At 33.3% G+C, this 115,343-nt stretch carries 67 protein-coding genes (2 of these 67 running past the window's edge); 50 read left to right on the forward strand and 17 right to left on the reverse strand.

Translation table 11 applies throughout. The features are described from left to right. Window positions 1–120 carry the 5' portion of a carbohydrate-binding family 9-like protein gene (locus tag QWY92_RS00360; protein WP_290267700.1) on the reverse strand. Its footprint begins 525 nt before the window's first position, so the window shows 120 of its 645 coding nt (coding positions 1–120); its start codon is at window positions 118–120; its stop codon lies beyond the left edge, outside the window. A 291-nt stretch (window positions 121–411) separates the two neighbouring features. Here QWY92_RS00360 and QWY92_RS00365 point away from each other — a divergent pair, with 291 nt between their 5' ends. From QWY92_RS00365 to QWY92_RS00425, 13 genes are all read left to right on the forward strand, one after another. Then, window positions 412–1,464, forward strand: a complete 1,053-nt coding sequence (locus QWY92_RS00365) for a substrate-binding domain-containing protein (protein ID WP_290267701.1) — start codon at window positions 412–414, stop codon at window positions 1,462–1,464. Window positions 1,465–1,578: 114 nt separating this feature from the next. Then, window positions 1,579–3,066 carry a sodium:solute symporter family protein gene (locus QWY92_RS00370; RefSeq protein WP_290267703.1) on the forward strand — a complete coding sequence of 496 codons (1,488 nt, stop codon included), beginning with the start codon at window positions 1,579–1,581 and terminating at the stop codon, window positions 3,064–3,066. A gap of 23 nt (window positions 3,067–3,089) precedes the next feature. Then, window positions 3,090–4,226 carry an N-acetylglucosamine-6-phosphate deacetylase gene (locus QWY92_RS00375; RefSeq protein ID WP_290267705.1) on the forward strand — a complete coding sequence of 379 codons (1,137 nt, stop codon included), beginning with the start codon at window positions 3,090–3,092 and terminating at the stop codon, window positions 4,224–4,226. Window positions 4,227–4,337: 111 nt separating this feature from the next. Next, window positions 4,338–5,945: an aryl-sulfate sulfotransferase gene (locus QWY92_RS00380; protein ID WP_290267707.1), complete on the forward strand. Its 1,608-nt coding sequence runs from the start codon at window positions 4,338–4,340 to the stop codon at window positions 5,943–5,945. 428 nt (window positions 5,946–6,373) lie between these two features. Then, entirely contained in the window at window positions 6,374–9,466 is a 3,093-nt protein-coding gene (locus tag QWY92_RS00385) for a SusC/RagA family TonB-linked outer membrane protein (protein WP_290267709.1), read from the forward strand. Window positions 9,467–9,478: 12 nt separating this feature from the next. Then, window positions 9,479–10,849, forward strand: coding sequence for a RagB/SusD family nutrient uptake outer membrane protein (locus QWY92_RS00390; RefSeq protein WP_290267711.1), 1,371 nt, complete (start codon window positions 9,479–9,481; stop codon window positions 10,847–10,849). A 44-nt stretch (window positions 10,850–10,893) separates the two neighbouring features. Continuing rightward, entirely contained in the window at window positions 10,894–12,339 is a 1,446-nt protein-coding gene (locus tag QWY92_RS00395; RefSeq protein ID WP_290267714.1) for a CBM96 family carbohydrate-binding protein, read from the forward strand. 17 nt (window positions 12,340–12,356) lie between these two features. Beyond that, entirely contained in the window at window positions 12,357–13,103 is a 747-nt protein-coding gene (locus QWY92_RS00400) for a glycoside hydrolase family 16 protein (protein WP_290267716.1), read from the forward strand. Between the two features lie 127 nt (window positions 13,104–13,230). After that, window positions 13,231–13,992: a 6-phosphogluconolactonase gene (locus tag QWY92_RS00405; RefSeq protein ID WP_290267718.1), complete on the forward strand. Its 762-nt coding sequence runs from the start codon at window positions 13,231–13,233 to the stop codon at window positions 13,990–13,992. Between the two features lie 16 nt (window positions 13,993–14,008). Continuing rightward, window positions 14,009–15,568, forward strand: a complete 1,560-nt coding sequence (locus tag QWY92_RS00410; protein WP_290267720.1) for a family 20 glycosylhydrolase — start codon at window positions 14,009–14,011, stop codon at window positions 15,566–15,568. A gap of 908 nt (window positions 15,569–16,476) precedes the next feature. Beyond that, window positions 16,477–17,940, forward strand: coding sequence for an aryl-sulfate sulfotransferase (locus QWY92_RS00415; RefSeq protein WP_290267722.1), 1,464 nt, complete (start codon window positions 16,477–16,479; stop codon window positions 17,938–17,940). A 191-nt stretch (window positions 17,941–18,131) separates the two neighbouring features. Next, window positions 18,132–21,212 carry a SusC/RagA family TonB-linked outer membrane protein gene (locus tag QWY92_RS00420; RefSeq protein WP_290267723.1) on the forward strand — a complete coding sequence of 1,027 codons (3,081 nt, stop codon included), beginning with the start codon at window positions 18,132–18,134 and terminating at the stop codon, window positions 21,210–21,212. A 10-nt stretch (window positions 21,213–21,222) separates the two neighbouring features. Continuing rightward, window positions 21,223–22,713 (forward strand): RagB/SusD family nutrient uptake outer membrane protein, encoded by a 1,491-nt coding sequence (locus QWY92_RS00425; protein WP_158850857.1) that lies wholly within the window; start codon window positions 21,223–21,225, stop codon window positions 22,711–22,713. A 148-nt stretch (window positions 22,714–22,861) separates the two neighbouring features. Here the strand turns inward: QWY92_RS00425 and QWY92_RS00430 are convergent, their stop codons facing one another. Both QWY92_RS00430 and QWY92_RS00435 read right to left on the reverse strand, forming a co-directional pair. Further along, window positions 22,862–23,605 (reverse strand): LamG domain-containing protein, encoded by a 744-nt coding sequence (locus QWY92_RS00430; RefSeq protein ID WP_290267728.1) that lies wholly within the window; start codon window positions 23,603–23,605, stop codon window positions 22,862–22,864. A gap of 123 nt (window positions 23,606–23,728) precedes the next feature. Next, complete coding sequence (locus QWY92_RS00435; RefSeq protein WP_290267730.1) at window positions 23,729–25,702, reverse strand: beta-N-acetylhexosaminidase; 1,974 nt, start codon at window positions 25,700–25,702, stop codon at window positions 23,729–23,731. Between the two features lie 399 nt (window positions 25,703–26,101). On the opposite strand from QWY92_RS00435, the gene QWY92_RS00440 reads away from it, so the two are divergent. From QWY92_RS00440 to QWY92_RS00455, 4 genes are all read left to right on the forward strand, one after another. Continuing rightward, entirely contained in the window at window positions 26,102–30,169 is a 4,068-nt protein-coding gene (locus tag QWY92_RS00440; RefSeq protein ID WP_290267732.1) for a hybrid sensor histidine kinase/response regulator transcription factor, read from the forward strand. Between the two features lie 325 nt (window positions 30,170–30,494). Next, window positions 30,495–31,823, forward strand: coding sequence for a sugar MFS transporter (locus tag QWY92_RS00445; RefSeq protein WP_290267734.1), 1,329 nt, complete (start codon window positions 30,495–30,497; stop codon window positions 31,821–31,823). 47 nt (window positions 31,824–31,870) lie between these two features. Next, entirely contained in the window at window positions 31,871–33,799 is a 1,929-nt protein-coding gene (nagB, locus tag QWY92_RS00450) for a glucosamine-6-phosphate deaminase (RefSeq protein ID WP_290267736.1), read from the forward strand. A gap of 102 nt (window positions 33,800–33,901) precedes the next feature. Further along, window positions 33,902–35,035 carry a T9SS type A sorting domain-containing protein gene (locus tag QWY92_RS00455; RefSeq protein WP_290267737.1) on the forward strand — a complete coding sequence of 378 codons (1,134 nt, stop codon included), beginning with the start codon at window positions 33,902–33,904 and terminating at the stop codon, window positions 35,033–35,035. A gap of 143 nt (window positions 35,036–35,178) precedes the next feature. On the opposite strand, the gene QWY92_RS00460 is transcribed toward QWY92_RS00455, so the two are convergent. The 5 genes from QWY92_RS00460 to rhaD form a co-directional block, all read right to left on the reverse strand. After that, window positions 35,179–36,204, reverse strand: a complete 1,026-nt coding sequence (locus tag QWY92_RS00460) for a LacI family DNA-binding transcriptional regulator (protein ID WP_290267739.1) — start codon at window positions 36,202–36,204, stop codon at window positions 35,179–35,181. A 371-nt stretch (window positions 36,205–36,575) separates the two neighbouring features. After that, on the reverse strand, window positions 36,576–37,226 hold the full coding sequence (locus QWY92_RS00465) for a hypothetical protein (protein ID WP_290267741.1): 651 nt from the start codon (window positions 37,224–37,226) through the stop codon (window positions 36,576–36,578). 231 nt (window positions 37,227–37,457) lie between these two features. Beyond that, complete coding sequence (locus tag QWY92_RS00470; protein WP_290267743.1) at window positions 37,458–38,777, reverse strand: FGGY family carbohydrate kinase; 1,320 nt, start codon at window positions 38,775–38,777, stop codon at window positions 37,458–37,460. A gap of 163 nt (window positions 38,778–38,940) precedes the next feature. After that, window positions 38,941–40,725: an L-fucose isomerase gene (locus QWY92_RS00475; protein WP_290267745.1), complete on the reverse strand. Its 1,785-nt coding sequence runs from the start codon at window positions 40,723–40,725 to the stop codon at window positions 38,941–38,943. A 27-nt stretch (window positions 40,726–40,752) separates the two neighbouring features. Next, entirely contained in the window at window positions 40,753–41,556 is an 804-nt protein-coding gene (gene rhaD / locus QWY92_RS00480) for a rhamnulose-1-phosphate aldolase (RefSeq protein ID WP_290267747.1), read from the reverse strand. Window positions 41,557–41,663: 107 nt separating this feature from the next. Here rhaD and QWY92_RS00485 point away from each other — a divergent pair, with 107 nt between their 5' ends. Further along, window positions 41,664–42,563: an AraC family transcriptional regulator gene (locus QWY92_RS00485; protein ID WP_290267749.1), complete on the forward strand. Its 900-nt coding sequence runs from the start codon at window positions 41,664–41,666 to the stop codon at window positions 42,561–42,563. 165 nt (window positions 42,564–42,728) lie between these two features. Here QWY92_RS00485 and QWY92_RS00490 read toward each other — a convergent pair whose 3' ends face one another. After that, window positions 42,729–44,147: a sulfatase family protein gene (locus QWY92_RS00490; RefSeq protein ID WP_290267751.1), complete on the reverse strand. Its 1,419-nt coding sequence runs from the start codon at window positions 44,145–44,147 to the stop codon at window positions 42,729–42,731. 345 nt (window positions 44,148–44,492) lie between these two features. On the opposite strand from QWY92_RS00490, the gene QWY92_RS00495 reads away from it, so the two are divergent. From QWY92_RS00495 to QWY92_RS00505, 3 genes are all read left to right on the forward strand, one after another. Beyond that, complete coding sequence (locus QWY92_RS00495; protein ID WP_290267753.1) at window positions 44,493–45,545, forward strand: glycoside hydrolase family protein; 1,053 nt, start codon at window positions 44,493–44,495, stop codon at window positions 45,543–45,545. 24 nt (window positions 45,546–45,569) lie between these two features. After that, on the forward strand, window positions 45,570–46,772 hold the full coding sequence (locus tag QWY92_RS00500) for a putative glycoside hydrolase (protein ID WP_290267755.1): 1,203 nt from the start codon (window positions 45,570–45,572) through the stop codon (window positions 46,770–46,772). Window positions 46,773–46,836: 64 nt separating this feature from the next. Further along, window positions 46,837–48,696, forward strand: a complete 1,860-nt coding sequence (locus tag QWY92_RS00505; protein ID WP_290267756.1) for an arylsulfatase — start codon at window positions 46,837–46,839, stop codon at window positions 48,694–48,696. Window positions 48,697–49,226: 530 nt separating this feature from the next. Here the strand turns inward: QWY92_RS00505 and QWY92_RS00510 are convergent. The 3 genes from QWY92_RS00510 to QWY92_RS00520 all read right to left on the reverse strand — a co-directional run bounded on the left by QWY92_RS00510 (window position 49,227) and on the right by QWY92_RS00520 (window position 55,984). After that, window positions 49,227–51,044, reverse strand: a complete 1,818-nt coding sequence (locus tag QWY92_RS00510; protein WP_290267759.1) for an alpha-L-fucosidase — start codon at window positions 51,042–51,044, stop codon at window positions 49,227–49,229. A 105-nt stretch (window positions 51,045–51,149) separates the two neighbouring features. Beyond that, a complete protein-coding gene (locus QWY92_RS00515; RefSeq protein WP_290267761.1) occupies window positions 51,150–52,805 on the reverse strand; it encodes a RagB/SusD family nutrient uptake outer membrane protein in 1,656 nt (551 codons plus the stop codon). Window positions 52,806–52,828: 23 nt separating this feature from the next. Next, a complete protein-coding gene (locus QWY92_RS00520; protein WP_290267763.1) occupies window positions 52,829–55,984 on the reverse strand; it encodes a SusC/RagA family TonB-linked outer membrane protein in 3,156 nt (1,051 codons plus the stop codon). Window positions 55,985–56,401: 417 nt separating this feature from the next. Between QWY92_RS00520 and QWY92_RS00525 the strand changes: the two genes are divergently transcribed. The 20 genes from QWY92_RS00525 to QWY92_RS00615 all read left to right on the forward strand — a co-directional run bounded on the left by QWY92_RS00525 (window position 56,402) and on the right by QWY92_RS00615 (window position 86,527). Continuing rightward, the gene (locus QWY92_RS00525) at window positions 56,402–57,925 is read left to right on the forward strand and encodes an alpha-L-fucosidase (RefSeq protein WP_290267765.1); all 1,524 of its coding nucleotides are present in this window, start codon (window positions 56,402–56,404) and stop codon (window positions 57,923–57,925) included. Window positions 57,926–57,944: 19 nt separating this feature from the next. Further along, a complete protein-coding gene (locus QWY92_RS00530; RefSeq protein WP_290267766.1) occupies window positions 57,945–59,144 on the forward strand; it encodes a putative glycoside hydrolase in 1,200 nt (399 codons plus the stop codon). A 13-nt stretch (window positions 59,145–59,157) separates the two neighbouring features. Beyond that, window positions 59,158–61,056, forward strand: a complete 1,899-nt coding sequence (locus QWY92_RS00535) for a sulfatase (RefSeq protein WP_290267769.1) — start codon at window positions 59,158–59,160, stop codon at window positions 61,054–61,056. Window positions 61,057–61,085: 29 nt separating this feature from the next. Continuing rightward, on the forward strand, window positions 61,086–62,987 hold the full coding sequence (locus tag QWY92_RS00540) for a sulfatase (RefSeq protein ID WP_290267771.1): 1,902 nt from the start codon (window positions 61,086–61,088) through the stop codon (window positions 62,985–62,987). Window positions 62,988–63,047: 60 nt separating this feature from the next. Continuing rightward, window positions 63,048–64,475: an arylsulfatase gene (locus tag QWY92_RS00545; RefSeq protein WP_290267773.1), complete on the forward strand. Its 1,428-nt coding sequence runs from the start codon at window positions 63,048–63,050 to the stop codon at window positions 64,473–64,475. A gap of 52 nt (window positions 64,476–64,527) precedes the next feature. Next, window positions 64,528–66,411 (forward strand): alpha-L-fucosidase, encoded by a 1,884-nt coding sequence (locus QWY92_RS00550; protein WP_290267775.1) that lies wholly within the window; start codon window positions 64,528–64,530, stop codon window positions 66,409–66,411. Next, window positions 66,401–67,960, forward strand: coding sequence for a sulfatase family protein (locus tag QWY92_RS00555; protein ID WP_290267776.1), 1,560 nt, complete (start codon window positions 66,401–66,403; stop codon window positions 67,958–67,960). The genes QWY92_RS00550 and QWY92_RS00555 overlap by 11 nt, the downstream gene beginning before the upstream one ends. Before the next feature lie 55 nt (window positions 67,961–68,015). Beyond that, window positions 68,016–69,116 (forward strand): alpha/beta hydrolase, encoded by a 1,101-nt coding sequence (locus tag QWY92_RS00560; protein WP_290267778.1) that lies wholly within the window; start codon window positions 68,016–68,018, stop codon window positions 69,114–69,116. 222 nt (window positions 69,117–69,338) lie between these two features. Beyond that, window positions 69,339–71,270, forward strand: a complete 1,932-nt coding sequence (locus tag QWY92_RS00565) for a T9SS type A sorting domain-containing protein (protein ID WP_290267780.1) — start codon at window positions 69,339–69,341, stop codon at window positions 71,268–71,270. Between the two features lie 65 nt (window positions 71,271–71,335). Continuing rightward, window positions 71,336–72,826 carry a sulfatase family protein gene (locus QWY92_RS00570; RefSeq protein WP_290267782.1) on the forward strand — a complete coding sequence of 497 codons (1,491 nt, stop codon included), beginning with the start codon at window positions 71,336–71,338 and terminating at the stop codon, window positions 72,824–72,826. 185 nt (window positions 72,827–73,011) lie between these two features. Further along, entirely contained in the window at window positions 73,012–75,396 is a 2,385-nt protein-coding gene (locus tag QWY92_RS00575) for a glycosyl hydrolase family 95 catalytic domain-containing protein (protein WP_290267783.1), read from the forward strand. Between the two features lie 9 nt (window positions 75,397–75,405). Continuing rightward, window positions 75,406–76,926, forward strand: coding sequence for a sulfatase-like hydrolase/transferase (locus QWY92_RS00580; protein ID WP_290267785.1), 1,521 nt, complete (start codon window positions 75,406–75,408; stop codon window positions 76,924–76,926). A gap of 26 nt (window positions 76,927–76,952) precedes the next feature. Further along, window positions 76,953–77,792 carry a histidine phosphatase family protein gene (locus tag QWY92_RS00585; RefSeq protein ID WP_290267787.1) on the forward strand — a complete coding sequence of 280 codons (840 nt, stop codon included), beginning with the start codon at window positions 76,953–76,955 and terminating at the stop codon, window positions 77,790–77,792. A gap of 319 nt (window positions 77,793–78,111) precedes the next feature. Continuing rightward, window positions 78,112–79,629 carry a hypothetical protein gene (locus tag QWY92_RS00590; RefSeq protein ID WP_290267789.1) on the forward strand — a complete coding sequence of 506 codons (1,518 nt, stop codon included), beginning with the start codon at window positions 78,112–78,114 and terminating at the stop codon, window positions 79,627–79,629. Between the two features lie 406 nt (window positions 79,630–80,035). Continuing rightward, window positions 80,036–81,979 carry a T9SS type A sorting domain-containing protein gene (locus QWY92_RS00595; RefSeq protein ID WP_290267791.1) on the forward strand — a complete coding sequence of 648 codons (1,944 nt, stop codon included), beginning with the start codon at window positions 80,036–80,038 and terminating at the stop codon, window positions 81,977–81,979. 43 nt (window positions 81,980–82,022) lie between these two features. Continuing rightward, window positions 82,023–82,244, forward strand: a complete 222-nt coding sequence (locus QWY92_RS00600; protein ID WP_290267793.1) for a hypothetical protein — start codon at window positions 82,023–82,025, stop codon at window positions 82,242–82,244. A gap of 126 nt (window positions 82,245–82,370) precedes the next feature. Beyond that, complete coding sequence (locus tag QWY92_RS20515) at window positions 82,371–82,502, forward strand: sulfatase-like hydrolase/transferase (protein WP_377879516.1); 132 nt, start codon at window positions 82,371–82,373, stop codon at window positions 82,500–82,502. Next, the gene (locus QWY92_RS00605) at window positions 82,480–82,740 is read left to right on the forward strand and encodes a hypothetical protein (RefSeq protein WP_290267795.1); all 261 of its coding nucleotides are present in this window, start codon (window positions 82,480–82,482) and stop codon (window positions 82,738–82,740) included. The genes QWY92_RS20515 and QWY92_RS00605 overlap by 23 nt, the downstream gene beginning before the upstream one ends. Window positions 82,741–83,003: 263 nt before the next feature. Further along, window positions 83,004–84,587 (forward strand): sulfatase family protein, encoded by a 1,584-nt coding sequence (locus tag QWY92_RS00610; RefSeq protein WP_290267797.1) that lies wholly within the window; start codon window positions 83,004–83,006, stop codon window positions 84,585–84,587. A gap of 74 nt (window positions 84,588–84,661) precedes the next feature. Further along, entirely contained in the window at window positions 84,662–86,527 is a 1,866-nt protein-coding gene (locus QWY92_RS00615; RefSeq protein ID WP_290267799.1) for a sulfatase, read from the forward strand. Between the two features lie 108 nt (window positions 86,528–86,635). Here QWY92_RS00615 and QWY92_RS00620 read toward each other — a convergent pair whose 3' ends face one another. The 5 genes from QWY92_RS00620 to QWY92_RS00640 all read right to left on the reverse strand — a co-directional run bounded on the left by QWY92_RS00620 (window position 86,636) and on the right by QWY92_RS00640 (window position 96,190). Then, window positions 86,636–87,481, reverse strand: coding sequence for a T9SS type A sorting domain-containing protein (locus QWY92_RS00620; protein WP_290267801.1), 846 nt, complete (start codon window positions 87,479–87,481; stop codon window positions 86,636–86,638). A gap of 138 nt (window positions 87,482–87,619) precedes the next feature. Further along, window positions 87,620–89,485 (reverse strand): sulfatase, encoded by a 1,866-nt coding sequence (locus QWY92_RS00625; protein ID WP_290267804.1) that lies wholly within the window; start codon window positions 89,483–89,485, stop codon window positions 87,620–87,622. Window positions 89,486–89,648: 163 nt separating this feature from the next. After that, complete coding sequence (locus QWY92_RS00630; RefSeq protein WP_290267806.1) at window positions 89,649–90,014, reverse strand: hypothetical protein; 366 nt, start codon at window positions 90,012–90,014, stop codon at window positions 89,649–89,651. Window positions 90,015–90,397: 383 nt separating this feature from the next. Further along, window positions 90,398–91,834, reverse strand: a complete 1,437-nt coding sequence (locus tag QWY92_RS00635; protein WP_290267808.1) for a T9SS type A sorting domain-containing protein — start codon at window positions 91,832–91,834, stop codon at window positions 90,398–90,400. A gap of 267 nt (window positions 91,835–92,101) precedes the next feature. Next, window positions 92,102–96,190: a hybrid sensor histidine kinase/response regulator transcription factor gene (locus QWY92_RS00640; protein ID WP_290267810.1), complete on the reverse strand. Its 4,089-nt coding sequence runs from the start codon at window positions 96,188–96,190 to the stop codon at window positions 92,102–92,104. Window positions 96,191–97,057: 867 nt separating this feature from the next. Here QWY92_RS00640 and aldA point away from each other — a divergent pair. The 9 genes from aldA to QWY92_RS00685 form a co-directional block, all read left to right on the forward strand. Then, a complete protein-coding gene (gene aldA, locus QWY92_RS00645) occupies window positions 97,058–98,497 on the forward strand; it encodes an aldehyde dehydrogenase (protein ID WP_290267812.1) in 1,440 nt (479 codons plus the stop codon). A 33-nt stretch (window positions 98,498–98,530) separates the two neighbouring features. Continuing rightward, on the forward strand, window positions 98,531–99,832 hold the full coding sequence (gene fucP / locus QWY92_RS00650) for an L-fucose:H+ symporter permease (protein ID WP_290267814.1): 1,302 nt from the start codon (window positions 98,531–98,533) through the stop codon (window positions 99,830–99,832). Window positions 99,833–100,140: 308 nt separating this feature from the next. Then, a complete protein-coding gene (locus QWY92_RS00655; protein WP_290267816.1) occupies window positions 100,141–101,343 on the forward strand; it encodes a site-specific integrase in 1,203 nt (400 codons plus the stop codon). A 718-nt stretch (window positions 101,344–102,061) separates the two neighbouring features. Then, entirely contained in the window at window positions 102,062–103,120 is a 1,059-nt protein-coding gene (locus tag QWY92_RS00660; protein WP_235833488.1) for a GntR family transcriptional regulator, read from the forward strand. Window positions 103,121–103,262: 142 nt separating this feature from the next. Continuing rightward, window positions 103,263–107,300 (forward strand): two-component regulator propeller domain-containing protein, encoded by a 4,038-nt coding sequence (locus tag QWY92_RS00665; protein ID WP_290267821.1) that lies wholly within the window; start codon window positions 103,263–103,265, stop codon window positions 107,298–107,300. 563 nt (window positions 107,301–107,863) lie between these two features. Next, window positions 107,864–111,391, forward strand: a complete 3,528-nt coding sequence (locus QWY92_RS00670) for a sulfatase-like hydrolase/transferase (protein ID WP_290267822.1) — start codon at window positions 107,864–107,866, stop codon at window positions 111,389–111,391. A gap of 89 nt (window positions 111,392–111,480) precedes the next feature. Further along, window positions 111,481–112,452 carry a Gfo/Idh/MocA family protein gene (locus tag QWY92_RS00675; protein ID WP_290267823.1) on the forward strand — a complete coding sequence of 324 codons (972 nt, stop codon included), beginning with the start codon at window positions 111,481–111,483 and terminating at the stop codon, window positions 112,450–112,452. Between the two features lie 40 nt (window positions 112,453–112,492). Beyond that, complete coding sequence (locus QWY92_RS00680; protein WP_290267824.1) at window positions 112,493–114,763, forward strand: glycoside hydrolase family 3 N-terminal domain-containing protein; 2,271 nt, start codon at window positions 112,493–112,495, stop codon at window positions 114,761–114,763. Between the two features lie 2 nt (window positions 114,764–114,765). Further along, window positions 114,766–115,343: the 5' portion of a glycoside hydrolase family 88/105 protein gene (locus tag QWY92_RS00685; RefSeq protein ID WP_290267825.1), read on the forward strand. It continues 553 nt past the right edge of the window; only the first 578 of its 1,131 coding nucleotides appear in the window; it begins with the start codon at window positions 114,766–114,768; its stop codon lies beyond the right edge, outside the window.

Raw genomic sequence — 115,343 nt, forward strand, 5'->3', positions numbered from 1 at the left:
TGGTTTTTCCCATGAATATTGGTCTATATGATGATAATCAATCCATTTTAAGGCCTGTTTAAAGCTTGTTTTTTTATTTAAAAATTTAGAAATATTGGGTACTACAAGTTTGTTTTTCACTGATATTTTTATTCTGATATAATTTAAGATAACGAAACTAATTAAATTTACTAACTATTTATCTGTTTTTTTTATATAAATTGAGTGGCGTTACCGTTATTTGAAGTTATATTTAAAATTCTGAAGGGCGTAATTTTGAATAATGAGTAACATTTTTAGTAGAACTTGTAAATGAAAGCAAATTTTTATAGCTCATTTAGGTTTAATGCATGTAGTAATAAAAAGATATAGCTTAATTTTGTTGTGTAAATTAGAGGGAAATAAGTTTTCAAAATAGTATAAAAGTTTGGTATGGATAATGATGAGCGCGTAATAGGTATTAAAGATGTTGCAAAAGCTGCTAACGTTGCATTGGCAACAGTAGATCGAGTGATACATAACCGTGCGGGAGTAAGCGTAAAAACAAAGGTAAAGGTTTTAAAGGTTATAAAACAAATGGGATACAAGCCTAATATTATGGCTAGTAATTTATCAAAAAGTAAGAAAATTGTAATAGGTGTTTTGTTGCCTAATATTTCTGAAGGTTCTGGGTATTGGGAGTTTCCTATGCAAGGAATTCTGAAAGCTAAAAAAGAATTAGCACAGTATAATATCAAGATAAAAACCTACACCTTCAAACAAGATAATAACAAGGAAATTAGAAAGAAAATACTAGAATTAATTAATAGCGATATTCAAGGTTTGGTTTTAACGTCTAAGTTTGCTGATGAGATTGAAATTTTATTAGAAGATTGTAAACAAAAGAATCGTCCGTACGTTTTTATTGATTCCAACGTAAGAAAAATAGATGCATTATCCAGTATCCATCAACCTTTATTTGAAAGTGGAGAACTAGCCGCTCAATTATTTAATTATTGTTTTAATAAGGGTGAAATTTTAGTGTTACATCTAAAAAAGACCATGGATACAGAGGGGATAATAAGTCTCAAGGAAAAAGGAATGAATGCTTATTTGAAAGAAAACAATAATGCTATAACGACCAAGTCATTGGTTTTAACAGATTTTAATGAAGATGCCATAAGTGGTGTTTTATTTAAAACGTTAAAGGAGAATCCATTTATTAAAGGTGTTTTTATTCCTAATTCTAAAGTGGCGTACATCGCTAAATATTTTGAAAAACGGGGCGGTGATAAAATATATCTTATTGGTTATGATTTTTTTCGTGAAGACATTGAATATCTTGAAAAAGAAATTATAGATTTTCTTATTTGTCAACGTCCCGAAGAGCAAGGGTATCAAGCTGTTTTTAAGTTGTTTGAGCATCTTGTTCTTAAGAAGGAAGTTGAGAAGGAAATCATCATGCCCTTAGATATTATAACAAAGAAGAATTATAAATATTATTAAATAAATAACGTCTTTTTTTGAAACATACTAGGTTAGTGTGTTTTTTTTTATATTTTTGAGGTACGTTACCGTAAATTAAATCACTGATTATTAATTCACATAAATAAAACCAACATGACGCTACAACTATTAGATTGGATTGTAATTATTATATTTTTTCTAATAATGGTAGCTATTGGAGTTTGGGCACATTATAAAAATAAAGACTCTGGCGATTATTTTACAGCAGGAGGTAATTTGCCTTGGTGGCTATCTGGTATTTCGCATCATGTTTCTGGTTATAGTGGAGCTGTGTTTGTGGCTTATGCGGGATTAGCTTATACCCATGGGTTTTCCATATATGTATGGTGGGCCATGACGGTTGGTATTTCAATTTTAGTGACCATAAATATCTTTCCGGTACGTTGGGTTAGGTTGAGGCAAAAAATAGGCATACAGTCGCCTTTAGAATACCTCGCTATACGATACGGCGTAAAAACACAACAAGTTATAGCCTGGAGCGGTGTTGTTTTAAAATTGTTTGATGTTGCGGCTAAATGGGCAGCTATTGCTATTTTATTAAAAGTATTTACAGGTGTTCCTATCCTTTATGGAGTACTTTTTTCTGGAGGGATTTCCATTGTATACATTACCATAGGAGGATTATGGGCGGTAACCGTGAGTGATTTTATTCAGTTTATTGTTCAAATTGGTGCTGGAATTGTTATGTTCTTTGCAGCCACATCTAAATTAGGTGGTATAGATTCTGTTTTTACTATTTGGGATCAATTACCGGCCCAAAATAGTGAGCCTTTTGGAGAACCTTATACCGTTGGCTTTGCACTAGCGTTCTTATTTATAAATATGTTAAGTTATAATGGCGGTACATGGAATTTAGCTACAAAGTACATTTCTTCTCCCGATGAACAGAATACAAAAAGAGCAGCAATACTATCAGGTATATTATATTTAATTTGGCCATTAATATTGTTTTTTCCAATGTGGGCAGCACCTATTTTGTTACCAAATTTGGAAGATCCTACAGAATCTTATGGGCTTTTAACCATCACCTTATTACCAAAAGGGATGATTGGTTTAGTGTTGGCTTCGATGTTTGCAACTACCATGTCTATGACGTCGAGTGATGCCAATACAATTTCAGCAGTAATTACTAGAGATATATTGCCGCTTCATTTTAAAAAATTCAATGTTAATACTTCGGTCAATCCTTTAATTGTAGCAAGGAAAGTAACATTTATATTCATCTTTTTTACAATTCTTATAGCGACTCAATATGAATCTTTCGGTGGTATTTTAGGACTTATAGTAACTTGGTTTGCAGCACTTGTTGGGCCTATTGCGGTACCTATGTTGCTAGGGATGCTTCCATTATTCAGAAAAAGTGGATCTACAGCTGCTTTAGTTTCTATTTTTGGAGGTTTAACGAGTTTTGCTTTAATTAAAATTTTCTCTATAAGTCTGCCTTTTGCATTAGAGATTAGTTTACCGCTAATGGTATCTGTTTTTTTGTATATCCTTTTTGGTTTTATAAATCGGAAAGCAGAAGTATCTTCGGAAGTATTGGAGCTGCTTGAATCTATTGATAAAAAATCTGAAAATTAAATTTTAATAATTCTGAAAGAATAATGAAAGAAACTATTAGCTGTGTTGATTGTATTTCCAATGAATTAATTCAAATAGTAATTGATGATAATGTATTGATTTCAAAAACAAAAGTGGAAACTGATGATTCTGAAGCTGTTTTTATGGGGCCTGGTTTATTAGATCTTCAAATAAATGGGTTTTCAGGAGTCGATTTCAACACGTTTCCAATAATAGAAAACGATTTTCTTAAGGTGATTGAAAGTCTTTCAAAAGAAGGTGTTTTATCTTTTTTTCCAACGGTTATCACAAATTCTGATGAGAATATTATAAATCTTCTGAGAAATATAGATGAACTGTGTTTACAAAATGCTTTAATAGATTCATATGTCAGTGGAATTCATTTAGAAGGTCCCTTTATTTCACCTGTAAAAGAGGCTTCTGGTGCACATTCCAAAGATTATATTAAAGCGCCCGATTGGGAATTATTTCAAGCATTTCAGGAAGCATCAGGAAATAGAATTAAAATCATTACCATAAGTCCGGAATGGGATAATTCAGTAGATTTTATTGCAAAGTGTACAGCGCATAATATTATTGTTTCAATAGGGCATACCGTGGCAAGCAACGCACAAATAAACGCTGCTGTTAATGCAGGAGCAACAATGTCTACACATCTTGGTAATGGCGCTCCTTTATCGCTTCACAGAAATTCAAATATTATTTTTGATCAATTAGCCAATAATAAATTAACCCCAAGTATTATAGCCGATGGATTTCATTTACCTGATAATTTTTTAAAAATTGTATTAGGGGTTAAAAAAGAGAATGTTATTCTGGTGAGCGATTCTACCATGTTTGCAGGGATGGAGACTGGAATCTATGATTCTCATATAGGAGGCGAGGTTAAATTAGAAGAAGGAGGAAGACTTTCAGTAAATAAGAATCAAAATTTATTGGCCGGATCTGCAGTTTCTTTGTTGGATTGTATTAATAAACTTATTTCTAGTGATATTTTAAGCTTATCGGACGCTTGGTTGTTAGCATCGAAAAAACCAAAAGAATTAGTCCGTATAAATGATAATAATGATGATTTTGTTTTGTTTAAAATACAAGACAACATAGTCTCTGTTTTAAGTGTCTTTAAATCTGGAAAACGGATAGTGGACTTAGTATATTAGACAGGACATTAGGTTACGAGATTTAGAGTTACATAAATTAACTATAAAATAGTAATTTTTATTTGTGAATTTCTCTATTATTCTGATTACAAGAATTTAACTTTATATAACATGGTTTTGATAAAAAAAATAACATGTATTCTTTTCTTATTGACTTCTGTCGTTTGGTCACAAAACCCAACGGTAGGGGTTCTTTTTTCAAATAATGGTGCTACAGAGGGCTACACATTATTTACTCCAGAAGTCAATAACAGTGTGTATTTAATTAATAATTGCGGCGAAAAGATTAACGAATGGACTTTTACAGAATTTCCAGGAATAACGTGTTATCTTTTAGAGAATGGAACTTTACTTCGAGCAGGGGATAACCTTTTGGAAATTAGAGATTGGGATAATACAGTGCTATGGAGCTATGAAATACAGGCTAACGGAATAAATCAACATCATGATATAGAACCGTTACCTAATGGAAATATTTTATGCGTTGTTAGAGATACCTATTTGAGAAACGATATTATTGCCTACGGAAAAGACCCTCTTAAAGTAGGCGCGTATATTGACCTCGATAAAATAGTCGAATTAAAACCAATAGGAGCAAATGATGCTGAAATTGTCTGGGAATGGAAATTTATAGATCATCTTATTCAAGATCATGATGCTACAAAACTTAATTATGGTAACGTTCAAAACCATCCTGAAAAGATAGATATTAATTACGTTGACCCCTATTTTGAAGCTAGCGATAGAGGTTATACTCATGTAAATAGTATTGATTATAACGATTCTTTAGATCAAATTATAATTTCTGCAAGGCATTTAAATGAAATTTATATTATTGATCATAGCACTACGCTTGTGCAAGCTTCAGGTAATACGGGGGGTAATTTTAATCGTGGAGGTGATATATTATGGCGATGGGGAAACCCAATGGTTTACAAGCAAGGTGGGGCCGATGATCAAAAACTATTTTTACAACATGATGCTAAATGGGTAGAACCGGGTTATTTGGATGCTGGTAAAATATCTGTATTTAATAATGGAGGTGAAGATTTTAGACTTTATAGCTCCGTTCATTTGATTTCACCAGAAATTATTGATAATGCCTATTTAAAAGATAACAACACATTTAAACCAATATATTTTAACTGGTCGTGGAGTGGTACTATATTGGGAAAAACTATGTTTGAAAATAAAAAATCGGGTGCTCATAGTCTTCCAAACGGAAACTTTATTATCTGCGAAACTTCATTAGGGCAAGTTTCTGAAATTACAAAAACAGGTGAGCTCGTTTGGACTTACAAAAATCCATCGGGAAATAGGATCTTTAATCAATTTGAAAATATTTCAACAAATTTTAATTCCATCTTTAGAGCTGAAAAATACCCTGCCAATTACATTGGTTTTTCCGGAAAAGATTTAACTCCTAAAGGTCTTATTGAAAATGAGAATTCCATTTCTAGCGCTTGTGCAACTTTAAACATAGTTCAAGATGAAATCGATAATGTTAGGGTAATCAATCCAGTGGTCGGTAATGTTCTAAAATTCAGTAAAAAAATAGAGTTAGATGCTATTAGAATAATTGATATTAATGGTAGAGTTACTTTTACATCTAAGAACTTTTTGGGTGACCATGTACTCATTAATGTCAATTCAGGTTTTTATTTTATTGAATTTGAAAAAGAAAGAATAATCAAACGAATAAAAATTATAGTCAACTAATTTTTATCATTATCACTCATAAACCTATTGCGCTAAAACATTCTGAAAAAAAGATAGTATGTTGGGTTTAAATACCTTCAATTTATGGTATGTTGAAAAGCAGTGTAAAGGTTGAAAATCAATATTCTGAAGCCATGAAAACATCTAAACGCTTCAATATATCAAATTTATAGATTTCTTAAATTCTTCATTTAAAAATTTCAATTACTTAATTAATCGTATCAATAATTTTAAATGTAACAAACGTTTGCATTTTTTTACTGCTTTATTTTATGTAAAGAGTTGTATTGATGAATTATTGTTATGGTTTAGGTCTTTTAATATGTTAAATGTTAAAAATAATGTTAAAATATTTAATGCAAACGTTTGCATTAAATATAATTTTAATTATATTTGAGAAACTAATTCTCAATAACAAATTTTAATTCATGAAAAAACTAACGAAAAAACCTTTTCTCGGTCTATGGAAATGGAAGAGTAAAACAATTTTGGCGTTGCTTGCTATTTGTTTTTCTACAGCTCATATGTATTCTCAGAATATGACTGTTTCTGGTAAGATTACTGACGAAATAACAGGAGAATCTTTGTTTGGAGTAAACATAATTCTAAAAGGCTCTATTAGGGGCGTATCATCTACGATGGATGGTACTTATAGTATAGGAGATGTTTCTCCTAACGATGTTTTATTGTTCACATATTTAGGATATGTTGAAATGGAAATTAAAATTGGTAATGAAAAAGAAATAAATGTCGCTTTATCTCCCGCTATTGATGAGCTTGATGAGTTAGTAATAGTTGGTTATGGTGTTAAAAAGAAAAGGAATTTAACGGGGTCAATCGTTTCTATAAGCAGTGACGATATTAGTGAATCTAATTTACAAGATCCTATATCTGCAATACAAGGTAGAGCTGCTGGAGTTCAAGTTGTTTCTAATTCAGGTTCTCCAGGAGGAGGGATGTCTATCAAGGTTAGAGGGAACTCGTCTTTAAATTCTGGAAATACACCGCTTTATGTTGTTGATGGTGTTCCAATAGAGTCTAATTCTTTATCAACTTTAAATGGTACTGAAAATTTTGGTTTAAATCCATTAGCGGATATAAACCCTAATGACATTCAATCTATTGAAATATTGAAAGATGCGGCATCTACAGCTATTTATGGTTCTCGTGCTGCTAACGGGGTTGTTTTAATAACCACTAAACGTGGAAAATCTGGAAAAGCACAAGTTGATATTAATATTTCGACTGGTATCAGTAGTTTAACTCGTAAACTAAGTGTTTTAAATGCGAGCCAATATAGAGATGCGGTTATTGATTCTTACAGAAATATGGATAACCCAACGCAACCTAATGCTATTGTTATCGATTCTTTAAACCCTAGAAATAGTGGTGATGTAGATTGGCAAGATGAAGTGCTTAGAATTGCGCCTCAGCATAAAATAGATTTTGCTGTACGTGGTGGAACAGATGATGTTAAGTATTCGTGGAGTTCTTCTTTTTTAGATCAGGATGGTATTATTTTAAATTCAAATTACCAAAGAGTTACGTCTCGTTTAAATGTTGATTTTAAAGTTTCAGACAAATTTACTTTTGGTCAAAGTATATCTTATACAAATGGAGTTAATAAAAGAATTAATGCTGCTGGTGCTAATAACCTAAGTATTATAAGAGAATTATTGGTTCGTCCCCCAACTTTTGCAATATATCTGCCAGATGGTTCGTATAATGGGTATCAATTTGGTAGACGGAACCCCGTTGGTTTAGCAGAGCTTGCAACAAACCTTAATAAAAGCAATCGTATTATAGGAAATCAATATGTTGAATATAATATTGTAAAAGGATTAAAGCTACGTAGCAATATAAATTTAGATTATGTTTCTATGAAAGAAGATAAGTTTCTTCCTTCTACACTAGATTATCGAGCAGGTTACAATAGCGGTGAAGTTCGCGCCATAAATAATTTAACTTGGGGTAATGAAACCTTTTTAACATTAGATAAACAAATTGGAGAAAATCATAATTTTGGAGCTCTAGCAGGTATGAGTTTTCAAAATTGGCAATATGAAAGAACAGGATTAGATGGTATGTTCTTTTCTAGCGATAATATAACAACGTTAAATGGTGCAGGAACCATTTCTAATCAAGATGTAAATATCACAACAGAACATTCATTACTATCTTATTTTGGAAGATTGTCTTATGATTATAAAGGAAAATATTTATTTGAAGCTAACCTTCGTGCAGATGGCTCTTCAAGGTTTGGTGAAGATAAAAGATTTGGATATTTTCCATCGGCCTCTTTAGCTTGGCGTTTTTCAGACGAGAATTTCTTTAAGAATATAGAAGTTGTAAATGATGCCAAAATACGTTTAAGTGTTGGGCAAACAGGTAATGAGTCTATTGGTAATTATACGGCACAAGGAGAGTTTGCTGTTGGTGCTAATTATTTAGATTTTTCTGGAGCTGCGCCATCTGTTATGCCAAACTCTGGTTTATCATGGGAAACAACAACACAATATAATGCTGGTTTAGATTTGTCTTTCTTGAAAAATAGAATAACATTCAATGCAGATGTATACTTAAAAGTTACCGAAGATTTACTATATAATGTTCCAATACCAAGAACGACAGGGTTTTCTTATGTAACGCAAAACATTGGGAGTATTGAAAATAAAGGTATAGAATTATCACTTAACTCACGTAATTTAGTTGGTGAATTTAAATGGGATACTGGCTTTAATATCAGTTCTAACCGTAACCAAATTACAGAGCTACCTGAAGATTTATTAACAAATGGTTTTATTCAAAATGGTAGTTATCATATATTAAAAGAAGGTAGTCCAATAGGAACGTTTTACGGTTGGAAATTTAATGGTGTTTATTCACGAGATGAAGACAATGTTAATCAAGTTACCAATGGTGCTTTAGGTGCTGTGTTTGAAGGAGGAGATCCTATCTGGGAAGATGTTGATGGTAATAATATTATAGATAATAATGACAGACAGGTTATTGGAGATGCAACACCAGATTTCTTTGGAGGTATAACAAATAACTTCTCTTATAAAGGCCTTAGTTTAGGTGTGTTTTTTCAGTTTTCTTACGGAAACGATATATATAGTGAGATAAATCATCAACGAAATTCTATTGTAAGATATAATAACTTATCTACAGATGCATTAAACAGATGGAGAGAACAAGGTGATGTTACAGATTTTCCAAAACCAGTTCAAGATGATCCTTTACAATCGGATAGTAGAATTCAAAGCCGTTGGGTTGAAGATGGTTCTTATATAAAACTTAAAAACATAAATTTAAAGTATAATTTCTCTGATCCTGTTGTATCTAAACTTGGTCTAAGAAGGGTAGAGGTTTACGCTTCTGCACTTAACGTTATTACTTGGACAAAATATACCGGTTTCGATCCTGATGTTAATTCTTATAGTGGTTTAAGAGAAGGTGTAGACGAGGGATCTTACCCACAAAGTCGTACTATCATGTTAGGTTTAAATATTGGATTTTAAAATAAAAATATTATGAAATACATAAAAAATATTATAGGAATAGGGCTTCTTGCATGTCTTGCGGTATCTTGTTCAGAACAAATTTTAGAAAAGGATCCTGTAAGTAGTTTTTCTGGTCAAGGATTTTATCAAACATCTAGTGATGCTCAGGCCGGTGTTTATGGTATTTATGATGCATTACAATCTACATTTAGAATAAATTTTTCTTATTGGGGAGAAGGTCGTGCTGATGCAGTTAATACAAATCATTCTGGAGATCCATTAGCGTTACAGCAAAACACATTGAGTCTAGATATTTCATCTGCAAGTTGGAATAATATTTATGAAACGATTAGTCGTGCAAATTATGCTATTAAATATATCCCAGATGTTTTTGAGGGCGAAAGTGAATATAGTTTACAACTTATAGCTCAAGCAAGAGCCTTAAGAGCAATTTCTTATTTTTATGCTGTTAGGGTTTGGGGCGATGTTCCATTAATTACAGAACCTTACGAAAGTGTTGATCAGCAATTTTTTATTTCAAAAACAGATCAAGAATTAGTACTCGATCAGATTGTTGAAGATTTTATTTTCGCAAGTGAAAACTGTAGAGATAATTTTTCGGGAGATAATACTCGAATATTATTAACCAAAGGTGCAGCAAACGCATTTCTTACACAAGTATATATGTGGAGAAAGGAATATGCAAACGCTATTGAATCTGCTGAAAAAGTAATAGATAATGGCCTTTACTCATTAGTACCTATGAACGATTGGTCTAAAATATTTACTTCTGGATATTCTAATGAAAGTATTTTTGAAGTAGGTTATAATGATATACAAACCAATGCTTTACGTGTTTTGTATGCTATTGGTGCGGATAGTGATTATTTTCCAAGTGAATCTTTTAGAGGTACTTTTGAAGATAACGATTTAAGAAAAGATCTCATTTGGGATACTACAGAGGAAAATCCACGAAAAATATGGAAATTCTTTGGGAAAGGTTTCAGTGATGAAAGTGCAGACCCATCTGCTAATAATATTGTTCTTGTTAGATTAGCAGATATTATGCTTCTAAAAGCAGAAGCTCATAATAAATTAAATGACACTACTGAGGCTCTTAATTTATTAAACACGATAAGAGTAAGAGCGGGCGTTCCAGAATTAACGCTTGCTGATGCAAATAGCTTGTATGGCGATTTGGAATCTGCAATATTGCATGAACGATTAATTGAATTATCTTTTGAAGGACATCGTTGGTTCGATTTAGTACGTACCGGAAAAGCTATAAGCACCATGAATCCCATTAACGGATTAAGTGATGAGGCAAATCTTGTTTGGCCTATTCATGAAGATGCGATAAATAGAAATCCTAGCTTAGAACAGAATGATTTTTATAAATAATTGTAAGACACATCATTGTTCAATAAAATTTAAACTCAAAAAAAATGAAAAATAATAAACCAATTTTATATGTTACTATAGCAGTTTTGTTTGCAGGTGTAACAAGTTTGTTTCACAGCTGTGAAATTCAAGAGAATTTTTCATATCAAAATTCAAACTCTAATGCTTCGTTAGGTGTAAATGCTTGGGAATATATACAAGCAATAGACTCTTTAAGTCTCTTTGAAGAAGCTATAAAACTTACAAACACAGAAAGTTTGTACGAGTCTAGTGCTAACAAAACATTTATAGCACCTTCAAATCAAGCATTCGAAGATTACCTTCAAGATAACGCATACACAGATTTGTCTGAAGTACCAGTGCCAATTTTACGCAATACTATTAAATACCATGTCGTAAATGCTACAGTATCTTTTGATGATCCAAATATTTCAGAAAGCAATAATCCGTTGCCATATATGAGTGAAAATGGTCAAACCATTTTTTTATCACGAACTAGTGGTTATATGGGGTTAGTAAATGAAGGCACTAACAAACAATGGAGCATTTTTACTTCCAATTTAAAAGCAACTAATGGTATTATTCATATTTTACCATCTATAGTTTATTTTTCAGCGCGCTCTACAAGTATAGAGGGACCGGATGATATAGTAAGAGATACTATATTTCCAATAGCAGATACTTATGTTAATGGTGGAAGCAATTCTGGACGTAATTATGGTGCTGATGTACGTATGAGATTGAAAAATGTAACTGGTAGTGGAGGTTATGACAGAAAGGTTTTTTTAATGTATAACCTAGAAGATTTTACAAAAGAAGGAGTTATAGTCGATTTAAAACTTGAATTAGCAGTAAGTTTTACAGCTGCAAAAGGAATTGATGTAGATGTTTACAACGTAGAAGACACCTCATGGACAGAAATGGGATTAACTTTTGATAATGCTAACTTTCCTACCACGGAACCAATATCTACAATAACATCATCAAAAGTAGATAAATTTGAATTTGATATCATTGACTACTACAATGGATTAGATCACAATGGACGCATTGCTCTTATGGTAGATCAAGAAGCAGGTAAAGATGAAACCGATGAGTTCCATTCTAAAGAAAATACAGGAGGATTCTACGCACCTATGTTAATTGCAAGATATGCTTCTGGAGGTACTACTTTAATAATCGAAAAAAATACAGGATTCATTGTTAATAGTGGAGAGGCTTACGCTTTAAACAACGATGTTTTAGAGGTTTCTGGATCCATACCGGCCGATGTTAGTTTTACAATTCAACAAGCACCACTAAATGGTTGGTTAATAAGGGGCGCTAGTGTTTTACAGGTGGGAGAATCTTTTACACAAGAAGATATTGATGCCATGAATGTGGTTTACATAAATAATGGTGAAGGAACTGAAGATACTATTATAGTTGATGGAAAAGATAAAGCAGGAGCAACTTTAGATGCTTTCAGTATAAATATAACAGTGCAATAATGCTAGTAGTCTAACACATGAAAATTAATAGCCCTATGCATTATATTGTAATAATATTATTAGCCATTAGCTCTTGCAGTTCACCTAAGGATGAAAACATTCAACCCATTGAACCCATAACACGAATCATTAATTTTTCGGGTTATGAATGGATAGTAAGGACTTCCGATGATGCTAAACAAGGTCCAGGTCCTAATTTATTTTCAGATTCAGAAGATAATGTTTGGGTAGATGAAGAAGGTCGATTACACTTAAAAATTGTTCAAAAAGGCGGTCATTGGTACTGTTCAGGAGTCACACTACGTCTATCTCAAGGTTATAAAAAGTATGTTTTTTATGTAGCGAGTAGAGTAGACCAATTGGATGAAAACGTTGTGGGCGGACTTTTTACGTATAAAAACGATAATGAAGAAATCGATATAGAGTTTTCTAAATGGTCTCAGTCTGAAAACCAAGACTCTCAATTTGCTGTACAACCGTCGTATAGTGCAGGAAATAAAACACGTTATGATTTAAATTTGAAAAGTGATTTATCAACGCATTTCTTCGATTGGAAAGCTAATAGTATTGAGTTTGCGAGCTACCAAGGGCACACCTTAGAACCTAATGAAGAAGATGTAATTAGTACTTGGACGTACACAGGAAGCGATATTCCGCCCCTTAATAATGAGAAATTAAAATTGAATTTATGGTTGTTTAGAGGGAATGCTCCAACAAATAATCTACCTGCAGAAATGATTATAGATCGCGTAGAAATACTATAAGTTTTATAATTATTGAATTAGTCTGCAATAATAGAATTCTGGTTGGTTTTAACTTACTAGCCAGAATTTTTTTAACCTAACATAGAGCACCTACGCTCTGTTTTAATAATAATTTTTAATAAAAGAAATGCTAGATTTTACCCAGAATATAAACGTTCTTTCTAACAAGACAACAACAGGTATAGCTGCTGGAAAAGCAGTTGAAGATTGTATCGTACAATTACAAAAAACAAAAGAAAAGATACGAATAGTTTTTGCAGCTGCACCTTCTCAAGACTCTATGCTTAATTATTTGACGCAATCTAAAATAATAGATTGGCGTAAAATAGAGGCATTTCATATGGATGAATATATAGGGTTAGCCCCCGGTTCTCCACAATTATTTTCGTCTTATTTAGAAGATAATTTGTTTTCAAAAGTACCTTTAAACAAAAACACCATTAATGTAAATAATGATGTGCCAAGCGAAATTATAAGATATACTAATTTGTTAGAAGAAGGTCCTATTGATATTGTGTGTTTAGGCATAGGAGAGAATGGCCATTTGGCTTTTAACGATCCGCATGTAGCCGATTTTAATGATGCTGAAATAGTAAAAGTTGTCGAGTTGGATGATGCATGCCGCATACAACAAGTCAATGATGGCTGTTTTGAGTCTTTTGAAAAAGTGCCTGAGAAAGCAATAACGTTAACGATTCCAACGCTATTAAAAGGAACACATTTATTTTGTGTAGTTTTAGGAGCAAAAAAGAGTGAAGCTGTTAAAAATGCCCTTACTGAACCTTTAAGCACATCTTGTCCTGCGTCTATTTTAACAACGCATGCCGATTGTAATTACTATTTCGATAAAGCAGCCTATAAAGGCATAGAATCTTTAGAAAACGCATAAAATTGTAGATTAAGATATGATGAATTATAAAAATATTTTTAAATTCTTATTACTAGTAACTTTGATGTTTACGAGCACTGTAAATATCACAGCGCAAACAATAGCTTCTACGGAAGATTTTAAAGTCAAAGGGTTTCATTTGGATCTTCGAATACAGGTGATGACTCCAGAGGCGCTTAAAACTTTAGCGAATGAGCTTTCTGAAATGGGTATTAATACCTTAATTATGGAATGGGAAGGCACATACCCGTATGAAAAACATGCGGTAATTTCCAATGAATATTCATATACTCGAGAGGAAGTAAAAGATTTTATTACCTACTGCGATGGCTTAGGAATTAAAGTAATTCCGTTACAACAAAGTTTGGGGCATGTGGAATACATTTTAAGAAATCCTAGATATAGCAACTTAAAAGAAGATCGAAAAGATATTTCTCAATTATGTCCAATGGAAGCTATGGAAAGCAAAGCGCTTTTTAAAGATTTATTTTCAGATTTGGTAGAAACTCATAATTCAGACTATATTCATATCGGAGGAGATGAAACTTATTTACTTGGGCATTGTGAAAAATGTCAAGTAAAGGTGAAGGAAGAAGGTAAATCTAAATTATTTGTAGATTACATGAAGATGATAACCGAACTGGTAATAGAGTTAGGGAAAAAGCCCGTAATGTGGGCCGATATTATTTTAAAGCACCCTGAAGCTGCAGCCGAATTACCTAAGGAAACCATTTTTATAGATTGGAATTACGGATGGAAAATTAACCATTTTGGAGATATTCCAAAACTTCAGGAAATGGGATTCGAATTTTGGGGAGCGCCAGCCATTAGGTGTCATCCTGATAATTGGTATGTAACCGATTGGACTACGCATTTTAAAAACCAAAAAGAATTTATTCCATACGCAAGAGAGGCTGGGTATGAAGGTATGGTTATAACCTCGTGGTCTACCACAGGTGTATATGGTTTTACTTGGGATGTTGGGTATGATGTTATAGATATGGTTCAAATAAGGAACACCTATCCATTATTGGCTTTTCGTATTTTAATAGCGAGTTATACTAAGGCTTTAAATGTGAAAGAAGCTTTAAACCCGGAAGATTTTGTTACCGAATATGCCAAAACAAGGTTTGGTTTGAATAAAAAAGATGCTTCAGTTTTATGGCGTTTTTTATCAGCAGAACCAGAACTTATAAGTAATGGAAAACCTACTAAGAGTGAAAATATCGCTGAGGTTAAAACTAAATATAATGTGCTTAGAGAAGCATTATTGAAATTAAAACCAAAACAAAATGAAGCTGAACTAGATCAATTTAAATTAATGGCCGATTTAAGAGTACATTATTTAGATTTTAAGGAAGTGGAGTCTAAATATAATGCGCCTAGTTTTGTGAGGTCTCAAGCACCTATTTTGCTTAAAGCACTAGATACTATTTTAGCAGATGCAAAAGCGTTGAATAAAAGATTTATTGCGTTGAATAAAGGATTTCTTTATGATTCAGAATTAGAAGAACAAAATGAATTACGCGTGCAAGCGGTTCATGTACTTTATGATCGATTGGCTAAATTGAAATAAATACAAACATTATTTATAAATAATATAATTCACTGAAACTATAACGTTGCATGCACAGATTTTCAATGCTGTTTTCAAGGTTGTAGTTTCAGATATTATAGATTCGTTTTCTTCCATTAGACGAATTTATACTTTAGTAGAAACTTCTTCAGTAATCCTTATTTTAGGTTTTCTAAAAATTTGAATTTCATTTATAATTTCGTTATTCTAGATTAGAATCGATTCTCTAGTTTTAAAATAACCTTCAAGTATTTCGTCCACATTTTACATTTTCTTCGTAACTAAGGTTACTCGTAAATACTATTAAAAATTTCCCATAAGTAAAATACGCATTCATCATTTTATTTTGATGAATTTCCTCAATTTTATTTTCTGTTTTAAGTTCGTATTAAGATTGAAACATCTTAAAATTACAACCGTTTTTTAATAAAAATTATTCCGTAGAACACCTCTAAAACAACCTTCTTTTTAATCAAAAAACGTAATAAGTTCTATAATTTAAAAAATAGAACATGGCTATGCAATTGGCTTATGTTAGGTTGTTCATGCCACAGTTTATGGGTGGTAAGTATAATTGTACGAATATGTCTCCCCTAATTTCAGAATAAATCAACACTCGTAATTATTCATAACAGTAAGTTTACAAAACGATAACAGAGATGTTATTTGCTTTGAAATATTTAGTAGTGCGTAAGGCTTAATCTTTAATAGAAAGGAGCTTCTTAATTAATTCACTTTTAAACAGAATAAGATGATGAAAACTTACAAATTAATAAGAAGTAATCCTGAAGATCATCAAGCAAAGATGATGTTGTAGAAGAACCTGTTATTATTGAAAAATCCTATTATTTAGTCTCACCTCAAAGTTAATAGTATGTATTATAAGTATAGAAATTCCAGTAAATAGTATGAAAAATTTGAATAAAAGTAAGCGTAGTTGTATTGTTTTAGCTCTTGTATTGTCTTGCTTTTTTGCTTGTAAAAAAGAGAACAAGTGGGAGGGAGTTTGTGTAACCCCTCACGATATTGGGACGGTGTCTATGAATCCGGTTAAAAATAATATACTAAAATATGAAGTTCTTGTAAACACAGAAAAAGCACTGGATGTTTACATTAAATACTGGATTGATAGAAAAGATGATTTGGATAGTATAAATGAAAAACAATTTTATTACAGCCAAGTTTCAAAAAACAAAAAGGAGCATCAAATTCTTTTAATGAACCTGAAACAAAATACGGCGTATAAGTACGTTGTAGTGGCTCAAAATGATAATTGTAAAAGTTATAGCGACGAAAAAGAGTTCAAAACAAATTCCATTCCTTACTATTTGCCTTTTAACCATCCCAAAACGGATAGTACTCTAGTGAAAAATGTGTTTAAGGGGTACATGTCGAGCCATTCTTTAGATATTCCAGGTTATTTATTTCTTATAGATAATGACATGGATTTGGTATGGTATCATGAAGTACCTAGAAGTATCAAAGTGGCAAATTGGACAGATCAAAATACCGTTCTAACCATATTAAGTGTAAATGCAACCAAATATACCAGAGGGGAAGAAATTGCTGAATTTGATTTAAAAGGTAATATTCTTTTTAGAACTCAAAAAGGCGCAAAAGGCGACAAAGGTTTAGATAAAATTCTGCATCATGAAATTAGACATGATAATGATAACAACATCATGGCGCTAACGTATGAGGAGGAGGTTTACGACTTAACTTCTGTAGGAGGAACCGCTGAAGAACTCATTATTGGAGATGGTATTATCATTATTGATAAAGAAGGAAATAAAGTTTGGGAGTGGTCTGTATTTGATGTAATGGACCCCGTAACATATCCTGGTATCATGGATAAAAGGAAAGATTGGTTTCATGCAAATTCTTTATGGCAAGATGAAAACGGAGATTTCTTAATCTCTTTTAGAACCACTAATCAAGTATGGAAAATAGATGGAGAATCAGGAGAACTGATATGGAAACTAGGCGGTGAAGATGGCGATTTTAATTTACCCGATAGTTTGAAGTTTTATGGGCAACATGCGGCGCATATCAATAGTCAAGGAGATCTTATGCTGTTAGATAACGGCCTTAGCGATTCTATTCCAAAGGTAAAATCATTCACCATTGATGAAACAAACATGACCGCAACGCCTCAAATTAATTTTGCGATGCCTAAAGAATTTTATTCAGGAGTAAAAGGTTGTGCTTATCTCCTAGACAACGAGTACGTTATGTTTTGCTCATCTGATAAAAGGAGAGTGTACTATTTTGATTTAGATGGAAACTATTTAGGACAACTAGAAACAAGTTACAAATTGTATAGAGCAGAATATATGGATGAAATGTATGATAGTAGTGAATACGTAAAATAGAAATAAAACTAATAAATAAGAATAAAATAAAAAGAGGAATCGAGATACTAACATCTCAACAAAATAGGGGTAATCTCTAGTATAATGTAAAAATAATCAAATGTTTAACTAACTTAATTCAATGTCTATTTATGAAAATTAAATCAATTAAAAATTGTTTTCTTCTAAGAAATCAGTTTTTTAAGCTTCTTATGAGAACGTTCATTTTCTTATGCTGCTTTTCGGTATTTAGTATAACGCCGAAGAAACTAACATCCCAAAATGCAAAAATCGCAGTTAATGATGATAAATTTATCTATCCAGAAGCTTTAGCTAGCGCTTCTAACGTAAATGAGAATTCTAAACAAGAGCTTCAAGTTTCTGGGGTTGTTGTAGATGTTAATGGCCAACCGTTGCCAGGAGCAAATATTGTTGAAAAAGGCACGGCAAATGGTGCTCAAACCGATTTTGATGGTAATTTTAGTTTAAACCTTAAAAGTAAAGATGCTGTATTAGTTGTTTCTTTTGTAGGATTTACTACTCAAGAAGTTTCAGTAGAAGGGAAAACGCAATTGAATATTAAGCTTATCGAGAATGCCACAAGTTTAAATGAGGTGGTTGTTGTTGGGTATGGATCTCAAAAGAAATCTGACCTTACCGGTGCTGTTGCTCAAATTTCAGCTGACGATTTTGAAAGTCAACCTATGACGTCTGTAGATCAAGCCTTACAAGGTCGATTAGCTGGTGTACAAGTAACTCAAAATAATGGTGTTCCTGGAAGCGGATTTAAAATTCGTGTAAGAGGTTCAGGCTCATTTGGAAACAACGATCCGCTTTATGTTATCGATGGTTTTATTGGTGGAAGTACAGCAAATTTAGCGCCTGAAGATATTGAAACGATTAGTGTTTTAAAAGATGCCAGTGCTACAGCAATTTATGGTAATAGAGCTTCTGGAGGTGTCGTAATTATAACAACTAAAAGAGGTAAGGAAGGCAAAAATACAGTAGAGGTTAATTCTTTCGTTTCTATAGGAGATCCAATAGGTGAATTTGATGTTTTAAATGGAGCCGATTTTGCTGAATTAGTTAATAAGAAAAATATTGAACAAGGTGGTTCTGCTACGTATTCAAATGAAGAAATAGCAGCATTACAAGCTAATGGAGGAACTAATTGGCAAGACGAAATTTTTCAAACAGCAATTACAAACAATTACCAGTTAGCTTTTAGCGGTGGTGGACCAAGTGTTTCGTATTACGTATCTGCTAATCATTCAAAACAGGAAGGTTTAATAAAACATACAAAATACGAGCGATTTGGTTTTAGAGCTAATATTGATGCTAAAATTAATGATAAGTTAGACGTAGATTTTAGCGTGTTTGCTACCAGTGATACACGCGAAAATGGCACAAATAGTGTTTCTGCATTTGGTGCAGGAAACCTAATGGCTGTAGCTTTAACATTCGATCCAACAACGCCTGTTTATGATACGAATGGCGATTATAACCTGTTTACAATTAATAATGTCGCTAATCAAGGGCAAAACCCGCTGTTTTTAGCAAGTGTTGCAGATCGTACAACTTATGGTAAATATTTACAGTCGAGAATAGCTTTAAACTATAAAATCGCAAATAACTTAGACTTAAATGTGGCTTTAGGAGCAAGTAGTAGTTATAGTAATTATAGAGAATATGTAGATGCACGTATTCAGAATGGAAACACAGCAACTAGCGACGTAGGTGATGGTCTTTCTTACCAAAACACCAATAGATTGACTTATGCTAATACTTTTAATGATAAGCATAATGTATCTGCCGATTTTATATTTGAACAGTCTCAATACGAAGGACGATCAACAAGTGCTTATGCTGAAAATTTTCCAAACTCTAACGTAGGATCAGATAATTTAGGCTTAGGATCTAACCAAAGAGTGGAGTCTGGAGCAAGTAAAAGTAGTTTAGAATCTTACATAGGAAGAGTAACTTATGGTTTTGATGATCGTTATTTATTATCAGGATCTATAAGAGCAGATAAGTCTAGTAAATTTTTAAATGATCAAACGGGAATATTTCCTTCATTCTCATTAGGTTGGAACATTTCAAATGAAGATTTTTTCGGAGATAATATCATCAGTAACCTTAAGTTTAGAGGTGGTTGGGGTGTAACTGGTAGTGATAGAGTAGATACTCAAGCTGCTCATGCATTTCTAACAACTGGTGGTAATAATTATGTTTTTGGTGGAAATCTAGATTCTAGTATCGTTATCGGTATTGCGCCTTCAGAAAAAGCAGCAAATCCAAATTTAACTTGGGAAGAAACGAAACAAACCAATATAGGTTTAGATTATGCTTTCTTGAATGGAAAAATTAGTGGGTCATTTGATTATTATAATAAAAAGACAGAGGGTTTATTAATGAGAAGAAACTTGCCTAACTATACAGGTTCAACTTACCAATGGGTAAATGCAGCTGCAGTAGAAAATAAAGGTTTTGAATTCTCTATCAACGCATATCCTGTAACAACTAAAGATTTTTCTTGGGAAATTGGAGCTAATTTTTCAACAAACAAGAATAAGGTATTAGAGTTGGTTGATGGCTTAGATCAAATTGAACTTGGTGGCGATTACAATTCATTCTCAGGTGCTGTTACTATTGTTAAAGTAGGCGAAGCATTAGGTTCGTTTTATGGTTATGAGTACACTGGACCAGACCCAACTACAGGCGATGCTACTTATAAAGATCTTAATGGAGATAACATTATAGATGCTGAAAACGATAGAGCAATCATGGGGAATGGAAACCCTGATTTTGTTTTTGGTGTTAATAATAACGTTACTTATAAAGGTTTAGAATTAAACATATTCGTACAATCTTTACAAGGAAATGAAATTTATAACGCTATAGGAACGAGTACTTATGGATGGGGTGCTATATCTAGACATTCTACTAATCCGAATAGTTTAAACTCTTGGACACCAACAAATACAGACACTAATATTCCGAGATTAAATAGTACGGTTAAGCCTATTTCTACATTTTCTATAGAAGACGGTTCTTTTATTAGGTTGAAAAACATAAGCTTAGGTTATAATTTACCGTCTGAAACATTAAAAAACATTGGCATATCTTCAGCTAAAGTTTATGTAAGTGGTCAAAACTTATTGACTTGGACAGATTACAGTGGTTTCGATCCTGAAGTATCAAGTGGTGGTGGAAGTGATATTGACCCTGGTGTTGATAATGGTGTATTCCCAAATACAAAAACAGTTACTGTGGGAATTAATGTTAATTTTTAAATAAAACACAATGAAAAATAATAAAATATTTAAAACTAGTTTTTTAGTATTGGTTGCAGCTGGTACATTTATATTAAATGGATGCCAATCTCTTGAGCCAGATACCGACGGTACATTAACGGCTGATAACTTTTTCCAAACAGAGGGCGATTTAGATGCAGCTGTAACTGCTCAATACAATTCTCTACTATCATTTGCTACTTATGTTCATGGTCAGATACCTTATTTTGGAGGTGACGATTTAACAACATGGGGCGCAGGTAATAAAGATAATTTCAGACAATACGATCAATTTAATCCAGATGCTGATAATGGTAATGTGAAAGCGCAAAACTGGAATCCTTGGTGGAAAATGGTTTTAACAACCAATACCGTATTAGACCACTACCAAAAGGTAAGTGCGTCTCAAGAAAAATTAGATAATGCTGCGGGTCAAGCACATTTTCTTCGCGGATTAGCTTATTTCTTTTTAGTAAGAACCTACGGTGAAGTTCCATTATTAAATTCTACAGCCGTTACAGGACGTGAAGAGAAAGCTTCTTTTGAAGCTATATACGATCAAATTATATCAGATTTTACTATAGCTAAAACTTTACTTCCTGCATCATGGGGCGATGAGCCAGGTAGACCAACAAAATGGGCTGCTCAATCATACCTTGCTCATGTTTACTTAACAAGTGCTGGATTTCCTTTAAAAAACACAGCTAATTACGCTTTAGCTGCTGCCGAGGCAAAAAATGTAATAGATAATGGGCCGTATGCATTGGTAAATAATTTTGCCGATTTATGGAACGATCCAACAACTCAAAATAATTCAGAAAGTGTTTTTGCAATAAACTTATGCTTCAGCTGTGGCGGTTGGACCTTTGGAAACTGGAAATCTGTTGGTTCTACAAGTGCCGAAGAAACAGGATGGCAAGATTTCTTTACTGAAATTGGATTTTTTAATGGTTTCCCAGAAGGGCCTCGAAAAGATGCAACCTTTACTACAGAATTTCCTGTTGAAGGTGGCGGAACGCTTACATGGCAAGAAAGTTTACATAAGCACCCTTATTTTGCAAAATGGAAGGGCACACTTATTGACGGAAAGTTTAGTTATGATGGTGGCGGACCAGACTTAAACGCTTATTTAATGCGTTATTCTGAATTATTATTAACACACGCCGAGGCAACAATTATGTCTACAGGGCCTACTAATTCTGAAGGATTAGAGAGTTTAAATAAAGTTAAAAGAAGAGCCGCAGGTAAGCCTGTAAACGTTGCCGATCCATCGGTAGATGTTACTAGTGCTACGCAAGCAGATGTTGTTGATGAGCGTGCATGGGAGTTAGCTGGTGAATATTCTAGATGGTTTGATATGGTTAGAACCGAAATTATCGCAGAAGTAGCAGCTAATAAAGATGCGCTAGATTTACCGGTAATTGGTACAATAGATGAAACTAAACCGTGGGCTTTAATACCTTCTTCAGAAGCAGATTTAAATCCAAACTTAGGGAACTAAGAAATAGTTAATAGCAAGAAAAAGCCTCGAAGACATATCTTCGAGGTTTTTTTGTGATTTTTTTTAAGAAGAAATAAGGTCATGATAATAAATAAGCAGCAGCTAATTTAGCTGTTATTTAGAGCTTTGGTTTTACCAAAATCAAAGGTTAAGGTAGATATGCTTCAAATTCAACATAATCAAACAGTCCGTAATTATCTTGGCTAGGTATATGGTCTCCTATAAACTTTAAGTTTTCAACACTACAAAAAATAGTAAAAGGGTATTCGGCTCCGTAATTAAGGCTTAATCTGTTCATTTCTGTATTATCAATATACCAAACAACTTCATATTTATCATTTTTCAGAAGTAAATCAATGTCTAAAGTGTACCATTGGTTTCTTTTTATTTTTTTCGGGATGGATTGAAACGGAAGTGCCTGCGAAGTCATATATGCTATAACATCGTCTGGTTCTGCATTTAAACTTTGCCTAACAGCAGTAGAACCGTAACCTATTTCAAAATCCAATTCATGCTTGTCATCATGGTATATAAAGGCACCAATACTGGCCATATCTCCAACGCCAAGTTCGGGCACAAAAACACGCCAAGTATATTTCCCCACGTTGTATGTTTTATCCACAGTTCTTACTTTAGGTCTGTCCCAGGTATTAGCTCTGGCAGTCATCATTAACTCGCTATTATTTATTTCGTAATTGATTAAACCCTTCATGTTTTGAGAGCCATCAATCCAACCGGTCATAGTATTGAAATCCCAGCGAGTGATGTTCTCTTTTTTATTTGTTTTTTCTGAAATTTTATTTGTTTTACCCTTTAATACGGAAGAACAACTTGATAAGGAGATAACCATAAAAGTGATGGATAGCAACGTTTTATTTGTTTTTTGAAACATTTTTTATTTTTTAATAGAATAGTTTGAATTCGATTAGAAGCCTAAACGAGGTAAGGCATCCATTAAAAATGAATGCCTTACCTTTTTATTTTGATGTATGATTTAATAGATTTTAGGAGAGGATTAGTTTAGGCATTTTCCTGCTGTAAAATCTATTTTTAAATGGTCTTCTTTAATATTAACTTTATAGTTTTTGTCTGATGAGAGGTTTTCGCAAGAGCTGTCTGCCGGAATTTTTATGTGGTTGTCCCAACTTCCTTCTGGTGATTTTAAAAGAATAAATTGTACAGTGCTGTTTTTAGGCAGAAGCCTGTGGCCCGTGTAAATACCGTCGTAATCATAGTCGGTTAAGGTAACGCCATTCGCGTGCCAATGTTCTTTAGCTCCAGAATGTGAGTTTGTAAATGTACCAGCAAGTGTTAGGAACTCACGGCCTCCTTGAATGTCTTTAAAATAAGGCGAGTCATTCATGTTTACGTTAAATACCACATCAACATAATCGGGGTTGCTTGAGCCTTGGATAAAATAAGGCGAGTTTTCCCAGTTAGCTTTAACCGTTTCTAGGTTTTGTTGAAACCTTATAAAATTTTTATTTTCATTTTTAGTCCAACCTACTTCAGCATAAGCTGCGATTCTTGGAAAAACTTGTCTGTAAAGATCTGATACTTTAGGAATCCATTCGCTCCACATTTGGCAACCAAGTCCGATAACATTCTTTTCTAAAGCGGTATCAATGCCTTCCGGAATAGGATTAAATCCATAAGCTTTATCAAGTGATATTGAGTTAAAATCATAATCAAGATAAGTGTAACTGTGTGTAGAATTTACAACTTCGTGCCCTTTATTAATAGCAGATAGCATAAGTTCTCGGCTACCTTTCCAAAAATGAACAATAGCACTTTCTGCAAGTTTTTGGTTGTTCTCTTCTTTTTCTTCACCTTCTCGCCACTGGTGTAAATTTTCACCTAAAATATCATTCCATCCCATCATTCTATAACCTTTACTTTCAATAAAATTGGAGACTTTATTTGTAAATGAAATTTGTACATCTGAAAATGTATTCAAATTATTTTTAGCCATGTAATCACTAATGTCTTTATCGTTTTTCCATTGACCAAACTTCACTTCATCACCTCCAATATGCACAATTTTACTCGGGAATAAATTGATAACTTCTTGTAAAACGTCTTCTATAAAAGTGTACACTCTGTCGTTGGTAACATTGTAAATATTAGGCAAAATGCCAAAAGTACCAGGTACTTCTATAGGTTCGTCTAAAGTGCCTAACCAAGGGTAAGCTGCAATGGCTGCCGAAGCATGCCCTGGCATTTCAATTTCAGGAATAATAGTGATGTGCTTGGTTTGCGCATAGGCAATAACTTCTTTAATTTCTTCTTGTGTGTAAAAACCAGAATGAGGCTCACCGGTTCTTTTATCGCTTTTAACACCATTTATTTGCGTGTTGTTCCTAATGCTTCCAACTTCAGTTAATAGCGGGTATTTTTTAATTTCAATACGCCAACCTTGATCATCGGTTAAGTGCCAATGAAATATATTCATTTTTAATTTGGCCATTTGGTCTAGCATATCAAAAACAACCTGTTTGCCTTTAAAATGTCTAGATTCGTCCAACATAAAGGCACGCCATTTAAAAGCAGGATTATCTTCAATTGAAACACAAGGAATTAATAATTTGCCCTTTTTTGATATGGTTTGCAATTGCATTAAGGTCTGCAAAGCATAAAATATACCGGCAGGTTTCGCTGCTGAAACTTCAATTTTATTAGTATTAATTTCTAGATTGTAACCTTCGTTTCCGAGGTCTTTATATTTATTTTCAACTAACAATAATTCAATATTTGCATGTTTTGACTCTTCTACGTTTATATTTAATGTGCTCATTAATTTTTGTAGGGTTTCAAACTCGTTTTTTAAACCCGCATCGTAACTTACTTTAAGTTTTTTTAGTTCTAAAGTGGCGTCATGCACTTTAATATTATTAGGGTAGGGGATTAAGTTTAATTGCGCCGAAACTTGTATGCTTAATAAACAAAACAGACAGCTTAGTATTAGTATTTTTTTCTTTAGATATGTCATTATTTTTGATTTTTTATAGTTTAACATCGTGGTGATTTTTTTTAGTAAATTTTGTTGGTCTTAGTTTTTAACGAAGTAGAGCCTGAAATTAAAAGAGCTTGAGAGCGCAAGTTTTCTGTCTTTGAATTTAGAATTTATTTCAAATTATAATCATTTTTTTATAGCCGTTTGGCATGTGGGAATTTAGATGTAAAAGTAATTTAATACAAGGTTTAAAATGAGGTAATTATTATTCAAAAAGGTTAGATGTATTAGTATTTATGCATTCTAGTCCCATATCATTACTCATATTCATACTTTTAGTAAGTAAAAATGTTTATCTAAAATAAATTTAATATTTGTCTTAATCTTTGTTTGATAATCGATAAGAAATGCCCAAATTCGTAGAAAAATTTTGACATGAAAAAGCTCTATTTATTTATTTGTTTTAATTTACTCATAAATAGCTTGTCTGGTCAAAATGAAATTTCTTTTTTTCATATTTCTCCCGAAATAGATAACGGATATCGAACTATTAAACATACCGTTCAAGATTCTTTAGGTTATATATGGATGTCTCAAAGTAAAGGCGTTTTAAAATATGATGGTTATGAGTTTTGGTTTCATTCCATGGATTCCATTTTTAACGGTACAAATATCAATGATGAAATAAAAAAGGTTTTATTGGATACCGAAGGCAATCTTTTGGTGCTTTCCTCTAAAGGTTTATTGGCTCGAAAGGAGCGAAACGGACGTTATTCTCAGTTAAATAAATCTTTTTCTAAAACAGGTAAGGATGTTTCTATAAAAAACATATTTGTAAGAAAGCAACAAATATATGTTACCGATTTTTTTAACACGCTCTATTTATTAGATAGCAAAAGCTTAGAGCTTAACTATGTTTTATCTGTTACAGAGCCTGTGTATTATGGCGTAAACATCATAGACTTAGAAGTTGATGACGCGAATAGGCTGTACTTAAGTTTAAATAATGGTAAATTACTGCAATACGCTAACAATAGATTAAGTGAGTTAAAAGCAGATTTCAATAGCCAACCAGGAGTGATGTATTTAAGTCTGGATAAAAATAATGACCTCTGGATTGGGACCAAATTTATGGGGCTATTTAAATATGATTTAGCTGAAAATAAATTTAAACAACTTTCATATTTTAGAGACGGGATAGACGTTTTGAAAGAAGATATGATTCTGTCTCTTTTTTGCGATAATAATGGGGTTATTTGGGCTGGTTCTGATGGGCAAGGCTTGTATAAAATTAATCCTAAAAACGAAGAAATAATGCTTTATAGGCATTCTCCTCTCGATAAATCGTCTTTAAGTACTAATTCTATAATTGATATCAATCAGGATTCTTATAAAAACTTGTGGGTTATTTCAAATTTTGGAGATATTAATATACTGGTAAATACACCTAACGAAATATTTCACCATAATGGTTTAATAGAAAATACTTCCGCACGTGTATTATCTGTTTTGAAAGATACACATGCTAATATTTGGATTGGAACCGATGGAAAAGGATTAACTAAAAGAAATTTAAAAACAGGGCAGGAAAAGCAGTTTTTAGTTAATAATAAGGATTTAGAAGGAGCTTATGTACAATCAATAACAGAGGATGATAATGGAAATGTTTGGGTTGGCACTTACAAAAACGGTTTATGGTTTTATGATTTCCAGAAAGCTGAAATTTCAAAAATTCCTGTTTTAGACGCTAAAGGAAAACATGCGATAGATATTTTAACAACCTTTAAAGATTCAAAAGGTAGAATTTGGGTAGGCTCCGAGATTGCTTTATTTGTATATAATTCTAAAAAAGAAAAAATAGCTTCATTTCCTTTTTGGAAAAATGGGCTTGATGGTGATTTAATTCGATCTATTGTAGAAGATGATAATAAAAAACTTTGGATGGGTATTGATGGTGGTGGACTTTTTATGTTAAATGAAACTGAAAGTCTCAACAATTCAACATTTCAAAAGTTTTCGTACACAAACAATGAAAGTGATTATTACTCCATTGTTTCTATGGTTTCAGATACTAACGGTAATCTTTGGCTAATAGATTTACACGGGGCAATTCATATATTTAATACTAAAAGTAAATTATATAAGGAATTTAATAATACCCAATTAATTAACGATATTTCGTTTCATAGTATTTTAATGGAACATCCAGAAAGTTTGTGGTTAGGTGCTAGTAGTGGGTTATGGAATTTGAATGTAAAAGACTCAAGCCTTGTGAAATACACAAAAGCCGATGGTTTTTTTAGTGACTATTATGTAGAAAGAAGTGCTTATAAAGACGCAGCAGGCTTTTTATATTTTGGAGGACTGAATGGAGTAGATGGTTTTGATCCTGAAAAAATATCTAAAGTATCAACCAAATCGCATCTGTATATAAACGCGATTGAAATTTTAAATAAGCCAGCATCATTAATCATCCCAGATCAGGTTGAGAAAGGTATTGAAAACACGAAAGCAATTGAGTTAAAAAATAATCAATCTTCATTTTCATTTAAGTTTTCTGTGGTAGGCACCGTGTTAAATGCAAAATATTTATATAAATATAGATTAAAAGGATTTGATGATGAATGGAAGTTTACCAAGAAAAACCGGATAGCGTCATACACCAATATTCCTTGGGGTGAATACGATTTTGAGGTGGAAGCAGCCACAGTAAATGAGAATTTGAATATTCCTGTAAAATCGATTAAAATTGTTATTAATCCGCCACTTTGGATGCATCCGTTAGCCTTTTTGCTCTATTTTGTTGTTTTTTGTGCCGTAGCTTATGGTATTTATAAATGGTATTTGTTGAGAAAAAACCTTTTTAGTCAAAAAATTAAAAACGAACAAGAATCGAAAATTTATTACGAGAAAATGAATTTTTTCTCCAAAATGTCTCATGAAATACAAACGCCATTAACCCTTATTATGGGGCCTATTGGAGATATCTTGAAAAAGCCACAAGTAGAAAAAGACGCCGTATTAAACCAGCGACTTAGAGTTATTTTTAATAACGCGAAAAGATTATCTCGAATTGCCAATTTGTTAACCACGGTTAGAAATAAAGAAATTGGGCAGTTAAAATTAAGAGTCTTTAAAAAGGATATTATTAAAGAAGTTAAAGAAATTGCAGATTCATTTCAAGAGCAAGCGCGTTTTAAAAGAATTGATTTTGAAATAAATAATTTTACTGAAGCGTATAAACTGTGGTTTGATAGTGATTTATTGGAGCACATGATTTACAACCTACTGTCAAATGCTTTTAAATATACACCATCCGAAGGGCGCGTTGTAATATCAACACGTTTAGATGAAGCTACAGAAATGTTTGAGATTTCGGTTAACGATACAGGTTATGGCATCCCAAAAAAGGAATATGATGACATTTTTAGACTATTCTATAGAGCGAAAAAAACAAGTAATAAAATTGGTATGGGTATTGGTTTAGCTTTTGTAAAAGAGCTGGTAAGTCTGCATAAAGGCGAGATCAATGTAAAATCGAAAAAAGGTAAAGGGTCTACTTTTACTATTGTATTACCGCTAAATGAAGCTAAATATTCTGATGATGAAAAGATTGAAGGTTTAGATGAAGCCATTACTAATTCAACTTCAGATAATAATACTTTAGAAAGCACAACTAAAAAGATAGATTCAAAAAAAGACTCCATACTTATTATTGAAGATAATTATGAAATGCAACATTTTTTATGTGAAGTTTTTAATGAAAATTATAACGTTTACTCCGGTTACAATGGAAAAGAAGGCCTTGAAATTGTAAAGCAAAAATTGCCAGATATTATTATTTCAGATATTTCTATGCCTGTTATGGATGGATTGGAAATGTGTGAAATTATACAAAAAGACAATGATGTTTCTCATATTCCAATTATATTTTTAACAGCGAAAAATTCAACGGCGCATAAATTAAAAGGTTTAAAATATGGTGCTATAGAATTTATGAGTAAACCGTTTGATATAAACGAGCTACACTTAAAAGTGAATAGTATTTTAGCTCAAAATAAAAGAATATCCTCAAAAGCAAGTTTACAATATTTAAGCACGCCAGAGCATATTTCAGAAAAATCTAAAGATTCTATTTTCTTAGAAAATTTGATTTCTAGTTTAAATTCAAAATTAGAAGATGCCGATTTTAAACTCGAAAGTCTATCAAGTATTATGGGGATGAGTTATTCTAATATATATCGAAATTGTCAAAAATTAACAGGAAAAACAATTACTGAATTGTTTCGATTATTACGCTTAAAAAGAGCTGCAGTTTTAATGGTTCAAAATAAATATAATGTATCTGAAGCTTGTTTTGCTGTTGGTTTTAATGATACAAGATATTTTTCAAAATGTTTTAAAGATCAATTTAAAATGACTCCAACAGTTTTTAAAAAGGAAGCAGGAAATATTGATTTAGAAGCATTTTTAACAAAATATGAATTGTATAAAACGAATTAATTGCAGTTTTTAGAACATGTTAAGTACGGCTACTTTATAACCTTGTTTTTATTCTAAAACTAAACATGCTTTATGTTTAAAGGAATTCAAGAAATAGCACTATTGAATTTTTAGGGCGTTTTTTTTTAAATAAAAAAAATCTACCAAAGGTTACGGCTTGTTATATAAGAAAAAGTATTCTAGGCTATTTTAACCACAATTTTCGGGGTTTTACGAATATGACGGTATGTTTTGGAAAATATTTCATCCTATTTTTTTATTGATGTTTAATAGATTTGAGCTTTACAAATAAAGGTAAAAACAAATCAACCTTATAAAAGCATCTATGAAAACATCACCAACTCAAACTTCTAAAAAGAACAACTTAGTTCCTATTATAATTATAGCCAGTTTATTTTTCATATTTGGTTTTGTTACATGGATTAATGGGGCGTTAATTCCTTTTATGAAAACCATTAATGAGTTAACAGATGCACAATCATATTTTGTGGCATCGGCATCATATATCTCATTTGTGGTTATGGCATTACCAGCTTCTTGGATTTTAAATAAAATAGGCTATAAAAAAGGGATGTCTTTAGGATTAATAATTATGGCTATTGGTGCTTTAGTTTTTATTCCAGCAGCTGAAGCAAGAACGTATTGGGTGTTTTTAACAGGTATTTTTATTCAAGGTGTAGGAATGACTTTATTACAAACGGCAGCCAATCCATATATTACCATTTTAGGCCCTATTGAAAGTGGAGCAAAACGTATCGCTATAATGGGGATTGCAAATAAAACAGCTGGTGCTTTAGGCTCTATCATATTTGGTGCTTTATTGCTTTCAGGAATTGACGAAGTAAATGAAAAACTAAGTACGGTATCAATAGAAGAAAAAGGAGTGCTTTTAGATACTATGGCAGACAGTGTTTTTATGCCTTATTTAGTAATGGCTATTGTACTTGCTGTGTTAGGATTGTTAATTAGAAAAGCGCCATTACCACAGGTAGAGGCCGAAGAAATAGAAGACGCTAAAGAAGGCGCTACATCAAAAACAAGTATTTTCCAATTCCCACATTTATGGTTGGGTGTTTTAACGCTATTTGTTTATGTAGGGGCCGAAGTTATAGCAGGAGACACCATTATTGCCTATGGAATATCATTAGGATTTCCGGCAGCCGATGCTAAGTTTTTTACCACTTTAACCTTGTTCGCTATGGTTTGTACTTATGCCATAGGTGTTATTTTAATTCCTAAATATTTAAAACAAGGCACAGCGCTTAAAATAAGTGCGACTTTAGGTATCATTTTTAGTATTTGCATCTTATCAACAACGGGGTTTTTGTCTGTTTTATTTGTAGCCGCTTTAGGTGTTGCTAATGCTCTAGTTTGGCCGGCGGTATGGCCATTAACACTGGAAGGTTTAGGAAAATTTACAAAAACAGGTTCTGCGTTATTAATTATGGCCATTTCAGGTGGCGCCATTATTCCTCCGTTATACGGAAGAATTGTGGATGCAAATAAACTAGAATTAATCACTAGCGGTGTTAATGAGGTTGAAGCTTTGGCAACAGCAGCAACGCATAGCTATTGGATATTAATACCGTGTTACGCATTAATCCTGTTTTTTGCCATGTGGGGACACAAATATAAAAGTTGGTCAAAAAAATAAGATCTACGGAAAACAATATATAATTAAGAAAACATAAAATAAATACCATGTTACAAAGTAATATAGATAAATCAACAGATTTTGAAAAAAGGTTTGAAAGTGCAGGTTCTATAGTTTTTGAAAATTCAGACACAGCGTCCAAAGCTGTAGCGAAAGAAATTGCAGATCTCATACGTGTGAAACAAGCACAAAAGCAACCATGTATTTTGGGGTTAGCTACTGGCTCGTCACCCAAAGGATTGTATGCCGAATTAGTACGTTTACATAAAGAAGAAGGCTTAAGCTTTAAAAACGTTATATCTTTCAATTTAGATGAATACTACCCAATGGAGCCCGATTCTATAAACAGTTACGTGCGGTTTATGAAGGAGTTACTCTTTAATCATGTGGATATTTTACCCGAAAATTATCATATACCAGATGGGACTTTGTCAAACGATGATATCGCTACTTATTGTAGTCAATACGAAGAAAAAATAGAAGCTTTAGGCGGTATCGATTTACAAATATTGGGTATTGGAGGTAATGGACATATCGGATTTAACGAATCGGGGTCATTACAAAATTCAAAAACACGCCTAGTCGCTTTAGATCATATCACTAGAGTAGCGGCCAGTGGTGATTTTTCAGGATTAAACAATACGCCAAGAACTGCTATTACCTTAGGCGTTAAAAAGATAATGGAAGCCAAGAGAGTGATACTTATGGCTTGGGGAGAAGGCAAATCGAATATTGCAAAACAATCTATAGAAGGACCTGTAACCAATTTAGTACCTGCTTCATTTTTGCAAGAGCATAATAACGCGACTTTCGTTTTAGATAAAGAAGCTGCTTCTAAACTTACACGTATTAATACTCCTTGGCTTGTAGAAAAAATTACATGGACCGATAAGCTGATACGTAAAGCGGTATTAGGTTTAGCGCTTCATTTAAAGAAACCTATTTTAATGCTTACCGATGCCGATTATATTGAAAACGGTATGAGTGATTTATTGGCAGACTCTGGACCTGCTTACGATATAAACATTAAAATTTTTAATAAACTACAAAATACTATTACGGGTTGGCCTGGAGGTAAACCGAATGCAGATGATAGCAAACGTCCAGAACGTGCCGAACCAGCAAAAAAGCGAGTGCTTATATTTAGTCCGCATCCCGATGATGATATCATTAGTATGGGAGGTACTTTTAAGCGCTTACACGAACAAGGTCATGAAGTGCATATAGGATATCAAACATCTGGAAATATAGCTGTGGCCGATGATGAAGCCTTACGTTTCGCAAGTTTTGTATGCGATTATAATGATAAATTTGGAATAGAAAGTCCAGAGGCCGAAAACATCTACAAAAAAGCGGTAGCCTTTCTTAAAAACAAAAAAGCAAGTGAAATAGATATTCCTGAGGTACGATACATTAAAGGCTTAATTAGAAAAGGAGAAGCTGAATCTACATCTTATTTTATTGGGCTTATCGATGCTCAAATTCATTTTATGGAATTACCATTTTATGAAACGGGTACTATTGAAAAAAATCCTTTAGGTGAAGAAGATATTCAAATAACCATGGATCTAATCGAAAAAATTAAGCCGCATCAAATATTTGCAGCGGGCGATTTAGCCGATCCACATGGCACGCACAAAGTATGTTTAGATGCTATTTTTAAAGCTGTAAAAGAATTAAAACCGAAGAAATTTATGAACGACTGTTGGGTGTGGTTATACCGTGGAGCATGGCAAGAATGGGGGATTGATGAAATTGAAATGGCGATACCTATGAGTCCAGATCAAGTTCTTGAAAAACGTAAAGGTATTTTTAAACATCAATCTCAAAAAGATGGCGTGGTGTTTCAAGGAACCGATAGTAGAGAGTTTTGGCAACGTGCAGAAGATAGAAACAGAGAAACTGCCGATTTATACCATCAATTAGGTTTATCACACTACGCAGCTATGGAAGCTTTTGTGAGATGGGAATTCTAGAACAATTATATCTGTTTTGAATATCTATAACTAGAAACAACATTTTAGTAATTAAAAAATTAAGTATTGAATAATATATAACCACCATAAAAATCAGTAAATATGAAGAGAACATTATTTTTAACTTGTCTAATAGTATTAACATTTGCTTTCGAAGCAAGTGCACTTCGATCCATGTACGTTAATGGTTTTGCATCTATTTTAGGAGATGAAACCGCCGAAAACAATTTATTGTCTTACGCACAAACTAATGGAATAGAAAAATTATTATTGTATGATCTTCATATTGTAAATAGTAGCCATAACTTATCAAATGTTTCATCAAATCAGATTTTAGCAGACTTTATATCTAAGGCTAAAACAAATTATGGCGTGCTTTCGGTTGGTGCTGTAGCAGAAAATGCTTGGTTTTTTACCAATGTAATAAACACTTATAATAATAGTAGAACCAATGCTACTGATAAATTTGATGTTTATAATTTAGAATTTGAATATTGGGGAGATAGTGCAGTTGGTCCAGGAGGATATTACTGTAATACGTATTTGGGATCAACGGAATATCCTTGTTCTAACGATGGTGCCTTTAAGTTTGTACTTTCAATTTTAGATGATATGAGAAGCTTGGCGCATAATAATTCTCATCCTATAACTACAGAAGCTTATTTAGGGTGGCCAACGACAGCTCAGGCAGAAGAATTGGGTGATCATTTAGATGAATTACTTTTACATGCCTATGTTGCTAATCCTAATACGAGTTTTAGTTATGCGAAAGACAGACTGATTGATTTTGCTAATGGTACACCAGGTTTAGATGTGTCTATTATTTTTTCATCAGAGCCAAATTTTATGCAAAATTGGCTACTTAGTAACTCTATGAGTGCTGCGGAAGATATTTTTACAATAGATTGGATGAATGCATCGTCGGCATGGACTAATAACATAAATTTAACCGGATTCACTTATTTTGCTTATAGTTTTAATGAAAATGTAACGCTGTCCACAGGTGTTCAAGACGTTGCAAATAATGTGATGGTTTATCCTAATCCTGTTAAAAACACGCTTTATATTGAAAATCTTAACAATGTAAAAAGCATAATGGTTTACAATAATATGGGGCAATTACTTATGGAAACTAAGGCTGAAGAAATTGATTTTACTCAGTTTAATAAGGGACTATATTTTTTGAAAATGGATACAGATAAAGGAGTAGAAACAAAAAAAATATTAAAAAATTAGATTAAAGTAAGTTGCTAACTAAGAGCTGTTTAATTTTGAGTTTAGTCATTGGTTTTTCTACTTAATGCTCTTTAAATGTTATGTGAATTATTTTATAAAGCCGGTAAAATTTTTACCGGCTTTTTTTGTTTTCAGGAAGCTATTTAATTTCGAGTACTAGATTCACGTACAATCAATTCTGTTTTCAGGGTGATAATTTCAGATGTTATAGAGTCATCTTTTTCCTCAATTTGACGAATTAATAATTTAGTTGCGGCTTCTCCCATTTGAAAAGCGCGGTCATTAATGGTTGTTAAATGAGGTTCTATAATTTTAGAAATAGGATAATTACTAAAGCCCACAATAGCAACATCTTCAGGGATCTTTATTTCAGCTTTTCTAAATACTTGAATGACACTTACGGCTGTATAATCGTTCGCACAAAAAATGCCATCTGGTTTTAGGTCGCTTTTCAAGTATTTTTCGGCACATTTTACACCTTCGTCATAGCTCAGGTTATTCGTAAATAATATTAAAGACTCTTCTATAGGAATATGATGTTTTTTAAGAGCAGCTTTGAATCCTTCTAAACGTGCCTTAAAAATAGTGGTGGTTTGGCTACCAGAAATGTGCCCAATACGTTTACATCCACTTTTTATGAGATGTTCAGTAGCTAAATACGCCGATTCAAAATCGTTAATAATGATCTTATTTGCATCAAAATCAGTTGGTACGCGGTCATAAAACACAAGTGGAATACCAAGTTTATTGATCTTTTTAAAATGATCGCAAGTTTTGGTTTCTATGCCTAAACATACAATAACGCCATCAACCATTTTGTTTTGAAGAATTTTTACAATTTCCTTTTCTCTTTTAAGTGAATCTTTAGATTGAAATATAGTAACATTATAACCATTATTGTATGCAAACTCTTCAATGCCACTAATCACTAACGAGTGAAAATGAATATCAATTCGAGGCACAATAACGCCAATGGTTTGTGTTTTTTTCTTTCTAAAACTAGAAGCGATTGAATTAGGTGTAAATCCTAATTCTTCAGCCATTTTTTGCACTCTCTTTTTTGTAGCATCACTGATAGCTGGATGGTTTCCTAAAGCTCTAGAAATGGTAGAGGGCGATAGGTTTAAATCTTTGGCTAAATCTTTTAAGGTGATTCTGGAGTTCTTCATATTAATGAAAACAAACGTTTGCTGTTAAAAGGGTATCTGTAATTTGTTATCAAGTAAAAAAGTTAAGCTATTTATACTTTTCGAATGAAAAACGATACAAATTAAACAAATTTAATTTATAAATAAAGTTAAAACAGAGAAATAGTTATGCAAGCGTTTGCTTAAAATTTATTACTCTCTATAGGCTTATGTTTGGTTTTTTGTTGATTTTAAACGAAATAGTCAAGCTAAAAGTAAACTACGCTTTTGAAGAAGCCTAGTTAATGTTTTTTCAGTTGAATGATAAAAGAATTACTGGGTGTTAAACTTAAAAATTAATAAAATTAGAACTCATAAATAATACCTGTGAGTTCTAATTTAATGTAAACTTCTTAATTAGAAAATAAAACCCTATTGTCTTTATAAATTATTTTTTGATTTGAAATAGACCTTCCGGAAATTAATAGTAAACATTGGTTTACTAGAAAATCAAGGTTGTCAATGGTTTGTTCAGAAAAATAAACCATATTTTGTTTAACATTATTGTTTGGTACCGGTTGATGGTTTACGTTAAATAATGCGCCGTTATCACTATGAAGATTTGAGTAATCGTTTAAGGGGTCATAAGTGTTTATTTGGTCTTCATTCGGATTTAATATCAACATATTACCTTGAGATGCATTCAGGTACGGCGTAGCGCAATCCATAATTAATTGGTGATAATTTTTACTAAAAGCTAACTGTGTTAATACATTTTCAAGAGGCGCATTAAGAGAACCGATGGTATAATCTGTTTTACTTATTACAACATCTATTTTTTTACGAATATTAAAAACTGCAACGAAAGTATTTTTTATGGAGGTGGTGGTAATAATAACCCGGTTTAAATGTTTTACAACAATGTGTCCATGCACATCATTTTCTATAAAATAGGGCGAACATCCGGCTTTTATAATTTTATTAATAATCGCGTCTTCAAGTTTTGTTAAACCATCATAACATCTATTAATAATGATAACTTTGTTTTTTAATCGTAAATCCATTAGATAGTATAAAAATTACGTTCGTATTAAAAGCTTATTTTATTATTATGAAATTAAGAGCGGAAATTGCTCATTCTTATATTTTTATAAAACGCATATATCACAATAATGAATTCAAAAGTATTTATAAAGCATGCTGAGCTGTTGCTCAAATTCGCTAATTTGTTTCTCTAATCTGCTATTTTATTAATTATTCTAGGAATAACTTTGATCATTTCATTTCTGTAAGATTTATTGGTGTAAATAGTCTTTCATAAGCATGGCTGCACCTAAAGCGCTCGCGTTTTTACCTTTCGGAAATTGAATATGCTGTTCAGGCATCATTTGAGTTAGGTATTCAACAAAAATGTTATTTCTATTAAAACCACCAGAAATATAAACGTCTTTTAAATTATTATTGGTGTCTAAAATGCGCTCAATGCCTTGATGCACGCGTTGGCTTATTTCAAAAATAAGTTGATAGTAAGCATGCTCGTAGCTTTTAAATGAGTCAAGTTCTTTTAAGTTTCCTTTGAAATCATTCGGAATATTCCCCGGGAAAAACATGTGTTTAGATGCTGAAAGTATTTCGTTACAGAGTGCTTTATTTAGAGTTAATTCGAGGAAATGACTTTTATCAACTTCAAAATAATTACTTAAAGCAATGGCATTAACTTCATGCACGCACCCTAAAAATTGCATAGACGATTTTATTTGTTTTTTGTCTGGCGTCATAAAACAAAGGCAATCATTTTTTAACTGATTTTCGGTTAGAGTTTCTTTACTGAAAGGGTTCATGCAAATAATCCAAGTACCAGTGGAAAGCAAAACAAATTCTCTATCTGTACTTTTATTATTTTCCAATAAAGGAATTATAGAAGACGAACTATCGTGTAAACCTTTACCAATAAATATGTCTTGCCCATTTACAACAGATAAAGCTGCGTTTTTCCCCGGTTTCGGTTCTGGTAAATGAATGTTTTCATCTTTTAACCAATCGTGATATTGCATCGTGTCGTAATCCCAAATGGCTGTATGCGCTCCAACCGAGGTGAAATCGGCTGTGGCTTTCTTGGAAAATAAATAGCTTAAATATTGGGGGTAGTGCAAAATGGTTTCTACTTGGTTCCAAAAATGCGGTTTGCTCTGTTTTAGCCAGTACATTTGCAATCCGGAGTTTAGCATGCCATAAGCGGGAGAGGCTGTTTTTCTAGAAAAAGATTCAACGCAGCCTTGAGATTCGTAGAACGGGTTAAAGTCAATATTTAAAGGTTTTAAATAGTTATACAGTGGTGTAATTCGTTTTCCGTTTTTATCTAAATATACCAAGGTGGCGCCATGGGTAGAAAAGTTTATGGCTTTTATGGTATAGTCCTGCTTGTCTTGTATCGTTTTTATTTCTGTTTGTATCCAGGTTTCAATGGCTTCTATATCATCACAAGGGGAATTGTCATCATCTTTCACTTCTTCAAATCGAATGGAGTTGGTGTAAACAACATTGAAATTTTTATCGAATAAGAATATTTTTTTATTGGTTTTTCCAATATCAAAAACGGCTATAACCTGTGTCATTGCTTTTAGGTTTTAAAAATGAAACGTTTCCTCTGTATATGCTTTTTCAACTTAAATGAAAGCGTAACATCTTGTTAGGAATATGAATTTATAAATCAAAAAAAAGGATTAACGTAGTGTTTAAATTGTTAACCCTTTTTGATTTTTCAATAGGATTTATCTTTTATTTAAACCCGTATAAAGGGCCGTAAGTAGCACAGGCTTTATAATCTGCCGATTCTAGGTTTTCACCAAAAGCAGACCAAGCGCTTGGGCGGAAAACATCGTCATCGGCTACATTGTGCATGTTTACAGGAATGCGTAATAATGCGGCTAGAGAAATTAAATCTGCACCAATATGCCCGTATGAAATAGCACCGTGGTTTGCGCCCCATTTTGCCATTACGGAATAGGCATCTTTAAAGAAACCTTTACCGGTTGTTCTTGGTACAAACCAAGTGGTTGGCCATGTTGGGTTGGTTCGCTCGTCTAAAATAGTATGGATGTCTTCGGGTAATTCTACACTCCAGCCTTCCACAATTTGTAATACAGGGCCAATACCTTTTACAAGATTTATGCGGCACATGGTTAAAGGCATAGTGCCTTTTGTTTTAAATTGAGACGAAAATCCGCCACCTCTAAAGTACTCACCAATAGCAGCTGGCCATTTGGTGTTGTCTAGGCATTTTTGCGCTTCTTCTTCAGTAATATCCCAATATGGTTTCATGGTTGGGTTACCATCAGCATCCGATTGTTGTGCGGTTGCATCTAGAGTTGTAGAACCAGAATTTATTAAGTGAATAATACCGTCTTTGGCAATGCCTGTTAATTTTTTTCCAGTAACGCGCTCCACCGATTCTGGACTCCAATACGTTCTTACATCCGAAAATATTTGCGCTGTATTGGTTAATAAATGACCAAATAACATAGAAATCGCATTTAAACAATCGTTTTCTGTAGCAAAGACAAAAGCTTGACGGATACCATTCCAATCGAAAGATGAATTTAATATAGATTCTGTAAAATCGGCATTTGGTTGATAGTCTGTCCATTGACGTTGCCCTTGGAAACCACCCATAATGGCATTTCTACCTTTAGATTCTTCACCAAAACCTAGGGCTTTTAGTTTGGGGTTGCCAATCATTAAATCGCGACAAATAAGTGTCATTTTAATCACTTTTTCCCATTCTTCAGTTTTAATTTCTGCTGATTTTTGAGCATCAGGACTGTTGTAATCTTTACCTTCTTTGCAGTTGGCTTTGGTCCATGCTAAAGCTTTTTTATATTCTTCTTTGTCATAAATACCTTCATCCATACGACGTAGTAACTCGACAGATTCTACAAATTCTGAACGTACCCCCAAATAATCTTGTAAAAAGTTAACATCCACCATAGAACCTGCGATACCCATTGAGCTGTAGCCTATAGATAAATAAGATTTACCATTCATTTGTGCTACAGCCAATCCTGCTTTAGCAAAACGTAATAATTTTTCTTCTACATCCTTCGGAATACTCATGTCTCCAGCATCCTGAACTTCACGGCCATAAATTCCGAAAGCGGGCAAGCCTTTTTGCGAATAACCAGCCAAGGCAGCTGCTAAATAGACAGCACCTGGTCTTTCAGTACCATTAAAACCCCAAACGGCTTTTGGAATCAGTGGATCAGTGTCCATAACTTCGGTGCCATAACACCAGCAAGGGGTAACGGTTAATGAAACTTCGATACCTTCGCGTTTAAATTTATCGGCACAAGCGGCAGCATCAGCAACCCCTCCAATGGTAGTATCTGCAATAACACATTCTACTTGTTCTCCACTTGGGAAACGTAGATTTTCTTCAATTAATTTGGCTGCGGCCTTGGCCATATCCATGCATTGTACTTCTAGTGATTCTCTAACCCCTAATTCACGGCCATCAATTACTGGACGGATTCCTATTTTTGGTAGTCTACCTATTAATCTATTCATTTTAGTTTGGTTTTTTAGTTTAGTAGTTTATGTGAATTGTTCTAATTCTTTTAATTGTGCATCTGATAAACCTGCGGGTTTAAATCCTGCCGCCCAACTCATCAATAATAGTTTGGCGCCTTTATTGGCAACATCAAGGTAATCCCATGCTTTTTCTACATCTTCTCCAGTAGCTGTGGCACCGTGTTTTTCCCAAAGTGAAACATTTCGGGTTTTAAAAGCTTCAATAGTTACTTTTGCTAAAGCTTCTGTACTCGATAGGGCATAAGGTGTACAATGGATGCCTTTAGGGACAAACACTCTCACTTCTGGACACATCATCCAGATTTGACGGTTTAATTCTTCCTCGTTATCAAATAACGGGTGGTGGCTCATGACAATTAATTCTAACGGATGGGTGTGCACAATCGCTAAATGCGTTGGATTGTTTTCGGTATTAAAAAGATGAATACTAGAATGTGATATCAACTCGCAAGTAGGGCCAAAACCATCTCTTTGACCGCCCCAAATAATGGTGTATGCTGTAGCATCTTCATTAATGTATAAAATGCAAGAAGCTTCTTCAATATTATCGACTAAACTACGCAAATAGCACCCTGTGCCTGTAATAAATAAAACATAGCCAGCGGTGCCTTTTGGAAAATCGAAAGGAACGAAGACATTATTTTTTGTGGTTTGTTTTACCTCGTCTAAATCAAAGAAAGAAGTTAGGTTCATCGAAATGTTTCCCGCATTTCTTTCGGCCCATTCTCTTTGCCATAAATAACCAGCAACTTTAGAAATTTTCTTTAATTCTTTTTGTACTTCAATAGGAAGTTTTACATCGCTCATAATAAGATGATATTTAAGTATTCTTATGGTGTAAAATTATATGATGTTGCCACTTAAAGAGATATTCAAAATTTGTATATTTGTGTATAATTTAAACATTTGTTAAAGTGAAGTTTGTAAATAAGATTGAATTGGGAGATCCTTCGACTAAAAAACAAAATTTTATTAATGTTAAGTTGAAGTTGCTCTGTTGTAGATATTGGTATTTAGATTTGTGGGATTGCCACGATATGGTATTTCCGTTTTGGCGTATCTATTGGAATAAAAATGAAGGCGGAGTACTCACGCTTCAAGATGATATTTATAAAATGGATCCAAATTTTTTATATATCATTTCTCCATTCACATCGTTTTCTACACGCTTTTCTAAACATCATAAATACGATACAGGTATTCATGTTTCGGGTAAGAATTTAACAGAAAAACATAATGAAGACTATTTTGAAAGCAAATCGTTAATTCATTTTTTTACGCATTTTAATTTAGGAACGCCGTTTGATAACGTATTTCCTGGAATTTTTAAAATAGAATTAACCGATCATCTTAAAGAGCGTTTAATTTATTTAACAGAACGGTTAAAGATTGAAAATCATGATTTTAAGCTTACTTTTAATTTGAAATTACAATCTTTTGTTCGAGAAGCGATATCGAATATCGGTGCCGAACTGTGGAAAACGATAAATATCGACGAGCGTGTATTAACGGTACATCGTTTTATTGAAGCTAATATTAATGAGAAGTTGAGTAATTCAGAATTGGCTTCTATTGTAAATATGGCGCCTAATTCTTTTGCTAGATTATTTAAAGAAGAGATGGGGATAACCCTACATAATTTTATTCAGAATAGAAAAATAGCGAAAGCTTGTGAGATTTTTGAATACACGAACGATACGATAGAAAGCATTTCGTTTAAGTTAGGTTTTTCCGATCGTTACCATTTTTCTAGAGTTTTTAAATCGGTTACCGGAATTTCACCAGCGCTTTATAAATCGGGTAAATATACCTAGGCTATTTACTTAAAATTTGAAAACCTGAAAAATGTTTGTTTTATACATAGAATGTTTATTTTTGTATAATTTAAATACGTGTAAGATTATATCTGAATTAAACATGTCTATTTTGTACAGCCTTAATTATGGCTTGTTTCAAAATAGAAAGGGTAATATTGCGGCTTACTTTCTTTCCGAAGAAAATAAGTTTTCATTAGGCTTTTCTGGTAGTGTTTTTTGCCAAGCTAAAATTTTATTTTTTAAATTTTCTACAATAGATATGTTGGTGTCCTTTAAGTCTGTTTTTTCGTAAACATCGGCAGCAATATCATAAAGCTCAACATAGCTTAAGTCTTTATTCGCAACGAGTTTCCAATGTTGATCTACCACTGCAAAAGACACCCAATGGTCTGGTGCGTTTTTACTAGCCGGCCAATGTGCTCCAATTTTCCAAAAAAGCGGCTTTGTTCGTATAGGATATGTTTCTCCTAAAAGTGTAGCCACTTGGCTTATGCCGTCAGGGGTGTAATGTTTTGGTAATTCAGCGCCTGCTATTTCGCAAAACGTAGGTAATAAATCGACTGCCGAAATCAATGAGGCATCATCAATAGCGCCTGCTTTTATTTTGCCTGGCCAACGCGCAATAAATGGAACGCCTATTCCGCCTTCAAACAGGGCCGCTTTATAACCTTTTCTTCCACCTGTAACACCTTTAGAAGCTCCTGTTCCGTAGCCGACACCTGTGGCGGTATCTAAATATATTCTGAGTTCTTCAACGGTTTTTGTAGCACGAGCCGGACCATTATCTGAGCTAAAAACAACCAAGGTATTATCGGTTAAATTTAAACGGTCTATGGCATCTAAAACCTCACCAATTCTATCATCAGCATGAGATAATACAGAAGCGTAAATATTGTCTGTTTCATCTAAATCAGGAAAACGATGTTGATATTTTGGAATTACATGGTGTGGTGTATGCGGCTCGTGAACCCATAAATTAATAAAGAACGGTTTGTTTTGTAACTGTGATGCTTCCATAAAATCAATGGCATTATCGGCATCTTTATAATAGGGCATTTGTTCGCCAGAGCAATTGAAAGCACCGTAGGTATCGTAGCCATATTTAGCAGGCGTTGGCGAATCGGGAATCATATTATTAGAAAGGTGCCATTTACCAAAATGGGCGGTAGCATAACCACTTTGTTGCAATAATCTTGGTAAAAGTGTGGTGTTATAATCTAACCAATCGGGCATATTGCGTTTGGCGTTATTGTCGGCCCATGCAAAATGTCCGTCAACATTATATCTGGCCGGAAATTGCCCTGTCATAACAGCAACTCTACTGGGTGAACATACACCACTGGCCACTGTAAATCTTTGGAAATCGGTACCCTCGTGTACTAGTCTGTCTATATTTGGTGTTTTTACATAAGGATGTCCGTGGGCACTTAAATCTCCCCATCCCCAATCGTCAGTAAAAATAAAAACAATATTAGGTTTCGTTGTTTTGCTTGTTTCCGAAATTTGACCTGTTGCTTGTTTGCAACTTAGAATAAATAACGTTAGAATGGAAAAATATATAAATGACTTCAAAACTTTCATGAGATATAATTTTGAACAAAAATATATTCTTATGAAGAAATCCTGTTGCTTTAACTCGCTTAAGTTTTGCTGAAATCAATCAGAATCAATTAAAAGTCTTTAGTAATTAAGGTGTTGGAGGATAAGAGAGGATTAATGTTGAGAAAGTGGGTTTTAGTGATATTTAGATTATTGATGATTAAAATTGAAGGTGTTTTAGTTGAAATGCTGATGATTTTAATTAAAAAAATAAATTAACGAAATAGCGTTAATACTACTGAATACATTAATTAAGCAATAAAATGGGCAAATAGAACAAAGGAGTGTTGTGGGGTTTTATGACATTTACACTTAGATTTTAAGTATATGAAATATTCGATTCCACTTGTTGCCATTTTGGCTTTGTTATTAGCAGTTTCTTGCAAAAAAGATCTCACTATAAAAGCGTCTAGTTTTAGTGAATCCCATGTTCCGGGAAACTATATTTTAGATGCGCCAGAAGATTGGTGGCATTGGTGTATGGCTCCAATTTATGATGAATCCGGGCGGTTACACGTATTTATGTCGGCTATTCCAAATAATGGAAGTTGGATTAAAGATAGCAAGATTGTTCATTATACAGCAAGTTCTCCGGAAGGACCTTATACGTTTGTAGATACTACGTTTGCCAGTAAAACACATACGTATCACAACCCTCAAATTTCTAAGGTTGATGATACTTATGTGCTTGTTTATTTATGGAAGTCACGCGATACGCCAAATGAAAACCAGGAAATTGGTATGGCAACGGCTAAATCTTTAGATGGTCCGTGGACGGAAAGTCCGAATAATCCAATTATTAAAGCTTCGGGAACTCAAGGTGATGGTGCGTATATTATACATGCTTCAAACCCGACGTTTTTAAAAGATAAAGATGGAAAGTTTCGAGTGTATTATAAGTCTATGAGTGATGCTTATGGAACGAAACGTCACCGAGAAATTTCGATGGCTATGAGTGATAATATAGAGGGGCCTTACGTAAATTATGCTGAAAACCCACTTATAAGTTATGCTGATAAAGGTTTAGATATTGAAGATTGTTATGCCTTTTATTATAAAGGTATGTATTATATGATTGTGGAAGACCGAAAAGGTGTGAAAAATATGCTGGAAGGCAATCCAATTCCTGAGAAAGAAATTAGACCAGGAGGTAACCGCCCGGGATTAATCTATAAATCTAAAGACGGTATAAATTGGGGTAGACCAGAGATTGGTTATAAAACCAATGAACAGTATTTTGGAGATAAATTAGCACGCACCGAGCGTCCACATATTTTATGGAAAAACGGTGAGCCAGAATATTTATTTTTGGCCTGTCATGACGATGATCCTTCAGCAGGGTTTTATGTTAAAATTGATGGATGGATTCCAAATGAATAAGTAGATATTTATTATAATGTCATTATGAAAAAGTTTCTTTTAAATTTTAGTGCGCTATGGATTGCTTTGTTTTTTTGTGTGCCGTCAATGGCACAAAATTCTTATGTGATTAGCGATGGAAGTGTGTTTGAAAACAAAACATTTTATCCCAAATTTAGTTGGGATACAACCCCTATGTATTACATGTTTGGTGACCCTAAAAGAGTTTTACTTCCAGATGAAGTGGAACACATTGTAAAGCGAACAGATTTTATTTGTATTGAAAAATCCCATGGTGAAGGCGAATTAGGAGCAGCCGAATTAGGCACTAAACATGAAGTTGAAGCTTTTAAGAAAATAAAACCAGAGATTAAGGTGCTTTTCTATTTCAATTCTGCATACGCATGGCCATTTACGTCTTATAGTAAGGGGTTCTTGAAAAAAAATATAGACCAACACCCAGAGCTTAAAAAGTTTTTAATTATTGATTCAGAAACGAAAGAACTCGCCAAGCGGAGAAACACCTACTTTTTCGATGTTTTAAATCCTGATTTTCGAGTGTGGTGGGTAAATACAGTAGTTAAAGGCGTTGAGTTTTCTGGAGCAGATGGGGCTTTTATAGATCAGATGCATGGCTTTTCTTGGTTACGTGCGGATAAAAGTCTCGATGTTCAAAAAGCTATGGGAGAAATGATGGCGGCTTTAAAAGTGAAGTTAGGACCCGATAAAATCGTATTAGGAAACAATGCGCAAACTAAAGCGGCTCGATTTGTTTTCCCTAGTATTGATGCTAATATGTTTGAACATTATGGCAATACCTTATTAAGTAAGGAAAAATTGCTTCAAGATTGGGACGATATGCTTCGGATTTCTAAAGCAGGAAAAATGTCAATATTCAGAATAGGCGTTGAGTATGATACGGCAGTGTCTGAAAATCCAACATATTATAAAGGAAAAACAAGAAATGAACGTTTTGCTGAGCTTTCAAAAGAAAAGTTACAGTACTATCATGCTTGTTATTTAATAGGAGCTCAGCCTTATTCTTATTTTCAGTACGGTTGGGGTTGGCAACTGTCTCACGGTTCATTAATGGATTATCCTGAGTTTCAAAAATCGTTAGGAGCTCCTAAAGGTGCTTATACTAGAATTTCAGATGAAGGGTGGGAATTTACTCGCGAATTTGAACACGCTTCAGTTTGGGTAAACACGGAAATGGAGGAAGCTAAGATATCCTGGCATGAAAATTAGATAAATTTTATCGTAAATTTATAATCTAAAACAGAAATCAAACTATATTAAATAAACAACAACTATGAAGCAAACACATTTTTATGAATACCAAAAAACAGATAAATTTAAGTGCGGTAAAACGCTAGCTTATGTCTTGTTTTTGGTTATGCCTTTTGTCCTTTTTTCCTGTAAAGAGAAAGTGGCGAAAACAGAAGTTAAAAGTAGTAAACCGAACATTGTATTTGTAATCACCGACGATCAAGGCTATGGTGATTTAGGGCATACCGGAAATCCAATTATTAAAACACCCACCATTGATAAATTTTCTGCCGAAGCTGTGAATTTAACAAATTATCACGTAGGAACCACCTGTGCACCAACAAGAGCAGGGCTTCTCACAGGAAGGAATTGTAATAGAAATGGCGTTTGGCATACTATTATGGGGGCATCTATATTGAATCGTGAAGAAGTAACCATGGGAAATGTGTTTCAAGAAAATGGTTACAAAACAGGTATGTTCGGTAAGTGGCATTTAGGAGATAACCACCCTTTTCATCCTTATGAAAGAGGTTTTGATGAAGCTTTTTATCACGGTGGAGGCGGTATAGGGCAGACACCTGATTATTGGAATAATGATTATTTTGATGATTCGTATTACAGAAACGGCGTTGCCGAGAAAAAAGAAGGCTATTGTACCGATGTTTGGTTTGATGAAGCTATGCGTTTTATTGAAGCTAAAAAGGATGAACCATTTTTCTGCTATTTAAGTTTGAATGCACCACATGGTCCTTATAATGTACCACAGGAATATTATGACATGTATAAAGATGAAACCGCTATAAGTGAAAAGCAAAAGCGTTTTTACGGCATGATTACTAATGTTGATAATAACTTCTCTAAATTATTGAATAAATTGGAAACGCTAGGTATTGCAGATAATACCATTATCGTTTTTACTACAGATAATGGAACAGCAAGAGGTTATAGAATAGATGAAGAAACTAATAAACTTTTAGGCTACAACGCAGGTATGCGAGGTACAAAAGGTAGTGAGTATGATGGTGGCCACCGTGTACCTTTTATTGTGAGATGGCCAGATGGCGGATTAACAGGAGGGAAATCATTAAATAGTTTGGCGGCACACGTAGATATGTTGCCGACGCTAACAGCGCTTACCGGACAAAAGTTTGAGCCTAAGAAAACTATGGATGGTACTGATTTAAGCGCATACCTTTTAGGAAAAGAAGAAGCTCCAAAACGATATTTAGTTACCGATACACAACGTGTGCCATGGCCGATAAAAGATAAAAACAGCTGCGTTATGGATGATAACTGGCGTTTAATAAAAGGGAAAGAACTTTATAATATTAATGACGATCCAGGACAAGAAAATAATGTTGCAGATGCGCACCCAGAAAAAGTAGCCGAAATGAATGCGTTCTACGAAAGTTGGTGGGAAGATGTGATTAAGGAAACTAAATTTTCGGTGATAGATTTAGGTGTAAGCGATATGGATGCTTTAACGTGTCATGATGCAAGAACTATCGATTATTATCCGCCATGGAATCAGCAAATGATTCGTGCAGGAAAACCAATGGAACCAGCACCGTTTACCGTAAATTTTGTTAAAGCAGGGAAGTATAAGTTTCATTTAAGACGTTGGCCTGCAGAAAGTGGTTTAGCGCTTGGAGCAGCAATAGCTGATGGAGAGCCAGCAACATCAAATAAAGAAGCTATTGTTGATGGGAAATCGATGAAATTTGCTAAAGCTCATTTAAAAATAGCCGATAAAATTGTAGATATTGAAGTTGATAATAACCTTGAAGCAGCTGTACTTGAAATGGAAGTAGTAAAAGGTGAAACAGAACTATTAGCTTATTTTGATATGGAAGACGGTACGCCTTGTAATGCCTTTTATATTGATGTTGAACGCGTGAATTAAGAAACGTTTATTTACTAATGAAATAAGTCTGTTTTGAGTCTCTTATTTAAAACAAGCGCTTTTCAAAAGTAAAGAAATTACAAATAATAAAGCTTGAAGGTTTAAAAGATCTTCAAGCTTTTTTTATGACATTATTTGGAGTTACAATAAGGTATTGTGCTATTTTGGTAATTAATGGGAGGCTTTTCGTTTATATAAATGAATACTAATTAAAAGAAGAACGATTATGGAAACAATTATGAGAAGTAATTCATATTCGATTACTACATATAAACTTTTAATATGTATGTCAATAGAATGATTATTATTAAAAATAACCAAGCCGTAAAAGTACCGATCAAGCTGCACAAAAAAATATAATCTTCTTTATGTTTTCCCTAGTGTAATTTTTTTAACAAAATGTTTCCTTCTGCAAAGCATACATTAAATATAAAAAAAACAGTAGCCTATTCTAAAATTTTAGAATAGGCTACTGTTTTTTTACTCAATAAGGAGCCTGTTAGAAACAAGTGCTAGGAGTGACAGTTTAATTAATCGTTAATAGGTCTTAATGCGATTGATTTTAAGCTAGCTGTTACTCGGTCTCCTTCGACTAAAGTTGTTGTTATGGTATGATTACCAGGAGTTTTGAATTCTAAGATACCCATGTTGTAAAACACATACTTTTCAGTAGCGGCTTGTTGATTTTGCACCATAATACCTTCGTCTGTTGTGGTTTTCCATACTAGACGGTCTGTACCTTTATAGGCTAAATCTAGATAGTAATAACCGGCTTCTTTTACATTGACTTTCCAGGTTATTTGGCCATCTGCTTCCCATTCACCAACTTGATTGGCATGTTTCCATTCTCCAAATTTTTCCATCCAACGTTTGTTTTCTTGAACGGCATTGCTTACGGTTCCGAATTCGGTAATTAATACTGTTTCTGTGTTTGGGTAAATACCTAAAGCAGTATCATTTGCTATAATTCCTTCGTCATTATTAACGTTTACTTCAACTTCAATAATAGAAATTAATTGATCTGGTGCCTTGTAAGGTACGTTGAAAGTTACCCAATTATCTTTCCCTTGTGTGAATTCAACATTTTGATTTTTTCCTTCAGGATTTAGAATTTTAGCAGATTTAATTTTAGTTTTCAATCTTGGTAAATATAATTTACCATCTGTTGGCCAGTTCGAAACTGCTAAATACATGGAGTTTCCTTTTGTGGTGACATCTCCCCAAGGCAACTTGTAATCCCATGGCGAAGCGCCTGCGGCATATACCACTTGTGGGTATCTTTTTAACCATTTACCGGTTTCTCTTAAGAACTCAGCGCCAATTTCGGGAACAACTCCTAATTGGTTTGGACCTACATTAAATAAGTAAGAACCTCCACGAGCTACGGTTTCAACTAAACGTCCTAAAATCACTTTTGGGCTTTTAAAGTTGTTGTCGTACCAAGCGTAAGACCATGAATCGTTATTGGTGTCACAGGTTTCCCATAAGCCTTCAATACGTTTTGTTGGTACTTCCATATCGCCCACACTGGCATAATCTCCTAAGCCGTAACCTACACGGCTACACATCATAGCTTTGGGTTGTAGTTCTCTAACCATATCGGCTAATTCTACAACATATTCTTTTGGCATATCACCAGGCGTATCAAACCAAACAAAATCGATGTCACCATAGTTGGTACAGATTTCTTTTACCTGAGGTTTACATTTATTATAGAAGTAATCTTTAAAAGTTGCTTCTTTTCCATTTTCATCTGTTTTAGGACCTCTAGTACCGCCTGGAGCTGTCCAATCTTGGTTGTGTGAATAGTAAAAACCGAAACCTAAACCGATGTCATGGCAAGCATCTGCTAACTCATGCATAGGGTCTCTTCCAAAAGGTGTTGCATCTACAATGTTAAAGTCACTAACTTTAGAATCGAACATGGCAAAACCTTCATGATGTTTACTGGTAATTACGATGTATTTCATACCCGCGTCTTTAGCTAATTGTGCTATTTTTTTAGCATCAAATCCTGTAGGGTTAAAGTTTTTAGCGTTCTGTTTGTAGTCTTCAACAGGAATACCCGCCATTCTTGGATTCATAATCCATTCGCCTATGCCGTAATAGGTTTTGTCGTCCCAAACGCCTCCTAAGCTTGAAAATAGTCCCCAGTGGATAAACATTCCGAAATTACTTTCGTCAAAAAACTTTGCTTTTCCATTTTTTAGAGCATCTAAAGATACTTCTGTTTCTCCCCACATTTCTTCCATGCCTTTGTCTTTTTTCACCTGAGAGAAAACGGTCGCACTAAGAAGAATCGCGATTGCTAAAAGGAGGAAAGGGGTGTTTGTTCTTTTTAAAATCATTATCAATATTATTATGTTTTGAAAAGTTTAAAGTGTATTTAAAAAAGGCTTTAATAGTATATAGTATTAAAGCCTATTTAATAAAGTATCTATAATTATGAGATTTTAGTAGCCCTCATTTTGTACCCAACCATATTTTAAGTTAATTTCCATTTGTGCTTGAGGTATTGGCCACAACCATTCATTATCTGGCCATAGTATATCTCCTGAAAAATCATTTGAAGCAGATACGAGTGTTCTTACAGATCCTTGTTCTTCTTCCCAGTCTATGTTTATTGGGTTTGTGCTTGTTGTTAATCTATTGGTACGGATTAAGTCGAATTTACGTTTGTATTCACCTGCAAGTTCGCATCGCCTTTCTTTCCAAATAGCTATTCTAAAATCGTCTTGAGATAAGTTGGCTGTTAAATCTTCCAAACCAGCTCTATTTCTAATACTGTTAACGGCTAAGTATGCATCGTTATTTGGTGCGCCATCGGCTTCATTTTGAGCTTCAGCATAAATTAATAGAGCATCGGCAAATCTAAATAATATGGTATTGTTATCTGCATATCTAAAGTCTGAACCTTCAACTAAGGTTAACACATCGGTATCAACAAATTTTCTATACATTGGTTGAGTTAAGTATGTTGGGCCATTAGGTACGTCGTATCTTGTCATGATATTAAAATCTCTTCTTTCATCTCCCTCTTCATAAGCATCATATAAGTGCGGAGTTGGTAAGAAAATACCAGCGTTATTTGTTCTTGGGAATTTTAATTCGTCTACTGTAGATTCATTCCCTATATCATTGCCGTTTTTATCAAGTAAAACAGGTACATCGTTTGCGCTTCCCCAATAATTTACACCATTATTTGCAGCTCTTCCTTCTCGAGTCATCCAGTTTCCAATATCAGTAATTGGAAGGTAAGAAAGTTCTAACATCGATTCTTTTGAAAAGGTATTATTAGAATCCCATGCAGTTCCGTATGCAGGAGCTGTTTCTGATGGTTCTAGGTTTAATGAATGCGGTGAATTGTCTATAATGTCTTTTGCAACATCTCTTGCTAAGGCATAGTTACTCGCGTCTCCTTGAACAAAATCGCCTTGAGATGTACGTCTTTTTCCTGCTCTTGTTAAATAGACTTCGGCTAAAATTACTTTTGCTGTCCATTTTGTAATATGTCCGTCGTGCAAACCATCAGAACAGTGTTCTGCAGCAAAAAGTAGGTCGGGAATAATAATTTCATTGTAAATGTCGTTTACGTCTGATCTTGGCACTTCCCAGTCGGCTGCATTTGTAATTAATGGCATATCACCATAAGTTCTTACTAGGTTGTAATAGTAGAAAGCTCTAAGTGCTCTTGCTTCTCCAACAATTAAGTTAATATAATCTTCTTCTAAATCCATAGCAGAAGCATTTTTTATAACATCGTTAGCTCTACCAATTCCGGTCCACCAATCAAAATACACGTCATGGTTATCATCAAATAGTTCAAAAGAAGGGGTTACCGTGTGGTTTGCCATAGGCGTTGTCCAGGTGTTTCCTCTTTTACTAACAACATCGTCTGTATATAAGTCAATACACATCCAGCGTCTAGAATATACATTAAGCATCCTTTCATATACGCCATCTACAGCATTTCTTGCATCTTCGGGTGTTTTATAAAAAAGTTCTGCAGCAATAAATGTTGGTGGTTCTTCATCTAAAAAATCACTACATGAAACAAAACCAAGTGAAATAAAGAGAATCGTTATTATATTTTTTATATCGTTTTTCATAATTTATATATTATAAATTGTTTCTAAAATTGTAATTTTATTCCTAGTCTTATTGTTCTAGCCAAAGGATATGCGCCTTTATCATGCCCGATTGCTCGAGTGGCAGAACCTCTAATAGAAACATCAGGAGAATATCCCGAATAGTCTGTCCAGGTATATATATTGGAACCTGATGCATATAATCTTAACGACGACATACTCATTTTTTCAACAATATCTTTAGGGAATGTATATCCAATAGTTATGTTTTGTAAACGCACAAATGACCCATCTTCTATATATCTAGAACTAAAGATGCTCTCTCTGTTTTCTGTACTAACTCTTGGGTAAGTGGCACTAGGGATTCCTGGTGTCCATCGTTGCGTTACAGTGGCAAGCGCTTGTCTATCGGCAAATTCTAATAATCTCATGTTTTGGATAGCTGCAATGTCTTTTCCTATTTGAGAATCAAAGAAGAATGAGAAATCAACATCTCCAATTTTGAAGGTATTCCTAATTCCAAAGGTAACATCAGGTTGAGCACGTCCTATTACTTGTCTGTCGGCTTCATTAAAATCACCACTTTTATCTAAATCCTCATAGAGTTGTTCTCCTGGTCTGTTTTGAATGCCTGTAAAAGGAACACCTTTATCAAAACCTTCTACAAAGGTATAATCACCTCTAAAAGGGTCAGAATTATATAAATCGATTTGTTCTTGGTTGGTTAATCCTTGAAATTCTACGAAATCATCAAACTGTGCAATTCCAGTAGTCTTGTAGCCATAAAAAGCACCTACTTCTTCCCCGATAATTAAACGTTGCGTTCCTCCAGGAATATATCCAGGATCCCAACCACTTTGGATATAGTCGGAAGCCATATTTGTAATTGTTGTTTTCCCAGTTCCTAAATTTCCCTTGAAGGTCCAGGAGAAATTCTCTTTATTAATCAAGCGTGCAGTGATGTCCATTTCAAACCCTTCTGTTTGTAACTGTCCGAAATTTTCGGTGTAAGTACTGAATCCAGATTGAATTGCTGCTGCGTTATCTGCAAATAAAATATCATTGGTTTCTTTTAAGTAATACTCAAAGCTTCCTCTAATTTTATTTTTCAAAAAACCGTAATCTATAGCAAAGTTTAGTTGGCTTGTTGTTTCCCAAGTTAAATTCTCGTTTGGTAATTGGTTTGGGCTATAAAAGGTTGTTAATGTTTCGTCAAACCCGGTTAAACCTGCTGCGTATTGATTTAGGGACTGGTAAGGTTTGATGGCTTGATTTCCTGAATACCCGTAACTGGCACGAAGTTTTAATTCATTTACAAAATCTATTTTTCTCATAAATTTCTCTTTAGAAATTTTATAAGCAACTGCTGCTGCAGGAAAAAATGCCCATTGGTTGTTTGTAGAAAATTTAGAAGATCCCTCATATCTTCCTGTTAATGTGGCTAAAATTTTGCTTTTGTAATTGTAACCAACTCTACCAAACCAAGAAGATAAAGATGTTTTAAAGTAGCTTACTTGGTCAGGGTCATTAAACGTAGCTGTTTCTGGAGCGTAATAAGTTAATAAATCGTTTGGGAATCCGAAATTTGAAACACCAATGGCTTCAGATTCTGTAGTTTCCAATGATTGTCCTAGAAAAGCAGTGATTTTATGTTTGCCAAATTTGCCGCTGTAATTAATTGTATTTGTTATTGTAGAGCTGGTATTTCGAGTATCCGAAGTTCTAGCTCTACCACCTTCAGAAAACCGACCTAACAGATCGAATTGATAGTAACGTTTAGCTGTATTTCTATTTTGATGGGTGAGTGCTGTTTTAAGCGTGAAATTTTTATTTAGTTCATAATCTAGATTTATACTTCCTACAATCTGAGTTAGTAAGTTGGTGTACTGGTTGGCTTCTAATGAGGTTAAAGGCGAAAAACCATCAAGAGTTGTGGCATCATCAGGGTCATCCTCTTCTTCTTCATATTTTAGATATGGTTTTGCATTAAATGCTCTTTTTAAAGCACTAGTAGCGCCTTTTCCGTCATTGTCACCAGTGTTAATGGCTCTTTGATTAGAGGTAACATGTGCATAATTAATAGATGTTCCTACCTTAAGTTTTTCTGAAACATTAGCTCTTAGGTTAACTCGAGTTGTTATTCTGTCAAGATCGGTGTTTTTAACAACCCCTTCAGCACTTAAAATATTTGTTGAAACTAAGTAATTAAGATCTTTGTTGCCACCGCTAAAACTAACATTGGTGTTGGATGATTTTCCTATTTGAATTAGTGTTTTTTGCCAATTTGTAGATTGTAATAAACCAGCACGTGCAGAATCGAGGCGTTGTGATGTGCTTTCAGCATTTGCTCCCACATTTACTTTAGATTCGTTGTTTATAATAGTGTATTCATTGGCGTCTAATAAATCAATGAAATCGGGGATTTCTATCATCGAATAATCATGATCTATACGCACTATGCCTTTTCCTGTTTGCCCTGTTTTTGTTGTAATTAAAACAACACCATTTGCCCCTCTAGACCCATAAATAGCCGTTGATGATGCATCTTTAAGAATTTCAATAGATTCGATGTCGGCTGGATTAATAAGAGATAATGGGCTAATCGTAGAACTTTCCATGTCTTGATCTCCTAAACCAGGAGACGAGTTATTATCCATTGGAACCCCGTCGATAACATATAATGGTTCACTACTACTCAAAGAACTAAGTCCTCTAATAACAATGGATGCCGCAGAACCAGGCGCTCCTGATGCTTGACTAACCACAACCCCTGCGGCCAAACCTGATAGCGCTTGCTCTATGCCTATGGCTCCAGTTTTTGTGATTTCTTCAGCTTTTATAGAAGATACAGAGCCGGTTAGGTCACTTTTCTTTTCTGTACCATATCCAATAACAACAACTTCATCAAGGGTAGTGTCCGATTTTTGTAAAACGACATTAATAACATTTTGGTCGCTAATGGTTAATTCTTTAGCTTCCATACCTATGTAAGAATAGATTAAAACTTGACCTGTTTTGGCTCTTAGGCTATAGTTACCATCAAAATCTGTTACTGCTCCTTGCGCAAGCCCCTTTACTAATATGGTAACACCTATTAGTGGTTGGCCTGTTTCGTCTTTAACGGTTCCAGTAATATTTTTCTCTTGAGAAAAAACTTGAAGACCAAGTGTAAGAAGAAAAACAGTTAGTATTTTTTTCATATTTAATTTTGGTTTAATTAGTTATGCTAAACTAGAGTTTTTGTTCAAAAGCTGTTTTCTGTATTCGCTCATATCTTTGCTCAAAATAAGCAAAGGTCTTGAAATAGCCTGTTTTGCTATAGTTTATGAAGGTTGGTAAAAAAAAAGATGTTTGGGGAATTAGTGTGTCAATTCTTTTTGTTATTCTTATTTTACCGGGGTTTGAACTATGTTTAAAGCATGTGTTTTCAGAATTGTATTTTGTATGGAACATTAAAATAAAATGTTTTAAAAGAAAAAAAGAAACACCGTTTTTTGAGTTTTCCTTTGAATAAATAAATAGGTTATGGTCGAAAAAGAAAAGTTTTTGACTTATAAGAGAAAGCCAAAATAGGAGTGGATTTTTAAATTTGTTCCATAAACGTAAAAATCTACCACATGATTAGAATAAAATACCTTCTTACTTTCTATCTGTTTATTTTAACATGGTTTTCGTTTAGTCAACAAGAAGTAAAGTCTTCAGAATTTAAAACAATAGCGCCAAATTGGGAATCCATGGCAGCAAATTATCAGGTGCCAGAATGGTTTCAAGATGGAAAAATTGGCGTATGGATGCATTGGGGAGTACCATCGGCTATTGATGAAAACCGCCCGAATGATGGTTCGCATTATGGTAGAAGAATGTATGGTCCAAATGATGGTGAAGAAGGTGTTCAACTAGAAATGACGCAAACTTTATCCGATTGGCATATTAAAAGGTATGGTGCTCCAGAAGTATTTGGTTACGAAAAATTTGTAGAAAGTTTTAAAGCTCAAAATTGGAAGCCCGAAGATTTAGTTAAATTTTTTAAAGATAATGGGGCAAACTTCATAATGCCCGTAGCAACGCATCATGATAATTTTGATTTGTATGATTCATTTTTCCCTTGGAATTCAGTAAAAATGGGGCCCAAAATTGATATTATTCAAGAATGGAAAAATGCAGCGAATAAGTATGGTTTAAAATTTGGAGTATCAACACATTTATATTGGTCTCCGCGGTTTTTCAACACAGCACGGAAATATCAAAAAACCAATACGCCAGAATGGAAATTGTTTAATATGGATTACGATCCTAAAAAATATAGTCGTCAAAAATCGTGGAACGAACATTGGTATAAAAGATGTTGGGAACTTATTGAAAAGTACGATCCCGATATGTTTAACAACGATTCGCCGTATCCGTCAATAAAAACAGGAGAAGGTATTGGTGTCCAATTATTTTCAGATTTTTTAAATAGAGATTTAAAGGAAAATAAAGGAAAGCAAACAACTGTATTGTCTTTTAAAAATTCTAAAGAAAATAAAGCGGCATTTACCTATAATTTAGAACGAGGTATGTTTGGGGAAACTCAAAATAGTCCATGGATGTGGGCTACCGATCTTTCTGGTAATTGGTTTTACAGAAAAGAAGCTAAAACAAGAATGACAATTCCTGTTTTAATTGGCAATGCGGTCGATGCCATAAGTAAAAATGGTGTGGTAATGATGAATGTAGCTTTAAAAGGGGATGGTACATTGCCTGAAACACAAGCTAACATTCTAAAGAGTTTTGGTTCATGGATAAAAATTAACGCGGAAGGAATCTACGGAACACGTCCTTGGAAAATTTACGGCGAAGGTCCTTTGAAAATTGTAACCAAACGCACCGGAGAAAACCTAAAAAAATACTCATCAAAAGATATTAGGTTTACCACTAAAGATGGTCATATTTATGCTTTTGTGTTGGCTAAACCAACAACGGATGTTTTAATTGAAACCTTAAAAAGTAACGGTGTTTTAAATGAAAACATCAAGAAAATTACCCTATTAGGAAGTAATGAAGAAATAAGTTGGGCACAATCGGCATCAGGACTGTCTATTACATGTCCGAAAAATGCCCCTAACCAGCCTGTTATTGGATTTAAAATTGAACTAAACTAACGCGTACTTAGTAAAGATTATGAAATATTATACCATTACACTTTTAATTACGGTTGCACTATTCAGTAGCGGTTGCAAGTCTCAGAACTCCATAGTAAGCTCATCAGAAAATAATATAATAAGTTCTAAAATGCCCGAGTTTTCTTGGGATACCATGCCATTGTATATGCATCTTCGAAAAGATACCGAGTTTACACAGGAAGAACTTCAGTATTTATCAAAATTTCCTTTGATTACATTCGAGAAAACCACAGGCAGTAAAGCTTATGGCTCTACTGAAGCAGGTACTATAAAAGCCGCAGAAGCTGTTAAAAAACTTAATCCTAAGGCAAAAATATTGTATTATAAAAATGTTGCTATTAATTGGGGAAGTTATAAGGAAGACGAGGCATTTCTTAAAAAATATCCTGAAGCACTTTTGGTAAATGAAGAAGGACAAAAAGTGTTTATGCCGAATAAAAGAACAGGGTTTTTCGATTTATCTCAAGAAAACGTACGTTCGTACTGGTTAAACCACGTTACTAAAATGTCCGAAAATCCATTTATAGATGGCGTATTTATGGATGCTAATATAAAAATTTTGGCTCCTGCTTTCTTCAATAGTCGAGTAGGAGAAGAAAAGCGTGAAACTTTGGTTTCGGGCTATTTATCTATGATGACTGAATTAAAAGAAAAACTAGGAAAGGACAATTTGTTAATTGCAAATATTTTGAGAGTTCGGCCAGAATTGAAAGATGCCGGTCGCGACTATTTAAAGTTTTTCGACGGATCTTATATCGAAGGCTTCGATCTTGAAAATTTTGGAATGACTTATGAAGATTATTTAGCCGAAGGTATTGCAGCTGTACAACAATCGGCTAGAGAAGGAAAAGTTATTGCCATGACGTTAGGTATGGGCAAAGCTTCGGAAACAGCAGAAGCAGGCATTGATGATGTGAGACAAAAAGTAAATGCCGAAGATGATTTTTCAAAACGCTTAAATTATATATTAGGCATTTTTCTTGTATGCGCCGAAAAGTACAGTTACATCTATCCGCACGATGGTTATGGTATTAACAAATCTGCAGTATGGTTAAAAACGTTTCCGCAGTATCAAAAAAAATTAGGAGCACCAAAAGGATATGCTAAAAAAGACGGGTATATTTATACACGGTCTTTTGAAAATTTAGACGTTAGATTAGATATTAAAAACAAAACAGCAACATTAAACTGGAAATAAAACTTAAACTTATATGAAAGCAACTCAGTCATTTTTGATATTAACTTTATCTGTTTTCCTTTTTTCTATGCAGTCGCAAGGGCAGGAAAAAGAAAATAATATTCAACCAAACATCATTGTTTTTTATGCCGATGATTTAGGTTGGCAAGACACCCAGTTAAATAATTTAGACGAACCAAGTCCTTGGGAAACCCCTAATATTTCAAAATTGGCTGAAGATGGTTTAAATTTCACCAACGGATATTCTCCTGCACCAACATGTGCGCCATCCAGATGTGCTATTTTATCTGGGTTGCATCCGGCAAAAACGGGAATAACCCATGTGTCGGGTGGCGGTATTCCTTCAGCTAGATATTCGAATTATATGGCTCCGTATTTTCCAATTGGGCTAATGCCAGAGAACTTTACTATAGCCGAAGCTTTAAAAATGAATGGCTATACTACCGGACATGTTGGGAAATGGCACGCAGGCGGTCTTCAAATTCAAAGTCCAGAAAATCAAGGTTTTGATTTTGTACATGAATCTAGAGGCGCACATCAAGGGCCTAAAAAACCAGACAATCGTTTAACCAAATTTGCAACATACGCAAAGAGCGATCGCTATCGTTTGAGTGATGAAAAATATCCGCCATTTACCAAAGCGTCTCCTAACGGAATTTCTTACCCAAAGGATGAGGTTACAGAAAATGCACTTAAATTTATTTCCAAAAGTAAAAACAAACCTTTCTATTTGTACTTAGCACATTGGATGGTGCATTCACCAATTCATACTAAAAATAAAGAATTATTACAATATTACTGCGATAAACTAGGTGTAGATTTTCCTACTAAAGATGTGCCTGTAACCACAGGCGGACAAACCAATCCGTTTTATGGATCTATGGTTACTACTTTAGATTGGAGTTTGGGGCGTGTGGTAGATTTGTTAAAGAAAACCGACGATCCTAGAAATCCTGGAAAAAAATTATACGAAACAACATATATTATTTTTTCATCGGATAATGGTGCTGTGGAGCGCGTTGGAAAAGAAATTGTTACCGATAACTTTCCTTTAGATGAAGGTAAAAAATATGCGCAAGAAGGTGGAATTAGAGTGCCTATGGTTATTGAAGGACCAAATATTCCGAAAGGAAAAACGCATGATGGTTTAATTAATCAGTTAGATTTTTATCCAACGATTTTAAGTCTTACCAATAGTAAAATACCAACAGAATACAGTTCAGATTTGGATGGATTAGATATTTCAGGTGTATTATTGAATAATGAAAAAACCGTTAAAAATAAAGAAGGAAAAACAAGAGCGGATTTATGGTGGCATTTCCCTCATAATCAAAACCATCAAATGCAATCGGCTATTAGAGCGGGAGATTATAAATTGTATAAAAACCATGTTGAAGGAAATTACGAATTGTACCGTTTATACAAAGATGGAAAAAGAGCTGATTTAGAAGAAAAACATGATATCGCTTTAGAAGCTCCAAAAGTGACTAAAGATTTGTCTTCAAAATTAGAAAAACATCTAAAAGATTACGATGCGAAATTTCCTTATAAAAGTCCTTTAAAAACTAAAGATGCTTCAGAAAAAGAACATGTAGCTGCTGTTCCAGTGGTAACAGGAGATACCTTTGATACTAAAACTAGAACACTTGCTGTAACGTTGGCAAACGGTAAATCGAACATTATTGAAAGTTATGCGCTTATAAAAATTGGAGATCCTGCGACTTTTGATAAGCAGGGGAATAAAAGAAAACTAGGAAAGCATGGAGCAACCTATATAAAAGTGCCTGTTGATAGTAGTAAGAATCAATTAGAATATACGTTAACAGTTCCGGAGGATGCACTAGAATGTGGCGTTGTTTTAATTGATGAAAATCGATTTATGGTGAAAAGTAAATTTCATAAAATCAACTAAATACACATTTGTTTAATAATATAGAGATCATGAAAAACAACAATATTTTTTTAGCATGCGCGTTCATCGCTATTTTTTCTTCAAATGTTATACATAGCCAAGACCAAAGAGATCTAATAAAACCGAATATCATCATTTTTTATGCTGATGATTTAGGTTGGCAAGACGTAGAATTAAACGATTTGGACGAACCATGTGCTTGGGAAACTCCAAATATTAAAAATTTAGCCAAAGATGCTATTAATTTTACCAATGCGTATTCTCCAGCTCCAACGTGTGCGCCATCGCGATCTGCGCTTTTGAGTGGGTTGCATCCTGCTAAAACAGGGATAACGAACGTAACTGGAGGAGAAATTCCAAAGCCTAGTAGAGGTTCAAGTTTTATTAATCCATATTTTCCAGCAGGGTTAATGCCTGAAAACTTAACTATAGCAGAAGCTTTAAAGTTGAATGGCTACAGAACGGGGCATGTTGGGAAATGGCACGCAGGACATCTTCAAATTCAGAGTTCAACCAATCAAGGTTTCGATTTTGCTCATGAATCTAGAGGCGCACATCAAGGGCCAAAAGCGCCTAAAAGTAGGGTGACAGAATTTGCTACGCATGTTAAAGGCGATAAGTACCGGTTAAGTGAAGAGAAATATTATCCGTTTACAAAAGAATCGCCAAATGGAATTTCTTACCCCAAAGATGAGGTGACAGAAAATGCTCTTAAATTTATAAAAGAAAGTAAACAAGAACCTTTCTTTCTGTATTTAGCACATTGGATGGTGCATTATCCAATTCACACAAAAAACAAAGAATTGTTGCAATATTATTGCGATAAATTAGGAATGGATTTTCCAGAGGAAGATGTTCCAATGACGGCAGAAGGGCAAAATAACCCGTATTTTGGAGCCATGGTTACTACGTTAGATTGGAGTTTAGGTCGTGTAGTAGATTTGTTAAAGAAAACAGACGATCCTAGAAATCCAGGTAAAAAATTATACGAGACCACCTATATTATCTTTTCTTCAGATAATGGTGGAGCAGAAAGACGTAGAGATGAAATAATGTCGGATAATGCGCCTTTAGATAAAGGTAAAAAATATACTGAAGAAGGAGGGATTAGAGTTCCTATGCTTATCTCGGGACCAAACATACCTAAAGGAAAAACAAAGGATGTATTGATAAATCAGTTAGATTTTTATCCAACGATTTTAAATATTACTAATAGTAAAATACCTAGTAAATACAGTTCTGATTTAGATGGATTGGATATTTCTGGTGTTTTATTAAATAATGAAAATTCTGTTAAAAATAACAAGGGTAAAGTTAGAGCAGATTTATGGTGGCATTATCCTTATGGTGACAATTCTAAAAACCAATCAGCTATAAGAGCTGGAGATTATAAACTATATAAAAACTTTGCTAATGGCAGTTATGTGTTGCATCGTTTATATAAAGATGGAAAGCGATTTGATTTAGAAGAAAAGTATGATATCGCTAAAAAAGAACCTAAAGTACTTAAAGATTTATCGGGTAGGTTAGAAAAATATTTAAAAGACTATAATGCGCCTTTACCTTACAGAAGTATAGAGAATACTAAAGAGGCTTCGGAAAAGGGAAATATAGCTGCTGTTCCAACAATTACATCCGATACTTTCGATATTAAATCTCGAGAAGTTTCAATTGAATTGGAAAAAGGAAAATCTAAGGTGGTTGAAAGTTATGCCCTTATAAAAATAGGGGATCCGGTTAAAGTTAATAAGAATGGGAAGAAAGCGAAGCAAGGAAAACATGCTACAACCTATATAAAAGTACCTGTAGATTGCGACAAAAACAAATTAAAATATACTGTAACTATTCCTAAAGAAGCATTAGAGTATATTTTTATTATAATAGATGAAAATAGGTATATGGTAAAAGGCAAGCTTCATAAAATAAGTTAAATTATGAAGATAATCTTCCGGACTTGGTTTTGTTTAATATTTCTGTTGTTTTTTATAAAAATGACAGAGGCACAAACAAGTTCGAAAAAACTAAAAAATAGTCGTCCAAATATCATTTTTGTAATGACGGACGATCAAGGCATGGGAGATTTGTCTTGTATGGGGAATCAAGTTGTTAAAACGCCAAATATTGATGCGTTTTATAAGAAATCAACACGCTTTACTGAGTACCATGTTAGTCCAACTTGTGCGCCAACCAGAGCCGCATTAATGAGTGGGCAACACGAGTTTCGGGTGGGGGTTACACATACTATTTTAGAGCGAGAACGCATGGCTTTAGAGGTGTATACTTTTCCGCAAGCCTTACAATTCGTAGGCTATCAAACAGGATTGTTTGGTAAATGGCACTTAGGTGATGGAAATGAATATCTTCCTCAAAACAGAGGATTTTCCGAAGTGTTGATGCATGGTTCTGGCGGTATAGGACAAGTTAATTTAGGCGATTTTCCACCGAATAGTGAAAACGAATATTTTGATAATGTGTTGTTACATAATGAAACTATTGTGCAAACCAGCGGTTTTTGTACCGATGTGTTTTTTGATGCCGCATTAGCTTGGACGAAAGCACAAATAGATGCTGAAATCCCTTATTTTACATACATATCATTGAATGCACCTCATGCTCCGTTGATTGCTCCAAAAGCTTATAAAAAACGGTTTTTAGAATTAGGTTACGATGACGGTACAGCCGGAAGATACGGTATGATTGAAAATATAGACGATAATTTTGGGGGCTTAATGCGTAAACTTACCGAATGGGATGCCTTAGAAAATACACTCGTTATTTTTACAACAGATAATGGCGCAACGCATTTAAGAGGTACTTTAAATGGAGAAAAAGTAAAACATTTTAATGCCAATCTCAAAGGTGGAAAAAATTCTCCAAATGAAGGAGGAAATCACGTACCGCTTTTCTTTTATTGGAAAGGTATTTTAGCCGAAGGAAAAGACATTAACAAACTTACAGCACACATCGATTTATATAAAACCTTTACTGAATTGGCTGGTGCTAAATTGCCAGAAACAATACAGCCTATTGAAGGTTTATCATTAATACCTTTATTGGAAAATACAGAGGTATCTTGGGAAGATAGAATGTTATTCACACATTGCGGACGCTGGAAAACAGGTATGGTGGAAGAAGCAAAATTTAAAAAAATGGCTATTAGAAATCAACAATGGCGTTTTGTAAACAATTCGGAATTATTCAATATTGCTAAAGATCCAGGGGAAACTACAAATGTTATTGAAGCTTATCCTGAGGTTGTTGCCAAATTTAAAGCCCCTTATAGTATGTGGTGGGACGCCTCCATACCTTTAATGATAAATGAAAATCGTAAAAAAGTAAAGGAACAGCCCTTGCATAGTCGCTATTACAAGCAACTTAAAGATATTGGGATTCCCGATTGGAGCCCTTCATCTTATTAAAATTAGAAAACTAACAAAAATCAATACTAACCACCTAGCTCATTTATTAATTATGTTAAAAACGAAAACACTTTCAATTCTGGTATGCCTTTGTTGGTTACTTAATTTAAGTGCCTGCAAAGAGGCTTCAGAAAAAAAGATAGAGACCATAACTCAAAAAGAAGTATTTGATCAAACCAGTAACTGGATATTACTTAATAAAACGGAATCTATAGAGAATGAGAATATCTTTTCGTGGCATTTTAACTTAAAACATCCAGCGGAATATGTTATCCAACTTGTTTTTGATGATGGACTTGCTACGAATTCGGAAACTGTAAAAATAAAAATTGAGGAGATTGAAATAGAGGAGCCGTTGCGTAAAAGTTATTCAACTTATAATGGGAGAATAGTTTCAGAATTTAAAAAAACGATAAAATTTAACAGTACTGGAAAACAGATTTTAACTTTAGAAACTGAAGCAGATTTTAATCAAGTAAGAATTATTCCGCATTATAAAAATGAAATAGGTTCAGGAATTCATCATAAAGAATGGTTAAAAATGCACGAATCTGCAGAAAAACAAGCGGCTTTACAGTGGTTTAAAGACGCCAAGTTTGGTATGTTTATTCATTGGGGGCTGTATTCTCAAGCCGGAGGTGTTTGGAAAGGAGTGAAAATTAATCAAGCGCCATTTCCAGGACCCAAAGTAGCCGAATGGCTCATGCATGCTTTTCAAATCCCAAGAGAAGAATATGCGGAACTCGCAAAAACCTTCAACCCCGATAAATCTTTTGCTCAAAACATTGCTAAATTGGCTAAAGATGCCGGTATGAAATATGTGGTAATTACATCAAAACATCATGATGGTTTTGCCTTGTTCGACTCTAAAAGTTCAATCTATGATATGGTAGATGCTACACCGTATAAAGCAGATGCGGTTAAAGAATTGTACAATGCTTGTTTGGAAATTGGTTTAGATTTTGGTGTGTATTATTCTCACGGAAATGATTGGAACGATGGTGGAGATGGTAATTATGCAAACGTGAAAAAAGTAAATGATTCTCTAGGAATTTATTCACATCCATCAGGTAAAAATTTATGGGATCCAAGTCCAAATACACATGCTGAGTATTTCGAATCTAAAAGTTATCCTCAAATTAAAGAACTTATCGCTTTGTTACCAAAGTTGCGTTTAATTTGGTTTGATGGCGAGGGTTTTACAACAGAAGAACAATCTTTTAAGTTTTACAAAATGGTTTATAATTCAAACCCAAATATTTTAGTGAATAGGCGAGTAGGTTGGGGTTTTGGTGATTATTTAGATGCTGGAGATAATAAGATTCCTTCTGCTAAAGAAAACTTAAAGAAATATTGGGAAACCTGCGGAACGACCAATAATTCATGGGGCTATAAATCGTATGACGATGATTGGAAAAGCACTAAAGAATTGTTATACTACTTTGTAGATATTATGTCTAAGGGCGGAAATTATCTTTTAAATATTGGGCCGGATGGTCAAGGACATGTGCCTGAAGCTAGTGCCAATGGATTACGAGAAATGGGCGAATGGATTCAACTAAATAGCGAGGCCATTTATGGCACTTCCCGTTGGGAGATTACTAATGAAGGTCAAGAGGAAACGCTTTTAGATGGCACTGGACATAGAGCAGCAAAAGGGTTTCAGAAAACATTTACTTCTAAAGATTTTTGGTTTACGGCCAAAGAAAACAAGGTGTACGCAATTTCCCTTGTGCCAGTGGTAGATAAAATTTTAATTCAATCTTTAAATAAAACCAAAGGTGAAATAATAAACGTTCGGGTTCTCGGAAGTGAAAAAAAAGTTACCTGGAAACAAACCGAAAATGGTCTTGAAGTAAACTTAACAGGAGTTAGAAGTAACAAAAATGGTTTTGTAGTTGAAGCTAGTTTTAAAATTAAATCAGATGAAAAATAGTTGTTTTAAAATATTGATATTGCTTTTCGTTTGTAATGTATTGCATGCGCAAAAGCAACCAAACATTATATACATTTTAGCCGACGATTTAGGTATTGGTGATTTAAGCATTTATAACGAAAACAGTAAAATACAAACACCAAATTTAGATCAAATGGGGAGAGAAGGTATGCTATTTACAGATGCGCATACCTCATCTGCAGTTTGTACACCAACACGATATGGAATTTTAACCGGTAGATATAATTGGAGAACTCCTTTAAAAGAGTTTGTTACTTGGGGAAACTCACCAAGTTTAATTCAGAAAAATAGATTGACAGTTGCCAAAATGCTTAAAGATAAAGGTTATAAAACAGCAAGTATCGGAAAATGGCATTTGGGTTTAAACTGGACAATGAAAAATAATAGCCCAGAATTTAATCATTTTTCAGACAAATCTAATCGTTTAAATTTCAAGGATATCGATTATAGCAAACCTCTAAAATTTGGACCTAATGATATGGGTTTCGATTATTCTTATATCATTTCTGCATCTTTAAACATGCCGCCTTTTGTATATATAGAAAATAATAAAGCGACCATGGTGCCCACGGAAATATCATCACAAACTAAAAAACAATCGCCTTATGCCACTTGGATACGAGGTGATATTGCAGATGATTTTAAACACGAAGAAGTACTTCCTAACGTTGTAAATAAATCAATTTCTTTCATTAAAGAAAATGCCCATAAAGAAGCACCTTTTTTTATGTACATCCCTTTGCCTTCTCCTCACAATCCTGTATTACCAATTGCGCCATGGAAAGGCCAAAGTGAGATTAATAGTCCGTATGCCGATTTTGTAATGATGATTGATGATTTAATGGGAACTATTTTTGAAACTCTAAAAATACAAGGTATTGACGAAAATACAATGGTTGTTTTTGCAAGTGATAATGGTTTTGCTACTACCAACGATTTAAAAAATTTAAGAGAGAAAAACCACAGTCCGAGTTATGTTTATAGTGGTTATAAAGGAAGTTATTTAGAAGGTGGACACAGAGTACCTTTTCTTGTAAAATGGCCAGGGAAAATTAAGCCAAATTCAGTTTCGGAGGCCACGATTTGTACTACCGATTTTATGGCAACTTGCGCAGATATTATAAATTATGATTTTAAAGTGAATGAAGCCGAAGATAGTTATAGTATGATGCCTTTATTAACCAATACAGGAGATTATTTACGAGAAGCCACTATTCATCACGATAAATACGGTGTTTTTGCCATCAGAAAAGGAGATTGGAAATTAATTGTATCGCCAAACTCTGGAATTATGGCATCTGGAGAAACAAAAAAACACAAAGAAAGCTTACCTGAGGAAATTCTGTTCAATTTAAAAGAAGACATCAAAGAGAAAAATAATGTAGCAAATCAATTCCCTGAAAAGGTTAAGGCATTAAAAGATTTGTTAATTAAACATATCAAAAAGGGTAGAAGTACAGCAGGGAAAGTTCAAGAAAACGATGCTATAACTGGAGAATGGCCTCAAGCAAATTTTGCATTTAAATAATAGTTGAAAAATGAAAAAGACACTAAACCTTGTTTTGTTTTGCTTAATCTTAAATATGTACAGTCAAAATCGAAAGTTAAACGCTGTGTTTATTTCTTCGGAAGATCAATCAAATGGTTTATATCGTGATGTTTACATTAAAAAGTCTTGGCAGAAATTAGATGAAAATAAGGATGGTCAATGTTCTGAAAATGAAAACGAACGAACTTGGGGGAAATTAAAACGATTTGATGCGAATGGAGACAACCTAGTGAGTTTTCAAGAGTACGCTGATAAAATCCTAATTCCTTATCTAAACGCCGGAGGAAAAAGAAAGTTAAACGTTTTATATAAAACAACTAAAGATGAAAATTTATACCTCGATATATATTATCCTAAAATAAGAAAAGCAGGAGAAAAACTACCGGTAGTTGTTTATACGCACGGCGGTGGTTGGGCAGCAGGTAGTAGGCATGGCGCTGTTAATGCGTCTTTCAAAACGATACATACAGCACTTTTAGAACAAGGATTTTGTGTGGTTTCTGTTGGTTACAGGCTTTGGGAAAATGGAGGGAATACAACTATGCGAGATTGCGTAATAGATAGTAAAGATGCCATGCGTTATTTATCTAAACACAATGAAATACTAGAATTAGATACTAATCGTTTTTTCTCTTTTGGCGATTCTGCCGGAGGTCAAATTTCTCAAATATTACTGTTAAGTGCTCCTGAAACTTTAAAAGGGGATACGGAATTGGCTAAATACACCTACAACATGGTAGCCGGAGTATCGTGGTACGGTCCTTCTGATTTTGAAAAAACAAGTTTGTTTAATCATGATAATAGACCCGATTTTAGAGATCGGTTTGGACTTCGGATCTTAAAGCCAGACACAAAACCTGAACACAAGAAAATGCTTTATAAAGAAATGAGTCCTATTAATTATTTAACCCAAAATAGTGCGCCGTTATTAATGATACAAGGCGATAGCGATACAACAATTCCTGTGAAACACGCTTATTATATGGCCGAAAAAGCTCAATTGATTGGCGCACCGCTAACAACATTAATTGTGACAAATGCAGGACATAATTGGCGAAAAGTAGGCGGAGATATTAATCCAACTCGAGAGTCTATTATAGAGACAACAGTTGATTATTTTGTAATGCATTTATAATATTCATAATGAAATAGATTTCCGCTTTCAAGACAGTTGAAAAAACTACAAAGGGTTGATTTCAGAAAGTAATTGACTGATTAGAGCGGATGAAATACCTATATAGCCTTTATTTTTGTTTAAATTCTTAATAATAGTATTGGTATTCAGAAAGTAGAAAGAATATTCCTTATTTTGAAAAGAGTACGTGTTTTATCTAAAAAGCATGAAAAATAAAAACTTATGATTAAAAAAAATTACTTAACCGCTATATTTTTATTCATTGGCATGGCTTCTATTAACGCGCAGTCTCTATGGTATGAAAATTCGAGTAATACAACTCATATACAGGTTTCTAATATTTCTAGAGGAGTATTTACAACTGATGAAACAAATCCAGATACGAATGGTGTAAACGCTAATACAACAGTTTCAAAATTTGTTAGAGACGGACAAAAAAGCCCTACGCTTCGATTCAATTTATCAAATCCGATAACCAATTTGTCAACCTTTACTATTTCCTTAAAAGCATACACTTCAATAAAAACAGGTGATTTAAACACTCAGAATAAAAGAATTAGAATGTATTTAAGAAACGCTTCCATAGGGGCATCAAGTGCTTTTTTTGAACAATTAGGGTTTTCAGAAGGGGAAACTTGGGAATCTTTTTCTTTTAATTTTGACGGCATAGAAATTCCTGAAAATGTGGCTTTAGCTGGTGGTTACGATCAGGTTATGATTGGGTTAGCTACTGGGGATGCAACGGGATTAACATCAACCTATTATCTAGATGCCATTTCTGGTACTTCTGACCAGGTAATTGCTAAAGCCGATTTTTTATCGGGATCTTGGGGTGTGAGATTCAATTTACCAGGAGGTTATAATTTAGACGACGATAGTAATTATAATTGGGTTGCAGGAGCGCAAGAAATTGTAGATAATTTACCGGCTGTTGGTCATGTTATCACAAATTTTACGCATCCAGCACATGGGTATTATTATACTTTAAGGACTAATCCTTATATCGATATTGCAAATGATATTCATCCAGCCATGGTGCCTACCCTAGAGAATGAACAAATAATTCTTGACATTATTGATGTTTTTAGAAATTCAGGAAAAAAAGTCATTCTATATGTTAATGGTGGCGGACCATCAAATATTCAAGGTGCTTCAGATGCCATAGAAGCAGCGATTTCAGTAGCTTGGGAGGCGTATTGCGATGCTAATTTTGGTGGAGATCAAGGTTTGGGGTGGCGTACTTTAGCTAGAGGATTTTTTGAACGTTTTAAAGGCTTGGTAGATGGCTATTGGGTAGACAATCTGTCTAGTTTATCTAATGCCGAGGTAGTCGATTTTTTAGCTATGATTAGGGATGTTGATCCCGATATTGCTATTGCGTCTAATTTGGATAAATCGTATATAGAAGATGAAAGCGGAACCCGAATACTTGTCGATTCTGATGGTACAAATGATGCAGATCCAACAGATTATAAAGTATTCTTTTTAGAAGCTAATGATCCTTATATGGATTTTACAGCGGGTCATCCAACGCCTTTAGGTCAAGGAGCACCGCCAAATTCGTGGGCCTATGAAGAGTTTTCTTTTCCTTTAATAACAGAGAATCCTTGGTCGTCTTACGATGGAACTAAGCAAACATTAAAACATTATTTTGCACCTATTAGACAGCAATGGAGTGTTGCAAGAGCAGATTTAATATTTGAAGTGGAGCAAGCCTATCGATTTGTTAGAACCTTTACCGATGCGGGTGCTGCAATTACATGGAGTACTACAATAACTGATGGTTTTATTACGGATGATGAAATGGCCATTATGCAAGAAATTAATAATAGAATGCAGCAATTGCCAAAGCCAGACTTTATTCCTTATACAAGACCGGAAGGCGCTTATTTAGTTGATGAAACACTAAATATTAGTTCTAGTAATTTGGCTTATAACGAGTTTAATTTATTTCCGAATCCTGTAAGTGATAGTTTTATATTATCAACAGAAATTGCTTCAGGAAGTATTTATAACTTAAGTGGTCAGAAAATTATAGAGTTTAAGGAGAATCAAACGTTTTTTGATGTGTCTTTATTAAATGATGGTATTTATGTTTTTAGAGCAATATCGAAAAATGGTGAAAGCCAAGTTCTAAAATTTATAAAACAATAAAAAGCACATTAAATTATAGTACAGTAATTTCAAAAAAAGAAGAATTAAAAATTTACATGATTAAAATGAAAATAAATACGTTACCCTTAATTTTAACACTATTATGTTTTACGACTTGGTCTGCTAAGGCTCAAAAAAGTTCAGAAAAGACCAATATAGTTTTTATTGTATGTGATGATTTAGGCTATGGAGATGTACAAAGTTTAGCTCCAGAAACCAGTAAAATAAAAACACCTTTTATAGATCAACTTACTAAAGAGGGTATGGTGTTTACAGATGCACATTCTGGCTCGTCGGTTTGCACACCAACACGTTATGGCATCATGACAGGGCGTTATAGCTGGCGTTCAAAACTTCAAAGTGGAGTTGTACAGGGGTTTGCACCTAATTTGGTAGCTGAAGACCGACCAACAATTGCGAATTTTCTTAAAAGTCAAGGTTATAACACAGCTATAATAGGAAAGTGGCACCTTAATTTTCAATATTTGGATGCCGTTTCAAGAGTACCTATTGAAAAAGAAACAAAAAAACAGTTGCCTCCTGTAGGGGCTATTATTCCTGATGGACCTATCAATAGAGGGTTTGATTATTATCATGGTTTTCATCATGCTAGAGATATGAAAGCGGTGATTGAAAATGATAAAGTGATTCTTTATGATGACGAAATAAATATGTTGCCACGCTTGACAAGTAAATCAGTAGATTATATTAATGAACAAGCTAAAAATAAAGACGGTAACCCCTTTTTCTTATATGTGCCGTTAGGATCTCCACATACGCCAATTGTTCCTTCAAAAGAATGGCAAGGAAAAAGTGGTCTTGGTGATTATGCCGATTTTGTAATGCAAACTGATGCTACTGTGGGTGCTATAACAGAAGCGCTTAAAAGAAACGGATTATCAGAAAATACATTAGTGATATTTACAAGTGATAACGGTACGTCTAAAGCGGCTAATATACCAGATCTAGAGAAAAAAGGACATATTGTAAGTGCTGGCTATCGTGGTTCAAAATCGGATTTATGGGATGGTGGACATCGTGTTCCTTTTATCGTGAAATGGCCAAATCATGTAAAAGCAAACTCAACAAGTAACGCGTTAATTTGTTTAACCGATATCTTTGCTACGTTTTCTGAAATTACTAATGTGGCTGTTCCAAGTAAAAGTGGCGAGGATAGTGTAAGTTTTTTACCTGCTTTACAAGGAAAAGATATAAATAGCACTCGAGCTGGTGTTATTCATCATTCTATCAGCGGGCATTTTGGGTATAGACTGGGGAAATGGAAATTGTTATTAGCTAAAGGTTCTGGAGGATGGTCTTCACCAAGAGAAAAAGAATCTGCAAATATGACTATAGCGCAATTATACGATATGGAAAATGATCCTGCTGAAACTAAAAATTTATATGAAAAACGTCCTGAAGTTGCCGAACAACTTTTAAAGCAATTGGAGCTAGATATAAAAACAGGAAGAAGTACCAAAGGTGAATTTGCCGAAAATGATGTGGATAAAATCATTTTATGGAAATCGAATAGAAATAAGAAGTCTAAAAAGTAAATTTAAGATAATCACATTTCAGAAAACCTACCTTTAATTAAAAGGTAGGTTTTTTGTTTAAAACAGCCCATTTAAGCTGCCTTATGAAGGTTTAGAGAAAGTAAATGCAAGATTAGAGAAAGTACTTCTTTAGTTTATAAAATATATTTGTTAAACATTTTATAAACTAATACTAACAATAATCTATGTTTCAATCAAAACTAGAAATACGGTTTCTTTATCTTTTTATTATTGTTTCAAGCACTTTGTTTTCTCAGAATAATCAGGTCGATTTTAAAATAGATTACATGTCTTTTTTATCTAAACACGATATGCTTTGGGATATTATTCCAGACAAATGGCAAACGGCACCATATTCAGGAAATGGAAATGTTGGTTTTTTATTATATCAAAGTCCAGAGGAAAAAGAAAACGTCATCTCGCTTCATATTGGACGACACGATTATTACGATCACAGAGAAGCAGAAACTAAAGCCGATGAAATGCTTTGGATCAAGCGAAGCAGATTACCTCTAGGTCATTTTAAATTAAAATCTAATGGAAAAATTACAGGTGTAGACATACGTTTAGATTTATGGAATGCGGAATTAACAGGTACAATCTATACGTCTAAAGGAAGTTATAAAATAAAAGGTTTTACGCATAGTACCAATGATAATATCTATTTTGAAACCGATACAAAGGATGAAACAATAGAAATAACTTGGCATGCCGAAGATCCTATTCCACCAGTTTATGAAGTGTTGAAAAGTGGTGGAGGTCCAAAAGGCGGTACTTGGGATAAAATGAGAGAAGTAACTTTAGAAATGGCACCCAAACCAACGTTTAGTGAGAAAAATGGTTACAATTTCTGTTACCAACCTTTGTATGATAACAGAGGAGAAACCACTACAGGTTATAAAATAACGGGGAATCCTTCTGGAAAACAACAATTAATAACGAGTGTGCATCATAGCTTCCCAGACCATAATTCTCTAGAAATGGTTACTAAAAATTTAGCAACTGCTGAAAGTCTCATCAAAGAAAACAACTTTGTATCTACCCATCAAAAATGGTGGCATAACTATTATCCATTAAGTTTTTTAACTATTAATGATGCAGAAAAAGAGTCGTTCTATTGGATTCAAATGTATAAATTAGGATCTGCTTCTAGAGGCAACGGACCGATTTTAGATTTAATGGGGCCTTGGTATAATCGAACGTTTTGGCCAATGGTTTGGGGAGATTTAAATGTGCAGTTAATTTATTGGACGCATTTAACAGCAAATAGAATGTCTATTGGAGAATCTCTGCCAAATAACATTGATAAATATGCTAAAAACCTTGAAGGTAATGTGCCTAATAATTGGAAAAATAGTGCTGCTGTTGCCGCTTTAATGCCACAAGACCTCATCGCTTTTAATGGTGCAAAAGTACCAGATATGTTAGCGTGGATTTTAAACGATTATTGGTTGCATTGTCAATTTTCAGGCGATGATGTTCGTATGCGAGATAAACTATTTCCTATCTTGAAAAAAACGGTAAATAGTTATTTAAATTACATTAAAGACAATCCTGTAGCTGCGAAAGACGGCAAAATTCATATTAAATACAGTTGGTCTCCAGAATACAAACCTGGTCGTGGTCAAGACATTAATTTTACATTGGCATTAATTCGTTGGAGTTGCCAAACGCTAATCGATATTGATGAAAAGCATCAAATAAACGACCCGCTTAAAAGAGATTGGAAACATCTATTAGACAATTTAGTAGATTTTCAAATCGATGAAAACGGATTGATGGTAGGAAAAGATAGACCTTTTGCGAATCCGCACAGGCATTATTCACATCTATTGGCTTTTTATCCTTTGATGGTGATTACACCAGAAAAAGAAGAAGATAAAAAATTATTACGCACGTCTTTAGATCATTGGTTAGATGTTACTTTTAATAGCGGCAAAAAAATAAAAGCGATGCCAGTAACGGGTTATACAGCAACTGGAGCATCTTCTATGTATGCTAATTTAGGGGATGCTGAAAAAGCGTATTATTATCTAGATTTTCTAATCAAGCATAAAAACATTTCATCAACAACCATGTATTCCGAAGGGAAAATTAATCCTGTTATTGAAAGTCCGTTGTCTTTTGCAACAAGTGTACACGATATGATGTTGCAAAGTTGGGAAGGAAAAATACGCGTATTTCCTGCTAGTCCAAAAAAATGGAAAGATGTTGCCTTTCACGATTTAAGAACTCAAGGTGCTTTTTTAGTGAGTGCTAAAAAGATAAATGGAACTACCGAATTTGTTTCCGTAAAAAGTTTAAAAGGAAACGAATGTATCGTAAAAGTAGATTTTGAAAAACCACAATTTTATATCAATGGAAAGTCTGTTTCTGTAAATAAAGCTGCAGATAATTCTTATAAAGTTGATTTGAAAAAAGATGAAACGGTTATCATTACATCTAAGCCTTTAGATAAAACAGATTTAAACATTAAAGAATTACCAAAATCTGAAGCAGAGCAAAATCTATTCGGTTATGGAAAGAAAACGAAACGATTACCTGGTCATGACTATTACAGTTCTTATTAAAAAAAACACATGAAAATACTTTTTTACGGCATATTTATAATCGCTTCTTTTACATCCTGCACTGCTCAAAAACAAGAAAAGAAACCGAATATCATTTTTGTTTTTACAGATGACCAAAGATTCAATTCTTTAAGTATGACAGGTGATCCTATAACGGAAACACCACATATCGATCAATTGGCAAAAGAAGGTGTCTTTTTTAACAACGCGTATATTACGAGTCCTATTTGCGGACCAAGTAGGGCGAACATTTTTACGGCACAATGGGAACGAAGAAATAAAATTGGCTTCACCAATGTTTCTAAGCATGTAATTTCCGCAGAAACCTACCAAAACAGCTGGCAAGCGCAATTAAAAAAAGCTGGATATTCTACGGCTTTTATTGGGAAACACCACACTAAAATTGGAGATAAAAAGGACACACCTTTAATAGAAAACACTGATTTCAGTTATTATGGAAATGGACATTTAGGGTTTTACCCAGAAAAAAAACACAAACAATTCGGCAACCTAAAAAACAAAACCCAAGTGGAGGGTTTATTAGAAGCCACAAAAGCCTATTTATCGCAAGGTGATGATTACAAATACTTTTATGAAAACGCGGATCCTTCCATTAAAAATCAACTTAAAAAAAGAGATCCTAAAAAGCCTTTTTCGGCATGGATTAATTTTAATCTACCACATGCTTCTAGTATTGGAGGTATGGGTTCTCGCGATACAGACCCTGAATATTACAAAACAAAATACAATGATGTAAAACATAAAATAGAATTGCCAGATGGTTATCCGCAAAAAATAAGTCTTCCTGAAAATGTGTATGCTACAGGTGATTTAATGAAATACTATGTCACAGCTAACAAAGGAAAGCTATTAAATGAAAAGTTAAAAATGGATCGTGCTGTTTATGCAATCGATCTCATGCTTGGAGATTTACGCACCTATTTAAAGGAAATTGGTGAAGCTGAAAATACCATTATTGTCTTTTGTTCGGACAATGGTTTGTTTTTAGGCGAACACGGATTAGGAGGAAAAACGATTCTATATGATGAATCTGTGCATGTACCAATGATTGTGTATTCTCCATTTTTTACAGATAAAACAAAAGGAAAAGTGGTAGACGAATTGGTTGTGGGGCAAGATATTCCTGCAACTATTTTAGAAATGTGTGGTGTAACTGTACCTGAATCCTATCAAGGAAAAAGCATGCTTCCATTAATTGATGGTGAAAATACAAATTGGAGAGAAGATATCTTTTTAGAAAACTTATTTACAGATCAAGGATATCCTAGACAGGAAGGCGTACGAAGTAAACAGTTTAAATATATAAGATCATTTAGTAAAGAAAATGACAGAAATAAGTATTTGCCTGAACAAACTATAAATACCAGTGAAGCTCCTATTTACGAAGAGTTGTTTGATATTGTAAATGACCCAAAAGAGCAGAATAATTTAGTTGGAAATAAAGACTATATTGAAGTTTTAAATATATACAGAGAACGGTGTGAAACCCTTGTATCAGAACTAAATTAACATTTAATTCACAAACATTATAATTCATGAAAAGTCTATTATTATCAGTATCAATCGGAATTGGAATGTTCTTTTCAGGAAGTCTATTTTCCTCAAACAATTTAAATAACACTTCTAGTAATACAGTAATAATTCAGAAGAAAGACTCCTCAAAATTGAAGCTTCGAATTTATTATATAAGACATGCGGAAGCTGGACATAATGTTAAAAAAGAATGGGGAATATATCCAGAAAGTGAATGGCCTTCCTATGTTGGTGACCATAGTGCTTTTACACCAAAAGGGATTCTGCAACAATCTAGAGTTTCTAATAAGTTAAAGCGATTTCATTTCGATTTTGTAGCTGTAAGTCCTGCTTGGCGTTGTAAAAACACAGTATTACCTTATTTAGTTGATTCAAAATTGAGGGCAGAGGTTTGGCCCGAATTAGCAGAGATCTATGCTACAAGTCTAATCGTTTCTCCAGATTTACCCGAACATACTTCAAAAGAAAAAATTCTTGGTTCAGGAAAATTAATAAAGTTAAACACAGAAGAAGAAGCTTATTTTACGTTACGTAAAGATGGTTTGAATGAATTTAAAAAAGCTCGTTTTCCTAAAGATCATTCTGAGAGCGCAAAAGAAAATGCCATGGCAAAGGTGATAATAGATAAAGTTTTAGAATTAATTGATGATCGTAGTACATCTCATAAAACGATACTTTTATCAGGGCATGGTAGTAGTGGAAGAGCAGTTCTAAGAATGCTTACCAAAGATCCTTTAGATGGTTTTCCTCCAATTACAAATACAGGGATTTGGATGGTAGAACAACAGGACGATGGAACTTTCAAATTAAAAATATTTAATGATGTTCCTTTATCAGAATAAGAAAATTTAAAATAGAGATAAATCTATTTTAAGTAATAAATTAGTTAATCACAAATGGCGTTTAAGTGAAACTTATGGATTTATTTTTTAAAATTTCTGTTATTTTGTGCTTTGATTTTTTTTATTAAAAACTCGAGAAGTCCAAAAAAACACCTTCTAAATATTGAATAAGCTAGAGGCAATATATATGATTTAATGGGCTATTTAACGCCTAAACCTTACCAATGCAAAAAAAGAGCAAGTATTTGACCGAATAAAGAATTATCTTTTTCTGTAAGTACAATATTTTTGATGAAATATTAAAACTAATTTAAACTTTATGAAAACAATCAAGTATATTTCAGCTATTCTATTACTACTATTAAGCATATCCTGTTCAACAGATTTAGACAATAAATATGAGTCTCCTGAAATTCCTAATCAATTCACGAATTTTACTATTGACAATGATACTCAATCTATTGATAATGAAATTACAGTAACCATTCAATCCGGAGATTACCAATCTACATCCGTTCGTTTTGTAGATGAAATTGGAGTTCTGTATACTCCTCCTAAAACAGAACCTAGTGAAGGAGAAAATGCGGGTGATTTAGACAATGTTTTTATACCTACTATTACAGCAACTGAAAACAATAACTTAGAATATAAAATTTCAGCGACAAAGCTTAGATTAGATGAGAAAGCATTATTAGACCTTGAAAGTTTTTTAGTAGAAGTTAAGGTTGTTAATAATAGTGGAGTTGAATTGACAGGATACGATAGAATTTATTTCAGTGATGTTGAATACATATTTAACACAAAAATATCATTTAATGAAACAGGAGGTAATAGCCAAATATTTAATGTAGGAATAGAAGATACGGATGATCTTGATACTAATATTATAACCGTGGGAGGTACAGGTATAGTTGCAGAAAACAATGGTTTTATAGGTGTTGCTACTGCAGATCCTAGTGATGATGGTGCCACTGCAGTTTTTACTTTTGATTTAACTACAAATGCAGCTACTGCAATTGATGCTACTTTAAATTTAGAATTAGCAAAAAGAGCAAAAGGTAGCGTTACAGGTACAGTTTCTGTAACGGGCTATCCAGATACACCTTTTTCTTATGAAGCGACATCAACTGTTGATGGTGGTAGTGCTCCAGCTATCGATTTTGAATTTGCATCAACTATTTCTCTTGTTTCAGGCACAACGCTTACGGTTACTATTACTCTAGATCAGATGTTAACTGAAGGTAATACAACAGCTCCTATTTTTAGGTTATCAAAAGTAATTATAAATAAAGATGGTAATGCCCCTGAACCTACAAAAGACACTTGGCTTGATGTAGACAATTCAATTGAAAATTTAACAATATCAACCGTTTGTACCGACTGTTCTGTTGCAATAGTAGCAAATCCTGATGCTGCAGATGCAGAAGCTACGAATGTAACAAAATGGACTATAGGTTCTACTTCTGGTAGTGGAAACAAAAGTCTTGATTTTGATTTCAAAGACGGAGAGGGTATTACACTTGCTGATTATGCTAATTTAATAGTAACCGTACGTATGTACTGGCCTAGTTACAGTGATATTAGTAATTATGATAGTAATGAGCGTATTAGATTCTATTTAAGTGATGGAGTTAACGAACAACAAGTACAAGGTAATTTTGTTGAATCTAACGAAGCTGGATGGCATACTATGGAATTTGATTTTACAGGAACACCTGCAGGTGGTGCCCTAACATCAGATATAATTAGTGGAGAAATTAGACTAATAGGTAATAAATTTACAAATATAGATAATGGTCTTGAATTTTATATTGATACGATCACTTCTAATTTATAGATTAAGAGTCGTTAGAAAGTAATGCTTTAAAATTTTGATCTCATACTTTGGGTATAGTAGTAAAAACGTTTAAAAGAAATGCTCAGTTTGGTGCTTCAAGTTCATCAACCAGTTTGTATACATTTCTTAAAAAATAATAGCTTATTAGTCTAATGAGATTACATGAAAAAAAGTCCTTAGTTAAATTTTAACTGAGGACTTTTTTTTTGTTTAAAACAACTATCCCATACGTTACAATTACACTCTTTATTTTATGGATGATAAAAAACACACTTAAGAATTAAATAATTTCAGATTAGTTAATTACAAATGATGTTTTAGAGCAAGTATTTGATTATTTAAAGAAACACGATTTTCTATTAACAATATATCTTTGGTTTAATAATTAGAGTCTAACTTGTTGATAATGAATAAATTTATACCTGTTTTGTTTTTTATGCTTTTTTTCTTTCAGATTTCTAATGCCCAATTTTTGTGGTATGAAAACGAAAGTAATAATGCTCATCTAGAATATTTAGCGGTTTCAAACGGAACATTTTCTACAGATGTTAGTAATCCAGACAATACAGGTATTAATACAAAATTTATAGTTTCACGTTTCGAAAGAAATGAAAGCACTAGTGCCAATATTTCATTTCAGCTGAAATCACCAATAACAAATATATCCAATTTAACAATCAGCCTAAAGGCTCATATTAGTTTAGCAACGGAAGATTTAAAAAACCCAAATACAAGAATAAGAATCTATTTAGGCAATTCAACTGTTAGCAGTGTTATATACATACAAAAACATTTTTCGGTTGGTCAGATATGGCAAGGATTTGAATTTAATTTTTCTGAATTAGAAATTCCTAATGATGTTATAAATGCTGGTGGATTTGATATATTACGTATAAGTTTTATAAATGCCAACAATCCGGCAGCTGCAGCAACTTATCATTTAGATAGTATTTATGGAAGCGTAGATCAAACAGGGCATGTTGCCGCTTGGTTATCTGGGTCTTGGGGGGTTACTTTTCCTGTTTTTGGGGGCGAGCGATTAGACTCTGAGGTCTCGGGAGGTTATAACCTTGTAGGTGGAGCGCAAGAAGTTGTTGATGAATTACCAGCAGCAGGTCATATTATCACAAACTTATCTTATTTTGCACATTCACATTATTTTACTTTAAGAGGAAATGAGAATGTAGATGTGGCATCGGAAATACATGAAAGCTTGGTGCCAAGTCTAGCGAATGAAGCCATAATTTTTGATGTCATGGAAAAGTTTAAAAATTCGGGAAAGAAAGTGATTTTGTATATATCGACCAATTATTTAGATCGGGCAGATGATGCAGCTCATGCGGCTTGGGTAAACTATTACACAAGCGAATTTGCAGGAGATGAGTACTTAGCTTATAAAGATCTGATTCAAGGATATATATTGCGCATAAAAGATTATGCCGATGGCTATTGGTTGGATACAACTGCAGAGCTTAATGATGATGGGTATATAGAAGATTTTGTTGAAATGATAAGGCAAGCAGATCCAAGTGCTGCTGTTTCAGCATCGCCAAATGGTGCTTATTTTACAGAAAACGGGGAAAATATTTTAGTGGATTCGGATGGACTCGATGATGAAGATGAAAGAGATTATAAAATAGTTAGTTTTGAAGGTGTTAATTCTTATCAAGACTTCACCAGTGGGCATGTTACACCTTTAGGACAAGGTGCCCCTCCTAATTCTTGGGCTTATGAAGAATTTACCATACCAGCTATGGTTGCTAATCCTTGGGGGAAATATGGTAGTAAAATAATTTTAAAACACGCTTGGTTTCCGGTTAGAGATAAATGGCATGTGTCTTCAGCAAATTTAATGTTTGGCGCCGAAGATGCTTACCGATTTACAAGAACCCTTGTAGATGCAAAAGCCGGAGTCACTTTCGCAACAACTATAACTGATAAAGGAAGTGGAAAAGGGTATATGATGGCAGAAGAAATGGCTATCATGAAAATAATTAATGATAGACTTTTATCTGTACCTATGACAGATTATCTACCATACGTAAGGCCCGAAGGTGCTTATTTAGTTGGTGAGGAAACCTTATACACGGGGGCTTTTAGCAGTGTGTCAGAGGTTATGTTTTACCCTAACCCTGTTGTTGACAAAATAACAATTACTAGAGCAACTACAGATTTAGAATATATAAAAGTCATATCCAATTTAGGGGCTAAAGTAATAGAAAAAGTATGGTATAGTGGAGCGTTGACAACACAATTAGATTTGTCTACTTTAAAACCCGGAATTTATTTTTTAAACCTTTCTAATGAAAAGAACTTAAGTATCACTCGAAAAATAATAATATCAAAATAATTGTTTAAACTACTCATAATAGTATAAATTAATCAAAAAGTTTATGAAAAAAATAATTCTAACCTTGATTATTTGTTCTCTTACAGCAAGTAGTTTCGCACAGAAAAAACTTAACATTAGTATAGTGATGTCCGATGATTTAGGTTGGGGGCAAACAAGTTATAATAACCATCCCGTCTTAAAAAAAACAAACATCGACGCTATGGCCGAAAATGGGATAAGACTAGGACGAGTTAACAACGCTTTACACAGAAACGGCGGTTGATTTTATCAATAAAAAAGCAAAAGATCCCTTCTTTTTATATGTTCCACACGCTATGGGTCATGTTCCTCTGGGTGTACCTATAAGTTTAGAGGTAAGAGTTAGCAAGGATTGTATGGTGATGTTATGATGGAAATTGATTGGTCTGTTGGAGAGATAAGTAATGTATTAGAAAAAAATAAAATTGCAGACAACACCATATTTATTTTTACCACAGACAATGGACCTTGGTTAAACTATGGGAAAATACAATTCATATAATACCAAACCAGGAAATGATGGTGTTCATGGAAGAAAACAAAATATGGCTATTGAGCAACCAGAGCTTTATAATATGTCTAGAGATCCCGGAGAGCAATACAATGTAATCACTTCTGATCCGGAAAAAGTAAAAGAACTTATAGTTGTTTTAGAAAAACACCGAAAAGAATTACGAGATTTAAATGTGGGAATCGCAGAAGGAAGTGAAAACAGAAAAGTGGGTGAAATAGAAAAGTAAATGTCCTATCATGTTGTCGGATATCAAAATAGCTATTTTATTAATAGCAACAGGAAAAAGCGCTTGAGCATTTACTATTTGCTCAAATTTACTCAAACGGAATGTTTGGTAACGTCATTCAGACATCGTTTGGGATTAAATTCTTCTGTTTTTATTAAGTTTTATTAAAAAAAGCGAAAAAAGCAAGTAAAAGACAGAAATGAGCACGAGGTATATAGATATAAATTGATTAATTTGTATGGAAAAATAAATCAAATAAATTCATGAAAAAAATAATTCTATCCTTAATTATTTGCACAATTACCATGGGTAGTTTTGCACAGAAAAAACCGAATATCATCTTTCTTTTATCTGATGATCAAACTAGTATCGCTACAGGTTGTTATGGAAATGACCAAGTAGTAACGCCCAATATGGATATGCTAGCGGAAGAAGGGGTGTTATTTGAAAATCACTATAATACAACGGCTATTTGTATGGCAAGTAGAGCTGTTATTTTAACAGGTATGTACGAATACAAAGCAGGCTGCAATTTTGAACATGGCCCTTTAAGAAAAGCGAAATTCGCAAAATCTTATCCCGTTATTCTGCGAGAGCATGGATATTATACTGGTTTTGCAGGTAAATTTGGAATGGCGGTTTCTGATGCTGATAACAGTACAAGACATAATAGTTGGGATTTGCTTCCTATTGATGCTTTCGACAATTGGGCAGGGGGCTTAGGGCAAACAAGTTATCAAACAGCAAAAAATAAATACATTTCAAAATATGCTGAAAAATATCCGCATAGTACAAGAGCTTACGCCGCTTGGGCCGAAGATTTTATTAAAGAAGCTAAAGAAACGGGCAAACCTTTTTCTATGTCTATTAGCTTTAAAGCACCGCATATGCCATTTACTCCAGATCAGTATTTTGATTATGTTTATAAAGGAAAAAAATATAAAAAACCAGAAAATTATGGAGCGGAAAATGCAACACATTTAGCGCCTCAAGCAAAGACAGGAAGACAATATAAAGAGTATAACTTTTGGAGAAATTCAGAAGAAAGTTATCAAGAAACTATTAAAAATTATAACCAATTAATCCATGGTGTAGATTATGCTTTAGGTATGATTCGCAAAACGTTAGAAGAGCAGGGCGTTGCCGATAATACCATCATTATATTCACAAGTGATAATGGTTATAGCTGCGGTGCGCATAATTTTGGAGGAAAAGTGTTGCCTTATGAAGAGGCTTCAAAATCACCTTTAATTATTTACGATCCAAGAACTCCTTTCAAAGAAAGAGGGGTTCGTCGTGAAGAAGTTACAGCAAATATTGATATGGCGCCAACAATTTTAAACTATGCAGGAATCGAAGCGCCTGCTCATATGGATGGCGAAGATTTACGCGTATTAATAGAAAAACCAAAGAAATTTAAGCGTAAAACCGTTGCGCTTACAAATTTTTGGGGTAATGATGAAATACAAGCCATGGGCGTGGTTTCTAAAGATTGGAAATATATTTTATGGAATTATGAAGATGATAAAATGAATACCACAGAAGAACTTTTTCATATCGGAAAAGACCGTTTAGAAATGACCAATAAAGCCACCGATCCTTCAGAAGAGAAGCAACTTAAAATAATGCGTTCATTATATGATGCACAAGTGGACAAGTTAAAGAAAGAAGCAACCAAGGATAATTTATATCAAAAATATGCTGTTTTATTTGATAGAAAAGCAACTGCTGAAGATAAGAAGCCTTATTTGATAGGGACTTATGAAGCATCTCAAAACAAAGCGAAAGCCAATGAGAAATCAACTAAAAAAAATAAGAAAAGCAAAAAGAATAAGAAGAATAACTAGAAATAATAGATTTCAATAACATGATTTCGACGTTATCAAAACTTAATATTTATAAAAAAAACAATTGAAACATTATGTATAAAATCCCCCTTTTTTCGCTCCTTTTTTATCTTAATTTACCTGCCGCATGTGGCAACAGCGTACCCGTGGAATCGGATAAAGGAAGACCAGAAAAGCCAAACGTATTGTTGATATTAACAGACGATTTAGGTTGGCAAGACGTAAAATGTTATGACGTAGATCAGCCTTCACCTTTCGAAACACCAAATATTGATAAGTTGGCTAAAGATGGTGTCCTGTTTTGGCAAGGGTATTCTCCTGCAACGGTTTGTTCGCCTTCTAGAGGATCTATTTTATCAGGGAAACACCCTGTGCGTTTAGAAAGAACCAGTGTAAGAGGCGGGCACCCGCCATTACCTTTCAATTATGGATCTTCATTAATAAGTCCTTGGATGCGAGGTGCCTTAGATATTTCAGAAGTCACCATTGCGGAGTCGCTTAAAACTAACGGTTATAAAACCGGACATTCAGGGAAATGGCATGTAGGTATTGCTGTAACAGACTATCCTGAACCTAAAGATCAAGGATTCGATTTTTCAAAACATGGTTTTGGATCACATAAAAGAATGACGGATCGTACAAAAGGATTCGCAACAACAGACCCGTCAGATCCTTTTTATTTAGATGAAGCAGGTTTCCCCTTTGATGATATTACTCAAGATGGTATTGATTTTATGGATGAAAACAAAAAAGACCCGTTTTTTCTTTTTTATTGTTCTCGATTAGTACATACACCAATACACACCAGAAGTGAAGCTTTGTTACGTAAATACTACGAGAAATTGGGGATAGAATACCCTAGAGAAAGTGATGTTTGGGATGAAGAAGGCCAAAGAAATGCCTATTATGCGGCAATGATTGAAACTATAGATCACTATACAGGTTTATTAATTAAATACCTAGAACAAACTGAAGATCCTAGATGGCCAGGGCATATGTTAATTGAAAATACCTATATCGTTTTCACTTCGGATAACGGAGGAATGGAAAAGCACACAAAAGAAATTATTACAGATAACTATCCGTTAGATAAAGGAAAGATTAATGCGAAAGAAGGTGGTACTCGAGTTCCTTTTATTGTAGCAGGGCCAACAATTTCATCAAACATTGAATCTAATGTTATGGTTAACGGACTAGATCTTTATCCTACCATATTAAGTTGGACAGGTACCAAAAAACAAGACAATCAAATATTAGATGGCGCTGATTTATCAGTATTATTAGATAACGATCCAACAGATTCAAAATTAGTTTTAGATCCAGAAACAGGAGAACGAAGAAGCAGCATGATGTGGCATTTTCCAAACAGTTCGATGCAATCAACCTTGCGAATTGATGACTATAAACTAGTCCGCGAATATGTTGCTACGGAAGAAAAAACAGAGTTAGCATTGTATCAATTATATGAAAACGGTTCAAAACGTGTCGATATAGAGGAAGCAAAAAACTTAGCTTCTCAAATGCCTGAGAAAGCAAAAGAAATGAATCGTCTGTTGGAAGAAAGACTAGAGAAATTAAATGCTAGATATCCTTATTTAAATCCAACAAGTAAAGCAGCATTGCCTAACAAAGCTAAAGTGCCTACGGTTGTTACACATGGTGTAGATGGAGAAAATGTTTGGTTGGAATATAAAAATAATGGTGCTAACGTTGTAAAAGCAGAACTTATTTATACTGAAAACGGTGGTGTTCCAGGTGAAATTTGGTTTCCTGTTACAATGAACCTTACTAGCGATAAAGTTTCTGTAACACTACCAAAAGGAACAACGCATTATGTATTTAATTTAGTTGATGAAAACAACTATTTAATAGGATATCCAGATGCGGGTTATCAAAAAACAACGAAAGTATTTGCCACAAAAGCAATTGCTGTTAAATAATTAATTTTGAATATTATATATTACTTCTTTATAAGGTTTATGTAAAGTAAAAAAGGTTCTTAGTAATTTACTAAGAACCTTTTTTACTAAATTAATAATTGTAATACTTTATTTTTTTACAAAACGCAAGACCTGTGTTGCTCCTGTATATGTTTTGGCATGAAATATATATAATCCTGCAGATAAATTGGAAACATCAAATGTAGTGTTGTCATTATAAGATTTTAAAGCTTTACCTAAGGAGTTATATATTGTAGCAGATTTAATTTTATTAGAAACTTCTAATGTGTTTTTTACAGGGTTTGATAAGAGTTTTAAACTGTTGTTTTTTGATTCTGGTGATTCTGAAGATAAGGTTGAATCATACGCTACAGTACTTATAATTGTATCAAAATAATAATTAAGGTCGTTGTCTAAATTTGTAAATCTTTCACTTTGACCAATTGTTCTAAACTCGCCAGAGGTTACATCTGAAGGAGTTCCGCCCGAAGTGCCTGCACTAAAATCAAACACCAAATTATACCAGCCTGCTTCGTCCGCTTCATTAAGTTTAACTTGAACATATGTGGATCCTAAATATAATCTTAAACGATTTACACTATCAAAATTATTGAAATAATCATATTCTGGAAAATAAAAGCGAGCTGTTATTATTAATGAGGAAAAATCATCGGCAGCAATACCTTGGCCTGGAGGAAAATCAAATTTAAGCACTTTGTTTTCAATAACTGGAGTACTGCTTGCTGGTACTTTCCATAGCGTTACATTTGTAGCATTTACTGTATCTCCAGCATCAGGATTGGTTACTGTTGTAATTGTACAATCTGTACAACTCGCCGTACTTGATAGAGTTATGTTAGTAATGGCATTGTCAATATCATACCAAACTTCTTGAGCGAAAATTGCAAATGAAACAAAAAGTAATATTGTTGTAAAAAGTAATTGTTTTTTCATGAAATACGTATTTTTAGGGTGTAGAGTTACAAGTTATAAAAAATAACTTACAATTACACATTTGTATCTATGAAAAAATAGACCATATTTTTTAAAACTCACATTTATAGTAGCTTTTACGGTTTTTATTTAAGCTAATTATTTGTTTTTCAAAGCATACTTCGAATAATTCTCTTTTTTACTTTTTAGTGTTTTGTTTGTAGGCATTTCAGGATAGCTTACTAAAAAGTTATGCACATCAATTAAGTTGATGATATAATGCGTTGTTCCTTTTGGTAAAGTAACTGTTATGGTTTGATCTGAGCTTATTTGAGCCTCTGTTTGAAACCATTCTTCATATCGATGACCTCCATTTTTGGTGTAAATCAAGTTGGCTTTTATCACTTTAGCTCCATTTTCTTGGAATTGAAAAGATACTATATTATTGTTTTTTGAAGTAGAAAGGACTGTTGGTACCGTTTTCTTATTTGGCATGTCGCTTTTGTAATTCGGGTTGTACGACGGGTAACTGGCCTTCATTTCTGTTAACATGGAAGTAAGCTGAGCATTCATGGCTGAAGTTCTTTTAGGGTCTGTAATTGCTAAATTGTTGGCCTCTTCAATGTCTACACGTTTTATGTGTTTTTTGCTGGAATCGTAAAGTTTATAAAGCTCAAATTCAGGAGTTCTCGGGTTGTTTATGTAATCGTAATTTCTTATAAATTTATAATCGCCAACGCGCAAGGTACTTTGGTATGAGGCATGTGGAAAGTGCCACATCATAGCATTTCTTTCTTTACCTGTTTTATCTAGAACTAACTTAGAATCTGTTGGGTCTTTTAATAATAAATCTGATAAATTATCACCATCTAAATGTTTGTTTTTTGGTTTTTCAATATCTAATAATGATAGTATGGTTGGGAAAAAATCGAGCCCATTTACAACAACATCAGATTGTATTCCTTTTTTTATTCCAGGACCAGTAATAATTAATGGTACTCTGGTTCCGCCTTCTTTAGCGTTTATTTTTCCTTTGTCTAGTGGGTAATTATCGGTTACTATATCTCCATGAGCATTTTCCATACCGCCGTTATCCGAGGTAAATATTATATAAGTGTTTTCACTTAATTTATGGCCTGGCCAACGTGGATCGTCTGTAGTTTCTAAATAATTAAAAACTTGTCCTACGTAATAATCTAACATTTCCACCATAGCACAGTAATAAGGATTGTTTTGTCCTTCTACATCCCAATGGTTGGGATCTGTTGGGTATGGAACCCCTAATTTTTCACAATACTTTTCTAAAAGGGTTTTACTTCTGGTATGAATAGGAGCATGCACTAGAAAGGTAGCATAATACAAGAAAAAAGGATCTTGCTTATTCTCTTTTAAGAAGTTTAAAGCATCCTGACTGTTTTGGTGATATGGGAAACCGTTTTCGTCCAATCTGTAAGGGTCCGATGCATCCGTAGTAGCGAAATTGGTCAAACGATGCGGTTTTTGTGGACTTGTTGCACCACGATCAGCAGTAGAAACGTCAAAACCTTGATCTGTTGGTTGCGGATATGCAAAGTGATTAATCGCCATATGCCATTTTCCGGTGTGTCCGGTGGTGTAGCCTTTTTGTTGTAATACTCTAGCTAAAGTCATTTCGTTTTCTGGCATACGTCCGCTATACCAAGGATCCATAATACGCTGTGTTTCTTTATTCGCATGTGTTGTTGGAGGCGCACCACCTACAACATGTGTTTTTTGTGCTCTTGCAGGATGAGTTCCGCTCATAATGGCACACCTACTAGGTGCACAGGTTGGGGCAGGCGAGTAGGCTTGCCAAAACTGAATACCTTTTTTTGCCAAGGCGTCTAGGTTTGGTGTTTCGTAAGGAGAGGGTTCATCTATATCATAAACCTTTACATCTTGCCATCCTAAATCGTCAGTAAGTAAAAGGAGAACATTAGGCTCTGGTCTATGGTCGTTTAAATCTTTATAACTAGATGGGTTTTGAGCATGTATAATAATAGACATACTACATGTTATAATTATGGATAGATGATTTTTAAAATTCATTTTGTTGGATTTTAGCTTTTATCGAACGCGGTCAAAATTAGTTGTATTATTATGAGCAAAAAAAAATGCATTAACATTAATTTGTTAATGCATTTAGCAATAGGTATAATACTATGTTTTGTTATTTTTTCTTCTTCTTTTTATTGTTTTTTTTCTTTTTACTCGCATTTATTATTTCAGTTGCTCTTTCTTTTCCAAGAGCAGCAGTTAATTTTTTCCTGAAGTCTGCATTATTAGCTTTTACTTCTGTTTTATATGTAGCAGGATCACTTTCTTTTAAAGGCTTTAAATCAAAATGCTTAGTTACATAGGCTTTATTTAATTCAATAAACGTTTCTTTTTCAATATTGGTTAGTTTAATACTTTTTTCAATGAGTTCAATTTTGTTATTAGTTGTTTTTATAGCACGTGCTTCATTTTTAGATTGTGCCATAGTAGATACACTAATTAATAATCCTAATACGAGTGTCAATAAACTTTTCTTCATTTTTTTAGTTTTAGATTAATATTAAGTTACGAAGTAACAAAGTTTTATGTTTTTCCTTTGTCGGAAATCATTTTAATGTTTGCTTTAATTGACCATTTTGTCAATTTATTCTCCTTTTTTTTAAATATATCTTTTAAATCATTTTTGTTTGTAATTGTATTGTTGTTAAGGTTTTAAGTGTCTGTGTGGTTGGGTACGGAGCCGTGTAATTCTAATTGTTAAGTAGGAAATGTTTTGGTAGAAAAGATTGGTAGTACGATTAAAAAGTACAAGGTTATTATATAATATAAAAGGTAGCAATTTTACATTGCTACCTTTTGTTTAACTTTTATTAGGGCCATTATTTAAGAATGGTACCTAAGAATAAATAAGGTTTTTATACTTTATTTTTTTACAATTTTTAAAGTTTTAGAACCTGACGTTGTGTTAATGTTTACAAGATAAATTCCCATAGTTAAATCACTAATATCATAATTTGCTCTGGCACTAAACGTTTTTAATAAACGACCAGTAACATTGTATAATTCTACGTTCTCAATGTTTTTATTATAATCTAATTGAAAACTATTTGTCACAGGGTTAGGATAAACCGAAATTGCTGCTGCTTGAGCATCGATATCATTTGTAGATAAAGCAATTTCTTTAGGAACTTGTAGGGCATCTACATAAAAAACTGCAAGATTTCCCGATGTATCTATATTAATGCCTTGATTAAATATAAGGTAAACTTCGTTGTAAACACCGTTTGTAGCTATAGAGCCACTTTGATTACCAACATCAGTTAAATCTAAGCTGACTTCATTCCATTGGTTAGGTGTTAAATTTGTAACGCCGTCAGTTTGTATTTGCGTACCTGATGTACCATCATGTCTTGCACGAATTTTAACACTCGGAATTCCATAATCTATATTACATTCAGGATAAATTCTTACAGTTATTCTACCGTCTCCTTCATCGTATTTAAAGCTTGGGCCTTGGTCAAATTTAATTCCAGTAGTAGCATCATTATCATTTCTTGTAAACTTCAAAACAGTGGTTTTGCTATTGCCAATAGTTGATGGTGTTGCCTGAGATTCTACCGGATCTGCAGCGCCAGCCCATCCTGCTGCAGTAGTATTAAAAGCATCAGGGGCATTGTTATAATACCATTGGTTATCAGTAGCTAAAGTCGCATCGCTAGAAAGTGGTGTAACACTGTTATCTATATTTAATTCAATATCATCGAAGTATAATGTTTCAATCGTCTCAGCGCCATTTGAAGGTATAATAATTATTTTATCATACCCACCAGCTGCATCAATTCCATCGGCAATATCGGATTCTGAGGCCGTGTTATCAGGTAACGAAGTGGTTGTGTAGCTGTATTCTTCCCATTTGCCTCCTGTTTTATCAACATTAGTTAAATTAATACGTTTAGTTGCAGAGGTTCCCAAATTTGAATTATACATCCTAACAATTATTCTTCCAGAACCATTTTTATTAGACCCTGAACTTGCACTATAAAAACGAAAATTAAAAGTAAAAGGATCTCCTACAGCGTAAGTAGTAGGTAAATCGATTATGAGGTTGTTGTTAGCTGTTCCTGATAATGTACTAGATACGTTTGTAGAAGTATTCGGGTTTGCAACAGGGTTAGTTGCATCGGGGTTTAGTACAGACGCTGTATAAGTTGCATCTGGTATTACATCCGGATCATCTAGATTAGCTTGAGGTGTAATATTAAGCAATATACAATCGTCTGCGGAATGATGTATATACGTTTGTGAAAACCCCATTAAAGATGTTACGGCTAATGTTAATGTAAGTAATGTTTTTCTCATAATTTATTATAGTTTAGTTTATTAAACAAAATTATAGAAAACACTAAAAGTTCATTTGCTGATATTAACCATTTATTTGCTTAAAAGCATTAATTAATGTTTAACCTGTTGATTTATATAGGTTTTTTTTGGTTGTGGTTGATGTTTTTTTAATGAAATAGAAAAGTAATTCACGGATTAATTACGTATTTATAACGTGAGTTTTGTGATCATTAAATCTTTTTTTTTACTTAAATACCTCTTGAGTTGAACAGATTTATATTCATCTTATTGTGAGTTCTTCAAAAATTCGGAAGGAGACACACCATGTAATTTTTTAAACGAAGTAGAAAAATAAGAATTAGATTCAATCCCAATTTGATACATCACTTCGGAAACATTTGTACCGTCGTTTTTACTTAATAATTCAGCAGCACGTTGCAACCTAAAATTTCGTAAGTAAGCATTCGGAATTTGTCCTGTAAGTTGTTTCAATCGTCTGTAAAAATGCGAAGCGCTTAAATTCATTTTGGTCGAAAGTTCTTCTACTCCAAAATTAGAGTTGGAAATATTAGCTTCCATAATTTCAATAATATCGTTTAAAAAAGCTTTATCTCTAGTCGATAATTCAATATCTTTTTTAGGTATCGAACTACTTTTTGTAAAGTGCTGTTTTATTTTGATATTATTATCAATTAGTCTTTTAATACGTAATTCTAATAATTTTATAGAGAAAGGCTTACTCACATATTCATCGGCACCAAATTCTAAACCTTTTATAGTGTCTTCATTTGTCCCTAATGCGGTTAATAAAAGTACTGGAATATGGCAGGTTGCAGGATCGGATTTAATTTTTTCGCAAAACGCAAAACCATCCATTTCGGGCATCATAACATCACTAATAACCAATGTAGGCTCTTTAATTTTTATTTTTTCTAAACCATCAAGACCATTATTAGCAATAGTAATATTGTATTTTTCGGAAAGTGTACTGACTAAAAAGTTTTGTACATCTTCCTCGTCTTCAACAATTAATAAATGATGTTCTTTTAAATTATCACTTGAGGTTTCATTTAAAGTATCATTTTTATATTCAGTAGAAAGCGGCACCCAGTCTTTAATAAACGATTTGTTGTTCGTGTTTACTTCAACATCATTATAATCTTCAATATTACCGGAAGGAATTAAAACTGAAAATCGAGTTTCAACAAAAGGTTCACTTGTTACTGAAATTTGACCATTAAATAAATTAATAAGCGATTTACAAAAAGCCAGTCCAATACCGCCACCACTAACGTTTTCTTCATTATTACCCAATTGATAAAAGCGTTCGAAAATATTGTCTAAATCCTCGGCAGGTATGCCTTTTCCGTTATCTATAACATCAATACGGATCATTCTGGTTTCAGAAACATATACAATATCCGACTCAATACTAATACTTCCGTTTGCAGGCGTATTCTTAAAGGCATTAGAAAGTAAATTAAATAGAATTCGTTCCACCTTTTCAGTATCAATTACAATGGCTTCATTAGGTGAATTTACTTTATAAAAGAAATTTATGTTTTTTTCCGTAGCATAGTTTTCAAAAGCCTCGGTAGTTGGGTAAATAAAACCTCCCAAGGTGTTTTGGTTGAAATTTAAATCGATATAACCTTGTTCTGCTTTTCTAAACGTAATTAATTGATCCACCAAACTCAGTAGTCGTTTTGTGTTTTTTTGAATTATAGCTAAATATTTTGTGTTTCCTTCGTCTTTATTAGTCGAAATAATTTGTTCTAAAGGACCAGCTATTAATGTTAAAGGTGTACGAAACTCGTGCGAAATATTAGTGAAATATCTAAATTTCCCTTGGTTAATAGTATCTAAGCGCTCTTTGTCTAATTGTTCATATTTTAAACGTTGTTTTAGTTTTTCATGCTGAACAAAATAGATAATAATACCAACGCCTATTAAAATAAATAATATAAAAAACAACAAATAGCTCCACCAGGTTTGATACCATGGCGGTAAAATAACCACATTTAAGCTTTTTATTTCAGGGCTCCAAAGTCCATCGGCATTGGCGGCTTTTACTTTAAAAACATAATTTCCAGCAGAAAGATTGGTATAGGTTACTTTTTTCTTTCCAATTTGTTCTTCGATCCAATTATCATTAAAACCTTCGAGTTTGTACGCGAGCTTGTTTTTTGAAGGGGTAGAGGTATGCTCCACAACCAACTGAAAGGCAATAGTTTGCTCGTTTTGGCTTATAGAAATACGTTCGGTTTCTGAAATCGACTTTTCAAGAATGACGTTATTGTCTAATTTTTCTCCAATTTTTATCACTTTATTATTAACGAATAGTGAGGTGATAATAATTTTTGGAGGTGTACTATTTAATTGAATGTTCTCGGGTTTAAAAAGGGTTAGTCCATTTAGACCTCCAAAATAGAAATAACCAGATTTTCCTTTATAATAGGCGGCTTGTCTAAAGTTGTTTTGCGCCAAACCATCACGAACGTCAAATACGTCTACTTTATTCGTATTGGTGTCAAATTTAACCAACCCCATATCGGTGCTAATCCATAAATCCGTATCGTTTTCTTGTAAAATACCATAAATAGCATCGTCTGGAAGAATATTGTTTTTTCGAAAATATTCTATTTCAGATGGGTTGCCGTTATTGTCAAAGCTTATTTTGTTTAAGCCTCCACCAAATGTACCAGCCCAAATATTTCCTTTAGGGTCTTCATGTAACGAGAAAACGTTAGAATAGCTTAGTTTTAATTTGTTATTACCTTCGTCTGTAATATGGTTTTCTATATTTATTTTTTCACCATCAAAATCACCAGAATACAAGCCGTTACTAGTGCCAAACCATAGTTTTTGCTTAGAGTCTTTAAGTACGGTTTGATATACAATTCTTGAATCTATATCAAAAATGGTTTTTACTTCTATTTCTGGATTTGTTTTACTTTTTATTTCGTTCCATGGATTCTTTATAATTGTAATTTGATTTCCTAAAAGGAGTAAATTGTTATCATCTATTTGGTAAATACTGCGATACAACTGTTTTTGAACAATTTGGCCATTATCCTTTAAATTCAGTTTTTTAAAGCGCTTTGTTTTCGGGTTATAAACAATAATGTTTAAGTCGGTACCAATCCAAATGTAGCCTTTTTTGTCTTCGTAAAAACAGCGTATTCTATTTTTGGTTTTTAGAAAGTTTAGCTTATCGGTATAGTTGTCAAATTTTATATTGAAAGCCGTATCATCGTTAACGGCTGTGGAGCTTATGTATAAATCTTTATTGTAAGTAGAAATCCATAATTTACCTTTGCTATCTTCTAAAATGGCCGTGATTAAATTATCGGTAATAGATTTTTTATCGTACGGATTTTTCGAATAGTTAATAAATTGTTTTTGTGCGATATCTAATTTATTAATACCTCCTTGTGCCGTACCAATCCATAAAACATCATAATTATCTTGGAAAATAGAGTTTATAAGATTGCTACTTAAACCAAAATTATCTTTGGGGTTGTAAGTGTAGTTTTTAAATTTATCTTCCGATTCTAAATATTTTAGAAGTCCAGATTCTCTGGTGCCAATCCATATAGCTCCATTGTTATCTTCAAAAATGGTGTTTATTTTTAATGACGATTTTGTAGTGTCATTAACAGTATCATATTTTTGAATAATATGGATGCGACTATTTTCAAAAGTAGTTTTAAATAAACCATCATAAGTCCCTATCCAAAGTATGTTTTTAACGGTTTTTATTGAAGAAATATGGCTGTCATTAAAATTTTCAAAATCAATAATTTTTTCAATTTTAGAATTAATATCTATGCTATCTTCAGTAAAAAAAACTTCGTTTAGACTTTTAGAAGTTGCTAAAAGTAAGGAGTTATTATTGGTGAAACTAAAATAATTAATATCCTTAATATTATTTTGGCCAACCATAAAGTTTTCTGAAACCTGAAAATCGCCATTAACCACATTTGTAATTTTACAAGCGTATAATTTATTTTGTCCTGAAAACCAAATACTACCATTTGGACCAGAACAAATATGACTAATATTTAATTTTGAAGTGAGTGGTATGGTGTAAAACTTTTCAAGCCATGGTACGTAAACGTTTAATCCCACATTAGTTCCAATCCATAGTACGCCATTTTCATCATTAAACAGACTTTTTATGTGGTTACTAGATATAGTTCCTGTGGTTTTTGTTTGGGTGGTATAGGTTTCAAACTCATAACCATCGTATTTTATTAAACCGTTAGGTGTGCCAAACCATAAAAAACCATAACGATCTTGAGACATCGCGTTTATCGTATTCTGATTAAAGCCCTCTTTATTTGAAAACCTTTCGAAGTTTTGCGCTTCCAAAGTAAAAGGGTTTGATAAGCTAAAACATATCAAAAATGTAAATAAGATAAAATTGAAATGTTCTCGTTTTATAAGCATAAACATTAAGTTTAGTTTGAATGAAAATATAAAAGTTAGTTAGTTAATGACGAAGATAAAAAAACCGATGAATTAAAACTTTAAATTTTATGGTGTTAAGTATTAAGAATAGAAGAAAATATATAAATATTTTAAAAGGAAAAGTAAGTTAATACACATTTTTGGATGAGGAGAATATTATAATAGGTTTGTTTTATTCATCTTTAAGATTATTTTGTATGGGTGATTTTAATATGAATAGCATTTTATTACAGAGTGTTTATTCTGCATAAAAAATTAGGAAACAGATAGACTATGGATGTTATAAAAATATAGAATACAAAATTATAGAATAAAAAAGGCGATTTATGTGCTTTAAATTTGTTGGTTTGTGTAGAAAATAAACATTTTAATGTATTAATAATGAAGTGTTAGCTTTAAAATCTATGTAAAACCGATATTTTAGAATATTTTAAAATTTCATACTGATATAATTGTTCTCCTTTAGGATTTCTTTTTCATTTTTCAAAAAATAAAGTATTATGGTCATATCTAGATTTCCAAAGTGTTAAAACATCATTGCGGGTTCTCTAGTAAAGTAGCTCTTCTGTTAATGTTTAAATTGTACATAAAGTAGATTGTTATGGATAAATACTCCGGAAGACTTGTGCTGTAGTTTTGTGCTCACTCATATTTTGTTTTTAATTATGTACTTACAAATTGAAGTACATCTCATCTTTATAAATTGAAAATTAAGAGCCTTTATGGAGTATCCATTTAAAACCAACTAAAATTTAAACTAAACTAATTATGAAGGAATTCAACCAATACATTAACGGGAAGTTTGTAAAATCTACATCTACCGAAACAACAGCCGTTTTAAACCCATGTACAGAAGAGGTTTTATCTCTAATCCCGAAAGGCTCAATAGTCGATGCAAATGCTGCTCTAGAGGCGGCACAAGCTTCTCAACATGCATGGAAATCGCTTACAGCTATTGAGCGTGCGAGTTATTTACATAAAATGGCAGCAGTTATTCGTGAGAATAGAGAGTTTTTAGCTGAAACTCTAGCGAAAGAACAAGCTAAAGTAATTGGGTTAGCACAAGTTGAAATTGATGTTACTGCTGATTATTATGATTATAACGCAGGTTGGGCCAGAAGAATCGAAGGTGAAATTATCCAAAGTGATCGTAAAAAAGAGCATATATTTTTACACAAAGCGCCTATTGGTGTTGCAGTTGGAATTTGCCCATGGAATTTTCCGTTTTTTGTAGCTGCACGTAAAATTGCTCCGGCCTTAGTTACGGGAAATACTTGTGTTATTAAACCGAGTTGTATTGCACCTAACACCATATTAGAATTTATTAGGTTAATCGAAAAAATTGAACTTCCCGCAGGTGTTTTAAATGTGGTTTGTGGTACAGGTCCTGTGGTAGGGAATGCACTTACTAAAAGTCCAATAACGGGTATTGTGAGTTTAACTGGAAGTGTGGCAGCTGGCCAAAAAATAATGGAAGCTGCGGCGACTAATATTACCAAAGTATCTTTAGAGTTAGGAGGTAAAGCACCTGCTATTGTATGTGCCGATGCTAATTTAGATTTGGCTGTAAATGCCGTAGTATCGTCTAAAGTTATTTTTAGTGGTCAGGTTTGTAACTGTGCGGAGCGGGTTTATGTTGAAGATTCAATTTACGATGAGTTTATGGAAAAAGTAACTAAGAAAATGGCCGATGTCAAGGTTGAAGATGCGTTTTCTGATAACAATCCAGATATGAGTAGTATGGTGTCTAAAGACCAATTGGATAAAGTAGCCGAAATGGTTGAGTTTGCTAAAAAAGAAGGTGCTGAAGTTGTTGTAGGGGGAGCGCGTTCGTCTCAATTCGATCGTGGTTATTTTTATCAACCTACATTATTAACTAATGTAAAACAGAACATGCAAATTGTTCAAGAAGAAGTTTTCGGACCTGTTTTACCAGTTATGAAATTTGGAACTTTGGATGAAGCTATTGCCATGGCGAATGATAATGAATACGGTTTAACATCATCCATTTTTTCTGAAAATTTTAATAAAGTAATGCATGCTTGTGAGCAATTAGAATTTGGTGAAACGTATGTAAATAGAGAACATTTTGAAGCAATTCAAGGATTTCATGCCGGGTGGAAAAAATCAGGTTTAGGGGGTGCCGACGGAAAACACGGGATGCAAGAGTATTTGCAAACTAAAGTAATCTATGCGCAGTACAGGTAATCTGTTTTATTCATCTAAAAAATATTTTAATAAATGAAGCAAGTTGAAAAAATTCCGGTAGTAAAAAAAGAGGTTTTAATGCCTTTTATTCTAATAACGTCTTTATTTGCTTTATGGGGTTTTGCAAATGATATTACAAATCCTATGGTGGCAGCTTTTGGCACAGTAATGGAAATATCTACAGCAAAAGCGGCATTAGTGCAATTTGCATTTTATGGTGGTTATGCAACTATGGCGATTCCAGCGGCTCTTTTTGTTAGAAAATACAGCTATAAGAAAGGCATTCTTTTAGGGTTGGCTTTATACGCTTTTGGAGCATTATTGTTTTTTCCTGCAGCTAAATATGAGGTTTTTGGCTTCTTTTTAGGCTCGCTTTATATTTTAACCTTCGGCTTGGCATTTTTAGAAACTACTGCAAACCCTTATATTTTATCTATGGGCGATGCGCGTACGGCAACGCAACGCTTAAATTTAGCCCAAGCTTTTAACCCTATTGGTTCTATTTTTGGCATGTTTGTGGCTTCAAAATTTATTCTAACGGCTTTAGATTCTGATAAAAGAAACGAGGTGGGGACTCTAATTTTTACAGGCTTAGAAAGTACTGAAAAAGCGATTATTCGTACTCATGATTTGGGCGTTATTAGAAATCCTTATGTTATTCTTGGTGTGGTAGTTATGATTATGTTTGCCGTTATTGCTATATCGAAAATGCCAAAACGCGACAAAAACAATAATCTAGGTTCAGCGAGTGCATCTTTTAAACGCTTATTTATAAATGGAAAATATCGGGAAGGTGTTTTTGCACAATTGTTTTATGTTGCAGCTCAAATTATGTGCTGGACGTTTATTATTCAATATGCGGGCCATTTAGGAATATCTAAAGCAACAGCACAGAATTATAATATAGTTGCCATGTTGATGTTTTTATCAAGTCGTTTTATAAGTACGTTTTTAATGAAGTATATTAATTCAAAAAAACTATTAACTACATTCGCTTTAGGTGCTATGGCTACAATAGCTGGTGTTATTTTAATAGAGGGCGTTATGGGGTTATATTTATTGGTGACAACTTCAATATTTATGTCTTTAATGTTTCCAACCATATACGGTATTGCACTTAATGGTCTATCGGAAGAAGATTCTACTTTAGGAGCCGCTGGTTTAGTTATGGCCATTGTAGGCGGTGCTTTAATGCCTATTTTACAAGGTCTTATTATTGATCAAGAACGTATTGGGGGCTTTGCAGCAGTTAATGTGTCTTTTGTTTTACCATTTTTATGTTTTTGCTTTATATTTATTTATGGCTATAGAACACTTAAAGTGTATAATGATTAATTTTTTAGAGTTAATTAATTATAAAATGTTACGAATATTTTAGTTAAATAAAAAAAGCCAAGAATAAAATTCTTGGCTTTCCCTTTGTTTACTTGTAGCGAGAATGGGGCACGATCCCATGACCTCCGAGTTATGAATTTAGAGCATACTATGTCATATCAATATGAATACCTTTAAAATTCACTAAAAGCGAAGCTTTATATATTGTTTAGTGTTAAATGAAATCAATTAATATCAAAGAATGTTTTAGCTATGTTTTAGCAGTGTATAAATACACAGAATTTTATCTTTATTAAAAACTAATACTTATGGCATCAGTAACACCTTTTTTAGTTAAACGACCAAATTCAAAAAATCTACATCCTATATCAATTAGAATTATAAAGGATCGGAAGCCGTCATATATTTATATTGGACAATCTATAAAGTTGAAGCAATGGGATACCAAAAATAGAAGGGTGAAAAAATCACATCCAGATCATTTAGAAATCAATCAGCTGATACTATCAAAACTATCTTTAGCCAACAAAAGTTTGATTAATGCAGAGATTGAAGAGCAGGATTTATCTTCAAAAAAGATAAAAAATCAGATTGTATCGAAATATGATAACGATTTTTTTAAAGTAGCCGAGAGTTACTTGGTAAATATAAGAAACCGAAAGCAGTTTCATCAATTGGATATTGAAATTGGTCGTATAGCTGTGTTTAGAGAATTTATAAAAAACGATCACCTTCATTTTAAAGACTTGAATTTTGAACTCCTAAAACAATTTGAACATTTTCTGTTAAGTAAAAGGAATTTGGTTGCACGTACTGTGGCTAATTATATGATTACGCTTCGAACTATTTATAATTTGGGAATAAGTAAAAGCATTATAAAGAAGGAATCTTACCCTTTTGGAAAAGGGAAATTTCAAATTAAGTTTCCAGAAACAAAAAAGGTAGGATTAAATAGAAAAGAAATAAAGACTTTAGAGAATTTAAAAGGTTTAACAAAAGCTCAAGAGTACGCTTTATATGCATGGTTAATTAGTTTTTATTTTGCAGGAATTCGGATAAGTGATGTATTACAATTAAAGTGGGCAGATTTTTATGATGATCGTTTACATTACCGTATGGCTAAGAACAACAAATTAGTGTCTTTGAAGATTCCTGATAAAGTTACTAAAATTCTAGGTAAATTAGAAAGAGAAGAAGATTCTGTTTATTTGTTTAAGGAGTTAGAAGGCGTTAATTTAAATGATAAGAAACGCGTAAGAACGAGAATAAAAACAGCTACAAGAAACTTCAATAGGAGGTTAGAGCTTGTTGCTGAGCAAGCAGGTATAGAAAAAAAAATGTCTATGCACATTGCTCGCCATAGTTTTGGTAATATTTCGGGAGATAAAATACCCATTCAAATGTTACAAAAACTATATCGACATTCTTCGGTTACTACAACGATGCTTTATCAAGCTAATTTTATGAGAAAAGATGCTGATGAGGCACTTGATATGGTTATTGATTTTTGAGTTCTATTAAGAGGTTGTTTAATTGGTTCAAGAGGAACTAACCAAAATCTAATTTTAATATTAGTCTCAGAAGGTAATAACGGCTATAGTTTTATTTGGCACCTGATTACATACCGTTTTGTAAGTCTTTATTCAACTTATTGATTTTTAACTTTGATTAACTGAGTATGGATAAGATAGAAGTAAGTCAATTTGTTTTTTTTAGTCCTTTTCTAAATTTATTTTCATTAAAAACTAAAGAGTATTTTTTTTTGCTAACCACGAAACTCAAAAAAAATAGCATGCTATAACCAATAGGGTTTTAAAATACAGAAAACTATCATTTATAATAAGTTTTTATTCTAATGTTATTATGATAAATAATATATTTTAATTAGTGCTGCTTAAAAGTTATAGACATGGTAATTAAGTTAAAATTTTTCTTTTTTACACTTAAATTGCTTCTAGAATAGAAACAAGTTTATGTATAACAAAATAGCTATAGTTATAAAAAAATGAGAAGAAATTAAGTTAAAACAAAAATGTTAGTGTATTTATTTCAGTATTTCAATCATACAAAAAATAGTTTAAAACAGGTTTATTTTCTTACATTTAGTAAAGAAGAAACACTTTGTTGAGGGTAATTGGTACTTTTCGATACCAAATTCGGTATAATTTAACTCTCTACTAAAAGTAAATTGCAGTCAGAATTTTTTTAATCTTTAAATTTTTAGAAATCATGGAAACTGTAATGGATGCAATTAATTTTATAGATATTAATAAAAGCTCAAGAGTACCAATGTACCAACAGATCGTTGATTCTATAATCAATAATATATCAAACGGTAATATAGTACTGAATGAAAAATTACCATCAATAAATACAATAAGTGAGGATTTCTACCTTTCTCGGGATACAGTTGAAAAAGCATATAGTATATTAAAAGAGCGTAATATAATTGTTTCAATACCTCGAAGAGGTTATTACGTTTCAAAAATAGAGACTACTCATAAATTAAAAATTTTATTTTTAGTAAATAAACTAAGTTCTTATAAAATGAGAATTTATAATTCTTTTTTGGATAGAATTGGAGTCAATTCGAAAATTGATTTAGTGATTTATCATTGTGATGAATTTGTCTTTTTGAATACTTTAAAGAATAATAAATCGGGCTATGATTATTATGTTATTATGCCGCATTTTAAAACCGATAAACTTCAGCATGCTAGTTATACAGAAGAGGCGCTTAGGGCTATAAATAGTATTCCAAAAAATAAATTAATCATATTGGATAATTTGATGCTGCCAATAGAAAAGGATGTAGCTGCAGTATATCAGGAGTTTGATAAAGATATATATGACGCTTTAAAAATTGGGATATCTAAAATATCTAAGTATAAAAAAATGATTTTATTTTATCCCGAAAAATCTGTTTATCCTTTTCCAAGGAGGATTCTTCATGGTTTTAGGAAGTTTTGTTTGGAAAATGAAATTGATTTTGAAATACTTAGTGAGGTCTGTGATGATATGGTATTTATTAAGGGAGACCTGTTTATTACTATTGAGGAGACTGATTTAGTAAATTTAGTGAACCAAATACGAGAAAAAGAATTTATAATGGGAGAAGAAATAGGTGTGATATCCTATAATGATACTCCTCTTAAACAACTATTAGGCATAGCAGTGGTGTCTACAGATTTTAAAATAATGGGGTTAATGGCTGCTGAAATGATTTTAAATAATGATAAAAGCAAAGTAAAAGTGCCTTTTCATTTTATAGATAGAGCCTCTGTTTAAAAAATACTTAATTAAAAATTTTAAGTTATACAAATCTTATTTAATACCAATAGATATTAATACTTTAGTCTCACAAGTAAAAAAGTTTAATTAACTTTACTCTGGCTTTAAAATGTCATTAATTAAACCGTACTTTTTATATATGCGTGGGCATTTCATGTTTTTCTTTATTTTTAGTTATATAGCTTTAGGTTTTTCACAAAACGACACCTATAAATTCAAGCATTTGGTGGCAACCGATGGTTTATCTCAAAATACAATTATAGATATTAATCAAGATGATTTAGGGCAAATTTGGATAGGTACTCGAGATGGTTTAAACAAATTTGATGGTAGTGAGTTTACGGTTTATCGGCATGATAAAAATGATCCTAGATCAATAAGTAATAACGATATTATTTGCATTGAAAATGGTAGAGATAGTACAATATGGATCGGTACTTTTTCGGGATTAAATAAATATGACACTAGGACGGATGTATTTAAAACTTATGTCAATGATGATCAGAAAACATCCCTTGGAAACAATATTGTTTGGACTATTAAAAAGTTATTAAACCAAGAAATATGGGTAGGTACACCGTCAGGGCTATCTATATATAATGAGTTTAAAGATTCCTTTAAGAATTATACTTCAGTGGGGCAGGTACTTTCTATTTTCGAAAATAAAGCAGGAGAAACCTACATAGGAACAGACAATGGAGTATTAAAAGTTATAGCAGAAAGTAATAAAGATTACAGTTTTATTAGAATAAAAGGAACAGAAGGAGTGGTTGTTCAGGATATTGAAGAGAGTCAATATGGAAACTTGCTTTTAGGGACACGTAATCAAAATGTATTGGAGTATAATTTAGATAATGGTAAAATTACTACTTATTTAGACCAGTTGAGCTTAAAGGGGCAGGATAAGAACGTTAGAAAACTGCTATTTGATGATTTGGGAAATTTATGGGCTGGCACTTATGATGGTGTACAGATTATAGATAAGAATAAAAAAATATTAACGCTTTATAGTGATATTAATGATAATGAATCTATTAGTGGGAACTTTATAAAAAGTTTGTTTAAAGATAAAAAAGGCTCGATTTGGGTTGGAACCTATCATGGAGGTATTAATATATGGGATGATTCCAATATAAATTTTATTAATATCACTCAAAAACCTGCAGATAAAGGTTTAAGTTTTAAGGCGGTAAGCTCTATTGTTAATCATAACGACAAGGTGTATTTTGGAACAGAAGGGGGCGGGGTGTCTATTTTAGATACTAAAAATCAGTTCTTTGAATATATTAAAACCAATAATTGTAATGCCTTAAAAAGTGATAATATTAAATCGTTGTTCTTGTCAGAAAACAATAATTTATGGATAGGGACATTTGAAAAAGGCTTTTTATTGTACAATATTAATGATCGAGAAGTCAAGAATGATATTTTGCCTAAAAAGTTATTAGAATCTACTCAAAATGTAGGTGTAAGTAATATATGTCAAGATCTTGATAAAAATATTTTAATAGGTACTTTGGGAAATGGCTTGATAAAGTATAATCCTATTAAAAAAAACTATGAGTTAATTAATAAAGGCTTAACAAGTAATAATATTAAATGTCTATATGTAGATTCTAAAAATAATATTTGGATAAGTGGTTTTAAAGGAGGTAATATTATTAAACCAAATGGAGAAATAAAACACTTTTTTTATGATGAAAGCACTAATTTGGGACTTAGTACTACGGTCGTTTTTGAAGACTATAAAGGGACTATGTGGGTAGGGACAGAGTTTGACGGACTTTTTAAACTTGTGGGTAATAAGTTTACTCCGGTAAATCTAAAAATTAGTGATATTTCAATTATAGGAATTAGAAGTATTGAAGAAGATAAAAAAGGAAAGCTGTGGCTTAGTACCACCAATCAAGGTATAGTTTGCTTTAACACTGTTAATAATAGTATAGCTAAATATTATACTCAAAAAGACGGAGTTATTAGCAATCAGTTTAATAATAAGGCTAGTTTACATATCGGAGATTCAGGTTTTATGTTTGGAGGACCATCCGGTGTGTCTTATTTTAATTCCAACAATTTAATTAGAAATAAATATGTACCGCAAGTATTAATAACCCATTTTAAATTAAAAAATAAATCTATAAATGTAAATAGTAAAGAGGGATTACTTACTGAAACTATAACATTTACAGATGACCTAAAACTTGCCTACGACCAAGGGAATTTTAGTATCTCCTTTTCTATACCCAGCTTTATAAATTCAAGTAAGAATAGTTACTTATACCGTTTAAAAGGACTTGAGGATGAATGGACAGAAACCACAGAAAACACAGCGTCCTATACCATTCAAAACCCTGGAAATTATACTTTTGAAATAAAAGGGGTTAATAATGATGGCTTTTCAAATAAAGTTCCTACGAGGTTAAATATTCATGTAAATCCTGCACCTTGGAGATCTTGGTGGGCTTTTTTATTTTATGGAGTATTTATATTTTATGTTTTGTATTATTTAATGAACATATTAAAGTCAAAAACAAAATTAAAGCATCAATTAGCTTTAGAAAAAATAGAAGCAGAACAAATTAAAACAGTTAATAAGCATAAATTAGAATTTTTTACTAATATATCTCATGAGCTAAGAACACCACTTACCTTAATCCTTGGCCCCCTAAATGAAATACTTGATAATTATAGGGGGAGCAGCACAATGTATAAAAAATTGAAAGTTATAGAGAGTAGTGCTAATCACTTACTACAACTCATAAACCGCTTGATGGATTTCAGAAAGCTCGAAAATAATTTAATGAAACTGGAAGCGGCGGAAGGAAATATAGTGAAGTTTTTAAAAGAAATATATTTGTCTTTTTCAGAATATGCTAAAAATGGAAATTACGATTATACTTTAGAAACTACTTCCGATAATATTCAGGTCTATTATGATCGCTATAAGCTAGAGCGTGTGTTTTATAACTTAATTTCAAACGCATTTAGATATACACCAAAGGGAGGGAAAATTACATTAAAAGTTATTGAATATCCTGATGAAATTTGTATTAAGGTAGAGGATTCGGGTGTTGGGATTGCTGAAGAATATAGAGATAAAATTTTTGAACGTTTTTTTGAATTGTCTATAAATAATAAACCGGATAATGACTATAATAAAGGAACAGGTATAGGTTTATCAATAGTAAAGAATATAGTAGACTTGCACAAAGGCAAAATTAGTGTTTCTGGTAACAAAGATGGTAAGGGAACCGTTTTTTCATTCAAACTACCATTAGGAAAAGAATATTTGGATGAAACTGAAATTATTCAAGATTTTAAATTCTCTGATGATTTGGAGCAATATGTTAATCAATTAGAAGGTCAGGAAGTAGTGCTTGAAAAAGATGTTTTTGAGCTTCAACATATTCAGGAAAAAAGTACGATACTTATTGTAGAAGATAATAAGCAACTTAGAAAATTTATTGTAGATATTCTTATTTCCGAATATAATGTTTTAGAAGCGGAAAATGGAAAAGTAGCCTATAAGCTAGCTATAGGTGAGCCAGTAGATCTCGTAGTAAGTGATGTAGTAATGCCAGAAATGACGGGTACTGAGTTATGTTCTCTAATTAAGGAAGATATTAGAACAAGTCATATTCCTGTGATTTTGTTAACATCAAGGTCTTCGTTGATTTTTAAAATGGATGGGTTGGAAAGTGGAGCAGACGATTATTTAAGCAAACCTTTTAATGTGAAAGAGTTGAAGCTAAGAATTAAAAATATTTTGAGTACAATCTCCCGTTTAAAGGAAAAAATAAATTCTAATGAAATACTGCAACCCGATGACGTTGTATTGTCTTCATTAGATGAAAAACTGTATAATAAAGCATTATCCATAGTGGAATTAAATATTAGTAATGAGCAATTTGATATCTCATTTTTTTGTGAAGAACTAGGGGTGAGCAGAACGGTCTTGTTTAAAAAAATTAAGGCATGGACTGGATTTTCACCTAAAGATTTTATTCAGCATATACGTTTAAAAAGAGGAGCACAGTATTTGGAGCAAGGAGAGTTAAATATCTCTCAAATTAGCTATAATTTAGGATTTAAAAACCCTAAATACTTCAGTAAATGTTTTAGAAAAAAATTTGGTAAAACACCAACAGAGTATATAAAAACCTTTGGAGATTATTAAAATGAAATTATTTCCGGAAACAAGTTAAGATTACCTCGCAATATATTGTAAAAGAATTAGTTTACTCTTTTTGAGTATTTATTTACCCCTCTAGTTGTTTAGTTTTGACGTGATTAGCAAATAATAAAGAGTTTGCTTTTTAATATAGGTTTATAACTAACTAATTAAACTAATGAAAAATAAGAAAATCAATGTCTTGGAATTAGCCATAATTTTGATTGTGGTATTTTGTTCTTTGATGCTTATTTATTTAATAGGCGAACTATAATTTATATGGTTCACTTAATCCGTTTACCGTTGCTGTAGAATAAGATTTCCCTAAGGGGTCTGGATATATTGATCTCCATGACCCTACTATCAATACTGAAAAATAAGAATAAAAATATAAGGAGTTATAATTATGTTTTTAATATTGATGTTGGACATTATATAAATCTCTTAATGATAATTAAGTCAGGACAGAACAGGACAATCAATAAATATTAATAGATTAATTTTAATTTTTTGAATTTATAAAGAGAATATTATTTTAAATTAAATCAATAATTTTTGTAGCTATTACTATGTATAAAAGTCGTTTTTTATTAGGTCTGTTTAGTGTTGTTTGTGGTTTAAATCTCACTAATGCGCAGCAAAAAAATAACCAAGAAAAGCCAAACATTATATTTATCCTTACAGATGATCAGCGTTTCGATGCGATTGGTTATGCGGGTAATAAATATGTGGAAACTCCAGAAATGGATAATTTGGCAAAATCTGGAACATATTTTAAAACAGCCATTGTTACAACACCTATTTGTGCAGCAAGTAGAGCTAGCATATTAACAGGATTGCACGAACGATCACATAACTTTAATTTTCAAACAGGGAATATTCGAGGAGAATATATGGAAAGCTCGTATCCTACACTTCTTAAAAATAATGGGTATTATACTGGTTTTTATGGTAAATATGGTGTTCGATATAATGATTTAGATAAGCAATTTGATGAATATGAATCTTATGACCGAAATAACAAGTATAAAGATAAAAGAGGCTACTATTATAAAACAATCGATAAAGATACAGTTCATTTAACGCGTTACACGGGCCATCGGGCATTGGAGTTTATTGATAAGAATGCAACTAATAATAAGCCATTTTGTTTGTCGTTAAGTTTTAGCGCACCACATGCCCATGATGGTGCTATAGATCAATATTTCTGGCAAAATACTACCGATAAGCTTTTACAAGACACTACAATTCCTGGTCCTGAACTTGCTGATAATAAATATTTTGAAGCCCAGCCTAAAGCTGTTAGAGATGGTTTTAATAGGTTACGTTGGACATGGCGTTACGATTCTCCCGAAAAGTATCAGCACAGTCTAAAAGGATATTACAGAATGATTTCTGGAATAGATTTGGAAATCAAGAAAATTAGAGAAAAACTAAAAGAAAAAGGTTTAGATAAAAATACGGTAATCATCGTAATGGGAGACAATGGTTACTTTTTAGGAGAGCGTCAATTAGCAGGTAAATGGTTAATGTACGATAACTCTATTCGGGTGCCATTAATAGTTTTCGATCCTCGTGTAAACAAACATCAAGATATTAACGATATGGTATTGAATATTGATGTACCCTATACTATTGCAGATATAGCAGGGGTAGAAGCCCCTAAATCTTGGCAAGGTAAAAGTTTAATGCCTATTGTAAAACAAGAAAGAAATACAATTGAAAGAGATACCATTCTTATAGAGCATATATGGGATTTTGACAAAATTCCTCCAAGTGAAGGTGTTCGTACTGAAGAGTGGAAATACTTTCGTTATGTGAATGACAAAACTATAGAGGAACTTTATAACCTCAAGAAAGACCCACAAGAGATAAATAATTTAATAGGAAAGAAAAAATACCAAAAAGTAGCCCATAAGCTTCGCGAAAAACTAGAGGAGTTAATTAAAAAGAATAGCAATGAATTTAGAGCAGCTCCAACCGATTTAACAGTCGAGCTAATAAGAGAGCCGGAAACCGAAGTTAAAGTTTTCGATTTAAATCCAGAACTTGGATGGGCGGTACCATTAGGTTCCAAATTTCAATCTGCTTATCAAATATTAGTAGCATCTAAGGAAGCCACTGTTAATGATAATAATGGTGATGTTTGGGATAGCGGTCAAGTACGTTCAACAAAATCTACTAATGTAGAATACCAAGGAAAACCATTAAAAGTAGGAGAAACTTATTATTGGAAAGTTCGAATTTGGGATGAGGAAAACCGTTTAGTTGATTATTCAAAAGCTCAGAAATTTACTATAGGTGAAAGTGATAGTTATATTATTTCTACCGAAAACAAGTTCGTTATCGATAAAATTAAACCAGCAACATTTGAAAAGAGAGGGGCTTTTTATTTTATAGACTTTGGTAAAGCTGCTTTTGCAACAATGGATTTTAAATATGTAGCAAAAACACCACATACCTTAACTGTTAGAGTCGGAGAAATGATAGATAACCAGGGCAACGTTAACCGTACACCTCCTGCAAAAAGTAATATTCGTTATCAAGAGTTGAAAATTAATGTAAAACCAGGTCAAACCAACTATAGAATTCCTGTTCAAACAGACGAAAGAAACACAAGAGCCAACAAAGCCATTCCCTTGCCTGATGGGTTTCCTCCATTGGTGCCATTTAGGTATGTGGAAATTGAAGGGGCTCAATCCGAAATAGAAGCAAATGATGTTGACCAATTAGCGTTTCATACGTATTGGGATGAAAAAGCTAGTAGTTTTAATAGTAACAATGATATTTTAAATCAAGTATGGGATCTAAGTAAGTATTCTATAAAAGCAACTACGTTTAACGGACTATATGTTGATGGAGATAGAGAGCGTATTCCGTACGAAGCAGATGCTTATCTTAATCAGTTAAGTCATTACACAACCGACAGAGAATATGCTATGGCAAGAAGAACCATAGAATATTTTATGAAACACCCAACATGGCCAACCGAGTGGCAACAACATGTCGCTTTGTTGATTTATGCAGATTATATGTATACGGGTAATACCGAATTAATAGAACGCTACTACGAGTCGTTAAAGCATAAATCGCTTTATGAATTGTCAAATGATGACGGTTTAATTACCTCTACAAAGGTAGACGCAGAGTTTATGCGTAAACTCGGTTTTGAAGAGGGGTACAAAAAGCCACTTACAGATATTGTAGATTGGCCACCCGCTAATTTTAACGGAAGCAAAACAAAAGGAGAACTCGATGGATTTGTATTTAAACCTTACAGTACGGTAATAAATTCGTTCTTCTACGAGAATATGAAAATCATGTCAGAATTTGCAAAAATACTTGGTAAAACTCATGAAGTTCTCGATTTCGAATTAAGGGCTTCAAAAGCTAAAAAGGCAGTTAACGAGCAAATGTTTGATAAAGAACGTGGTATTTATGTTGATGGGATAGGTACAGACCACGCATCTTTACATGCTAATATGATGCCTTTGGCATTTGGCTTGGTACCCGAAGAATATTATGAATCGGTTGTTAATTTTGTAAAGTCTCGGGGTATGGCTTGCAGTGTATATGGTGCACAATTTTTAATGGATGGCTTATATAACGCAGGCGAAGAGGATTATGCGCTCGATTTATTGGCCAGTACTGCCGAAAGGAGTTGGTACAACATGATTCGTATTGGATCTACAATTACTTTAGAAGCCTGGGACAATAAGTATAAAAATAATTTAGATTGGAATCATGCTTGGGGTGCAGTGCCTGCAAATGTTATTCCAAGAGGGTTGTGGGGTATCAAACCTAAAACTCCAGGATTTGGAATAGCTACAATAAAACCGCAAATGAGTACGCTAAAAACAAGTGAAATTACAGTACCAACGGTTCGTGGTGCTATAAAAGCTAAGTACACCCATATTAGTTCCCGATTGCAATCTTACGAAATTGAAATACCGGGTAATATGGTAGCTGAGTTTTCTTTAGGTGATATAGAGGGAAAAGATTTAATCCATAATGGAGAGAAGGTGGCTTCTGCTTTTGATGCTGTTCAATTATCTCCTGGTAAGCATACCATTCAATTAAAAATCAATTCGTTTTAATTGAAGTGAAGCGTGTAGAAATTAAATAAAATGAGCGATTACAACAGTTTTATTGTGATAAAATAGCAATAGAATAGTCTTTCAATTTCATGGAAAATAAAAAAATTAATTGGGGAATTATTGGTTGTGGAGATGTAACCGAAGTTAAAAGCGGACCTGCTTTTCAGAAGGTTAAAAACTCCTGTTTAATAGGTGTTATGAGACGACAAGAAGCCAAAGTTATTGATTTTGCTAAACGTCATGGTGTTGCTTATTGGACTACGAATGCAACTGAATTGATAGAAAATAAAGAGGTAAATGCGGTTTACGTGGCTACACCGCCTTCATCCCATTTAAAATATGCACTTCAAGCTATTAAAGCAGGAAAACATGTGTATTTAGAAAAACCAATGGTCCTTAATACACATGAAGCAGAAGTGCTTTTAAGTGCTGTAAAAAAAAATAAAGCCAAAGTTACTGTGGCGCATTACCGTCGCGAATTGCCTGTTTTTAAAAAGGTGAAAACATTATTGGATAGTAATAGTATCGGCAAAGTGGCTTCAGTAAAAATAGTAATTAAACAAAAAGATAATACGAGCTTAATAGCTAAGACTGAAGACAATTGGAGATTGAACCAAGAAATTTCTGGAGGTGGATATTTTCATGATATTGCTCCTCATCAAATCGACTTAATGTGTCATTATTTTGGAGAGGTTGAAATCATTAAAAAGGGATTCCAGGACGTAGCGCAATATTCGAAGCAAAATGTAGCTGGCGAGATGATATTTAAAAATGGGGTAAAGTTCACTGGCCTCTGGAATTTCAACGCGTCCGAAGATATGGATAGCTGTATTATTCATGGAGAAAAAGGGCGTATAGTATTTTCTTTTTATAACGATACGATAAGCCTATCGGTTTGTGGAAAGACCGAAATTTATAAATATGACACACCCGAACATGTGCAACAACCTATGATTGATAAAACCGTGCACTATTTTTTAAGTAATAGTCTTAATCCGTGTTCTGTATGCGAGGCTGCCGTTGTAACCCAAATCATGGATGTGTTTTGTGGAATTAAATGAATTATAATTTTTAATAGAAAAATAAACGATTTAAGCTAAAATGAAGAAATTACTATTTACATTTTTAATAACAACGGGTACTATACTTTTTTCTTGTCAAAAAAGTGAAGCACAATCAAAAGATTATAAAGATGCTCGTTTATCTGTAGAAGAACGTGTAGAGGCTTTATTGCCCAACCTTTCTTTAGAAGAAAAAGTATCTCAAATGCGTATATTTCATGCAAACATTGGGGTAGAAGCAGATGAAAAGGGAAGCTTGAAATTATCTGATAGAGTAGTAAAAAAACTTAAATTAGGTATAGCAGGAATAAAAAATCCAGCAGAACATATGGATGCTCTTGCTGCTGCAAAATTTAATAATGAACTTCAAAAATACATTATAGAGCATAACCGTTGGGGAATTCCAGCGTTATTTGTTACCGAATCTTATAATGGTGTGGATGCCGAAGGGTGTACAAAATTTGGTCGTCCCATTGCATCAGCGGCGTCATTTAATCCGGAATTGGTGAATCGTATTTGGGATGTGGTAGGAAAAGAAGCTCGTTTACGTGGGATGCATATGTGCCATTCTCCTGAAGCCGATTTGGTTAGAGATCCGCGTTTTGGACGGATGAGTGAGGCCTTTGGAGAAGATACTTATTTAACAACCCAAATGGTTACTAATGCCATAAAAGGGGTTCAAGGGGATTATGAAGGTTTAGGTAAAGGTACACATATTGGTGCTGTGGCTAAGCATTTTGCAGGATATGGACAGGTGTTAGGTGGTACTAATTTTGCTGCCATTGAAATATCGGATAGAACATTAATAGATGAAATATATCCACCTTTTGAAGCCGCAGTTAAAGATGCTAAATCTTTAGGTATTATGGCATCACACGGCGATCTAAATGGTATTGCGAGTCATGGAAATCCTCAATTATTAACGGGGACACTTCGCGATGATTGGGGGTTTAAGGGTTACGTTGTCTCTGATGCTAATGATATTGGACGTTTACATTATTTTATGAAAGTTGCTGAAACACCTGAAGCAGCCGCACAAATGGGATTAGAAGCTGGTGTAGATATAGATTTGTATGCGGAAGATGCTTATGCTTTACTTCCTGAAATGGTAAAGAAAAATCCTGAAATTGAAAAATTAATAGATAGATCGGTAAGACGTGTTTTAAGAACTAAATTTATATTAGGATTGTTTGATAACCCATATATCGATATTGCAGAAGTTGAAAAAGGAGTGCGTGCACAATCATCGTTAGAATTAGCAAAGGAGTCCGATTTAGAATCTATTATTTTACTTAAAAACGAAAATAATACGCTTCCGTTAAATAAAAATAAAAAAACTAAAATAGCGCTTTTAGGGCCTTTGGTTAAAGAGAATACAACAGAAATGTTTAAATCTGTTGTTGGTAAGAATATTCAATTTGTATCAGAAAAAGGATTTCATTTAACGGATGAAAAAGGAGGGAATCCTAAGTTATTAGATAAAGATCCAAAAGCCATAGCTAAGATGGTTGAAATAGCTAAAAATTCAGATTTAACTATCTTATTTTTAGGAGGTGATGAGTTTACTTCAAAAGAAGCTTTTTTTACAAACGCTATTGGAGATCGAGCAACTATTGCTCCCGTTGGTGCTCAAGATGAACTTATAGAAAAAATAAAAGCTATAGGAAAACCTGTAATTGTGGTTTTAAAACACCGTAGAACACTCTCTATTAATACCATTTCGGAGCAAGCTGATGCTATTTTAGACACCTGGGATTTAAGTGAGTTTGGAGATCAATCAACAGCTAAAATCATTTTTGGAGTGGTGTCACCTTCTGGTAAATTACCTGTTACGGTTCCCCGATCTATTGGTCAATTACCTTTTCATTATAGTATGAAAGAAATCAATTATAAAAAAGGGTACTTATTTATGGAAGATGGTCCCATATATCCCTTTGGTTATGGTTTAAGTTATGTTAATTTTGAGTATTCGAATATTAATATTTCTAATTCAGAAATCACTCCTGATTCTGTAATTGAAGTTAGTATAAAAGTTACAAATACAGGGGCTATCAAGGCTAAAGAAGTGGTTCAAATGTATATAAAAGATGAAATAGGCTCGGTAACTAGACCCGATAAAGAGTTGAAGGGGTTTGATAAAATTCAACTCAATCCAGGAGAAAGCCAAACCGTAAGTTTTAAAATTACACCTAAAATGTTGAAATTTACTGGACTTAACATGGAAAAAATATTAGAGGCAGGAAGTTATACTGTAAAAGTAGGTTCATCATCAGAAAATTATTTAGAAACAACATTTAAACTAAAAAAATAAAAATGAAAAAATTGGTATTAAAGTTACTGGCAGTATATACGTTAATTGGTTGTGCAGTGCCTCACAAGGCAGTTGCACAAATGGCGTTAGATAATTCTGAGATTGAAGCATCAATGATTAAAGCCTTAGAGTGGCAAGAAGCACACCCTATTTTTGCTATCGCTCCTACAGATTGGACGGCAGGGGCCTATTATACCGGAGTGGCTCGAGCACATAAAACCACCAAGGATATGATGTATATGGCTGCTTTAAAAAATCAAGCGTATAATAACGATTGGCAAACGTATAATAGATTATACCACGCCGATGATGTGGCTATATCGTACAGCTATCTCTATGTTGGAATGAACGATAAGCGACCAGGTTTTGTAAACTTAGAACCTACTCAGAAATTCTTAGATGCACATTTATTTGAAGATAATATTTGGAAATCGGGTAAAGATAAAACCACTAGTGGTAAAACTATTTTATGGTGGTGGTGTGATGCTTTATTTATGGCGCCGCCCGTATTAAATTTATATGCAAAGCATACTAATCAGCCTAAGTATTTAGATGAGATGCATAAATTTTATATGGAAAC

It is taken from the genome of Algibacter miyuki (assembly GCF_030409805.1).
Taxonomy (GTDB): domain Bacteria; phylum Bacteroidota; class Bacteroidia; order Flavobacteriales; family Flavobacteriaceae; genus Algibacter; species Algibacter miyuki.

What these genes read in the sequence shown, in the direction of transcription:
- QWY92_RS00365 (WP_290267701.1), top strand. Translation starts at nt 412, where the DNA reads ATGGATAATGATGAGCGCGTAATAGGTATTAAAGATGTTGCAAAAGCT.
- QWY92_RS00370 (WP_290267703.1), top strand. Translation starts at nt 1,579, where the DNA reads ATGACGCTACAACTATTAGATTGGATTGTAATTATTATATTTTTTCTA.
- QWY92_RS00375 (WP_290267705.1), top strand. Translation starts at nt 3,090, where the DNA reads ATGAAAGAAACTATTAGCTGTGTTGATTGTATTTCCAATGAATTAATT.
- QWY92_RS00380 (WP_290267707.1), top strand. Translation starts at nt 4,338, where the DNA reads ATGGTTTTGATAAAAAAAATAACATGTATTCTTTTCTTATTGACTTCT.
- QWY92_RS00385 (WP_290267709.1), top strand. Translation starts at nt 6,374, where the DNA reads ATGAAAAAACTAACGAAAAAACCTTTTCTCGGTCTATGGAAATGGAAG.
- QWY92_RS00390 (WP_290267711.1), top strand. Translation starts at nt 9,479, where the DNA reads ATGAAATACATAAAAAATATTATAGGAATAGGGCTTCTTGCATGTCTT.
- QWY92_RS00395 (WP_290267714.1), top strand. Translation starts at nt 10,894, where the DNA reads ATGAAAAATAATAAACCAATTTTATATGTTACTATAGCAGTTTTGTTT.
- QWY92_RS00400 (WP_290267716.1), top strand. Translation starts at nt 12,357, where the DNA reads ATGAAAATTAATAGCCCTATGCATTATATTGTAATAATATTATTAGCC.
- QWY92_RS00405 (WP_290267718.1), top strand. Translation starts at nt 13,231, where the DNA reads ATGCTAGATTTTACCCAGAATATAAACGTTCTTTCTAACAAGACAACA.
- QWY92_RS00410 (WP_290267720.1), top strand. Translation starts at nt 14,009, where the DNA reads ATGATGAATTATAAAAATATTTTTAAATTCTTATTACTAGTAACTTTG.
- QWY92_RS00415 (WP_290267722.1), top strand. Translation starts at nt 16,477, where the DNA reads ATGAAAAATTTGAATAAAAGTAAGCGTAGTTGTATTGTTTTAGCTCTT.
- QWY92_RS00420 (WP_290267723.1), top strand. Translation starts at nt 18,132, where the DNA reads ATGAGAACGTTCATTTTCTTATGCTGCTTTTCGGTATTTAGTATAACG.
- QWY92_RS00425 (WP_158850857.1), top strand. Translation starts at nt 21,223, where the DNA reads ATGAAAAATAATAAAATATTTAAAACTAGTTTTTTAGTATTGGTTGCA.
- QWY92_RS00430 (WP_290267728.1), bottom strand. Translation starts at nt 23,605, where the DNA reads ATGTTTCAAAAAACAAATAAAACGTTGCTATCCATCACTTTTATGGTT.
- QWY92_RS00435 (WP_290267730.1), bottom strand. Translation starts at nt 25,702, where the DNA reads ATGACATATCTAAAGAAAAAAATACTAATACTAAGCTGTCTGTTTTGT.
- QWY92_RS00440 (WP_290267732.1), top strand. Translation starts at nt 26,102, where the DNA reads ATGAAAAAGCTCTATTTATTTATTTGTTTTAATTTACTCATAAATAGC.
- QWY92_RS00445 (WP_290267734.1), top strand. Translation starts at nt 30,495, where the DNA reads ATGAAAACATCACCAACTCAAACTTCTAAAAAGAACAACTTAGTTCCT.
- nagB (WP_290267736.1), top strand. Translation starts at nt 31,871, where the DNA reads ATGTTACAAAGTAATATAGATAAATCAACAGATTTTGAAAAAAGGTTT.
- QWY92_RS00455 (WP_290267737.1), top strand. Translation starts at nt 33,902, where the DNA reads ATGAAGAGAACATTATTTTTAACTTGTCTAATAGTATTAACATTTGCT.
- QWY92_RS00460 (WP_290267739.1), bottom strand. Translation starts at nt 36,204, where the DNA reads ATGAAGAACTCCAGAATCACCTTAAAAGATTTAGCCAAAGATTTAAAC.
- QWY92_RS00465 (WP_290267741.1), bottom strand. Translation starts at nt 37,226, where the DNA reads ATGGATTTACGATTAAAAAACAAAGTTATCATTATTAATAGATGTTAT.
- QWY92_RS00470 (WP_290267743.1), bottom strand. Translation starts at nt 38,777, where the DNA reads ATGACACAGGTTATAGCCGTTTTTGATATTGGAAAAACCAATAAAAAA.
- QWY92_RS00475 (WP_290267745.1), bottom strand. Translation starts at nt 40,725, where the DNA reads ATGAATAGATTAATAGGTAGACTACCAAAAATAGGAATCCGTCCAGTA.
- rhaD (WP_290267747.1), bottom strand. Translation starts at nt 41,556, where the DNA reads ATGAGCGATGTAAAACTTCCTATTGAAGTACAAAAAGAATTAAAGAAA.
- QWY92_RS00490 (WP_290267751.1), bottom strand. Translation starts at nt 44,147, where the DNA reads ATGAAAGTTTTGAAGTCATTTATATATTTTTCCATTCTAACGTTATTT.
- QWY92_RS00495 (WP_290267753.1), top strand. Translation starts at nt 44,493, where the DNA reads ATGAAATATTCGATTCCACTTGTTGCCATTTTGGCTTTGTTATTAGCA.
- QWY92_RS00500 (WP_290267755.1), top strand. Translation starts at nt 45,570, where the DNA reads ATGAAAAAGTTTCTTTTAAATTTTAGTGCGCTATGGATTGCTTTGTTT.
- QWY92_RS00505 (WP_290267756.1), top strand. Translation starts at nt 46,837, where the DNA reads ATGAAGCAAACACATTTTTATGAATACCAAAAAACAGATAAATTTAAG.
- QWY92_RS00510 (WP_290267759.1), bottom strand. Translation starts at nt 51,044, where the DNA reads ATGATTTTAAAAAGAACAAACACCCCTTTCCTCCTTTTAGCAATCGCG.
- QWY92_RS00515 (WP_290267761.1), bottom strand. Translation starts at nt 52,805, where the DNA reads ATGAAAAACGATATAAAAAATATAATAACGATTCTCTTTATTTCACTT.
- QWY92_RS00520 (WP_290267763.1), bottom strand. Translation starts at nt 55,984, where the DNA reads ATGAAAAAAATACTAACTGTTTTTCTTCTTACACTTGGTCTTCAAGTT.
- QWY92_RS00525 (WP_290267765.1), top strand. Translation starts at nt 56,402, where the DNA reads ATGATTAGAATAAAATACCTTCTTACTTTCTATCTGTTTATTTTAACA.
- QWY92_RS00530 (WP_290267766.1), top strand. Translation starts at nt 57,945, where the DNA reads ATGAAATATTATACCATTACACTTTTAATTACGGTTGCACTATTCAGT.
- QWY92_RS00535 (WP_290267769.1), top strand. Translation starts at nt 59,158, where the DNA reads ATGAAAGCAACTCAGTCATTTTTGATATTAACTTTATCTGTTTTCCTT.
- QWY92_RS00540 (WP_290267771.1), top strand. Translation starts at nt 61,086, where the DNA reads ATGAAAAACAACAATATTTTTTTAGCATGCGCGTTCATCGCTATTTTT.
- QWY92_RS00545 (WP_290267773.1), top strand. Translation starts at nt 63,048, where the DNA reads ATGACAGAGGCACAAACAAGTTCGAAAAAACTAAAAAATAGTCGTCCA.
- QWY92_RS00550 (WP_290267775.1), top strand. Translation starts at nt 64,528, where the DNA reads ATGTTAAAAACGAAAACACTTTCAATTCTGGTATGCCTTTGTTGGTTA.
- QWY92_RS00555 (WP_290267776.1), top strand. Translation starts at nt 66,401, where the DNA reads ATGAAAAATAGTTGTTTTAAAATATTGATATTGCTTTTCGTTTGTAAT.
- QWY92_RS00560 (WP_290267778.1), top strand. Translation starts at nt 68,016, where the DNA reads ATGTACAGTCAAAATCGAAAGTTAAACGCTGTGTTTATTTCTTCGGAA.
- QWY92_RS00565 (WP_290267780.1), top strand. Translation starts at nt 69,339, where the DNA reads ATGATTAAAAAAAATTACTTAACCGCTATATTTTTATTCATTGGCATG.
- QWY92_RS00570 (WP_290267782.1), top strand. Translation starts at nt 71,336, where the DNA reads ATGAAAATAAATACGTTACCCTTAATTTTAACACTATTATGTTTTACG.
- QWY92_RS00575 (WP_290267783.1), top strand. Translation starts at nt 73,012, where the DNA reads ATGTTTCAATCAAAACTAGAAATACGGTTTCTTTATCTTTTTATTATT.
- QWY92_RS00580 (WP_290267785.1), top strand. Translation starts at nt 75,406, where the DNA reads ATGAAAATACTTTTTTACGGCATATTTATAATCGCTTCTTTTACATCC.
- QWY92_RS00585 (WP_290267787.1), top strand. Translation starts at nt 76,953, where the DNA reads ATGAAAAGTCTATTATTATCAGTATCAATCGGAATTGGAATGTTCTTT.
- QWY92_RS00590 (WP_290267789.1), top strand. Translation starts at nt 78,112, where the DNA reads ATGAAAACAATCAAGTATATTTCAGCTATTCTATTACTACTATTAAGC.
- QWY92_RS00595 (WP_290267791.1), top strand. Translation starts at nt 80,036, where the DNA reads ATGAATAAATTTATACCTGTTTTGTTTTTTATGCTTTTTTTCTTTCAG.
- QWY92_RS00600 (WP_290267793.1), top strand. Translation starts at nt 82,023, where the DNA reads ATGAAAAAAATAATTCTAACCTTGATTATTTGTTCTCTTACAGCAAGT.
- QWY92_RS20515 (WP_377879516.1), top strand. Translation starts at nt 82,371, where the DNA reads ATGGAAATTGATTGGTCTGTTGGAGAGATAAGTAATGTATTAGAAAAA.
- QWY92_RS00605 (WP_290267795.1), top strand. Translation starts at nt 82,480, where the DNA reads ATGGGAAAATACAATTCATATAATACCAAACCAGGAAATGATGGTGTT.
- QWY92_RS00610 (WP_290267797.1), top strand. Translation starts at nt 83,004, where the DNA reads ATGAAAAAAATAATTCTATCCTTAATTATTTGCACAATTACCATGGGT.
- QWY92_RS00615 (WP_290267799.1), top strand. Translation starts at nt 84,662, where the DNA reads ATGTATAAAATCCCCCTTTTTTCGCTCCTTTTTTATCTTAATTTACCT.
- QWY92_RS00620 (WP_290267801.1), bottom strand. Translation starts at nt 87,481, where the DNA reads ATGAAAAAACAATTACTTTTTACAACAATATTACTTTTTGTTTCATTT.
- QWY92_RS00625 (WP_290267804.1), bottom strand. Translation starts at nt 89,485, where the DNA reads ATGTCTATTATTATACATGCTCAAAACCCATCTAGTTATAAAGATTTA.
- QWY92_RS00630 (WP_290267806.1), bottom strand. Translation starts at nt 90,014, where the DNA reads ATGAAGAAAAGTTTATTGACACTCGTATTAGGATTATTAATTAGTGTA.
- QWY92_RS00635 (WP_290267808.1), bottom strand. Translation starts at nt 91,834, where the DNA reads ATGAGAAAAACATTACTTACATTAACATTAGCCGTAACATCTTTAATG.
- aldA (WP_290267812.1), top strand. Translation starts at nt 97,058, where the DNA reads ATGAAGGAATTCAACCAATACATTAACGGGAAGTTTGTAAAATCTACA.
- fucP (WP_290267814.1), top strand. Translation starts at nt 98,531, where the DNA reads ATGAAGCAAGTTGAAAAAATTCCGGTAGTAAAAAAAGAGGTTTTAATG.
- QWY92_RS00655 (WP_290267816.1), top strand. Translation starts at nt 100,141, where the DNA reads ATGGCATCAGTAACACCTTTTTTAGTTAAACGACCAAATTCAAAAAAT.
- QWY92_RS00660 (WP_235833488.1), top strand. Translation starts at nt 102,062, where the DNA reads ATGGAAACTGTAATGGATGCAATTAATTTTATAGATATTAATAAAAGC.
- QWY92_RS00665 (WP_290267821.1), top strand. Translation starts at nt 103,263, where the DNA reads ATGCGTGGGCATTTCATGTTTTTCTTTATTTTTAGTTATATAGCTTTA.
- QWY92_RS00670 (WP_290267822.1), top strand. Translation starts at nt 107,864, where the DNA reads ATGTATAAAAGTCGTTTTTTATTAGGTCTGTTTAGTGTTGTTTGTGGT.
- QWY92_RS00675 (WP_290267823.1), top strand. Translation starts at nt 111,481, where the DNA reads ATGGAAAATAAAAAAATTAATTGGGGAATTATTGGTTGTGGAGATGTA.
- QWY92_RS00680 (WP_290267824.1), top strand. Translation starts at nt 112,493, where the DNA reads ATGAAGAAATTACTATTTACATTTTTAATAACAACGGGTACTATACTT.